A 115,343-nucleotide genomic window follows, 5' to 3' on the forward strand; every position below is an offset into this window, starting at 1 on the left:
AGGTCGAGCATCGCGCGCAGCTCGGCGTCGGGAAGGTCCGCGAACGCGGCCTCCGATCCGCCCGCGATCGACGCGGCAACCGCGCGTTTCGACTCGTGCATCGCTGCGATGTGATCCTCGATCGTGCCCCCGGTCACGAGGGTGTGCACGTTGACCGTCTGGCGCTGGCCTATCCGATGAGCCCGGTCGGTGGCCTGGTCCTCCACCGCCGGGTTCCACCAACGGTCGTAGTGCACGACGTGGCCGGCGCGGGTGAGGTTCAAACCGAAGCCCGCGGCACGCAGACTCAGGATCAGGACCGGCGACGCGTCGGGAGCGGACTGGAATGTCTCGACCAGCTCGTCCCGCCGTGCCGCGCTGAGCCCGCCGTGCAGAAACGGGACCGTACCCAGGCCCAGTTCCGCGGTCAGGTGCGTCGACAGCAATTCGCCCATCGTGCGGTACTGGGTGAACACCAGCGCGTGGCCTCCTTCCTCGACCATCTCGGCAAGCATTTCCGTTGCGCGGTCGAACTTGCCGGACCTTCCCGACAAACGGTTGCCGTCCGGATTCAGCTGTGCAGGATGGTTGCAGACCTGTTTGAGTGTCGTCAGCAGAGCCAGCACGTTGCCGCGTCGGGTGATTCCGGTGCCGAGGCCGGACGAGAAGGCGGTTTCCACAGCTGCGCGGTAGAGCCGGGTCTGCTCGTCCGTCAGCGTGCACACGGTCGTCGAGTGCAGCTTCGGGGGAAGGTCCGTCGCGACGTCAGCCTTGGTGCGGCGCAACACGTACGGGCCGATTACCGCGGAGAGTCGCGCCGCGGCCGAGGTCGACCGCCCTGACTCGATCGGGGTTGCGAACCGTTGCCGGAACCGGGCGCGGGTGCCGAGAACGCTGGGATTGGTGACGTGTAGGAGCGACCACAGTTCCTCGAGTCGGTTTTCGACCGGGGTACCGGTCATCGCAACCTTGAGCCTCGCCGGCAGCCCGGCGGCAGCCTTGGCCCCCAGCGAGCTGGGGTTCTTGATCTGTTGCGCCTCGTCGAAGACCACCGCGTCCCAGTTCGCGTCAGCGAGTGCGTGTGCGTCGAAACGCAATACGCTGTAGCTCGTGAGGACCACACTGCCGACGCCGAGATCCGTTGGCAGAGAGCGGTTCGGGCCATGGTGGACTGTCACGCGGAGGTCGGGGGCGAACCGGCCGAGTTCGCGGCGCCAGTTGCCGATGACGGAGGTCGGGCATACCACCAGGTGCGGTCCCGCGGAGGCGCGGATGGCGAGCAGCGAGATCGCCTGCAGCGTCTTCCCCAGTCCCATCTCGTCGGCGAGCACGCCGCCACCCTCGCCGGCCAACGCCCTGAGCCAGGCCACCCCGAGAATCTGGTAGGGGCGCAGTGTCGCCCGGAGGCCCGCGGTCCGCAGGTGTTCCGTCAGCGTGACCAGTGCGGCGAACCTGCGCAGCGCCGCTTCCGGAGTGTCGATGGAGGTCTCGTCCCCGTCCAGCGCGGCGTGCGCCGCGGCGGGCATCGTCGCGGCTAGGCCGGCGAACTCGGCGGCGTCCTCCGGCAGCTGCGCCGCCGTCCGCCAGGACCACACCGACGCCCCGATGCCGCCGGAATGCCGTTCGGGGCGCAGATCGCGCAGCCCCGGAAGCGCCGCGGCCAGTTCGACCGTCCGAGTCCGCACGGTTCGCGGCGCGAGGGTCGTTGCATCGACCGGAACCGCGAGTCGGACGTCCGCGGCACTGCCAACTGGAATGCCGTGGGCGGTCAGTGCCGCCTCGATGTCGTCGACGCCCCACCATGCCAGGGAAGCCTGCGCGGGTAAGAAGGTGGCCTGCAGAACTCCGGGATTCGGGTACGACTCGTCCATGTCCGCCGAGGGTAGCGGTGCACGCGTCCTCCGCGTCAATGAAGTCGGCGTCGAAATACGCAGTTCAGGTGTGGTTTTCCCGACATTGACGGTGGTCGGTCCGCCTGCCCTTCGTCCGCCGCGTCGAAGACAGACCGGGTGCGCCAACAGTTTCCCGATGATTCGATGCGTCGGCATCTTCAAGTACTGAAAGTCACGGAGATCGCTGCCACGTCGAATGATTCGCTTGACCGGCCGGACCTACGAGAACGAGATTGCCACGCAGCCCTCTCCGCTGGTTCGCGACCAGGTCTGCATTGCTGAGTGTGTGCTAATTGTCCTGCAGTGCAAGCTGATCCGCGGTTCTTTGTCCTTGCGCGATCTCGATTCGTGGATGGTTCGCCATCGGAAATCCGATCGCGTGTGCGGCGGACATGGCCCATCATGTCGGCATGGCAACGTTCGATGTACGCGTCGAGGACTACGACTCGGGGGATCTCGTCGCGATGGCTGCGGGACCGGAATGGGCGCTGGACCCGACGCGCGCGGCGTTGTTGGTCCACGACCTCCAGCCGTACTACCTCGACGTGCTCGCCGCCGGCGTCCGCACCCGCCTGGGCGCCCAGGTCGAGCGAGTCGTGGACTGGGCCGCGGCGCACGAAGTGCCGGTGATCGGAAGCGGGCCGCGTCCGGCCTCGATACTCGCACAGCGAGGACTGCTCGGGCAGCTGTGGGGACTCGGCCCAACCCGTGATCAGGCCACCGCGATGGCTTTGCGGGGGCTCGAGGGCGACCACGTGAGGTGGATACGTAAGCGAAGCTACAGTGCGTTCTTCGCCACGGACCTGGCAGAGGAGCTTCGACGCCTCGGTCGCGATCAACTTGTCGTCGTCGGAGTTTTCGCGACGGCGGGGGTGCTGGCCACCACCTACGACGCCTTCGCTCGAGACGTCGAGTGCTTCGTGCCGATCGAGGCCACAGCGGATTACACCAAGGAGCTGCACGCCACTGCGCTCACTTTGATCTCGGCACTCACGGGGCGGGTGACCACCGTCTCGCAGATTGTCGACACGGATCAGTCAGACGAAGCATCCCACGCACCCTTGCTCGACCATGAGCTCGCCGGCGAGCGTGAGCAGCCTCGAGGCTGCCTGTCCAGCAGGTGCTCTGAAATCGACTGGGCGGGACACCCGGACCACCGTCTGAGGCGTGAGTCACAATCCGGGCAATCGGCCCGAACCGTACAAATTGCCTGTCGTCCCCGGATCGGTGATGCTGTATAGCGGTAACCGGTTGGTCGCGAAAGGTCTGATTTCCTCATGTCTACCGTAGCCGCCCCCGTCGGCGTCTCCAGTGTCGTGCGCTCCGCAATCGCGGGCGCCGACGAGGCCGGCGGAGCGAAGGTGGCGACGCTGAATTCGTCTCGGCTGTCCGCGGACTCGCTGCCGATCATCCGGGCGACGTTGCCGGTGGTGGGGGAGCGCCTCGGGGAGATCAGTGAGGTGCTCTACCGTCACCTGTTCGACGGTCTGCCCTCGTTCGCATCCGATCTGTTCAATCGGTCGAACCAGGAGAACGGGGAACAGCAGAAGGCCTTGGCCGGGTCGATCGCGGCGTTCGCCACCCTGCTGGTCACCGAGGACGCGACGCCGGTGGACCGGGTGATGTCGCGGATCGCGGCCAAGCATGCGTCTGTGGGGATCGTGCGGGCCCACTACGACCTCGTGCACCGGGCGCTGTTCAGGGCCATCGCCGACGTGCTGGGGGACGTGGTGACTCCCGAGGTCGCCGCGGCCTGGGACGAGGTGTACTGGTTGATGGCCGACTCGCTGATCGCGCAGGAGGCGTCGGTCTACGGCACGGTGGGGGTCCCCGCTGGTCGCGTGTGGCATGTGCTCACGGTTGTCGGCCGACGTGAGGTCGCGCCCGGGGTGTGGACCTTCACGCTGGCCGGCGGCGAAGGCACGCCGATGACGAACTACGCAGCTGGTCAGTATGTTTCAGTTGCGATGATCGACGAGAACGGTGCCCGTCAGATCCGTCAGTACACGGTGATGTCGGGCGATGCGCCGGACACGTGGGAGATCACGGTCGAGCCGATGCCGGGAGGCCTGGTGTCGAACCGGCTGATCGCCGTCGCCGAGATCGGGTATCCGCTGGTGGTATCGATTCCCGCCGGGGCGGCGTATCCGGTCCCGAGCGACAATCCGGTTGTGCTCGGCTCGTCCGGCGTCGGATCCGCTCTGACCGTCGCCATCCTGCAGCAGATGATCAGCGTGGGGGAGACGCGTCCGGTCTACGTGGTGCACGTCGACCAGGATGAGGTCTCGTTCGCCCACCGGAGTCGAATCCGCGACCTCCTCGAGGCGTACCCGGGGGAATCCTCGCTGGAGACCTACTACGTGCAGGATCCCGAGCAAGCGGTGTCCCTGCTGCGTGACCGCGAGTGGTACGCGGGCGCCGAGGTGTACCTCTGCGGCTCGCCTCGATTCATGCGTCAGGTTCGCAGGGTCGCCGTGGTCAAGGGCATCGCCCCGGAGAACATCCACTACGAGGTGTTCACGCCGGATTCCTGGCTCGGCTTCGACTGACCGCGGTAGCGGTCAAACGTCCGTTGGACCCAATCGCTCTGAGTGAGTTCCGCTCTCACGCCTCGCGCGATTACTACGGTCTGTAGTACATTTCTGCATGCGCAACCGCGCAACGACATTCGGATGAGGAGTAGTAATGGGTTCTTCTGAGGCAGACCTCGCGTTGATCAAGCAGATTCAGCCTGTCGTGAGTGGCATCGGCGGCGTGCTCGCGGGTGTCGGAGCACTGCTCGGCCTGATCGGTGCGCTCGCCACCTTCAGCTGAGAAGGAAGCTGCTCACGTCTGAGCTGAAGTAGTAGCGCGCCCCGTCGTCGGGGCGCAGGGGTCGCTGAAGGTCGTTGCCACACCCGCTGGTCGGGTACGGCAACGGCCTTCAGTGCTGTCCGCGCCACGATAGCGTCCGGGGCCGGCAGGAAGACGGTGAAGGCCCCGACCCGTCACGGCCGGTCCAGTCGGACCAGCAGCGCCACGGGCAGCCGGCCGAACACCTTGGACAGCGGCGCGGCGCCGGCGTAGAGCTCACCGGTGAGTCGGTCGAACCAGCTGCCGTTGGGGAGTGCCACGCTGGAACTCTCCCAACCGCTTTCGCCGAGGCGAACGCTGTGGCGGGTGGCGAGCGCGATGACGTCGGACGCTTCGCCGGCCGGGCCGCGGGCGAATCCCACGAGGTGCTCGGCCGTCGGGCCGACGCCGAACACCGGACGGTAGTGGCCGCCGACGAAGCTGTCGGGCCGGTCGCGGCGCAGGCGCAGGGCGGCGCGGGTCAGGTGCATCTTCGCGGCGCCGGAGGCATCGATCGGTGGTGTCTCCACGCCCGGGGTGTCCATCGACTTCAGCAGGGCGCGCCGCACCTCGTGGTCGACGGGGCGACGGTTGTCCGGGTCGACCAGCGAGTCTTCCCACAGTTCGGTGCCCTGGTAGACGTCGGGGATGCCGGGCCCGCACAGCTGCAGCAGCTTCTGCCCCAGCGAGTCCGACCAACCGTGCGGCGCGAGTTGCCGCGCGACCAGGCCGATGCTGCGGCCGACGGGGCCGTCGACGATGCGGTCGATCCACGCGTGCAGGGCGTGCTCGAAGTGCGCGTCGATCTCGGTCCAGGACGTCCTCGTCCCGGATTCGCGGGCCGCCTTCTCGGCGAACCGGTGCAACCGGTCGCGGAGGTCCGGGACGGCGGCGGGGTCCCGCCCGTCGACCGGCCAGATGCCGAACATGTTCTGCCACAGGAACAGCCCGATCACCCCGTCCGGGCTGGGGGCGGACATCTCCCAGTCGGCGACGCACCGCACCCACAGCTCCGGAACCTGCGAGAGCACGCCGATCCGGGCCCGGACGTCCTCGCCGCGCTTGGTGTCGTGCGTCGACAGGGCCGTCATCGTCCGCGGCCACAGCCGGGCCCGGTCGGCGGCCCGCAGGTGGAACTCGGCGATCGAATGCCCGAAACGTCCTGGATCGCCGCCCACCTCCTGCAGCGACACCAGTCGCGCGGTGCGGTAGAACAGGCAGTCCTCGACGGCCTTGGCGGTGACCGCGCCGCACACCTGCTGGAAGCGTGTGTGCGACTCGCTCCCGGTGACGAGGGCGCCGGCGAGCGTGGTCAACGCGGACCGCCACTCCGGGTGCCGGTCGAGGGTGTCGGCGATCAGGCGGGGGAGCGTGCGGGTCAGCGGGGCGTAGTCGGTCCGGTACGCCGGTGCGGTCGCCAGCACCTCGACGAGCGCGTCGCGCAGCAGGTCCGGGTTGCAGAAGGTCGGCGAATCGCGCAGGACCGCCCGGGCGAGGCGGCGCAGTTCGGGTGCCAGGTCGCTGCGTGCGGCGCGGCGGCGCAGCTCGGTCCCGTTGTCCCGCAACCACGTCGCGTCCCCCGGGGCCCCCGCGCGGCCGGCGAGTTCGGTGAGCACCGGCGCGCCGTCGGGGTCGAGGAAGACGCCGCCGTACTCGGCCAGCGCGTCGTACCCGGTGGTGCCGTCGATCGGCAGCGTCGGATCCAACGGCTCGTCCGGGGCCAGGATCTTCTCGGCCACCAGCCAGCGGTCGGGGCCGATCACCTCCCGCAGGTTCCGGAAGTATCCGGCGGGATCGCTCAGGCCGTCCGGGTGATCCACCCGGACACCGTCGACAAGTCCGTCACGCACCCACGACGCGAACTGGTGGTGGGTGGTGTCGAACACGCGCGGGTCCTCCTGGCGCACCGCGGCCAGGTCGTTGATCGCGAAGAACCGGCGATACCCCACGGCGCCGTCCCGCCAGCCCACCAGCCGATACGCCTGCCGATCGTGGACCTCGCGGGGTTCGCCCTCGTCGGTGCCCGGCGCGATCGGGAACCGGGCGTCGCCGAGGGCGAGCAGCGGGGTGCCGTTGCTGCGATCGATCCGCAGACCGTTCAGATCGGACGCGTCCTCCAGGACGGGCAGTGCGATGCGACCGTCCGAACCGTTGTCCTCGCGCCAGTCGATGTCGAAGAACCGCGCGAACGGCGACCGGCGGCCGTGCATCAGAACATCCCACCACCAGCGGTTCTCCTGGGGGTGGGCGATACCGAGGTGGTTGGGGACGAGGTCGACGATCAGGCCCATGCCGCGCTCGCTCAACTCGGCCGAGAGCGCGACCAGGGCGGCGCGCCCACCCAGTGCGGACGAGACCGTGGTGGGGTCGGTGACGTCGTAGCCGTGAGTGGATCCCGCCGTCGCCGTCAGGATGGGCGACAGGTACAGGTGGGAGACGCCGAGTCGGTCCAGATAGTCCGCGAGACGGCGGGCGTCGTCGAGGGTGAACGAATCACCCCGTAGTTGGAGTCGGTACGTCGCGGTGACCGGTCTCATGACGGCCGGTCCCGACGTAGCACCAGCAGGGACCGGGACGGCACGGTGAGGACCTCACCGGACTTGGTCGCGAGATCCGTTGCGCCCGTGGGTGATGCGGTGTCCAGCTCGCCGAGCCACGCGGCGTGGCGATCGCCGCCGGGCACGGTGAACGCGAGGTCCCCGTCGTGCGCGTTGAAGAACAGCAGGAACGAGTCGTCGACGACACGGCGGCCGCGGTTGTCCGGTTCGGGGATCGCGTCGCCGCCCAGGTAGACGACGAGTCCCTTGCCGAAGCCGCTGTCCCAGTCCTCGGTCGTCATCTCCCGCCCGGACGGGGTGAGCCAGGCGATGTCGCGGCCGTGCTCGTCGCGGACCGGTCTGCCGGCGAAGAACCGACGGCGCCGGAACACCGGATGCGCCGCGCGCAACGCCGTCGCGCGGCGGGTGAAGGCGAGCAGGTCGGCGTTCGACCCGGCCAGCGTCCAGTCCATCCAGGACAGCGGCGAATCCTGGCAGTAGACATTGTTGTTGCCGTGCTGGGTGCGGCCCATCTCGTCGCCGTGCGCCAGCATCGGGGTGCCCTGGCTCAGCAGCAGCGTCGCGAGGATGTTCCGGCGCTGGCGGGCGCGCAGCGCCAGGATCTCCGGGTCGTCGGTGGGGCCTTCGACACCGCAGTTCCAGGACCGGTTGTGGCTCTCGCCGTCGCGGCCCTCCTCGCCGTTGGCCTCGTTGTGCTTCTCGTCGTACGACACCAGGTCGGCGAGCGTGAACCCGTCGTGGGCCGTCACGAAATTGATGCTCGCGCCGGGCCGGCGTCCGGTGGCCTCGTACAGGTCCGACGAGCCGGTCAGGCGCGAAGCGAACTCGCCGAGCGTCGCGGGCTGACCGCGCCAGTAGTCGCGGACTGTGTCGCGGTACTTGCCGTTCCACTCGGTCCACAGGCCGGGAAAGTTCCCCACTTGGTAGCCGCCCTCGCCGACGTCCCACGGCTCGGCGATCAGTTTCACCTGACTGACCACCGGATCCTGCTGCACCAGGTCGAAGAACGCGGAAAGCCGGTCCACGTCGTGCAGTTCCCGTGCCAGCGTCGACGCCAGGTCGAAGCGGAAGCCGTCGACATGCATCTCGGTGACCCAGTACCGCAGCGAATCCATGATCAGCTGGAGTGTGTGCGGATGCCGGGCGTTGAGGCTGTTCCCGGTCCCCGTGTAGTCCTTGTACAGCGCGGGATCGTCGTCGTCGAGCCGGTAGTACGCGGCGTTGTCGATGCCCCGGAACACGAGCGTCGGGCCCCGATGATCGCCCTCGGCGGTGTGGTTGTAGACGACGTCGAGGATCACCTCGATGCCGGCCTCGTGGAACGCGCGGACCATCGCCTTGAACTCGGTGACCACGCCGCTGGGCTTGGTGGCCGACGAGTACTCCGCGTGCGGGGCGAGGAAGCCGAAGGTGTTGTATCCCCAATAGTTTCGCAGTCCCTGATCGAGCAGGATCTGGTCGTGCATGAACTGGTGCACCGGCATCAGTTCGATCGCGGTGACGCCGAGGGACCGCAGGTGGTCGATCACCTCGGGGTGCGCCAGGCCCGCGTAGGTTCCGCGGAGTTCCTCCGGCACACCGGGGTGCGTCGCGGTCATGCCCTTCACGTGCGCCTCGTAGATGAGCGTCTCGTGGTACGGGGTGCGCGGTGGCCGGTCGGCGCCCCAATCGAAGTACGGGTTGATCACCACCGTCGTCATGGTGTGGCCCAGGGAGCCCTCGCCGAATGTGCGGAGCGACGGGTCGCCGCCGAAGGCGCCGTCGAACGCCTTCCCGTACGGGTCGAGCAGGAGCTTGGACGGGTCGCAGCGCAGGCCGGACGCCGGGTCGTGCGGTCCGTGCACCCGGAAGCCGTAGCGCTGGCCGGGGCCGACCGAGGGCAGGTACGCGTGCCAGACGTATCCGTCCACCTCGTCCAGCGGTATCCGCGTCTCGGTGCCGTCCTTCGCGATCAGGCACAACTCGACGGCGTCGGCCACCTCGGAGAACACGGAGAAGTTGGTGCCGCCGCCGTCGTAGGTGGCGCCCAGCGGGTACGCGCTGCCCGGCCACACCTCGACCCGTGGGGTCGGCGGCGAGTCCGTACGCTCCATGCGGAAACCCTAGCCCGAGCGAGGCCGTCGAGGTCGACGACGCGGTGGGACACGGCTAGCGTGGATGGTGCGACATCGCCATCGAGACCGACGAGGTGCACGTTGTCATGGACGCCGGTGAACTGACACTGATAGCGGTTGCGGTGCTCGGGCCCGTGGCCGTCGGGATGGGCGCGATGTTCGGGGGATCCGGCGTCGCGGAGGCCCAGGAAGGAGCGCCGACGCCCGGAATCCTGAGCATCGAACTCGACGAGGAGGACGGGCGGCCGACGGCCGAGGTGGACCTCGTCGACCTGCAGGGCGACCAGCGCGAAATCGAGATCGACCTGCAAACCGGCCGCATCATCGAGGACGAACCGGACACCGACTGAGTCGATCGTGGCGGTCAGTCGTCGAGGGCGTCCTCGATGAGCGGTTCGAGGGCGCGGTGGGCTTCGGGGGAGAGACCGGCGGTGAGGGTGTCGACGGCGTCGATGACCTCCTCGCGTTCCAGGGTGTAGAGGAACTGGTGCTTGCGGTTGAGGGCCGCGATCGTGTCGAGGAACCCGGTTGCCGCGGCGGTCACGGTGTTCTCGTCCGTCGGTGACTCGTCGCGGACCTGGCGGAGGGCGGCGATGAACGCCGTGCGGGCCTTCTTCGCGACCGTGCGGGGGATGCCGTCGCGGCCGTCCCAGTGGCGCAGCGGGTTCTCGAGGTTCTCGGCCAGCCATTCGGGCTTGCGGGGCCTGCGGACGGTCACCTCGACGCGCGGCGCCTTCCTGTATCGGGCGCGCACGCGGGCGGCGACGTCGGCGGGGATGCTGTCGAGGTCGAGACTCGTGAGTGTCGGGAGTTCGTCCGGGCCGGGGAAATCATCGGGCGCGTAACCGAACAGGTCGCAGATCCACAGGGACGCCAGCCTCGGCAGGGCCGGCAACCCGTCGAGGCTGTGGAGCAGGCCCGGAGCGCCGAACAGGTGCAGCCAGGCGATGCCCGGGAAGCGCTCGGCGACGTCGGTGACATCCAGGTTCTCGATGACGCCGATCCTCAGCCCGTGCACGCGGTCGAGTCCGCGGACTGCAGGCACGGTTCCGGTGAGGTGCACGGTGATCCAGCGGCCGGCGTCATCGGCCACGACGCGCAGGTCGCGGCCGACGTCCCCTCCGGTGCCGTGCAGGTTCAAGAGGTCGAGGCTGGGTGGGAGCACCAGGAGTTCGAGCCCGGTGACGTCGATCGTGAGCCGGTCGAGACCCGTCCGGGACAGGTCGATCTCGCGTTGCCCGTGCCTGGTGAGGGTCAGATCCTTGACGAGCGGTGAGGACTCGAGGAACGGCAGGAGGTCGTCGCGCCACGACTGGAGTGTCAGCTGGTAGAGCGCGGGCCAGGCACGCAGCGACTCCATCTGGAAGTCCTCGGCGACCGAGTAGTCGGCGTGATCGCTGAACGTGCGCGCGGCGAGCAGGCGCGTTTCGTACCGAGCGCCGCCGCGGGCGTAGGCGAGGCCCGGCACCGTGACCGTTTCCTCGCTCGCGAGCGCCGTCCGGAACGCCGCCGTCGTCTCGCTCGGGAGCGTGTCCCATCGGTACTGTCGAATGACGTCGGGGGCGAAATCCCAGGCGTCGTAGGAACGTGTGGTGGTCTCGCCGGTCACGGGAAGCGTGCCGATCCTCACGTACTCGGCCGGCACTTCGACGGGCACGTTCTTCAGGATCTCCGCGGGCGTCCAGAACATGAAGTCCCGCACCATCCGCGGCACGTCGGCAAGCGCGGCGACCTCGGGCACCGCCGTGCCGGTCCAGGCGAGGACCGCCACCGTCGCCAACCCTCGCGCATCATCGACGGCCACCACCTGGCATGCGCCGTAGCGCCCGATGCGTGCGAGCGGGAAGACGAAAACTTCACCGGGACAGGGGACAACGGCAGGGGAGTCGGATTGTGTCAACGCTCGCAACCTTCGGCACTGGAGTCGACCGCGCGGGGCGATCCCCCGCACGGGAACACGATACGGAATCTCCCAGCGTAGGGATCGCGGTCGCGGGGCCGCGGGGCCGACGGTCAGCTGACGTGCTTCTCCAAGGGGACCGTGTTGGGGCCCACCACCAGTTGGCCGCGGTGCACCGCGAGCAGCCAGACCGGGAAGACGGCGACACAGAGCACCGGGATCACGCCGAACGACGCCACCATCGTCGCGCCGATGAACAGGCCCAACCAGCAGCTGCGAACCGCGACGACGAGCGCCCCGAGGACCGCGCACGAGATGGACAGCGCCGGAGGGACGCTGTCGAAGACCGCGTGGACGAACAACCCGACGTCGAGACCCACGAACACGGACGCGAAGGTACGTCCGCCGCGGAATCCGCAGCTGGACGCGACGAGCAGCGCCGCGAGGTTGATCAGCGCCCAGAGCGCGAGCCGGCCCGCGGACTGGTTCGCGGCATCCGCGGTGACCCGGGCCATATTGTCGGCGTCCTTGAACAGCGTGGCCGGGCCGCCGACCGCGCCGAGGACACCGAGGACCGCGCCGCCCAGGCCGACGCCGAGCACCGGGTTCGGCAACGCGTGGAAGAGGGCGTGCATGCGGTGGAACGCGGGCACACCCAGCAGGAAGAGCGCCGCGGTGCCGACGGCCACGAGGGAGCCGATGAGCACGTCGCCGATCGTCGGCCACCGGTAGTCGGGGACGTCGAGGATCAGCATCGGACGGTCGAGCAGGAACATGGTCACGGTCCCGGCCCCGGCGGCGACCAGCGGGGCGAACATGTTCTCCCACAGTTCACCTTTCGGGCGGCGCCCGGCGAGTTCGACGAACGCCAGCGGCCCCGCCAGGGGCGTCCCGAACAGGACTCCGATCGTCGCCGACGTCGTCAGCCACACCACGCGCTTGGTCGGCACACTCGGCCACAACCGCGCCAGCACCCAGGCGGCGACCGCGACGTTGATCGCGATCAGCGGGTTCTCCGGGCCGAGACTGACGCCGGCCCCGAGGGCGAGGATCACGACGAGCGCGAGCGACGGCAGCGACTTCATCGGGATGGGCGGCCCGACCAGGCCGGCCGTCGCCGGATCGGGTCCCCCGTGGCCGGGGAGCATCCACACCAGCAGACCGACGAGCACGCCGATCCCGGTGAGGACCGCGAAGATCCACCATCGGGCGAATCCGTCGAACCCGACGAGGTCCGGGATCCAGGTGTAGAGCAGATCGGTGACCCGGTCCGTGGCGATCACGATCACGATCGGGATACCCGCGGAGGCCACGCCCAGGAACAGGGAGGGAACCGCCTCGCGGGCGATCGTCCCGGTGCTGGGAAACACGACGTCCAACACGACCCCCGGGAGGGATGATGGTCATCGACTGTTCGTCGGTGCTCGTTCTGCCACGGTACTGCGCCGCGGCGACCGTGACCGGGCGTCCGGATACCGGCTCGGCTACGAAGTGGAGGTGGACACGCGGCCGCTCACGGCACGATGACCGCCCGGCCGCGCAGTGTCCCGGCGGCGAGCCGCCGGTACGCCTCGACGCCGTCGTCGAGCGAGAACCGCTCCACCGCGATGTCCAGGACGCCCTGGTGCGCGAGGTCGATCAGTTCGATGAGTTCGCTGCGCGAACCCCAGTACGGCGACGCGACGTTCGTCTCGAACGCGCCGGTGAAGAAGCCGACCCGGGCGGCCGCCTTCCCGTCGCCGAGCCCGACGATCGTGACGTCCGACCCGACTCCGGCAACCGCGGTGGCGACGTCGAGGGTCGGCTGCAGACCCACGAAGTCGAGCACGAGCGCCGCACCGGCGGGGCCGGTGATCTTCCGGACGTTCGTGGCGGCGTCCGCGTTCGAGAGCACCGTCTCGTGGGCGCCGACCTCGCGGGCGAACGCGAGCTTCTCGTCGTTGACGTCGAGCGCGATGATGCGCGCGGGGGAGAGGTGGCGCAGGAGTTGGATGCCGACGTGTCCGAGGCCGCCGGTGCCGATCACCACGGCGTATGAGCCCGCGCGCAGCTTGCCGAGGGATCGTTTGATGGCGTGATACGGCGTGAGGCCGGCGTCGGTCAGCGGCACGGTGGCGACGGGGTCGAGGTCACCGATCGGGACGAGGTGCCGGGGCGAGTCGACGATCATGTACTCGGCGATCGCGCCCGGAGCGCCGAGGCCCGGTGGGGCGATACCGAGATCCTTTGCGCGGGAACAGTAGTTCTCGAGACCCTGAGCGCAGTGCCAGCAGCGCCCACAGCCCCACGGCCCGTACACGACGACGTTCGTGCCGATGTCGAGGTCGGTCACGCCGGCGCCGACGGCGGCGACCCTGCCGGCGCCCTCGTGGCCGAGCGTCATCGGCAGGTCGTAGCCGAACGCCTCCGCCGGCAGACTCATGATGAATTCGTCGGAGTGGCACACGCCGGCGGCGGTGACTTCGAGCAGCACCTCGCCGGGGCCGGGTTCGGGCATCGGGATCTCGACCAGTTCGGGCTCCGCGCCGATCCGGGTGTACTGGATTGCCTTCATACCGCGCTCCTTCGGGGGGAGATTCGCTCGTGTCGTCGAGCATCGCACGATTCGATCACTCCCGGGACACTGCCGCCGGGCGGCGCTAGGTTTCAGGACATGGCGGACGAGAATCCGGATCCCGAGTACCTTTACGGCTGCCTGTCGGAGCGGGCGCGTCTGGCGCTGCTGCGCAAGCCGCAGGGCTTCGTGCCGCCGGAGTTCATCGGCCAGGTCATGAGCGTGTGCGGAGACGACAGTGTCTGCTACGTCTCCCCGGTCGACGACGCGTTGCCGCACTTCGCGATCCTCCAGGGCCCGGTGTCGGACTTCTTGTACGGTCGCCGGCGGGACCTCGACACCTGGTGGGAGACGCTGGCCCCGGCGGCACGCACGGCACTGGCCCGCGGCGACGTCCTGTTCGAGTCGTCCCTCGTCGACAGCGACTACGTCACGCTGCGCATGACCGGGGCCGATCTGCGGTAGCGACGGCCCGCCTGCGGCGTTTCCCTGCCGCACCATCACAGGCGCCGCGTCTACGGTGGAGACGCGGATCGTCGGTGGCGAACACGATCCGGAAAGGTATGAGTGCGGGTGAAGGCGCGCGGACCGGCCGACCAGTGGTTGCGGAACTACCTCACGACGACGCTGACGCAGGACGCTCTGGACGTCTTCCTGTCGGGTCTCGAGGAGTCGTTCAGCGCGGATGTTCCCGAGCTGGCCGCGGACGCCGAACTGCAGCGCGACCTGAGGTCCGCGGTCCGCAGCCAGCTGAGTGCCTTCCTGGTCGCGAGCGGACCGTCGTCGGCGGGAGGCCCGGCCGCGGCGCCGATCTCGGTGGAGGCCCACGCGCTCGCCCGCACCGTCGCGCAGCGGGGGCTCGAGCTGCGGGTCCTGTCGCAGCTCTACCACGCCGGACATCGGGCGATGCTCTCGTTCGCCACCGAGTTCCTCCAACAGGAGGACCTCGATCCCCAGTTCAAGCTCGAGGTTCTGACCACGATGTGGTCGCAGACCAGTGAGCTGCTCAACGCAATGCTCGACGAACTCGCGGTCACCTACTCGGACGAGCGGGAACGGCTGCTGCAGGGGGCCTTCGCCTCCCGTGTGACGGCCGTGCGCGAAATCCTCGACGGCGGTGGCGGTGTTGCGCAGTCGTCCGGTCTGCTCGGGTATCCGTTGCGGCTCGAGCACACCGCGGTGGTTGCGTGGGTCGACGACTCGACATCCTTCGCGGGCTCTCTCGACAGGGTGATGACTCGGATCGCGCGCGGGCGGCGCACCCTGACGGTGCCGTCAGGGGCGCACGGTGTGTGGTCGTGGATCGCGAACGACGGCGACGACGCGTGGGTGATCGATCGGAGTCTGATCCCGCACGGCGTGCGACTCGCCGTCGGTGCACCCGCCCCCGGCATCGCCGGATTTCGCAGCAGCCATCGTGAGGCGCAGGCAGCGCAGCGGATCGCCGAGGTCGGCAAGCGTCGGGACGTCGTGACCCGCTACACGGACGTCGAGGTCGTGTCGATGCTGTCGGCGGATCCCGATGGAATGCGCACACTGGTCGAGCGGGAGTTGGCCGGTCTCCTCGGCGCGGACGGAGCCTCCGAACGCCTCCGCGACACCCTGCGTGCGATGCTGGGCTGCCACGGCAACCACGAGGCCGCCGCCCGTCGCCTGGGAATCCACAAGAACACCGTCCGGTACCGCATGCAGCGGGTGGAGGAGCTCCTCGGCGGCGAGATCCTGACGCGACGGCTGAAGCTCGAGCTCGCGTTGAAGTGCTTCGACGTCTTCGGTGGGTGAGTGGTTCGCACGTACACCGGGTCCCGGTCGGCTGTGCCGCGTGAGGCACGATGCTCGTCCGCTACGGCGGAGTAGACCGATATCAGCGAAAGGCGTTGGACTGCAGAACCTTTCGGTTCATGGTTTTGATCGGAACCGGATCTGGCCGCAGATCGTGGAACTCGCCGGCGAGTCGATCTGCCGCGTGGTGACCGCGCGTCTGTGGTGTCCGGCGGCGGTGGAGCGGTGGTTGGCGGACCGCAGTACCTAGTGGGTGCGTCGTCCCCTGCTGTGTGTCTTACCCACTTGCTAGCGTGGCCGACATGTCCGATATTCCGGGTACTTCCGCGGCGCTGCGCCTCATTCGCGGCGACGCCACCAGCCCCCAGGCCGCCGGGCCCAAGATCATCGCTCACGTGTGCAACGACCGCGGCGGCTGGGGCAAGGGGTTCGTGCTGGCCCTGTCCAAGCGCTGGCCTGAACCCGAGCGCGACTACCGTGCCTGGCACCGGGAACGAGCCCGCAATGGCTTCGATCTGGGCGCGGTGCGCCTGGTCCAGGTCGAACCGGACACCTGGGTGGCCAACATGGTCGGACAGCATGGCACCAGGCGCGGCAGCGGCGGCCCGCCGGTGCGCTACGAGGCCATCGCAGCCTGCCTGCGAACGGTGGCCGACCACGCCCTGGCACTGGGGGCCACCGTGCACATGCCGCGCATCGGCTGCGGCCTGGCGGGCGGGAAATGGGAGCGCGTCGAACCGCTGGTGCGGGACGGACTGTGCGCCCGCGGAGTGGCCGTCACCGTCTACGACGTCGACTGATCCGGCTGGGACCCCAGCCGCTCCTCGAAGGCAGTCGGCGCGATCCGCGCACTTTCGCTGGGCAGTGCGAAGGTGAACGTGCCTCCCGGGTTCGATATGGAACGGGAGGGGATCTCGGTGCCGGTCCGAAGTAACCGGGCCGCAGGCGAGTGCGGCGGATCATGGCTACGTTCCGCCACCCGGGTACGAGCTGAACACGAGGTGGTTCAAGCTGCCGTGGGAGCCCAGCAGGTCGTGGGACAACAACTCGAACCTGCTCGGTCCGTTCGGTACGGGCGACATCTACTGCTACACCTACCCGGGGGCCCTGACCGGCCCGCTTCCGCTCGACTGCTTCCAGCTCGATCCGTGGGGGCAGACGCATCAGCTGATCCGGGTGCCGTTCTCACAGAACTTGCACGTTTTCAATCCGATTCCGACCCCGCCGGGACAGCTTCCGGGGACGCTGGGATCGTCCTGACGCGCGTTCGCTCAGGTCCCGCGCGGCAATCACTCGGTGTCACCGACCCACAACTGGAAGACTTCGTGCGTCCAGTTGTGGGTCAGTGGTGCACCACGTCGAGTACCCGACGCGCCATGTGTGCCATGCCGGCGGCGTTCGGGTGCAGCGGGCTCGCGGACGGGCCGGCTTGGCGTCCCTCGAACCACCGTTGATCGGGTGCCGCGCACGCATCGTGCCCCTGCGACCCCGCGGCGACGTCGACGAACTGCGCGCCGGACGTCGCGGCCGCCGTCGCCAGGACACCGTTGAACACCGCGAAGAACCCGTTGACCCAGACGGCGTCGGCGTCGCTGATCGGGAGGTTGGGCCAGCATCCGCGGTTGTCGAAGATCCCGCCGTGCCCGACGAGGACGACGCGGGCGAAGGGTGCCTTCGCTCTGATTGCCGCGAGGGTCGACCACACCTTCGGCGCGAGATCCGCCAGGGCCGATGCCGCGTCGCGAGTGATCGCGGGATCGGTGCGACATCCCGCATCACCGCCGGGTCCACTGGCGTAGCACCGGGAAATCAGCTTCGGCCAGCGAATGTCGTTTCCGCCGATGCTGAGGGTCACCAGCGTGGTGTCCGCCGGCAGTCGGTCGATCTGCGGAGGCACCGCGCCGGACGACGTCTGCTGCGGGGTGTTCGTCACGTTCTCGGTTCGTGCGCCGGAGCATGACAGGTTGAGGAACGACGCCGCGTTCACTCCCCGCGCGACGAGGTTCGGATAGCCGAGGTTCGAGCGCTTACACCCGTTGGTCTCCGCGATCCGGTCGAGCGACGGTCCGGCGGCCCGGGAATCACCGAGCGCGACGTACCGCACCTCGGAGTCCGCAGGGGCGCCCGCCGCGGTACCAGGGGCCGCCAGTGAAACCGCGGCAACGGTCGCGACGACGACTGTGGTGACTGCCGCGCGAAATCCAACGGGCCTTCTCATGACACCAGTATCCGTGGCGAGCATCGTGACATCGGGGAGGCTCATCCGCAGTGGTTTCTGTGTCGCAGAACAACGAGGGGCCACTGCACGGATAGATGACATCTGATCTGTGGTGCTGTGCATGGGGTGATGGCACGTTCTGGTGGGTGCTGTTCGAGGTGGTCCTGCCGTGAGCATTCCCCGCATCTACCGTCCCGTCGTCATCGAGTACCTGCACGACGTCGAGAGGAAACCCGCTCCTCCCGCGGGCCGGAACGGACAGATCACGTCCGCGGCGTCCTCGGGGGCTGGACGGGTTCGTTCCTGCGAGGGCAGACCCGGGCGTCTCGCGTCATGGTTGTGCTCTCACACGCCGTACCCGCCGTCGACGTCGAGCGTCCCGAAGATCAACCACGGCATCCGTCGAGCACAGCTCGAGCACCGTGAGACGAGCCTGCACCGGCGTCCAGCGACATGGCCCCGGCAGCGGTAGCCGGTGTTCGGCATCCACCCTGCCCTGTCGGAGGTCCCGACTACGGTCGCACCCGACGCTGACCAGTCGAGACACCACGAAAGGGACCGATACATGGCACTTCCCACCCTGACCCCCGAACAGCGCGCCCAGGCGCTCGAGAAGGCCGCCGCCTCGCGCCGCGCACGGGCCACGCTCCGCGAGGAACTCAAGACCGGCAAGGCGAGCTTCGCCGACGTCCTCGGCCGCGCCGGCACCGACGAGATTGTCGGCCGCGCCAAGGTCCTCTACATCCTCGAGTCGCTGCCGAAGATCGGGAAGGCCACCGCCCTCGAGATCATCACCGACCTCGGCATCTCCGAGACCCGCCGGATGGGTGGTCTCGGGTCGAACCAGCGCGCCGAACTCCTCGAACGACTCGGCTGATCCGGCCGTAGAAGGAGCCTGCGAGCGATTGCCTCGCAGGCCCTTTCGCTTTCGCCGCCCTGGATCGAGGGTGCACGCGCCGCAAAGGCAGGTGCCGGGCCTCAGCAGTAGTACGGCGGCTCCGTGTCGGGATCGTCGACCACGACGTCGACGCGGGTGTCGGTCACGAGCCGATCGACCGCGTCGGCGTGGGCACCGATCGACGCGAAATGCGGATCGACGTCGCTCGTCACGCACCACGCGTGATCGGCCGGCCATGCGAAGGCCGGGGGAGGGGCCTCGGTGTCGTCCAGCAGCGACTTGATCCGGGCGTCCCAGTCGGCGACGTCGGCGAGCGATCCGCGGAACAGGAAGTAGTCGCGGTTCGGGATCGAGACCTTCGGCATCGGATCGTCCCCGCTGAAGCTGGGCCACCCGTCCCAGATGCAGAAGTGGCAATCGTCAGGCGTGGTGGTGTGCTGGGCCAGTTCGGTCAGCACGACAGCGAGTTGTTCGTTGTCCGACAGCGCGTCCGGGCCGACGTGGACCTCGCCTTCGCGTTGTCCCGGATAGCTGGGGTCGGGGATGAATCTCAGGCGCGCGTACTTCTCGAAGCCGCGCGGACCGCGGGCGGCCAGCCGTTGCCAGTCCTCGTCCGACCGCTCGAGCCAGCGCGCAGCCGACAGGTCGGCACACCGTGTGATGCTCATCCGAGCAGTATGGCCGCCGCCCCGTGGCGCCGGAATGCGGCGCGCACTAGGGGATTCGGAACCCGCGGAACGTCACCTCGCGGCGCGGGCGGAAGCCGAGTCCTCGGTAGACGCTGATCGCCTGCGTGTTGGTGCCGGCGACGTGGAGGAAGGCCCTGTCTCCGCGGGCGGAGATCCGGTCGGTGAGTTCCCGGACCAGGCGGGCGGCGTGGCCCTGGCCCCGTGCCGCCGGCGCGGTGCAGACCGCGCTGATCTCGGTCCATCCCGGCGGGCGCAGTCGCTCACCCGCCATCGCGACCAGCGTGCCGTTCTGCCGGATCCCGAGGTAGGTGCCGAATTCCGGGGTGCGGGGCCAGAAGGGGCCCGGGCGTGTTTCGGTCACCAGTTCGAGCATCTCCGGCAGATCCGCCGGGCCGAGTTCGACCAGTGCGCACCCGGCGGGAACGTCGTCCTCCGTCGCGACCGGGCGCCAGTCCGTGGCCGGCGGCGCAACCATCTGCAATCCGTCGAGGCTGAACACTGGATCCCAGTGCGCGGGAGGGAGTTCCGGGCAGCTGAAGAGATCGGCGAAGCCGCCGGGCCCGAGGAGCCGGGCGAGGTCGTCCCAGTCCGCGGGTTCCGGGTCGGCGGGCACCGAGCAGAACGTGGACACCTCCTCCGCGTAGGTGCCCGCCCGACCGACGGTGCGGGACAGGTGGGCGTGCGCACCCGCCAGCGAGAAGTGGACCGGGTGGTCGAGTCCGGGGTCGTCGATCTCCGCCCAGTCGTCCGCGAGCAGCGACCCCCGCGACCCCCCGGCGTCGGAGTGTCCGGCCGGGAGGATGTCTGAACGAGGATCTGACGCCATGCGTCACAGCCTCGCATCCGGGGGAGTGGTCGGGGAAATCGGTCGGGTTCGATCCGGCGGAACACGACGCGAGCGGTGAGCGTCAGGTTTGTACTCATCGCACAACCTCCGCCCGCTGAGCTGTGCGGAATGACCAAGCGAGATCTCTCGCGTGCGTGTGATCATGGTCACGCGGATCGCTGAACGGTCTGCACCGGTCCCGAGAGAAGGTGTGCGGCATGGCAATTCCCGGCGTCCCCGAAGGTTTCGATTTCACCGACCCCGACGTCTACGAGCAGCGGTTGCCGATCGGCGAGTTCGCGGCGCTCCGCAAGTCGGCCCCGGTCCACTGGGTGGAGCAGCCGCCGACCAAGGGCGGCTATGCCGACGAGGGCTACTGGGCGGTGACCCGCCACGAGGACGTCAAGGAGGTCTCGCGCAACAGCGAGGTCTTCTCGACCTGGGAGAACACCGCGATCGCGCGCTTCTCCGACGACATGCCCCGCGAGACCGTCGAGTTGATGCGGCACCTGCTGATCAACAAGGACGCCCCCGAGCACACCAAGCTCCGCAAGATCATCGCCCGCGGCTTCACGCCACGCGCCGTCCAGAGTCTGCGTCCGGCGCTGAAGGCGCGCGCGGAGAAGATCGTGCAGGACGCCGTGGCCGCCGGATCCGGCGACTTCGTCGAACAGGTGGCCTGCGAGTTGCCGCTGCAGGCGATTGCGGAGCTGATCGGCGTGCCGCAGGAGGACCGGCACAAGATCTTCGACTGGTCGAACCAGATGATGGGCTACGACGATCCCGAGTTCGCGGAGGAGTCGGCCACCGCGTCCGCCGAGATCCTCGCGTACTCGTACGCGATGGCCGAGGAGCGGCGCAAGTGCCCCGCGCAGGACATCGTCACCACGCTCGTCGAGGCGGACGTCGACGGTGACGGTCTTGCGTCCGAGGAGTTCGGGTTCTTCGTGCTGCTGCTCGCGGTCGCCGGCAACGAGACCACCCGCAATGCGATCACGCACGGCATCATGGCTTTCATGGACAACCCCGACCAATGGGAGTTGTACAAGCGGGAGCGTCCGGCGAGTGCCGTCGACGAGATCATCCGCTGGGCCACGCCCGTCGTCGGATTCCAGCGAACCGCCTTGGCGGACACCGAACTCGGCGGTCAGACGATCCGTCGGGGCGATCGGGTCGTGATGTTCTACTCGTCGGCGAACTTCGACGAGGACGTGTTCGAGGATCCGATGCGGTTCGACATCACCCGCACCGACAACGACCACCTCGCGTTCGGTGGCACCGGCGCACACTTCTGCATCGGGGCGAACCTCGCGCGGATGGAGATCGAGTTGATGTTCAACGCGATCGCCGATCACATGCCCGACATCACCAAGCTCGGGGACCCGCGCCGACTGCGGTCCGGGTGGATCAACGGGATCAAGGAACTGCAGGTGGACTACGCCGGCAAGTGCCCGGTGGCGCACTGAGAACGGCTGCGCCGCAGCGGGATCACGGCTCGCCCCGATACCCCCTAGGTTCCCGATTCTGCGCGGCACGGAACTGCTGGAATACCCGGAAGTGTGGCGGCGGTCTGGCAGGCGGGCGAAAGACCGCCCCGACCGGTCGGCCCGGATCCCGCTACGCTGCGCCCGATACGGCACACGGTCGGCAGGGGAGGGTTTGGATGGGCGTCTGGGGTCCGGGCAACTTCGACAGCGACACGGTGGCGGACGGGTTCGGAGAGGTCACCGACCGGATCATCGGCGACATCGCGGAGCAGTTCGCCGACGCGTCCGACGACTCCGCGCTGGAACCGGACGAGTGGGGCGGGGAGATGGTGCCGGCCTGGCTCGAGATCCTGACCGAGATCGTCGAACCGGGACGGGTCGGCGCGACATTTCCGTCGGTGGCCGTGCTGCGCGACTGGCGCGAGCGGTACCTGCGCGTGTGGGACGGGTACATCGACGCACTCGAGCCGAAGGACGACCACAAGGTGGCGCGGCGCGCGGTGCTCGTCGACACCTTCGAGCGGGCCGTCGCCCTGGCCGTCAGGCGCGAGCAGGATCTGCGCGACTGACGGCCCGGGCGGCCGCGCGGCGGCGACGGTCGGGCGGCCTCACCACCAGTCGGTCGCCGGTCCGAGCAGGCGATCGAGTTCCGGGGTCAAGGTCCGCACGTACGTCGCGGTCAGGTGGTTCGAGTCGCGGTAGATCAGGACGTTGCCCTCGATGACGCGGCACCGGTCCGTCCGGCACACGGCATCGGACAGGTCGAGCAGTCGTACGGTCGGGAGATCGGCGGCCGCGGCCTGCGCCGGGTCCATCGCGGACAGGACGTCGGCGCGGTCGATCCCGCACGACTCGGCGGTGCCGCCGCGGCGGGCCAGGCAGTCGGCGGCCCGGTACTGGACGCCGTCGCTCTCGAGCCACGGCGTGTCGCGCAGCGCGATGACGTCCATGTCGCGGCCCGCGAGTTCCTGCCACAGCGCGACGTACGTGTCCGGGGTGTAGTCGCCGGGACCCTCCGGGGTGGGCCGGGTGGAGGTGCTGAAGACGAAGTCGGGACGGGCGTCGGTGAGGGCGTCGACGACCCCGAACGTCCACTCCTCGCACTCGCCGACCTCGGCGTCGGGGGCGGGGAGGACCGCCGGGCAGCCCACCTTCAGGTATGTCTCCACCCGGAATCGATGTTCCTGGCCGAGCAGGTCGAGTGCGGGCAGCCAGTGCTCGGCGTGCGAACCGCCGATCAGTGCGATGGCGCGCTCGGCGTCGGCATCCCCGTAGGTGCAGGTCAACGGGTCGATCTGGCCCTGCTGTGACATGCAGTCGTCGAGGGTGGCGGCGGGCAGGTCGGCGTGCGCGACGTAGCGGGACGGCTCCTCGCGGGTGTGCGGGACGTCGGCGCCGGCGACCAGCACCGCCGCCCCGGGGTGGGTCAGGGGATCGAGATCGGTGTGCTGCGCCCACTGCTCGGTGCGGCGGTCGATGAATCCGGCCCATGTCACCGAACCCGCGGCCAGCAGGACCGCGAGCGTCGACGCGACCGCGACGAGCGCCGTGCGGGTGCGTCCGGTGCCGGAGGGGCGCCGGATCGGGGTCTCGATCAGCCGGGTGGTCAGTTCGGCCAGCACCAGCGACAGCGCGATCACGACGAGGCCGCCGGTCAGGCCGGCGTCCGTGCGCTCGCTCAGCACGAGATAGGCGATCAGGATCGGCCAGTGCCACAGGTACAGGGCGTAGGCGATCGTGCCGAGGCGCAGCAGCGGACGGGACGCCAGCACGCGGGTGAACGGGTTGTCGTCCGCCCCGCCCGCCCCGGTGTTGCCGGCGACGATCAGGGCCAGCGCGGCGCCGACGGGGACCAGGGCCCACGGGCCGGGGAACTGGGTGCGGCCGTCGAGCAGCATGCCGCAGCCGAACACGATGGCGAGACCGGTGACGGACAGCACGATCCGTGCCGCGCGTGGGACCCGCAACCACGGGGCGACGCACGCGAGGACACCGCCGGCGAGCAGTTCCCACATGCGCGCGCCGGAGTCGTAGTACAGCCACGTCTGCGGGAGGTCGCTCGTGGCCGCGTAGGTCAGCGACGCGACGGCGAGGACGCTCAGCAGGACCGTCAGCGGGCCGCGGACCGAGAGACCTCGGGAGCGCAGCAGCCACGCGAATCCGAACACCACGACGAGCGCGGCCAGGTAGAACTGGCCCTGCACCGAGATGGACCAAAGGTGTTGCAGCGGACTGACGGACGGGTCCGCGGCCAGGTAGTCGCTCGCGGTGTCGGCGAGGTGCCAGTTCTGGAGGAACAGCAGCGACGCGGTCGTCTGCTTGGCGGTCTCGTACCACGACGTGGCCGGGTGGTACGTGACGGTGAACACCGCCACCGCGGCCAGGACGACGACGAGCGCGGGCATGAGCCGTCGGGTGACGCGGCGCACGACCGGAACCGGATCCAGCAACGCCGCGGACTCGGCGCTACGCAACAGCGAGCCGACGAAGAAGTAACCCGACAGTGCGAGGAAGATGTCGACGCCGCCGGAGACTCGGCCGAACCACACGTGGTACGCGACCACCAGGCCGATCGCGAGCCCGCGGAGCCCGTCGAGATCGTTGCGGTGAGCTGCGCGAACGGGGGCTGCGGAGACTTGCTGGTGACCAGCGGCACGGTCGATGGCGCGGGCTGACACGCAGTCCTTTCGGTCGGCGGGGCGGAGGCGCCGCATGCCAGAAGTAGGCAGCGGCCACCTCCACGTTACCCGGCCGTGTCCTTGGCGTTACCTCGTGCCGTGTCCGTCTGCCGGGACACCTACAGTCGGGCAGCGTGAACCCCCTGAGCATGCCCTCCGACCGAATCGTCGAGATCGACACCACGCACCTGTGGCACCCGTACGGCGCGTTCCCGGCCTCGACCGCCCCGCTCGTCGTCGAGTCCGCGCAGGGTGCCCGGCTGACGCTCGCCGACGGCACCGAACTGGTGGACGGAATGAGCTCGTGGTGGTCGGCCGTGCACGGCTACCGCAACCCGGTGCTCGACGCCGCGGTCACGGACCAGTTGGGTCGGATGAGCCACGTCATGTTCGGTGGACTCACCCACGCGCCCGCGGCCCGGCTCGCGGAACTGCTGGTCGAGATCACGCCCGACGGGCTCGACAAGGTGTTCCTCGCGGACTCCGGCTCGGTGTCGGTCGAGGTGGCCGTCAAGATGTGCGTGCAGTTCTGGCGGAGCAAGGGTCGATCCGAGAAGCACCGGCTGCTGACGTGGCGCGGCGGCTACCACGGCGACACGTTCGCGCCGATGAGCGTCTGCGACCCCGACGGCGGCATGCACTCGATGTGGACCGACGTCCTGGCCCGGCAGGTGTTCGCGCCGGCGCCGCCGCGCGAGTTCGACCCCGCCTACGTCGCCGAGTTCGAACGGATCGTCGTCGAGCACCGCGACGAACTGGCCGCCGTCATCGTCGAACCCGTCGTCCAGGGTGCGGGCGGCATGCGCTTCCATCACCCCGACTACCTGCGGGAACTGCGTCGCCTGTGCGACGAGCACGGGTTGCTGCTGGTGTTCGACGAGATCGCGACCGGCTTCGGGCGCACCGGGGAACTGTTCGCGGCGGACCACGCGGGCGTCGCCCCGGACGTGATGTGTGTCGGCAAGGCGCTCACCGGCGGGTATCTCACGCTCGCCGCGACCCTGTGCACCACCGAGGTCGCCGAGGTGATCAGCGCCGGCGAGGGCGGCGGCATCATGCACGGCCCGACGTTCATGGGGAACCCGATGGCGTGCGCGGTGGGGTGCGCAGCGGTGGAGTTGCTGCTCTCGCGGGACTGGCGGGCCGAGGTCGCGGCGCTGAACGAGGGGCTCGAGCGCGGCCTCGCTCCGGCGCGGGACGTGCCCGGCGTGGCGGACGTCCGGGTCCTCGGTGGCATCGGCGTGATCGAACTCGACCGGCCAGTCGACATGCAGACCGTGACCGACGCGGCCGTCGGCGCGGGCGTGTGGCTGCGCCCGTTCCGGAACCTGATCTACGCGATGCCGCCCTATGTGTGCACCGCGGAGGAGGTCGAGCGGATCGCCGCCGGCATGGTCGCGGCCGCGCGCAGCCAGAGCCGGTGACCGGATACAAGCCCACTTGAACGCCGTTCAAGTGGGCTTGTATCGTGCTGCGGGTGGGTACCGAATGCGATGCGCTGGGCTGGCTGGACGACGTCGAGACCGAACGGCGGGCGGCCGGCCTGCGGCGTGAGCTGCGGCCCCGCGGCGCCTCCGATCCGATGATCGACCTCGCCTCCAACGACTACCTGGGGCTGGTGCGCCACCCCGAGGTCGTCGAGGGCGCCGTCGACGCCGTCCGTCGCTGGGGTGGCGGGTCGACCGGCTCGCGCCTGGTAACCGGGACCACGTCCGACCACGAACTGCTCGAACGCGAGCTCGCCGATTTCGTCGGGGCCGAGTCCGGCCTGGTGTTCGCGAGCGGGTACGCCGCCAATCTCGGTGCCGTGACCGCGCTTTCGGGTAAGGGTTCGCTGATCGTCTCGGACGCCGGTGCGCACGCATCGCTGGTCGACGCCTGCCGGCTGTCGCGGGCGCGGGTCGTCGTCGCGCCGCACTCCGACGTCGACTTCCTGCGTCGCACCCTCGCCGAGCGCACCGAGGAACGAGCGCTGGTGCTCACCGACTCGGTGTTCAGCGCCGACGGCGACCTGGCCCCGCTCGTCGAGATGCACCGCGCGTGCCGCGAGCACGGGGCGGTGCTCCTCGTCGACGAGGCGCACGGCATCGGGGTCCGCGGCCGCGGTGGCCGCGGGCTGGTCCAGGAGGTCGGCCTGGCAGGTGAGCCCGACGTCGTGGTGACCGCGACGCTGTCGAAGTCGCTGGCCAGTCAGGGCGGCGCGGTGCTGGCGTCGGCGAAGGTGCGTGCCCACCTCGTGGACGCCGCCCGCACGTTCATCTTCGACACCGGCCTCGCCCCGGCCGCGGTGGGCGCGGCGCGGGCGGCGCTGTCCGTGCTGATCCGGGAGCCGCAGCGGGCGGCCGCGGTGCTCGATCGGGCGCGGGAGCTGGCCCGCATCACCGACGGGAACGAGCCCGAGTCCGCGGTCGTGTCGGTGGTCCTCGGCGACCCCGACGTCGCGTTCGCGGCGGCCGCCGCCTGCCGCGAGCGCGGCCTGCACGTGGGCTGCTTCCGGCCGCCGTCGGTACCGGAGGGCACGTCGCGGCTGCGGCTGACGGCGCGCGCGACGATCGACGCCGACGAGATGGCGCGCATCGAATCCGTTCTGGTCGAGGTGCTGTCGGATCGAATGGTGGGGGCGTCGGCATGAGCATCCTCGTCGTGTCCGGCACCTCCACCGATGTCGGCAAGACCGTCGTCACCGCGGCACTCGCGGCCGCGCTGCGTGCCGCCGGCCGGTCGGTGGCGGTGTGCAAGCCCGCGCAGACGGGTGTCGGGCCGGACGAGCCCGGGGACCTGGCCGAGGTCGCGCGCCTGAGCGGCGTGACGGCGACCGTCGAACTGGCCCGCTACCCCGAACCTCTCGCCCCCGACACCGCCGCCCGGCGTGCCGGGATGCCGCTGTTGACCCGCGCCCAGGTGGTGGCGGCCGCGCGTGACCTCGACGCGCGCCACGATGTGACGCTGGTCGAGGGCGCCGGCGGTCTGCTGGTCCGCCTCGGCGCCGACGGGTTCACCGTGCGCGACGTCGCCGCCGACCTGGCCGCCCCCGTCGTCGTGGTGGCGGCCGCCGGGCTCGGCACCCTCAATCACTGCGCGCTCACCGCGGAGTCGCTCGCTTCCGCAGGCGTGAAGTGCGGCGGGTTCGTCGTCGGCTCGTGGCCGGAACAGCCCGATCTGGCGGCCCGGTGCAACCTCGACGACCTACCCGCGGTCACCGGTGCGGCGCTGGTCGGACGGGTGCCCGAGGGGGTCGCCGGTCCGGCGGCGGCGCAGTTCGCGGAGGCCGCCACGGGCTGGTTCGAGCCCGAATGGCTGGCGACGTTGATCGGTTGAGGCGTCTGCCTTCCGGAGGCTCGCCGATGCGGCACCATCGAAGGTCGGACGTCGCGGGAAAGGACTCGCCATGATCAAACTCCCTGCCGACCTCATGCGAATCAACCTTCTCGAGGTCTTCAACGAACCCGACACGTCCAAGCGGGTCGAGACCATCGCAGAGAACTATGCCGAAGACGTCGTGTGGCACGAACCGGACCGGATCATTCACGGGCGCAAGGCCCTCGCGCACCGCGCCGAAGAGTTGCGTGCCGAGAAGCCGGACTGGGTGTTCCGGCCCGTGGGCACCGCGGTGGGGCTCGATGACATCGGCCACCTCGGCTTCGAGTACGGGCCCGCCGGTCGACCGGAGATCTCCGGCATGGACATCGCTCGGATCGAGGACGGCGTCATCGTCGAGCTCTACACCATCGTCACCGAGATCCACCCGGCATCCCGATCTTGATCGACGCCCGGCCGGGGTGATCGGCGGCCGGTCTCAGATGAGAATGCGGCAGTAGATGCGGTCACCGCGGGCGACCGCCCCGGTGGCCAGTTCCGCCAGTGCGGTGAGGAACGGTGCGGACTCCTCGGACGGTTCGTATCCCTCGTCGAACACCCAGGTGCGGGCCGCGGCGGCGACCGTTGCGGCATCCGCACCCGCGAGCGCATCGCGCAGTTCGTCGGCCACGGTCACGATCAGGGCATCGCCGTCCTCGCCGGCCGCGACCAGGGACCCTCGCCGTGGGCCGGACGCGACCTCGTCGTAGGTCCGGCCGGTGAGCACCGCCTCGAGCCGGCCCAGTGCGACGGTCGGCTCCATTCCCTTGGCCTGCAGAACCGGAGTGCCGCTCGCGGCGGCCTGGACCCGTGGGCCGGAGACTTCCGCGTCGGTTTCCGGGTCGAGGTCGAGCAGGCCGTCGAGCGCGGCGGTGGCGACCTCGTCCGAGGGGGCCGTGAAGTAGTCGGTGATGGCAGACACGAGCGGCATCGTCGCACAGTCGGCATCGTTGCCACGGGACCGACGGCCGTGTCCGCGGATCGGATCGCGAATGGGCTCGGCGCGGTCGATGTGCCGCTTTGTAGGGTGCGCACATGTCGAAGTCGTTTCTCACGCCGGTCGGCCCGGAACTCGCGATGCCGGAACGCAGCAGCGTCGCCGCACATCCGGCGGGCTGGCTCGTGTCGTCGCCCGACAGGTTGCAGGTGTTCGACCCGACGTTCGGGCTCGTGCTGTTCACCGCACCGTTCGACGGGTGCGGGGCTTCCACGGTGTCCGCCGAACTCGACTACGCAGCGGTCAGTCTGCGTGACCGGGCGCAGCTGCGTGGGGCGGACGGTTCGGTGGTCTGGGAGCGGGTGCACGACGGCTGGCCGCAGTGGGGGACCGGTTCGGCGTACTGGGACGCGAGCACCGAGACGTTCGCGTTCACCGTGCCGGGGGACGACAGCGATCTGTGGTGTCTCGTCCAGGGCGGCGAGACGGTGGAGTCCGTCGAACTCACGAACCTGACCGCGGGCGGTTCGCACGTCGCCCGTGCCCGCAGCGGACATCTCGGGCTGTCGATCGGCGCGGGGCAGGACGGCGGTGCGGTCTACTGGGTCGACCCGAGGCGGCTCGGTGAGCACCTGCCCCCGGTCGTCTACGACGAGGAGATGGTCGTCGATGCGGGCCGCGGCGATGCGATCGTGACGCTCACGTACGAAACGGACGTCCTGTGCCGGCGGTCGGCCGTCGACTCGGGATCGGTCGTGTCGGTTCGGTCCGCCGACATCGATTCGAGCATCGACGAGGGTATGCCGTACCTGTGGGTGGTGGGTGCCCGTGATCGACTCGTCGTGTGCGTCGACGACGACGAGGACACCGGGATATTCGTCGCCGGCGCAGCGGATCTCGGATCGTGGACGCAGCTCGAACCGCCGGCCGGCCTGGATGCGGGCGCAGTCCTGGTCGGCGGTGTCGACGGCCTGTGCGCGAGCTACGACTGGCGGTCGGGAGCGGTCCGTCTGTGGCACGGACCGTCCCTGTGACCTGAGCGGCTCCGCCGGGGGTTCCGACGGGGTGGCGGTAATCAGCGGCGACGAGGCGGCGCGTGACGTACTGTGAGTGCCATCACATCGTGCAGGCAGATCGGGCGGCGGACCGACAGCCCTCTACCGCTCCGATCTGGCCGAGGAATCGACCAGTGCTTCTCGGAGGTACCGATGACCACCACCGAAGTGATGGAGTTGCAGCGCACGATCGGGCACTTGCGCGAGTGCGTCGGATCGTTGCGGGACGTGTACGGCGACGCGTCGGCAGTGCGCCGCCTCGCCAATGATGTCGACCGACTCGACATCGACGCGCACGACCTGAGCGATTCGCCGCCGCGTCCGACGGTCAGCGCCACCGCCGAGCGAGTGCAGGTGCCCGACACCCCGTACGACCGCTCGCTGTGGCAGGGAGCGGACGACGAGGGCCTCGGCGGCAACCCGCACGAGCCCGCGTGAGGACGCCGCGGGTGACCGAGATCGGCGCTCCACCGCCGGCTCGGGCGGATATCGCTGCGCGCACGCTGCGGACCGACCGCTGGTGGCTCGCACCGCTGCTCACCACCGTCGGGCTGGCCGTGTTCGTCGTGTACGCGACGATCCGGTCGTTCGTGCGCACCGCGTACTGGGTGGACGACTACCACTACCTCACGCCGTTCTATTCGCCGTGTATCAGCGCGTCGTGCGTGCCGGGTTCGAGCCACTTCGGGACGTGGGTCGGCGAGCTGCCGATGTGGATCCCGCTCGGCTTCCTGGTCCTGCCCTTCCTACTCGGCTTCCGGCTCACCTGCTACTACTACCGCCGGGCCTACTACCGCTCGATCTGGCTGGCGCCGCCGGCATGCGCCGTCGCGGAACCGCACGCCCAGTACACGGGGGAGACGCGACTGCCGCTGATCGTCCAGAACTCGCACCGCTACTTCTTCTACGTCGCGCTCGTCGTGTCGCTGGTCAACACGTACGACGCGGTCCGGGCGTACGAGGGGCCGAACGGAAGCTTCGGCCTGGGCCTGGGCAGTCTGATCATCACCGGCAACGTGATCCTGCTGTGGGCGTACACGCTGTCGTGTCATTCCTGCCGACACGTCACCGGCGGTCGCCTCAAACACTTCTCCGCGCACCCGGTCCGGTACCGGCTGTGGACGTGGGTGAGCCGGCTCAACACCCGGCACATGCAGTTGGCGTGGACCACGTTGGGGACGCTCATCCTCACCGACTTCTACATCATGCTGGTCGCGAGCGGCACGATCTCGGACCTGCGACTGATCAACTGAGGTCCCTTCCGGCGTCACCGACGGACAGACAGGGGAGTGTGCATGGCCGAGGTCGAACGGCACAGCTACGACGTGGTGGTCATCGGCGCCGGCGGCGCCGGGCTGCGGGCGGTCATCGAGGCGCGCGAGCGGGGGCTGTCGGTGGCCGTCGTCTGCAAGTCGCTGTTCGGCAAGGCACACACCGTCATGGCCGAGGGTGGCTGCGCGGCCGCGATGGGGAACGTGAACTCGAAGGACAGCTGGCAGGTCCACTTCCAGGACACCATGCGCGGCGGCAAGTTCCTCAACAACTGGCGCATGGCCGAACTGCACGCGCGTGAGGCGCCCGACCGGGTCTGGGAACTCGAGACGTACGGCGCGCTGTTCGACCGCACCGAGGACGGCCGGATCAGCCAGCGCAACTTCGGTGGGCACACCTATCCGCGGCTCGCGCACGTCGGCGACCGCACCGGGCTCGAGCTGATCCGCACGATGCAGCAGAAGATCGTCTCGCTCCAGCAGGAGGACTTCGCCGAGACCGGCGACTACGAGGCGCGGGTGAAGGTGTTCGCCGAGTGCACCGTCACCGAACTGCTGAAGGACGGCGACCGGATCTCCGGTGCGTTCGGGTACTGGCGCGAGTCGGGGCGGTTCGTGCTGTTCGAGGCGCCCGCCGTCGTGATGGCGACCGGCGGCATCGGCAAGTCGTTCAAGGTGACGTCGAACTCGTGGGAGTACACCGGCGACGGGCACGCGCTCGCTCTGCGTGCCGGAGCGAACCTGATCAACATGGAGTTCGTCCAGTTCCATCCGACCGGCATGGTGTGGCCGCCGAGCGTGAAGGGCATCCTGGTCACCGAGGGCGTCCGCGGCGACGGCGGTGTGTTGAAGAACTCGGACGGCGAGCGGTTCATGTTCTCCTACATCCCGGCGGTCTTCAAAGGTCAGTACGCGGAGACCGAGGAGGAGGCCGACAACTGGTACGACGACCCGGACAACAACCGGCGCACCCCGGACCTGTTGCCGCGCGACGAGGTGGCCCGCGCCATCAACTCCGAGGTGAAGGCGGGGCGCTCCACCCCGCACGGTGGCGTCTACCTCGACATCGCGTCCCGCATGCCGGCGGACGAGATCGTGCGCCGACTGCCGTCGATGCACCACCAGTTCAAGGAACTCGCCGATGTCGACATCACCAAGGAACAGATGGAGGTCGGTCCCACCTGTCACTACGTGATGGGTGGGATCGAGGTGGACCCGGACACCGGAGCATCCACGGTGCCAGGGCTTTTCGCCGCGGGCGAATGCTCCGGCGGGATGCACGGGTCGAACCGTCTGGGCGGCAACTCGCTGTCCGACCTGCTGGTGTTCGGCCGTCGGGCCGGACTGGGTGCGGCCGACTACGTGCAGTCGCTCGAGACCCGACCGACGGTGGCCGACGCCGACGTCGCGGTGGCCGCCCGGGTGTCGGTGGCGCCGTTCGACCCGCCGGCTTCCGGCGCGGGCGAGAACCCGTACACGCTCCACACCGAGTTGCAGCAGACGATGAACGACCTCGTCGGCATCATCCGTAACGAGGAGGAGATCGAACGGGCGATCGCGAAACTCGACGAGGTCAAGTCGAGGCTGCCCGGGGTGACGGTCGAGGGGCACCGACAGTTCAATCCGGGCTGGCACCTCGCGCTCGACCTGCGGAACATGGTGCTCGTCAGCGAGTGCGTCGCGCGCGCGGCGCTGATGCGCACCGAGAGTCGCGGCGGTCACACCCGGGACGACTACCCGAACATGGAGGCGCAGTGGCGGTCGACGCTGCTGGTGTGCAGCACGGTGGCCGGGGATCCGGCGCTGGACGACCCCGCCGCCGTGCCCGACGTCATCGTCACGCGCGAGCAGCAGCAGCCGATGCGCCCGGACCTGCTGGCGCTGTTCGACATCGACGAACTGGGGAAGTACTACACGGACGCCGAGACCGCGGGGCATCCGGGAAGGACGACCTGACATGGGCTACGACGCGAAGTTCAGGGTGTGGCGCGGCGACGCGTCCGGTGGTGACCTGCAGGACTACACGGTGGAGGTCAACGAGGGCGAGGTCGTCCTCGACATCATCCATCGCATCCAGGCCACCCAGTCGGCCGATCTGGCGGTGAGATGGAACTGCAAAGCCGGCAAGTGCGGATCGTGTTCGGCGGAGGTCAACGGACGCCCCAAGCTGATGTGCATGACGCGGATGTCGACGTTCGCGGAGGACGAGACGGTCACCGTGACACCCATGCGCACCTTCCCGGTCATCCGTGACCTCGTCACCGATGTGTCGTTCAACTACACGAAGGCGCGCGAGATCCCCTCCTTCACCCCGCCGCCCGGGTTGGCGCCGGGGGAGTACCGGATGAAGCAGGTGGACGTCGAACGCTCGCAGGAGTTCCGTAAGTGCATCGAATGCTTCCTGTGCCAGAACACGTGCCACGTGGTTCGTGACCACGACGAGAACAAGGAGGCGTTCGCGGGCCCGCGTTACCTGATGCGGATCGCGGAGTTGGAGATGCATCCGCTGGACACCGTCGACCGCCGCGACTCCGCGCAGGACGAGTTCGGTCTGGGCCTGTGCAACATCACCAAGTGCTGCACCGACGTGTGCCCCGAGGACATCCACATCACCGACAACGCGCTGATCCCGATGAAGGAGCGAGTCGCGGACCGACGGTACGACCCGGTTGTGTGGTTGGGCAACAAGCTCTTCCGGCGCGGCGGTCGCTGACCGCGTCGCATCCCCGGTGAGACTGCGCGCCAGTCTGATTGGTGTGTGGACTGCCACACCGGACACGGGCCGCATCGGTGGCACCCGCCTGGGGGTGGGTGCTAATTTGGGATGCACGGTCGATCCGCTGTCCGTCGGGGGTGTGCGGCACCGGAGATGTTCAGGAGAGTATTGCTGTGCCGCGCTTCGGTTCCCGTGTCGACGTCGATGTCGATGCGCTTCCGCAGGTCCTCGCCGGTTCGGGGCGAGGATGACGAAAATCCCTCTTCCGCTTACGAATTCGCCTACCTTCCGATCCTCTCGGATTCGGTCGCGGTGACCCGAGCCCCGTTCCACCAGTTTCGTTTCAGAAAGCACCACGATGTCTCTCGTAGCCGACCGCCCCACCCCGGATTCCGCGCCCGCCGCCGAAAGAACCCCGCCGTTCGCGGCGATGCTCCGATGGCTTCGCCGGTCGGGCGGTGACACGTCGATCGCGCTCGGCGCGTTGTCCGTCATCACCTTCTGGACGTTCGGTCTGGGGATCGTGCTCGGGATAGGAGCGATCGGCGCCGGTGTCGTCGCGACCCGTTCGGTGACCGTCGGGGACGGCGAACCGAGGTCGCTCGAGGCCGTGTTCGGCATTCTCAGCGGCGTGTTCGGTGTCGTGGCCGGTGTGATCTTCCTGGCTGTCGCCGGTCCGCATTGGTGAGTGACGCACCGACCGGTCACGATTGATCGTGTGCGTCCGGTGATCTACACGAAATCGTCACTCGCTCGGGCGTGAAGGTCCGTCGTATCGTTGGGGCAATGACGAACATCGACGCAATTCCAACCGCGTCGGACGCACCCGGCGTTCGGACGTGGTGGATCGGCTCGACCGGTCCCGAATGAGGCGACGGCGTCGGGCCGATGCCCGAGCGCCGACCACACGGTCCGCGCAGCGCCGCGATCCACGCTCATGGAGCTACCCTTTCGAGTCGAACCGGCGCCCGGCACGACGGACGCCGGCTCGAGCCTGCCCGAACTGAGCGGCCCCGCCGCGGGGTACTCGGAGCCGATTCCGCTCACACCCGCGCAGATGGGGCAGTGGTTGGCCCAGCAGCTCGACCCGAGTGTGCCGATGTCGGTGGCGCTGTACGTCGACATCCGCGACGACGGGAATCGGCTCGACGCCGAATTGCTCTCGCGGGTCGCATCTCGAGCGGCCCGCGAGTTCGGTTCAGGTCTGATTCGTCTGGTTATGGTGGATTCGCGGCCGCACCAGATCATCGACCCGAGGCTCGACACCACGGTCAGGATGGTCGATCTGCGCGACGAGCCGGACCCCCCGGCGGCGGCGCACGTGTGGATGCGCAGCGATGTGGCGGCCCCGCTGGATCCGCTGCGTGACCGGCTCGCCGTGTCCGCGCTGCTCCGCATCTCCGACAATCGGTACTTCTGGTACTCGCGTACGCATCACATCGTGCTCGACGGTGTCGGTGCCGCAACGGTGCTCTACCGCATGGCGGACCTCTACAACGCGGCGATGGAGGGACGCGCGCCGCCGCCCAACCAGGCCCGCGAACTCGAGTCCGTGCACGCCGCGGAGGCCGCGTACGTCGGATCCACGCGGTGGGAGGCGGACCGCGACTACTGGATCGATCGCACCTCCGGAATGCCGGAGCGGTGCAGTCTGGCCGAACGCTCGGCGCCCGTCCGGGCGCTGAGCCGCGACGTCGGCGGCAGGATCGAACCCGGCACCGCGGCGGCCCTCGAGTCCGCTCAGGAACGGTACGGCGCGAGTGTGGCCGCGCTGGTCGCGGCATCGGTCGCCGCCTACACCGCCCGCCACACCGGCACCGACGACATCGTCCTGAGCCTGCCGGTCTCGACCCGCACGACGGCGCTCCTCCGGCGGTCGGGCGGGACGCTGGCGAACGTCGTACCGCTGCGGGTGACGGTCGGCATCCGGACGACGGTGTCGGAACTCGTGGCGGACGTGACCCGCGCGCTGTCCGGCGCGCTGCGCCACCAGCGCTACCGGCACGAGGATCTGCGTCGGGACCGCGGCGAACGGGGAACCGGCCGGGGGTTCGCGGGCCCGCTGCTGAACCTGATGATGTTCCCCGACGAGCTGCGCCTCGCCGCGACGCGGACGTCGCTCGAGGTGCTCTCCTCCGGACCCATCGAGGATCTGCTCGTCAACGTCTACCGATACGGCCCCGACGGGACGATCCGCCTCGACTTCAAGGCCAATCCGCGGCTGTACGACGACGAGACGCTGCGGATCCACTACGGCAGGTTCACGCGGCTGCTGGACGGGTTGCTCACCGCGGAGCCGGACACACCCGTCGGGGACCTGCCGATCGTCGACGACGTCGAGACGGCCGCGCAACTCGCGTCGTGGAACGTCCCCGGGACGATCGTCGAGCAGACACTGCCGGACCTCGTCGCGCGCCGGGCCGCGCGCACCCCGGACCGGGTCGCCGTCGTGTCGGACAACCGCAGGCTGACCTACGCCGAGCTGGCTTCGCGCGCGAATCGTCTTGCTCGGCAACTGATTGCGTCGGGCGTGGGGCCGGAGTCGGCGGTCGGGGTGGTGTTCGACCGGTCCGAGGAGTTGATCGTCGCGCTGTTGGCGGTCCTCACCGCGGGCGGCGGCTACGTACCGGTCGAGGCCGGCACGCCCGCGCCGCGCCGCGACTACGTGCTCGCCGACGCCGAGGTGTCCTGTGTGGTCACCACCGGGGCGTTCGCGAAAGAACTGGACGTGGGCGCCGTCCCGGTCGTCGTCCTCGACGACCCCGACACCCGGGCCGCGCTCGAAGCGTTGTCGCCGGCACCGGTGCCGGATGCCGAGCGCCTCCGTCCGCTGCGCCCGGAGCACCTCGCGTACACCGTCTACACCTCCGGATCGACCGGGCGGCCCAAGGGGGTGCAGGTGAGCCACCGCAGCGTGACGGCGCTGCTGGTGAACGCGCACGCGGCGTTCGGGACGACCGCCGACGACGTCTGGACCATGTTCCACTCGTTCGCGTTCGACTTCTCGGTGTGGGAGATCTGGGGTGCGCTCACCTCGGGCGGCGCCGTCGTCGTGGTCGACCGCGCCACTGCCCGCGCGCCGGACGCGTTCGCCGCGCTGTTGTCGCGCGAGCACGTGAGCGTCCTCAACCAGACCCCCGCGGCGTTCCTGCAACTCGTGGACGCCGAGCAGGCGAGCGACCGCCCACTGGCGGATCTGCGGCGGGTGTTCGTCGGCGGCGACGACTGCGACCAGCGGCGGATGGTGCCGTGGCTCGGGCGGCACGACGACGGGGTGTCCGCTCTGGTGAGTGTCTATGGCATCACCGAGACGACGGTCTTCCTCACCGGACTCGCGATGGATCCGGCGTCGGCCGAGTCTCCGGGCAACGTCGTCGGCCGCGGTCTGCCCGGGGTGCGGTTGCATCTCCTCGACCGGCGACTGCGCCCGGTCCCGGTCGGCGTGGTCGGCGAGATCTATGCCGGCGGCCCGCAGGTCGCCCGCGGCTACGGACGGCGTCCCGGGCTGACGGCCGCCCGGTTCGTCGCCGATCCGTTCTCGACCGACGGCGCCCGCCTGTACCGGTCGGGCGACCTCGCCCGGTGGGACGCCGACGGGCGCCTGGTGTTCCTCGGTCGCAGCGACTTCCAGGTCCAGGTTCGCGGCTTCCGGGTGGAACCGGGCGAGATCGAGTGGGCGCTCGCCCGGTGCCCGGGCGTCGCGCACGCGGTGGTCGTTCCGCATCGGGCGCCGGGCGAACCGGTGCGACTGGTGGCGTACGTGGTGCCGGAACCGGCGATCGTCCTCGACCCGCAGTCGGTGCGCGCGCACGCCGGTGGCGTCCTCGCGCCGTACATGATGCCCGCCGCGGTGATGGTGCTCGACCACCTGCCGCTGACCGTCAACGGCAAGGTCGACCGTAAGTCGTTGCCGCAGCCGGACTTCGGGGCGTCCATCGGATCGGGGCGGGCGCCGGCCGGTCCGGTCGAGGAAGCGCTCGCCCGCTTGTTCGCGCAGGTGCTCGGCATCGACGCCGTGACCGCGGAGGAGTCGTTCTTCGCCCTCGGTGGCGATTCGATCATGGCGATCCAACTGGTGTCCCGGGCCCGGGAGGCCGGATTGTCGCTGACGCCGCACGACGTGTTCGAGCGCCTGTCCGTGGCGGGGCTGGCGGCGGTGGCCACGACGGTCGAGGCGCCCGGCGCGACACTCGAGGAACTGCCCGGCGGCGGGGTCGGGGCGGTGGCGCCGACACCGATCGTGCGGTGGCTCGTCGAACGTGGTGGGCCGTGGTCGCGGCTGGCGCAGTCGGTCTGCGTCGCGGTGCCGGCCGGGATCGCGTGGGACCACCTCGTCGGTGCGGTGCAGGCCGTTCTCGATCACCACGACATGCTCCGGGCCCGATTCGTCCCGGACGGTGGGGGATTCGAGGTACCCGGGGCGGGATCGGTCGTGGCGACCGACGTGCTCCGTCGGATCGAGCCGAGCGGCGAGGTCGGCCTCACCGGGGCGCTCGGTGCGGCCCGGGACGAAGCCGCGGACCGACTCGACCCCGAGTCCGGACGCATGGTCCAGGCGGTGTGGTTCGACCTCGGTGCGGACCGCCCGGGCCGCCTCCTGCTGGTGATCCACCACCTGGTGGTCGACGGGGTGTCGTGGCGGATCCTGCTGCCGGACCTGGCGGAGGCGTGGCGGCAGGTGGAGTCCGGGCGCCGACCGCGCCTGCCGGCGGTGGGCACCTCGATGCGCACGTGGGCGCGCGCGCTCGCCGAGTGGGCCGGGCGTGACGTGCCGGAGCGCACCGCCGAGATCCGCTACTGGCAAGGCGTGCTCGCGGAGGCAGACCCGATCCTCGGGCGACGCGCACTGGACCCGACCGTCGATCTCACCGGCACGCTCGCCAGCATGGTCGTCGACCTTCCCGAGGACGTCGGCGAGGCGATGTCGACCTCCGTGCCGGAGACGGTGAACGGCGGTGTCGACGACGCCGTCGTCACCGGGCTGGCGCTGGCGCTGGCGCGGTGGCGTCGACGTCGCGGCACCCCCACCTGCGCCTGCCTCTGCACGCTCGAGGGGCACGGTCGCGAGGAGCAGGTGATCCCCGGCGCGGACGTGTCGCGCACGGTCGGCTGGTTCACCACCACCCATCCCGTCCGGTTGGACCTGACGGGCGTCGACCTCGACGCCGCGTTCGACGGCGGGCCCGCCGCGGAAGAAGCGCTCAAGCTCGTCAAGGAACAGTTGCGGGAGGCGCCCGACCACGGCATCGGCTACGGCGCGCTGCGCTACCTCGGCGACGGCGCCGCGATCGGCCGCCTCGGGGATCGGCCCGCACCACAGATCAGCGTCAACTATCTCGGCCGGACGGCGGTTGCCGCGGACGGCGACCGGGGGGACTGGCTGCCGGTCGACGAACTGGGCGACCTGGGCGCGACCGCCGACCCGTCCCTGCCCGCCGCCGCCGTGCTCGACATCAACCTGATCACCGTCGACACCGAATCCGGGCCGACGCTGCGGGCCTCGTTCGCGTATCCGACCGGCGTCCTCGACGCGCGCGACGTCGAGGAACTCGCGGACCTGTGGCGGACGGCGTGCCGGGCGCTGGTGACGGCGGCCGCGCGGCCGGGCGCGGGCGGCCTGACGCCGTCGGATCTGCCGCTGGTGCAGCTGGACCAGGAGGCCGTCGAACAGCTCGAGGCGACGTGTCCGGGGCTGTCCGAGGTCTGGCCGGTGTCGCCGTTGCAGGCGGGACTGTTGTTCCAGACCGAACTGGCGGGCGACACGGACGACCCGTACCTGGTCCAACTCGTCCTCGACCTCCGCGGCCGTGTCGACGGCGATCACATGCGGCGCTCGGTGCAGGCGCTGCTGGACCGGCACGACATCCTCCGGGTCGCGTTCACGACCGGGCCGGACGGCGATCCGCTGCAACTCGTTCCGCGCCGTGTCGAACTGCCCTGGACCGTGGCGGATCTGCGTGATCCGGCCGAGGTGGGCCGCGTGCTGGACCAGGATCGTGCGCGCCGCTTCGACATGGCGACGGCGCCGCTGCTGCGGGCCATGCTGATCCGCACCGGGGACGACGCGTATCGCCTCGTGCTCACCTACCACCACATCCTCGTCGACGGGTGGTCGGTCCCGCTGCTGGTGCGCGAACTGCTCGCGCTCTACGCCGCCGCGGACGTGCACGACGTGCCGGTGTCGGCGTCCTACGCGAACTACCTGTCGTGGCTCGGCACGATCGACCGGGCGGCGTCCACGGCGCACTGGGTGGAGGCGCTGGCCGGCGTCGACGAGCCCACCCTGCTCGGACCCCCGGGACACGGCCGCCCGCTGCCGACCGTGCCGCGCCCCGAGCGACTGCTGCTCACCGAGGCCGAGACGGAGCGGCTCGACGCGGTCGCGCGTGAACGCGGCGTCACCATGAGCACCATCGTGCGGGTGGCGTGGGCAATCGTGCTGGGGGCGTGGACGAGACGTGACGACGTGGTGTTCGGTGCGATCGTGTCGGGACGGCCACCGCAGATCGACGGCATCGAGGACATGGTCGGGCTGTTCATCAACACCGTCCCGATCCGGGTGGTCCTGCACCCGGCCGAGACGCTCGGCGAACTGCTCGACCGCTGCCACGCCGACCAGGCGTCGATGCTCGACCACGAACACGTCGGTCTCGCCGACATCGAACGCGCGACCGGCGCCGCGGCACTGTTCGACACCATCACGGTGTTCGAGTCGTACCCGGTCGACCGCGGCGGGCTCACCTCCGACACCGACATCGCCGGGATGCGGGTGATCGACGTGGCGGTCCACGATGCGACGCACTACCCGTTGGCGCTCGCGGCGTCGGTCGACGGCGGACTGCAGATCCGGATCGACTACGCGCCCGCGCTGTTCGACCGGCGCGAGATCGACGCCGTGGCGGATCGTCTCGAGCGGGTGCTGCAGGCCATCGCGTCCGACCCGAACCGGACGCTGGCCCGGCTGCGGCTGCTGTCGGACGCCGACTACACCCGGCTCGCCCCGGTGCACGGGCGGCCCGGCCGACGCCACCGCACCCTGCCGGGCATCCTGGCCGACGCGGCCCGGATCGACCCGGACGCGCCGGCGGTGACGTGCGGCCCGACATCGCTGACCTATCGGGACCTCGACACCCGCTCGACGCGGTTGGCGCGACTGCTGATCGACGACGGGGTGGGGCCCGAGGAAGTCGTCGCCCTGGGGCTGACCCGTTCGCTCGACTTCGTGGAGGCCGTCTGGGCGGTCGCCAAGACCGGCGCGGCGTTCGTGCCCGTGGACCCGACGTACCCGCAGGAGCGGATCGAGCACATGCTGGACGATTCGGGCGCCCGCGTCGGGCTGACCGTGCACCGGTGGCGGGAGGGTTTGTCCGACAAGGCGTCCTGGCGCGAACTCGACTCCGACGAGTGCGGTACCGAGTTGGCGGGTATCGCGCCGCGGCCGATCGACGACGCGGACCGCACCGCGTCGCTGCGGATCGACAACCCCGCCTACCTGATCTACACCTCGGGATCGACCGGGATCCCGAAGGGCGTCGTCCTCACCCACCGAGGGCTCGCGAACCTCGTTGCCGCGGAACGGGAGAACCTCGCGGTCACCTCCGAGGCGCGGGTCTCCCAGTTCACGTCGCCGAGCTTCGACGCGTCGGTGTTCGAACTGCTCATGGCGTTCGGGTCCGGCGCCCACCTGGTGATCGCGCCGCCCGACGTGTACGGCGGCGAGGACCTCGCCCGCCAACTCGCCGACGCGCGGGAGACGCACGCGTTCTTCACGCCCAGCGTCCTGGGGTCGATGCGGCCGGACGGCCTCGAGGGTCTGCGCTCGCTCGCCGTGGCGGGGGAGCCGTGCCCGCCGGAACTGGTGGGGAGGTGGGCCGCCGGGCGGAGCATGTTCAACGCGTACGGGCCCACCGAGGGCACGATCATGTCCAACATCGCCGGACCGCTCCTGCCCGACGACCCGATCACCATCGGCGGACCCACCCTGGGGTTCGTGGAACTGGTGCTCGACGCGCGCCTGCAACCGGTGCCGATCGGGATGCCCGGCGAGTTGTACCTGGGTGGGCCCGCCATCGCACGTGGTTACCACCGCCGCCCGGGACTGACCGCCGAACGGTTCGTCGCGAGCCCGTTCGTCGCCGCCACCGACCATCCGACCGGGGAGGACGAGGGCACGCTGCCCGGCGACCGGCTGTACCGGACCGGTGACATCGTGCGGTGGCGCGACGACCTCACGCTGGAGTACCTGGGTCGCAGCGACTTCCAGGTGAAGGTGCGCGGATTCCGCATCGAACTGGGCGAGATCGACGCGGCACTGGCGGACCATCCGGGGGTGGAGTTCGCGGCCACCCTCGGCCGGACCGCGCCGTCGGGGGAGACCGTGCTCGTCTCGTACGTCCGCCCCGGCGACGACCCGGCCGTAGAGCCCGAGGAACTGCTCCGCCACCTCGCCGACCGGCTACCTGCGCACATGGTTCCGGCGTTGATCGTGCCGATCGGCGAGGTGCCCCTGACGCCGTCGGGCAAGCTCGACCAGAAGGCGCTGCCGGCGCCCGACTTCCCCGTCGGCTCGGCGGACGCGGTCGCGTTCTCCCCGATCGAGGGGATCGTCGCCGAGCACCTGTGCGCGGTACTGGGCGTCGACCGAATCGGGCCGGACGACAGCTTCTTCGACCTCGGGGGCAATTCGCTCATGGCCACCCGGGTCACCCGGCGCCTCGACGCGGCGCTGGACACCGACCTCGACGTGCGCGCGATCTTCGAGGCCCCCACCGTCCGCGGGCTGGCCGCGCGCGTGCGGGAACGCGGCCCCGGCGGCGCGCACCGCCCGGTGCTGCGCGCGTACGACCGGCCCGCCGTGTTGCCGCTGTCTTCGGCGCAGCTGCGGATGTGGTCGATCAACCAACTCGACACCGCCTCGCCCGCCTACAACATCGTCATGGCGGTGCGCCTGCGCGGCGACCTCGACGAGCGGGCGTTGATCGCCGCGGTCGGCGACGTCGTCGCCCGGCACTCGACGCTGCGCACGATGTACCCGGTCGTCGACGGCACCCCCGCCCAGCTGATCGTCGACCCCGAACACGGCCCGCGCGCCGAGTCGGTGTCGGTGCTGGCCGCGGACCTGCCGGGCCACCTGCTGCGGCTGGCGGAGGCGGGATTCGACGTGAGCCGCGAGGTGCCGCTGCGGGCTCGGCTGATGCGGGTGTCCGGCTCCGAGCACGTCCTGGCGGTCGTCGCCCATCACATCACCGCGGACGGGTTCTCGATGCGCACTCTCGCGCGGGACGTCATGCGCGCGTACGAATCCCGGCGCCGGGGCCGGGCGCCCGAGTGGGCGCCGCCGGCGGTCGAGTACGTCGACTTCGCGCTGTGGCAGCGTGAGCTGCTCGGCGACCCCGACGATCCGCAATCGCTGTACCACGCGCAGCTGGACTACTGGCGCGACGCCCTCGCCGGCATTCCCGACGTCGTCCCGCTGCCGACGGATCGACCGCGTCCGCCCCGGCAGTCCTTCCGCGGCGCCGCAGTGGGTTTCGACGTCGACGCCGCGATCCACGCACGGCTCGTCGACGTGGCGCGACACGGCAACGCCACGATGTTCATGCTCGCGCACACCGCGCTGGCCGTGCTCGTCGCGCGGCTGTCGAGTTCCGGAGACGTCGTGATCGGCACCCCGGTGTCCGGGCGCGGCGAGGCCGGGCTCGACGACGTGGTCGGCATGTTCGTCGGCACCCTCGTGCTGCGGACGCCGGTGGATCCGGGCGCGGGGTTCGGGGACCTGCTGACGGTGGTGCGGGAGGCGGACCTCGCGGCGTTCGCCCGCACCGACCTGCCGTTCGAGCGGCTGGTCGACGAACTGGCACCCGCCCGCTCGACGTCGTACGCGCCGCTGTTCCAGGTGCTCGTCGAGTACCGCACCGACATGTCCGGCTACCTGCAGCTGCCCGGGCTCGAGGTCGAGCCGCTCGAGTACGACCTCGCCGTCTCGAAGTTCGACCTGCAGCTGAGTGTGACGGAATCCTTCACGCCGGACGGAGCTCCCGGCGGGATGCGTTTCGACCTCACCTACGCCACCGACCTGTGGGACGAGCCGACGGTCCGCGGATTCGCCGAGCGGCTGCGCCGGATCCTGGTTGCCTCCGCTACGGACCCGCACGGCCCGGTGGGGGACATCGGGCTGCTCACCGCCGCCGATCGTGCGGCACTCGAGGTCGGCGGCCCGGACGAGGCCGGCGCGCCGGAGGGGACACTCGCGGACGTGTTCGGCCGCGCCGTCGCGGCACATCCCGACGAGGTCGCCGTCGTCCACGGGACGGACCGGCTGACGTACGCGGAGTTGGCCGCCCGGTCGAGCCGGCTCGCGCGGGCCCTGGCCGTCCGCGGCGCCGGACCCGACTCCGTGGTGGCGGTGGCGCTGCCGCGATCGACCGACACGATCGTCGCGATCGTCGCGGCCACCCTCGCCGGCGCCGCCTACTTCCCGGTGGACCTCGGCTGGCCGGCCGAGCGCATCGCGCTGGTGCTCGGCGAGGCCGCGCCGGCATGCGTGCTGACGACCGTCGACTCCGTCGACGCGCTCGGCGGGCCCGCGGCCCCGATCGTGCTCCTCGACGACGCAGGCTTCCGCGGCGAGCTGGGTGCGGCGTCCGCGGACATGCCCACCGATGCGGATCGCGTCGCGCCGCTGCACCCGGACAACACCGCGTACGTCATCTACACGTCGGGCTCCACCGGGCGGCCCAAGGGCGTGCAGGTGTCGCATCGCAGCGTGGTGTCGTTGCTGGTGAACGCGCACACGGTCTTCGACCTCCGCGCCACCGACACCTGGACGATGTTCCACTCCTTCGCGTTCGACGTCTCGGTGTGGGAGGTGTGGGGTCCCCTCTCGGACGGTGCGACGACGGTGATCGTCGATCCGGAGGTCGCGCGATCCCCCGACGACTTCGTCGACCTGCTGCACCGCGAGGCCGTCACCGTGCTCAACCAGACGCCCGCGTCGTTCTACCAGCTGGTCGGGGCGCAGCACACCGCGGACCTCCCGCTGCGGTACGTGTTCGTCGGCGGTGAGGAACTCGCGCGCGAACAGGTTGCCCGCTGGTACGACCGTCGGTCGCCGGACCACGCGCCGGTCTTCGAGATGTACGGCGTCACCGAGGCCACCGTCATCGACAGCTCCGCCGCGCTCACCGCCGACACCCTCACGGAGACGGTCGCCGGTGGGATCGGCCACCCCCTGCCCGGTGTCCGCGTGCACGTCCTCGACACCCGCCTGCACCCCGTCCCGGTCGGTGTCGTCGGCGACATCTACCTCGCCGGCGTCGAGGTGGCGCGCGGGTACCTCGGCCGGCCGGGCCTCACCGCGTCCCGGTTCGTGGCCGAGATCGGCGGCACCGGCCGGCGGATGTACCGCACGGGGGATCTCGGCCGACGCGGCACCGACGGGAGGCTGGAACTGCTGGGCCGCAGCGACTTCCAGGTCCAGGTCCGCGGCTTCCGGGTCGAACTCGGTGAGATCGAGTCCGCGCTGCTGCGGTGCGACGGTGTCGAGCAGGCCGTCGTCGTTTCGCAGCGCGGCGAGCGCGGCGCGGACGACCGGCTGATCGGGTACGTGGTGCCGACCGCCGGACGTACGCTCGACCCGCTGGACGTTCGTGACGGCGTCGACCGGATGCTGCCGTCGTACATGGTGCCCGCGGCCGTGGTGATACTCGACGAACTGCCCGTGACCGCGAACGGCAAGGTGGACCGCAAGGCGCTTCCGGAACCGGATTTCGCGGCGTTCTCGGGGCGGGGCCGAAGCCCTACCGGCGCGGTCGAGGAACAACTCGCCGGCCTGTTCGCCGGGGTCCTCGGCGTGCCCACTGTCGCGGCGGACGAATCGTTCTTCGCCCTCGGTGGAGACTCGATCATGGTGATCCAGTTGGTGTCTCGGGCGCGCGACGCCGGGATCGCGTTCGCACCGCAGGACGTGTTCGAGCACCCGACCGTCGAGCGTCTCGCCGTGGTGGCCGCCGGCGGGGCGGACCAGGGTCGCCCCGCGGTGCTCGACGAGATCGACGGTGGCGGGATCGGACCCGTCGAACCGACGCCGATAGTCCGCTGGCTGGCCGGTCGCCCCGGCGCGTGGGATCGCTTCTCGCAGTCGCTCACCGTGACGATTCCCGCGGAGATGTCCGGTGCGCAGTTGATCGCCGCGCTGCAGGCGGTGCTCGATCGGCACGACATGCTGCGGTCGGTCCGGGTCGGATCGGGTTCGGGTATGCGTCTGGTGGTGCCCGATCCCGGCGCCGTGGACGCGGCCACCCGCGTGCGCCGTGTCGACTGCTCCCAGGTCCCGGACGAGGCCGACGTCGACGCGGTCGCCGCATGGGAGCGGGCGGCGTCGGTGAGCCGACTCGATCCCGCGGCCGGGGTGATGGTCCAGGTGGCGTGGTGCGACGCCGGACCCGGGCGCGCCGGGAGGCTCGCGGTGGCGATCCATCACCTCGCGGTCGACGGCGTGTCGTGGCGGATCCTGCTCTCGGACCTGGTGTCGGCGTGCGAACGCGTGCGCCGCGGCGAGACGCCGGACCTGCCCGGCGTCGGCACATCGATGCGGACGTGGGCGCACGGGTTGCGCGCGGCCGCGGAATCTCCGGACGTCGTCGCCGAACTGCCTTGGTGGACGGACACCTTGGTGCCCGCCGATCCGGTGCTCGGCGCGCGACGGTTCGATCCCGACGTCGACGTCACCGCCGAACAGGTGGCCGTGCGGATCCCCGCCGACGTCACGCAGGGCCTCCTGGCGCGACTGCCCGCGGCGTTCCGGGCGACCCCCGCCGATGTGGTGCTGTGCGCGACCGCGATGGCGGCAACCTGCTGGGAGCGGTGGAGCACCGGGCGTTCGAGCATCGTGGTGTCCGTCGAGGGACACGGCCGCGAGGAACAGACCCTGCCCGGCGCCGACCTGTCCCGCACCGTCGGGTGGTTCACCACTGCGTACCCGGTCCGTGTCGATCTGGCCGGTGTCGACGTCGACGACGCGTACGCGGCCGGGCCGGGCGCCGGCGCGGCGCTCGACGCGGTCAAGGAACAGTGGCGGGCGGTGCCGCAGCACGGAATCGGCTACGGCCTGCTGCGCCACCTCAATCCGGACACCGCGCGCACACTCGCCGCGTTCGAGGACCCGCAGGTCGCGGTCAACTATCTCGGGCGACTGTCGGGGGATCGGACCGCGGGCTGGGCCATCGGGTCCGGTGGACCCGACACGGTCGTCGAACGCGAGAGTCAGGGGCCGGTGCCGTGCCCGCTCGCGATCGACGCCTACGTCGAGGACCAGGCGGACGGCCCGAGGCTGTGTGCCGCGATCCGGTACGTACCCGAGATCCTCGACGCCGATGCGGCCGAGGAGTTCGCTGCGCTGTGGCAGCGCGCGGTTCGCGCCCTCGCAGAACACGTGGCGGCCCCCGGCAGCGGCGGGCTGACGCCGTCGGACCTGGACTGGGTCACCGCGACGCAGCCCGAGATCGACCGTTGGGAGGCAACGCATCCCGGTGTGGTGGACGTATGGCCGCTCACCCCCCTCCAGGAGGGGCTGCTGTTCCATGCGCTGCTCGCGCAACAGGAGGTGGACGCCTACCACGTGCAGTTGATCGTCGATCTCGCGGGCGGGGTGGACGAGTCGCGGTTGGCGGCCGCGGCGCAGGCGCTGATGGACCGGCACGAGAACCTGCGGACGGTGTTCGACCACCGGGACGACGGAACGATCGTCCAACTGTCCCTCGGGCACGTGCCCCTCGACTGGTCGACGCTGACCGCGACCGCGGACCAGGCCGAGGAACTGATCGCGCGCGATCGCGAGATCCACTTCGACATGCGGGAGACGCCGCTGATCCGCTTCCTGCTGATCGACCTCGGCGGCGGACGCAGCCGACTGGTGATCACGAACCACCACATCGTGCTGGACGGCTGGTCGATGCCGCTGCTCGTGGCCGATCTGTTCGACCTCTACCTCACCGGTGGTCGGCCCCTCGACCGCGCGCCCGCCTCGTACCGCGGTTACCTCGAGTGGTGCGCCGCGCGGGACACCGCGGCCGCGGAAGGTGCGTGGGCGGCGGCCCTGTCCGGTCTGTCCGGGCCGACGCTGGTGGCACCGCACGCCGCGGGACGGCAGTTGTCGGCCACGGCCAGCGAGACCGTGCCGATGGACGATTCCACCGCGACCGCGCTCGGACGCACCGCCGAGAAGGCCGGCGTCACGGTCAACACCGTGCTGCAGGCGGCCTGGGGAATCCTGCTCGGCCAGATGACGGCCGGCACCGACGTCGTGTTCGGCACCACGATCTCCGGGCGCACGCCCGCCGTGCGCGGTATCGAATCGATGGTCGGGTTGTTCATCAACACGGTCCCGGTCCGGGCGCGCCTCGATCCTCGGGAGTCGATCCGCGACCTGCTCGGTCGGTTGCAGGCCGAACGGGCCGCACTCATGCCGCACGAGTACCTCGGTCTCACCGCGATCCAGCAGGCCGCCGGGTTCGGGGGACTCTTCGACACGGCGATGGTCTTCGAGTCGTACCCGATGGACATGCAGGCACTCGCCCGCCTCACCGAGCGCACCGGGTTGCGCACCACGTCGCTCGCCGGACACGACTCCACCCACTACCCGTTGTCGCTCAAGGCGTTCGAGGACACCCGCCTGCATCTGGTCCTGCGGTACGCACCCGACGCGATCGACCCGGCCGCCGTCGTCGACATCGCGCGGCGACTGGCGCGGATCGTGGAGACTGTCGCGCACCGCCCGGCCACCCCCGTCGGCCGCATCGACGTCGTCGGTGAGGAGGGCCGCACGGAACTGGTCGAGATCGCGACGGCGGACCCGGGTCCGGACCGAACGTGGGTCGAGATCCTCGAGGCGGGAGCGGCGCTCGACCCGGCCGCGACCGCGTTGCGCTGGTGCGGAACCGACACCACCTACCGGGAACTCGACGAACGGTCGACCCGCCTGGCGCGCGCACTGATCGCGCGCGGGGTGGGTCCGGAAGACTTCGTGCCGGTAGCGATACCGCGCTCCGCGGACTCCGTCACCGCCACCTGGGCGGTCGTGAAGAGCGGCGCGGCGCCCGTGCCGATCAACCCGAAACTGCCCGGCGGACGCATCGAGTACATGCTGGACGACTGCGCCGCCTCGGTCGGGCTGACCGCGAACGGCGACCACGGGTTGCCGGGGGCGCTCGACTGGCTGGCGCTCGACGAACTGGACCTCGGCCACTGGTCGGCGCGGCCGATCCACGACGGCGAGCGCATCCACCCGGTCCGCGCGACCGATCCGGCATACCTGATCTACACCTCCGGGTCGACGGGCGCACCGAAGGGGGTCGTGGTGACCCACACCGGGCTGCCGGCGCTCACGTCCGCGCAGATCGACCATCAGGGTGTGACGCCGAAATCCCGCATCCTGCACGTGTGTTCGCCGAGCTTCGACGTGTCGATCCTCGAACTCGTCCTCGCGTTCGGGGCCGGCGCGACGCTGGTCGTGGCCCCGCCGGACGTCTACGCCGGTGCGGAACTGGAACGGTTCGCCCGGGACGAGCGCGTCACCCATCTGCTCGTCACCCCGGCGGTGTGCGGAACCCTGGACCCGCGGTCGCTGCCCGACGTGGAGGTCGCCGAGATCGGCGGCGAGTTGTTCGGGGCGGAACTGGTGGACGAGTGGGCGCACAGGACGGTGCTGCTCAACGCGTACGGGCCGACCGAGTGCACGGTGTGCGTGACCGCCAGCGGCGCACTGGCGTCCGGTGAACCGATCACGATGGGCGGGCCGGTCGCCCGGTCCGGGGTGGGGGCTGTGGTGCTCGACTGCTGGTTGCGTCCGGTGGCCGACGGGACGGAGGGGGAGCTGTACCTCTTCGGCCCCTGCCTGGCGCGCGGCTATCGCGGCAAGGCGTCGCTGACGTCGGAACGGTTCGTGGCCAATCCCTTCGGGCCTCCCGGGTCGCGGATGTACCGAACCGGCGATCTCGTGCGCCGCGCGGGCAGGTCCGGTCTGCAGTACGTCGGGCGCACCGACTTCCAGATCAAGATCCGGGGGCTGCGCATCGAGGTCGGTGACGTCGACGCCGCGCTGATCGCGCACCCCGACGTCGAGTTCGCCGTGTCGCTGGGGCACGAGGCCCCCAACGGCGAGACCGTCCTGGTGTCCTACGTCCGCCTCGCGCCCGGCTGCGACCTCGACCCGGCCGCGCTCAAGAAATTCGCGGCCACCTCGCTGCCGGTGTACATGGTGCCGTCCGCGATCACGATCCTCGACACCGTGCCGATGAACTCCAACGGCAAACTCGACCGGGAGGCGCTGCCGGACCCGGTGTTCACCACCGGCGCCTACCGGCCGCCCGGGACCGACGTCGAGCACGTGCTGGTCGACGTGTTCGCCGACGTCCTCGGCGCGGAGCGCGTCGGCATCGACGACAGCTTCTTCGAACTCGGCGGCAACTCGCTCAGCGCGGTCCGGGTGGTCGCCGAGGTGCAGTCGCGGCTGGGCCGGGCGCTGCCGATGCAGTGGGTCGTCAGCGATCCCACCCCCGCGGCGATCGCCGCGCGACTCGACGGCGGCGGCGGGCCGTCGACGGATCAGTTGGTGCGGATGCGCTCGGGCGACGGTGCAGAACCGCTGATCTGCGTCCATCCGGCGATCGGGTTGACCTGGTGCTACACCGGCCTGATCCCGTACGTCACCAACGGCCGTCCCGTCTACGGGATCCAGTCGTCCGGGATGACCGTCGGCGTGCCGCCGTCACCGTCGATGGTCGAACTGGCCCGGCGCTACGTCGACCTGGTCCGACAGGTGCAGCCGCACGGTCCGTACCACCTCCTCGGATACTCGGTGGGCGGTGCGATCGCCCACGCGATGGCGGTGCGCCTGCGCGCTCTCGGCGAGGAGGTCGGGACGCTGATCATGCTCGACACCCAGACCCGTGACTCGACGCCGGAGGGGGCGGGCACGCCGAGCCTCGGGACGCTGTTCGCGGAGTTCGCGGGCATCGAATCCGTGGAGAACGTCGACGACGACCTCAGCCCCGAACGGGCGGAGCAGTTGCTCCACGCCGACGGTGGTGCGTACGCCACGCTGACCGCCGACGATCTCCGCCGGATCTACGACGACTACGTGCACACGATCGGTCTCGGTCAGGACTACCGACCCGAGGCGTTCGACGGCGACCTCGTGTACATCGCGGCGGAGGGCGGAACCGTGGACACGGGAACCCCGTGGGACCGCTACATCTCCGGCACCGTGCACGCGCACCCCGTCGACCACCCGCACAACCGGCTCACCACCGCCGAGGCGCTCGCGGTGATCGGCCCGATCGTCGGGCGATTCCTCGACGGGGGCGATCGATGATCTTGCGGCGCAACCGGGACCGGTGCTTACATGGTGCGCAGCGTCGCGTGCCGGTGGCGGACTGCGTCAGGCATGGAGGCGTCGAAGCACAAGGGGTCCTCGATGACCATCTCGTTCAATCACACGATCGTCTTCGCGCGGGACAAGCAGGTGTCCGCGTCGTTCTTCACGTCACTGTTCGCCCTGCCCGACGCCGTCGCCGCCGGCCCGTTCCTGGCCGTCCAACTCGACAACGGCGTGACACTCGACTTCGCCGATCCGCCGATCGACGTGCTGCCGCAGCACTATGCCTTCCTGGTCTCCGAGGAGGACTTCGACGGCATCTACGGTCGGATCCTCGACCGGGGCATGGACCACTGGGCCGACCCGCACAAGTCCCGGCCGGGGGAGATCAACCGGAACGACGGCGGGCGCGGGGTCTACTTCCACGACCCGGCAGGCCACAACCTGGAGATCATCACGCGCCCGTACGGTTCGGGAAGTTAGTGCCCTGCAAATAGATCGGTGATCGGACGTCGATTCGCGTTCTGTGGTGAGCTGGGATGGCTGCACATCGGTGCGAGTTCCGCTTCTACGAGGAGCTGAACGACTTTCTGCCGCCCTCCCACCGCAAGCGCACGTTCGTGCACGACTTCGACGGCACACCGTCGGTGAAGGACCGGATCGAATCCCTCGGGGTGCCGCACACCGAGGTCGACCTGATCCTCGTCGACGGTGATCCGGTCGGGTTCGACCACCGCGTGTCCGGCGGGGAGCGGGTCGCGGTGTATCCGACGTTCCACGGCCTCGACCTCGGTGCCGTCACCCCGCTGCGCCCGCCGCTGCGGGAGGTGCGCTTCGTCCTCGACGTCCACCTCGGCCGGCTCGCCCGCTACCTCCGGCTGCTCGGCTTCGACAGCGCGTACACGAACGACCGCACCGACGACGAACTGCTCGCGCTGTCGCGCAACGAGAATCGCATCCTCCTCACGCGCGACATCGGGCTGCTCGAGCGGGCGGCGCTCGTCCACGGAGGATTCCTGCACGAGACCGACTCCCGGCTCCAACTGCGGGAGGTCCTCGACCGGTACCACCTGCAGGGGCGCATCGTGCCGCTCACGCGATGCGCCCGCTGCAACGGGCTCATCGGCCCCACGACACCCGCGCTCGCGCGGGGGAGCGTCCCCGGCGGGGTGCTGCGCGAACAGCGCCGGTTCAGCCGCTGCAACGACTGCGGCCAGGTGTACTGGCCCGGGGGCCATCTCGAGCGGTTGCGGGCGCGGCTCGCCGAGATCGGCGTGTGGTTCTGAGTCGGGCGCGACGGACGCCGACCGGGGCAGCGCTTCTCACCGTCGCGTGGGTGTCCGCCGCCGGACCACCGCGCCGGCCACGTATCCCGCGACGATCGCGGCACAGATGACCGGCACGTAATTGCCGAGCCGGTCGTAGAGCGTGTCGTCCGCCTGCATCGGCACGTCGACGACCAGAACGCCGTGCTCGCCGGGGGGCATCGACCCGAGCCGGTGTCCGCGGGCGTCGAACGCGGCCGATTCCCCCGTCAACGCGGCCGCGACGACCGGGCGACCGCTCTCCGCGGCCCGCAGTGCCCCGAAGGACGCCAGTTGCGCGGGCGCCCAGCTTCCCTGGAAGGTGGCCGTCGACGACTGGTACGCCAACAGGTCCGCCCCCGCCCGCGCCTGCGTCCGGGCCAGGTCCGGGAACGTCTCCTCGAACGAGATCAGCGGCCCGACCCGGAGGCTACCGGCATTCATCACGGTCAACCGGTCGCCCGGCTCCCGGTTCTGCGCCGCCGCGGCGGTGATGCGGCTGAGCCAGCCGAGCTTGTCGCGGAACGGGACGTATTCCCCGAACGGGACCAGCCTGGTCTTCCGGTAGGTGTCGCGGATTCCTTGGTCGTCGATCAGAACGGCGGTCTTCGAGATCGCACCGGATCCGCCGACCGTTGCGTCGACGTTGACCAGGAGGTCCGCCCCGGCGGCCGCGGCCACCGCGCTGAGCCGGGTGCGCTGCGCGGGATCGGCGGCAAGGTCGGCGTCGACGCTGCTCTCGCCCCACACCACGAGATCGACCGGCGCACCGATCCCTCGGGTCAGTTGCTCCTCGAACGCGAGCATGTCGCCGTGCACGATCCCCGGTTGCACGAGCGCTACAGCCGCGACGTCGGTCGGTGGCTCCGCGGGGCGGTACGCGGACCACAGCGGACCGGACACCACCGCCACTACGACGGTCACCGCGCCGACGGCCCGGGCCGCCGCGCCGCCGACCACGCACAGAGTGACCCCTACGTTCGATGCCACGATCGCGAAGCCGACCAACCACACCCCGCCGAGCGCGGCGAGTCCGAGCACACCCGGGTGCTGCCACTGGGTGGCGCCGAGCAGCGGCCAGGGTCCGCCGAGCCACTGCCACGACCGGACCGCCTCGATCAGCACCCACCCCGCGGGCACGACGAGCGCGGCAGCCGCCGCCCGCCCGCCGGTGAGCGGCGCCCGCAACGCGTCCCACACCAACACGCCCCACCCGGTCCACAACAGCGCGAGCGCGCCCACGGCCAGCGGGAAGAACCAGACCAGGTTCGGCGCCACCCAGAACTGTGTGCCCGCGAGGAACCCGACGCCGGACAGCCAGCCGCGCAGTGCGGCCTCACGTGTAGTCCCCGCCGCGCGCAGCAGCAGCACCACCGGTACCAGCGACACCCACGCCAGCACACCGAGATTCGGCGCGGGCATCGCCAGCAGCGGCAGTGCCCCCGCGACCACGACCGCCACCCGTGGCACCCACCGCGTGGCGCCAGCGGTCCTCCCCAGCCTGCGGCGTCCGCTGGCGAGCATTCTCCCGAAAGCCACTGTGCCGGACACATGTCCATTCTAGGTTCCGGGTCAGTCGACAGCCCGAGTTGTCGAGGACGGCTTTCAGGATCGCGCCAGTTCGGCGACCACCTCCTCGAAGGCCCGGGAGCCGGTGAACACCGCCGCGCACACCTCGTCGAGCGGCTTGTCCCGCAGCCGTTGCGCGAATGCCGACTCCGCCTCGCGGACGAGTTCTCGGCGGAGTCTGCGCACGGGTCCATCGGCGCGCGCCGCCCGGCCGACCACCGCGACGAGATCTTCGACACCCGTTCCGTGTTCGACGCTCGTCCGGATCACCGGGGGGCGAACGGCATCGGTTCGACGGAGCCGGAGCATCCGCTCGAGCTGTCGCGCGGTGTTGTCCGCCCCCGGCAGATCGGCCTTGTTGACCACCAGGACATCCGCGAGTTCGAGAACCCCGGCCTTGATCGCTTGGACGTCGTCGCCGAGCCCGGGCACGGAGACGAGGACGGCGACGTCGGCGAACTCGGTGATCTCCACGTCGGACTGGCCGCTTCCGACCGTTTCGAGCAGCACGACGTCCCAACCGGCGGCGTCGACCGCATCGACGAGTGCCGGGACGGCGCGGGCCAGGCCGCCGGCATACCCACGAGAGGCGATCGAGCGGATGAACACTCCGGGGTCGCACGTGTGCACGCCCATCCGGGTCCGGTCTCCCAGCACGGCGCCTCCGGAGACCGGGCTCGAGGGGTCGACCGCGAGCACGGCGACACGGACTCCGGTTCGTCGCAGGGTGGTAACCATCGCACCGATCAGCGAGGACTTGCCGGCGCCCGGCGGCCCGGTCAGTCCCACGACCAGTGCTCGTCCGGTGTGTGGCCGGATCCGTCTACGCAGGCTGGTGGCGTCCGGCCCGCCTCGCTCCAGGATCGTCAGGACGCGGGCGAGGCTTGCTTCGTTGCCGGCGAGGAGTTCGTCGACGAGGCCGGTCATGCGACTATCAGCGGGTTGCCGAAACCGAGTTCTTCGCGGAGCGTGCCGACGATCTCGCCGTGTGTGACACCGCTGATCGCGGCGTCGACCACCTGCTCGAACACATTCTCCTTCTCGCTCTGGGCCGCACGCCGGAGTCCGTCGACGGCCCGTCCGACGTCGGCGGCGCTCCGATCGCGCTTGAACTCCCGGAATGCCTCGACGTGCGCCGCCATCGCCTGCGGATCGGGTCGGTACGGCGGAGGCTGGGTGTCCTCGCCCTCCTCCGACCGATAGCAGTTCACGCCGATGACCCGGTCCTCTCCGAGGTCGATGCGCTCCTGGGCGGCGAGCGCGGAGCGGCCGATCATGCCCTGCACCAGCCCGGACCCGACGGCCTCGTACATCCCGCCGGCGTCCTCGACGACCTTCATGACCCGGAGGATCTCTTCTTCCATCTGGTCCGTCAATCGCTCGACGTAGTAGGAGCCGCCGAGCGGGTCGATCACGTCGCAGAGGTGGGCCTCCTCGCGCAGGATGTTCTGGGTGGCAACCGCGATGCGAGCCGATTCCTCCGTGGGGCAGGTGATTGCCTCGTCGTAGGCGTCGGTGTGCATCGACTGGAGGCCCGAGAAGATCCCGGCGATCGCCTGCGTGGCGACGCGCGCGATGTTGTTGAGGGGCTGCTGGGCCGTGAGGTCGACGCCGGAGGTCTGACCGTGGAACTTGAACCGCCACGAGCGAGGATCCTTCGCGCCGAGCCGTTCCCGGGTGATCCGGGCCCAAATCCTGCGGCCCGCACGGAACTTCGCGACCTCCTCGAAGAAGGAGATCGACACATCGAAGAAGAACGTGAATCGCGGGAGGATCGCGTCCGGGTGGAGGCCTCGGGCCATGCAGTCCTCCGCGTACTGGATCGCCGTGGCGAGGGTGAATCCCATGGTCTCGGCGGGTGTGGCGCCGGCCTGCTGCATGTGCTGGCCGACGACCGACACCGGGTTCCATCCGGGCACCCGCTCCCGGCAGTACGCCACGTGGTCGACGAGGACCCGTCGTGATCCCGGCTGGGAGAGCCGGTAGAACATGTGGTTCGCCACGAAATGCGAGATGTAGTCGGACTGGTTGGAGGTCCCGGTGATCCGGTCGAACGGCACGCCGCGGCGCTGTGCCGTGGCCAGCACGAAGGCGAGCAGGGTGAACGGCGTCGGGTCGTTCATCGCGGTGGAGATCGCGTCCAGCGGAACCCCGTCCAGTGCGGTACTCATGTGGTCGACGTTGTTGATGACGGTCCCGCAGGTACCGAGCAGAGGGGCGGGGACCTGGTCGCAGTCGAGGCCCCTGAACCCGGAATTGCAGGGCAGCAGGCTGATTGCGTTGGCACCGAGGTCGAGCAGTTGGCGGACCCGTGCGTTGTAGTCCTCCGGGGTGCCCAGTCCGATCAGTTGGCGTTGCGTCCACGTCCGGCCTCGGTACATGGTCGGGTAGATCCCGCGGGTGAAGGGTGCCTGTCCCGGGTAGCCGAGGTCCGCGTCGAATCGCTCGCCCGACCAGTCGGCCGGGGTGTAGAGGGGCTCGATCTCGAGTCCCGAGCGGTTCCGGACCACCCGGTCGTCGGGAACCTGACCGGCGTAGTCCGCGGCCCAGCGTGCGCGGCCACCGGTTTCCGTCTCCATCATGGTCATGCCGAGACCTCCGTGCCGAACTGTGCGGCCACCACGGCCTCGCCGAGTTCCGTGACGGCGTCCACGATCTCGTCACGCGAGGATCCCGGACCGAAGATGCCGGCCACGCCGGCATCACGGAGCATGGCGTGTTCGCTGTCGGGGATGATTCCCCCGACGACGACCGCGATGTGCCCGAGTCCTTCCCGCCTGAGCTCACGGAGCAGGTCGGGAATGATCAGGTGGTCCGTGGCCAGCGAGGAGACCCCGATGACGGCCACGTCCTCCTGGCGGGCGAGCCGGACCACGGCGTCGATCGTCTGCCACGGCGGGGTGTAGATCACCTCGTGCCCCGCGTCGCGCAGGTAGGCCGCGATGATGCGGCTGCCGCGGTCGTGGCCGTCGAGACCGATTTTGGTGACCATGATCCTGATCGGTGCACCCATGTGATGCCTCCTTGGGTCCCACTGCTCGATGCGAGCGCGAATGCGAGCGAGTGCTCGCTCGCATTCGCAGTATGGGCGCAGGCGCGAAAGCCCGTCAAGCATCGATGGGAGTCGGTCGCGGCGCGTCGGCTCGGCGGTGGCTATGCTGACCCGGAGTCTGCGGGGGTGGAGCCCCGGAGCCACCCCGCTCGCGGGCACGGCCGACCTGACGAGGAACCAATGACCCCCTTGCGCTCTCGCGAACCACTGATCCGTTCTGTCCGCTCGGTCGCGCAGGTTGGGCCGCGCGGATGAGGGCGAGTCGCGAGGAGCGGCGAAGTCGCCTCCAGGAGGTGGCCACGCGGCACATCATCGAGCGCGGTTTCGACAGCGTGTCCGTGAACGATCTGGCCGAGGATCTCGGGATGAGTGTCGGTGGCCTGTACCGCTACATCCAGACGAAATCGGACCTGCTGGTGATGGCGTGCGAGACCATCTACGGGGGTCTGCGTGAGACGCTCGCCGAGATCGCGACCGGCAGCGAGCGTGATCTCCCGGAGAAGTTGCGCCGCATGATCGAGGTGTATGTCGGCGAATGCGTTCGGAACCGAGAGCAGATCCTGTTGATGTACCGCGAGTACCGCCACCTGCCGCAGGAGGCGCACCGGCGCTACAAGGAACGTGAACTCGCCATCGCCGGCCTGTTCGCGGACCTGATCGGCGCGGGTGTCCGGCGGGGCGTGTTCGGCGAGGTGAACGAGCAGGTGCTGGCACAGGACGTCGTCCTGTTGGGCCACCTGCCGGCGCTCAAGGGGTGGGCGTTGCACGGTGTCGAGTCAGATGTCCTCGTCGCCGAGCAGGTGGAGTTGGTCATGGCCCGGCTGGAGATGGGGCCGCGAGCAGGGCGGTGAGCGGCGTTCGGGTCAGGGGAGCAGTTCGGCTCGGCGGGCGGCGTCGACGGCCTCCTGTCGGCTGTGTGCGCCCAGCTTGACCAGACTCGATCGCAGATAGCTCTTGACCGTCTCGGGGGACAGATCCAGGGCGTCGGCGATCTCGCCGTTGTGGAGTCCGGTTGCCGCATGGGCGAGGACGTCCACCTCGCGTTCGGACAGCATGCCGTCATGCCGTCCAGGGGGCGCGAGGCGTCGGCAGAAGTCGCGCAGCGTCTGTCGGTCGCTCTCGACCTCCGCACCAGAGGCCAAGGCTCTGAGCTCCGCGAACGCGCGGCGGATCGCCTCGGTCTCACTTACTGTGAGCGGGGGATTGCCCATGTTCACCCTTTCCGATCCTCGGTGGGCGCCGTGCGCGGATCCGCGGCGCGCGCGAACCCGGCGCGTCTCTGTTGTCACCTGCCGGCCCGGCGTTAGTATGCGAGCGAGCACTCGCATTTGCAAACTCCTTCTCGCGAATCGAGGTCGCCCCATGACGATGGTCGCCACCGGTGTCGGCAGCGATCTGGACCGCGCGCTTGCCACAGTGCAGCAGCGCTCGGGATTCGCCGTCGTTTTCGCAGGACGGGTCCGTGCTGGAACGCTGCGGATCAGCAATCTTCGTGGCAACCGATCCGAGGCGCTGCGCGGGTTGTCGCTTCCGCCTGGCGTTGGGCTCGGCGGAAAGGCCACGACGCTCGGCCGGCCCGTGTCCGTCCGCGACTATTCCTGCGCGCTCGCCATCACCCATGAGTACGACAGTGCGGTGGCGCGGGAGGGATTACGGGCACTCGTCGCCGTCCCTGCTCGCGTTCACGGTCAGGTGAGCGCGGTCCTCTACGGAGGCGTCCGCGCGGCTATGAGTATCGGTGACCGAGCCATCGCAGATCTCGTGACGGCGGGGCGGCAGGTGTCCCTCGACCTCGAGGCGGCTGCCGCCGACGCGGCGTCGTCTGCGTTGGTTGAGGAGCGGGGCTCGCGTGACGGCGGCGAGATGCCCGGCCGCGCTCACTGGTGCACTGTCGTGGAGGGAATCGTGTCCGAACTCGAGCAGATGTCCGAGCGCCCGGTGCAGGCGAAGGCGCGCACTGCCTGCCTGGAACTGCTGGACGTCCTGCGTGGGGAGGCGGACCGGGGCGGCTCGCCCACTGTCCGGCCGTCGGACCTACGGGTGCTCGAGCTCGCGGCACGGGGGTGCACCGATCGCGACATCGCCGATCATCTCGGGATCCAACTTCACACGGTGCGACGCCGGATGCGAATGCTGCGCAAGACCTTCGGCGTGCACAGTCGGTACGCCGCGGTCTCCGCGGCGCGGGTTGCGGGAGTCCTGTCATGAGCACGGTTCCGCAGCCGGAGCCCTTGCGGCGAGCCGCCGCGATGTTCGAGGGCGACCGGGCATCCCGTCGGCTCGGAATCACGATCACCGAGATTGTGGACGGTGCCGCCGAGGGGACCATGACCGTCACCGACGACATGCTCAACGGTCACGGAACCTGTCACGGCGGTCAAGTCTTCCTCTTCGCGGACACCGTCTTCTCCTGCGCGTGCAACAGTCGTGGTGCGATGACGGTCGCGGCGAAGGCTGACATCGTGTTCGTCGCGCCCGCCCACGCGGGTGACGTGCTCCACGCGCGGGCGGTCGAGCAGGTCGCGTTCGGCCGCAACGGCATCTTCGACGTCACCGTGACGCGCGACGACGGCACGGTCGTGGCACTGTTTCGAGGTCACAGCCGGGCGCTTCCCGTTGCACTGGGCTGAGGCGGCGGCGATGTGGCTGGCGGTGCACGTAGCGGCGTAACGCCAGACCGAGATGCCGTGCACCGCAAAAGGATCTGTTCGCAGGATTCTCCATGTCGTCCCGAGGCGTGCCCGCCGCTGGCAGCTCCGGGACGGGTGGCAATTCCGGGGGTAGCCGCGTTCCTGCAAGCCGTCGATGATGTGGTGACTCGAAGAGGAAGGTGGTTGTCGATGGCTCCCGAACCTGTCTACTGGAACAAGCAGATGGAGACCCGTCCGCGCGCTGAGCGTGAGCAGGAGATCCTGGCGCTGCTGCAGCGGCAGCTGCACCGCGCCTACGCCGAGTTGCCCTTCTACCGGCGGCATTACGATGCGCACGGCTTTCACCCCGATCAGGTCCGAAGCCTCGATGACTTCACCCGCCTCGTGCCCGTGATCACCAAGCAGATGCTGCGCGACGACCAGACGGCGCACCCGCCGTTCGGCAGTTACCTCGGCGTACCGGAATCGGAAATCGCTCGCGTGCACGGTTCGTCGGGCACCACCGGCGTCCCCACCCTGTACGGAATTTCTCAGGCCGACTGGGAGCATGTGACCGACGTGATGGCCCAGGGCTTCTTCACTGCCGGCGTGCGTTCCACCGACAGGGTCCAGCTGGCCACCGTGTTCGGCATGTTCATCGGCGGCTGGGGATCGCTGCAGGGCTGCGAACGCATCGGCGCGACGACCTTCCCGATCGGCGCCGGCGAGACGGAACGCCAGCTCGAGCTGATGTATCGGGTCGGAACCACTGTGCTGATCTGTACGCCGACGTACGCGCTGCACATGCTGGAGCGGGCCCGTTCGCTCGGCTACGACACGGCGGCGTCCCCGCTCCGTCTCGGCATCTTCATCGGCGAGCCCGGGGCGGCCATCCCGGGGACCCGCGAGGTCCTCGAGCGGGGCTGGGGCATGACCGTGCGCGACTTGGCGACGACGTCGGAGATGACCCCGTTCGCCACCAATGCGGAGTGCGAGCACGGGCTCGGTGTGCACGTCCTGCAGGACCAGGTCTGGACGGAGATCGTCGACAAGGAGAACCCGAACCGGTCCGTCGACGACGGTGTCAGCGGTGGTGTCGTATACACCCATCTGCGGCGGGAATCGCAGCCGATGATCCGATTCGCCTCGCGCGACGAGTCGCACATGACCTACGAACCCTGTCCTTGCGGCCGCACCTACCCGCGGCTGCCGCTCGGGGTGTACGGGCGGCTCGACGACATGCTGGTCATCCGCGGTGCCAACGTGTATCCGTCTCAGGTCCAGCGGTCGTTGCTCGCCGTGCCGGGCACGGGCGTGGAGTTCGTGGTCATCGTGGACCGCGAGGGATCGATGGATTCGGTGCACGTACAGGTCGAGTACGACCCGACGATCCGACCGGACGACGTCCCGGCCTTCAAGAAGGACCTCGCCGCCGCCGTGCGGGCGCGGCTCAAGAACGACACGAACATCAACTTCACGGTCGAGGTCCTGGACCCGGAAACGCTCGAGCGTGCCGTCTCGAAGGCCAAGCGGGTGATCGACCGCCGCCCGTCCCTGCGGGTGGCCGCGACAGCCTGATCGGACTCGACCGTCGTAGCCGCCATCCCGCCGCGCATGTGTGCGACGGGATCGGCGCCCGACGCCGTTGCGCGCGAACACGAGTCGGTTCGGGGGCGGCGCCGCACGACGGTCCGGCGACAATCGCCCACGAGTAACGGCACGGCTGTTGCGGCGGATATACGGACCGACCGTTTCTTTTGGGTTGGCCGAATGAAGCGAACGGCAACGACAATCAGGGGGACTCGTCATGAAAGCACGTAGGTCGACGCAACTGTTCGCTGCGACAGCGCTTTCCGCCGCAGCGTTCGCATCTGTCGCCGCTCCGGCATCGGCCGTTCCGACCGCGGATCCGTTGGCGCCGATCACCGCATCCGCGTCGAGCGCCTCGGCCGGTAGCATCGGCGCACCGGATGGGCTGACCGTCAACGCCCTCATCGCCGCCCGCAACGCGGGATTCCCGATCTACGAGGCCGGTCGAGTGGTCGTCGTCTCGGCGACGAAGATGGGCACGATCTACGCGACCGAGTATCGGCGCGTCTACGAGGTCGATGCCCTGGATTCGCTGGCAACCAAGTTCGTCACGGTCGGCGGCGCTGCGCCGGACAACTTCTACGTCGTGCGCGGCCCCGACCGCGACTCCATCGTGGTCAACATGCGTCCGAGCGGGGACCCGATCTGGGGTGGCTTCTCGTACGACACGACGCCGCAATCGTGGTGGAACAGCCCGCTCGTCCAGCTCCAGGGTGGCGGGCCTGGTGTGGGCATCGCACTGGTCCGCTAGCTGCCCTGACCGGAGACGTTGATCGAGTGCCTCACTCACCTTTCGCCATTCACGGGTCTTGCTGTCGCTGGGGGGATGCCGATCTCGTCGATGCCATGGCCGCTGCAGGCAATCTTGGTGGCACTGGCGTGCTCGATACGGGACACGAGAAACCACCGCATATCGCTGCGTAGCCTGCACCACCCGATCAGGTACCACTGGCCGTTCCTGGAGGCGAACATCACCGGTTCGACGTCGCGGGTGGTCGTGTTGCCGTCACGCGAGGTGTAGCGGATACGCACCACCCGTTGCTCGGCCATCGCTTCCTCCAGCGCTGACTTGATCGTCCGCCGAGTAGTCGGCGCGTCGACCCAGACGCGGCTGGCCAGCTCATCGGCCTTCGTCCGGGTCAGCGGATCGAGGACGTCCATGATCTTCCGAACGCCAGCCAAGGCGAGATCGGCGTAGGGGGCATCGGGTGCAGCAGAGACTGCCGCGAGTAGCGCTACTGCCTGCACAGGGGTCAGGCTGACCGGTGGCAGGGTGCCTCGGGCGACCAGCCCGTAGCCACCTCCGGGGCCCGGGCGCGACCAGATCGGCGCACCACTGTTCTCGAGTGCGGCGAGGTCTCTCTTGACGGTCCGCACGGACACGCCGAACTCGTTTGCCAGTCGCTCAGCAGTGCATCCACGCGGCCCGCTGCGTCTCAGCATCTCGGACAGGGCGTGGAGTCGCTCCGCCCGCTTCATTTCCCACCCCGACTCACTGCAGACCGCGGCAAAAAAATCATGCCAAAAATGGTGACATACCGTTGTCCACGAGGCTCGAGAGCATCGTCGTGTGACGACAAACGCGAGCAACCCGACCATCATCCTGATCGCCGGCCATTGGCTGGGGGCTTGGGCATGGGACGAGGTGCTGGAACACCTGACCGCTGACGGCTGGCGAACAATCCCGATGACGCTTCCCGGCCTCGATGAGCGCGACCCCGAGCGGGCGTCCAGGACGCTCGATGACCAGGCGACGGCGATCGAGCAGACCATGTCCCAGGCCGAAGCGTCCGAGGCTCGGCCGGTAGTCATCGTGGCGCACAGCGGGGCCAACGCGCCGGTGAGCCTTGTGCTCGATCAGCATCCGGAGCTTGTCCGTCGAGTGGTGTGGGTCGATAGTGGGCCCGTCGCGTCCGGCAGTGTCTTCGCCCCGGATACGCCTGAGGATCTGGACGAGTTTCCCCTGCCGCCCTTCGACGCGCTCGGGGAGCAGGCCAGCCTCGAGGGCCTCAGCACCGAGGCTCTCGAGCGCTTTCGAGCCAGGGCCGTTCCGGAACCCGGTCCCGTGCTACGCGGGCAGGTGGAGCTCACCAACGATGCCCGTCGGGCGGTCCCGACCACTCTGGTGTGCTGCTCGATCCCGAGCGCGCAGATAATGGAGCTGGCCAACGCGGGTCATCCCATGTTCGCCGAGGTGTCAAACCTCGACCATGTTGACCTCATCGACCTCCCGACCGGGCATTGGCCCATGTGGAGCCGCCCCGGCGACCTCGCCCACATCCTCGCCGCAGCAGCGACTTCCCCAGCCAACTGAACCGCAGACAGACCTGAAGAGGGCCAGCCGAAGCGGCTGGCCCGCTTCCATTCCCGAAAGATCTCATGACACACCCCACTGCCGCGCTCACCCCAAGACATCGCCTCGAGGTTGTCCGTCTCGTCGTAGAGAAGGGATGACCGATCAGCGAGGTCGCCGCCCGTTTCCATGTGTCCGACAAGACGGGCAAGGCCGTGACGAATTGATGTGTGAGTCTGCGGATGCGGCTGCGCGAAGGCCCGGTTCAACTGCGCGAGCAGGCTTGGCGTCGGCGTGCGGCAACCAGCCGCCGTTCTCACGATTGATCAACGTTCCCGGGCAGTACGGCTAGCGGAACGGCTCGAGGCGGAGTCGCGTTCGGCCCCGTCGATTCCGCCGCGGTGGGTCGCTCAGCGAGGCGCCAGGTTCTCCAGTGCCAGAGCGAGAATGCGGTGCATGTCCTCGACCCCGTAACCGGACCCGGGCTCGCAGCCTCGGTCGGCGACCAGGTGATTGGACATCGCCAGCCCGTGTAGCAGAACCCAGAGCATGGGGCCGACTTCCCGTGCCTCGCCGGCGATCAGGGTGCCGGTCTGCTGCGCGTCGGCGACCATTTCCTGGAAGTGCCCGTTGAAGTCGACGGCGGCCTCTTCGAGCACCCGACTCGGTTTGATCGCGTAGTCGCCGCCGAACTCGATCCGGTAGTGGTTCGGATACTCCCACGCGACGCGGACGTAGGCGAGGCAGGCGCGGAACAGTGGTGTGGTGGCGGTGGTCGCGTCCGCTGCGGCGCGTTGCATCTCCGCTTTCAGGAAGGCCAGGTGCTCGGCGGCCACCGTGCTGAGGAGGTCGTCCTTGTCCTGGAAGTGCCGGTACGGCGCCGTTCGCGACACGTCGGCCGCCGCCCCGACCGCCCGCAAGGTGACGTGAGCCGGTCCACCCCGCGTCAAGAGCTCATTGGCCGCGGTGATCAGGGCACGGCGCGTGTCTCGGGTCCCTTCCTGCACTCCCAGAGGATAAGTGGAGGTTGACGCTGTCAACAAGTCGAGTTAGGTTGACGCCGTCAACATGGCGGCGGGTTCGGGCGGGGAACCCACCGGCCACTACGTTTCGTCCGATACGGGGGCTCAATGACATCTACATCGACATCGCAGGCGAATCCGCTCGACCTGCTCCGCTCGGATGTTGCGATCTGGAATTCGCTATGGAGTTCCGGTGATTCAGGGCGGGCCAGCCTCGTCGACGCCGACCTGGCAGGCCTGTGCCTCGTGGGCGCAAATCTGGTGGGTATCGATCTCACCGGCGCAGACCTGTCCGGAGCCGACCTCACAGATGCCGAGCTCGCAGGCGCGAATCTGACTTCCGCCGAGTTCGTCGGCGCGAACATGGCGAGGGCCGATCTCGCCGGCGCGATCGCGCACGATGCCAACTTCACGGGTGCGTATCTCACCCGGGCCAACCTGCGGGACGCCGACCTGACGATGGCCTATCTGACGAGAACCTACCTCGCACAAGCAGATCTGACGGGAGCGGACCTCTCCGGCGCGTACATGACCGGCGCCTACCTCGGTGGGGCCGATCTGACGAGTGCCACCCTGATCGGCACCTATCTGGGCAAGGCCAATCTGACCGGCGCGAACCTCGATGCCGCCCTCATGGACGGTGCCGATCTGACCGAGGCGACCATGCCGGACGGCACCGAGGCCGAATGAGACCGGTCGGCCGCACCCGAGCGCAGATGCAACCGATATGAGGACCGTCTGGGCGTTCCGCAACCGCGCGACATCAGCCTTGTACCGGATTACGGGCGGCCGTCTCGGCGGGAAGGCCGTAGGACTGCCCGTCCTGCTACTGACGGCGCCAGGACGCCGGACCGGACTTCCGCGTACGACGCCGGTTGTCTACCTCCAGCACGGCGATTCGTACGTTGTGGTGGGATCCGCATTCGGATCGAAGACCGACCCTGATTGGATCAGAAACGTTGCCGCAGCAGGGACCTGCCGGATCCGGATAGGGGATCGCGAGTGGAACGCGGTTGCAAGAATCGCGACCGGGGGCGAGCGCGAACGCCTCTGGCGGCGGTTGATCCTGCCCGCGCTGCCCACGATCGCGAAGCGCGAGGCGAAGTCCGGCCGCACGTTCCCCGTCGGTGTCCTGAAGAGGCCGTAGCCGGGCACGTTGTGACTCGCACCGACCCGGACGCGTGCGACGGCTCAGGCCCGTCGTTCCGGTGGGAGCGCCCGGTGGACCGTCCGGACGATGAACGACTGCGGTGGCTGCCAGACGTCGCGATCTGCGAACGACCAGGCGTAGGTGAGCGCTCCGTCGCGGATGCAGTCCAGCAGGCCCGGCGCCGCGAGTTCGTGAGCAGACCACTCGTAGAGCCGCTGCAACCGCGGGACGATCACCCCGTAGTCCACGAGCCGGCCGAATCCGTGTTCGTCCCCGAGGTAGGACCGTGCCCCCTTCCCGAGGGGGTACTCGTCCGGGAGCACACGGGACAGCTGTACGAAGATCCCGGCCATGCCCAATCGTGGGTCACCGAGGAACGGGGCGAAGGGGCGCAGCCATCCGAGTGCGATCCGGGGGGCCGCGACGAGGGCGTGCGCGTACAGCACCCGGCAGAGGACGACGTTCATGAAGAAGCGCTCGGCCTCGTTCTCCGCCTCCGCCAGGTCGCGGTGTTCGAGGTAGGCGGCGACCACGCTCCCGTTGTGTGCCCGATACCAGGCCCGAGCGGTCGGGTAGTCGGCGAAGGACATCCAGAAGTCAACTGTCCGAGAGGACGTCGGACCGGAAAGGTCTCCGCTCAGGGCTACCGCCTCACACCCGTCACGGAGGATGCGCTCGTTCACGGCGCGCCACCACGGACTGCCGGGGTCGTCGTCGGACGGTGGCTGCAGCAGGCCTCGCCGGAGCTGCCATCGCATGAACGACATCGCGGCGCGGCGGAACGGCAGATGTCGAGGGGCCTGGCCGTAGGGGCCGTAGTAGCAGCGCTGCATCAGCGCGATCCGGCCTGCTGGATCGTCGCGGACCGAGGTGATCTGCTGCTCGGCCCAGGCGGCGGCCGTGCCCCCAGCACTCACGCCACCATGATCGCACGCGCCGCCCAGGCCGGCGTGACGTTCTGTAACGGGATGCTTTTCGCGGCCGACAGATTCAGTGCAACGAAACCAATCGGGAGGGAAAGCACATGGGTTCTGCGGCAGATGCTATGGGGTGGGTCCGCGAGGGGTACCTGGCAGGCGATCCGCTGCGATCCGCGCTCTTCGTCGGGGCGTCGTTCGTGATGATGCCGCTGCAGCTCATCGCGGTGATGCTGGGTCAGCCCTTCTAGGCGGGACAATCCGACAGGGAGCGCCGCGATCCGCGAAGGATTGCGGCGCTTCCGTTGTTGTGGGGCGGTTGTTCTGTTGTGGACCGGTGGTTCGTTCGAGCGACCTACGGCTCGTCGGCGAGTTCTCGCGGAACGGCGACGGCGTCGACCAGCGCACCGTTGCGCCACACGGTCACCTCGACGCGCCGGCCTATGGTGCCCTCGACCATGAGGGCTTGGATGTCGGTCGCGGTGACGACGGGCCGCCCGTCGATCGCCACGAGAATGTCTCCTTTGCGGAGCCCGGCCGTCGAGGCGGCACTTCCGGGCACGACCTGGGCGACCTGGACGCCGCGTTTGCGGCCCAACTTGGTGGCGAGCTCCGGCGGCAGGGGCATCTGCATTCCCGCTATTCCGAGCCAGCCGCGGCGAACGCGTCCCGTCCGCATCAGGGAGGCGATGATCCGTTCGGTCGTCGCGTTGATCGGCACCGCGAGCCCGACGCCGATGCCGGCGACGGCGGTGTTCACCCCGACCAGGCGACCGGAGCTGTCGGCGAGCGCACCGCCGCTGTTGCCGGGGTTGAGTGCCGCATCGGTCTGGATGACCTCGTCGATGATCCGGCCCGACCGCGTCGGTAGTGATCGGCCCAGCGCGGAGACGACGCCGGCCGTGACGCTGCCGGCGAGGCCGAGCGGACTACCGACCGCGACGACCAACTGCCCGACCTGGAGCTGGGCGGCATCGCCGCGGGTCACGGCCGGCGGCACGTCGCTCCTCGCCCGCAGGACCGCGAGGTCGGAAAGGGTGTCCCGGCCCGTGACATCCGCCAACACCTCGCCGCCGTCGGAGAAGGTCACCTCGGCCCGCCGCGCCCCGTCGACAACGTGGGCGCTGGTCAGGATGTAGCCGTCGGGGGTCAGCACCGACCCGCTGCCGCCTCCGGTGCCCCGTCGGGTCGCGACCCGGAGACTGACGACGCTCGGGAGCACCCGCTGAGCGACACGGATCACGGCCTCCGAGAACGCGTCCAGTGGCTCGAAATCCTCACTCATACAGGTATCGAACGCCTGCGCCCGCGTGGGTGATACCGGCGTTCGCGCAGAGCCGAAGTCACGAATCGGCAGCGGCGACGGTCCCAGGTGATGTGAACCCTGCGTGAAATTTCCTCGTTATCCGGACGGGGGAGTTGAACGATCGTCCACTTTTGGCTTGGATGCTAGGCGGTGCACGGCCCGGACCGGCGACACGGCACCCGCGGGCCTCACGCTCGTGACGCGATCAATCACGAGGACGGGTTGGGGACACGGCATGGGGCGGACACGGCGCCGAAGCGGAATCTACTCGAGCACGGTTGCCGTCGCGCTGGCCGCGGCGCTGGTCGGCGGAACGGCAACCGCCTATGCCGCACCGGACGCCCCCGCTCAGGTCGGGGAGTCGACCTGCGTGGGGTCGAACCACGCGACCATGGGTGCCATCTTCGATGCCGTGCTACAGGCGTCGAAACCCATTCTGCCGCAACCGTTCCTCGACAACTACGACGAAATCCGGGCCGAGGGGCACCGGCGCCTCGCCGCCACGGGCATCAGCACTCTCGCGGTCTCCAACCCCGCGGCGATGCAGTCGGCGGACCCGGACGCGGGCATCAACAAGTACGGCGACCCGATCACCCGGTACATCGTCACCCAGTTGACGAACGTCAAGAACGGTGAGGAGTCGGCCGTCATCCGTGCCGAGAACCTCACCCTCGGACAGGCCGTCGAGACCGCGTACTTCCTCATCTACACGACGGCCCTGGTCCCCGCGAACATCATCGCCGGGATGATTCCCTCGATGGTCAGCCTCGGCCCGGTCAGCGCGGGAATGCTCATCAGCCTCCCCCTCAAGTTGGGGGCGAAGGGATTCGCGCTCATCTACGACGCCGCGCAGAGCCAGCTCGAACAGAGCTGTCTGGTGTGGGCGGACGGCGACGCGATCGACGCGGCGGGCAGGCCGGATCGGGAGGTCGACCTCGGATTCGAGGCACCCGTGTTCATCAAGCAGATCGCTGAGGGTGTCTCGGTCGCCGGCGCGGACTGCCCGCCCGCCACCGAGCTGACCCTCGGCGACGTGTTGGCACGGACCGGCACCTACCTGCGCGCGACGAGCCCCGATCCCGACAACGTGCGGCAGGTCGAGGACCAGCAGGCGCGGCTTACCTGGATCCTCGAGAACACGATGGTTCCCTCGGGGCTGATCCCCGCGAACCCGGACGACTTCTCCACGATCGAGACGCTGCTTTCGACAGCCCTCGGCATGGTCCCCACCGTCGGCGGTGCGACGACGGAGGCGCTGGTCGCGCTGGTCCACGACGCTTTCGCCGGCGAGGACCTCACCGACGTCCAGCCGCTCGGCACGGTGAAGATCGGCGACGCGCTGACGGCCGCGTACTTCGGGTACGCGTTGACCACGCAGGTCATGGAGATCGGCTACACCGCAGGCACTGACGCGTTGTCCGCCGCGTGGGTCGCGGGGTCGGGCGGCGCCGGCGCGGCGGTCAACCCGTTCGACTGGATCCCGTCGCCGTTCCCGCTGATCAACGCGCCGAACACGTATGGGCTGTCGACCTACCGGCATGTCCTGAGTTCGGTGTGTGTCACCGACGACTCACAGCCTGCGTGAGGTGACGGCGGGCGGGCTCACCGGGACCGCTCACGAGCCTGCTCGACGGCCGCGGCGATCGGCATGAACACCGCGGGGCCGTGTCCCGGGACGACGGTCTCGGCGTCGAGGCCGGCGAGACGGTCGAGCGCCGCGAGGGTGTCCGGCGCTCCGTGGTCGAAGACCGGCGGGAGCAGTTGCGGGCCACGGAGTTTCGACAGCGGGTGCGCGGTGACCAGTGCATCGCCGGTGACGACGACGCCGTGCTGCGGCAGGTGATACGCCGTGTGTCCCGACGTGTGTCCGTGGGTGGCCACCGGGACGGGCGCGCCGGGCAGGTCGAGGGGGCCGGTCGCTGCGAAGGCCTGGGCGTCGCCGATCGAGAGGGATCGGGTCGCCCCGACACGCGCGATGCGCAGCAGCCACGGCAGCACACCGTGCTTGTGCAGCATCGGGACGAAGTCCTTGCCGGTCGCCTGCTCGAGGTAGTCCCTGCGCGCGTGCGCGACCTCGGTCGGGTCCGTGAACACGGGGGTTCCGAAGCGTTCGTGGAAGGCGACGATGGCGCCCATGTGGTCGATGTGTGCGTGGGTCAGCAGCATCCCCTGCACGTCTTCGGGGCGTCGACCGAGGGAGCGGATGGCGCTTTCGACTGCGCCGACGTCACCCGGATACCCGCCGTCGATCAGGGTCAGGGCGTCACCGTCTCGCAGGATCACCACGTTCACGTCCGTCCCGGACGCACGGAACACGTTGGGCGCTACTTCATCCAGAGTCGTCACGGTTGAACATTGTGCGTCATGGCTGCCCTGGATGCTGCGGCTGCGCAGAGCCGTCGCCGTGGTACTCGACGACGAGCCGGGGGAGCCGGTCCGGGTATTCCCAGAACGCTTCGTCGAGTTCTTCGAGTCGCTCGCGTTCGGGCTCGGAGATCACGGCCGGCAGGTCGGCGAGCGAGACGACCTCATCGGTCTGCCCGTACGGCTCGATCACGGCGTACATGGCGCGCACGATCTCGGCAGTCCGGTGCGCGCCGATCGCATCGAGGGCCGCGACCGCGGTGCGGTGGTTCTGCTCGCCCCAGTTGCCGAAGAACTGCAGGAACCCACCATTGTTGACGTCCGCCTCCAGCCGCCACAGGGCCACCAGCTCGCGGTCGCGTTGCGGCACGGTGTCCACATCCCACCCGGCCTGCTGAACCCGGTTCAGCGCGTCGTCGTAGAGACGGTCCTGCAAGATGTCCCAGACACTCACCATGCCCTGTGGATGCGGCTCCCACAGCGCCGGCCAGTTCAACCCGTGCCCGTCGTCGGCGAGCACCCAACGGGCCCGCTCGGCAGGCGTCGCCTTCTCGATCCGGATGTAGCGCGTGATCGGCGTCGTCAGCACGTCACCGCTCGCGAGCGTCAGCACGATGTCGACGGCGGTGAGATCGACCTCGGCAATGCGGTAGTCGGTCATGATTCCTTTCGTGCGTCCGCGACGCACGGACGAGTGTTCCCATCATCGTCGGGCGGCGGCCGGACCGACTCGCGGGGGACCGGCGCAGGGCGCTCTCGCCGACCGCATGCGACTCCCGCTACCGAACGCTGTCACAGTGGTGCGGTACGCAAACGAACGCACGTGTCGACGACCGCGTCCGCGCGCTCGACGATTCGCGGCAAGGAAAACTGGAACCTGGGGGGAAGATGAGGCAGATCCTCTTTGCTGCCGGAATCGCATTGGCGGTGTCCATTCTGCTGACACCGCTTCTGATCAAGGCATTCTCGAGGCAGGGATTCGGACAGGAGATCCGGGTCGAGGGGCCCGCGAGCCATCAGTCCAAGCGCGGGACTCCGACGATGGGCGGTGTCGCTATCCTGTGCGGACTGTGGGCGGGCTACCTGGGATCGCATGTGATCGGAATCGGGTATCACGCTGACGGTCCATCCGCGTCGGGTCTTCTCGTGCTGGGCCTGACGACGGCGCTGGCCGGCGTCGGCTTTCTCGACGACTACATCAAGATTCGCAAGCAACGAAACCTCGGCCTGAAGGCAACGGGAAAGTACATCGGTCAGATCTCCGCGGCGGTGATCTTCGCGGTGCTCGCGCTCCGCTTCCGTGGCAGCAGCGGTCTGACGCCCGGTAGCACCGATCTGTCCTTCATCCGGGACACCACGATCGCAATGGGCGCAGTCGTGTTCGTCCTGTTCACTTGCTTGTTGGTGGTCGCGTGGTCGAATGCGGTCAATCTGACCGACGGTTTGGACGGTCTCGCCGCCGGTTCGATGGGGTTGGTGCTCGGTAGCTACGTGATCATCACCTTCTGGCAATACCGCAATGCGTGCGAAACCGCTCCCGGTGCAGGCTGTTACGAAGTGCGTGATCCGCTCGATCTCGCGTTGATCTGCGCCGCCGGCGCAGCCGCATGCGTGGGGTTCCTGTGGTGGAACGCCGCCCCGGCGAAGATCTTCATGGGCGACACCGGTTCACTCGCGCTCGGCGGTCTGCTTGCCGGGCTCTCCATCACGACGCGGACCGAGTTGCTCGCCGTCGCTCTCGGGGCGTTGTTCGTCGCGGAGGCGGCATCGGTGCTGATTCAGGTCGCCGTGTTCCGGGCGTCGCGGGGGCGACGTGTCTTCCGGATGGCCCCGATGCACCACCATTTCGAGCTCGGTGGGTGGCCGGAGACGGTCGTGATCATCAGGTTCTGGCTGCTCGCGGCGATCACATCGGCTGCCGGCGTCGCAATGTTCTACAACGAGTACCTCGCCGCCGTGGACTGAAGACCGGAACGAAGGCACCGAGTCCCGGTTGTCCTCCTGCCGAAGGATCTCATCATGCCTTCGTCGATTGCCCGCAGTTCGAAGTGGTGGGTAGGCTTTCTGCACGGTCGTAGAACGCAATTCGTGGGCTCGACGGACCGTTTCGCTGCCGGAATTCACGGAGGCGCCGAATGACGTACCTGGGGAAGCCCTACTATCCGGCGTGGCTGGACAATCTGGCCGACGACGTCATCCTGGAGGCCGCGGCGATGGACGGCACTGCGACCGGTGCCGACGATGTCCGTGCCATCCTGGTCACGGCCCGCGAACTGTATGAGCGCCAAGAGTTCAACTACGCCGGCCCGTGCGGCGAGAGCGGCTTCCTCGAGGACTACACCAGTTCGGTCCGTGGCATGTCCACCCACGTTGTCGTTCTGGTCACCTTCAACGACGCCGGGCAGACCCAGCGCGTCGTGGTGAACCACCGGCCGCGCAGCGCGATGCTGCAGTTTTCCCGCCTGATGCTCGAGAAGAACACCGGTACCCCGTACGCGCGATTCTGGGAAGGCACGCCGTGAGCGGCGAGTGACACCCGAGCACGGAATGCTCAGTGTCGCTGGGTATCTGGGCTTTGGCTTCGACGGATGCCATCAGCAGAGGGTAGGGCTCGCCGCCGGGTGCGAGGGGAGACAAGGCATGACGTACATGGGGAAGCCCTACTACCCGGCGTGGCTGGACAACCTGGCCGACGACGTCACGGGGGAAGGCGCCGCGTGGGACGGCGCTATCGAGGGCGCCGAGGCCGTGCACGAAGTGGTGCTGGCCGCCCGGGAGATATATGAGTTCCAGGACTTTCACTACGCCGACCCGTGCGGCGAGAACAGTTTCCTCGAGGACTACACCTCGGCGGTCCGCGGTGTGCCTCTCTACGTCATCGTCCTGGTCACCTTCGACGCCGCAGGAAAGGCCCAGCGACTCGTAGTGAACCACCGCCCGCGCAGCGCCGTGCTGCTCTTGTCCCGCGCGATGCTCGAGAGGTTCGCCGGCACGCCCCTCGCCAAGCATTGGGAAGGCACACCCTGAGTGCCGGACTGCTGACGAGGAGCTGGGGCAGGGAGGCCGAAACACGACGGATTCTCGACCGCCAGTCCGCGCTCGTCTACGTGACCGCGTTCATCGTGCGGCGATGCGGACTGGTTGCTGATCGGACTCGCGGGCGATGTACCCGATTTCGGGGGACAGAATCTCGAATGCTCGACCCCGCTGCGGGTCGTGAGAGGACGATGGTGTCTGTGGGGCCGATCCGGCCGCCACGGCGAGAAGACGGAGAACAAACCTAGTCCGGAGCGGATCCGGCTGATTCGCGCCGAGGATGGGTGCGCATCATGTCGACGCCGACTACTCCGAGCATCGTCTTCGCCCACGGCTTGTGGGCCGATGGGTCCTGCTTCAGCAAGGTGATACCGGCATTGCAGGCAGAAGGGCACGAGGTGGTGTCCACGCAGAACAGCCTCGACACCCTGGAAGGCGATGTCGCTGCGGTCAAGCGGGCTCTGGGGCGGGTCAGAAGCCCGGCAATCCTCGTCGGGCATTCGTACGGAGGCACCGTGATCACGGCAGCGGGAACCGATGACCGTGTCGCGGGGCTCGTGTACATTGCCGCGCTCGCCCCGGACGAGGACGAGACGTCGCAGAGCCTGCAGGCCAAGTTCCCCACGACGGATGTGTTCGCGCACACCGAGATCGCGGAGGGGCGAATCTGGTTGCGATCGGACGGTATCGAATGCTTCGCAGGTGATCTCTCCGAACAGGAACAGCAGCTCGTACTGGCGACTCAGGGGGTGCCCGCCGTTGATCTCTTCGAGCAGCAGGTCGCGGGCACCGCGTGGAAATCGAAGCCGAGCTGGTACATCGTGGGCCGAAACGACCGCACCGTGCATCCCGAGCTGGAGCGCTTCTGTGCCGGACGCATGAACGCAAGCACCTACGAGGCGGACAGCAGCCACGTTCCGATGCTGTCCCAGCCCAGCCTGGTGATCGACGTGATCCGAGCTGCCGCGAGCGCCTGTCAAGGCGCACAGTGATCGACCACGTCTACATCTCCGTCACCGATATCGACCGGGCACTGGCCTTCTATCTCGACGCCCTCGGCCCTGCGGGATGGCGCGCGTTCGGGAACTACAGCGCCGCAGACGGTCCGGACGGCGTGCCGGACCTCTTCGGCATCGGTGACGCCGACTATATCTCCGGGGCAAGGGTCGGCTCGAGTATCTGGTTGCGCCGGCGTGTATCCGGCGAGACGGGCCTATACGTGGGCATCGTCTGTGACAGCAACGATATGGTCGACGCGGCGTACGCCGCTGCTGTCAGGGCCGGTGGCATCGACGAAGGCGAACCGGCCGACCGAACCTACTTCGCACCCGGCTATTACGCCGCCAATGTTCGCGATGCCGATGGCAACCGCCTGGAGTTCGTGCACAAGGCGTGGAACACGACCCGCGGACCCACAGCGATGGTGTGACACAAGTGGAATCCGTTTCTCACGTTCGATACCTGGTGGGCGTCTACCTGATGAGAACGAGAGGAAGGGGAAGCGGATGAACATTCGGCACACGGTGATCGACACCGCGGCGCTCGGCCCGGTCACGATCGTGGCGACCGATGCGGCTGTCACCGGAGTGTATTTCCGGCATCACATCCGGCGACCGGCCCAGGAACTGTTCGGGCCGCCGCTGTCCTTCGTCGACGACGCGGTTCTGGGCAAAGCGGTCGGCCAGCTGCTCGAGTATCTGCTCGGACAGCGCCGCAGTTTCGATCTGCTGTTGAACCCGGCCGGTGACGACTTCCAGCGGCGGGTATGGGAACAGGTCGAGGCGATCGAGTTCGGTGAGACCACCACCTACGGGCAGATAGCGCAGCGCCTCGGCGACAGTTCCTCCGCGTACCTGGTCGGCCAGGCCGTGGGCGTCAATCCGCTCTGCATCTTCATCCCATGCCACCGGGTGATCGGCGCGAACGGATCACTGACCGGCTATGCGGGCGGTCTGAAGCGCAAGCGTGCACTGCTCGAGCTGGAGGAACCGGCCGCGGTCTACGCGGGACGGCTGTTCTGATCGTGAAACCCGAGTCCGGGAGGAATCCCACCCCCACCGCCGGCTGCGCCGGGCCAGGCTCGACAGATTGACCGCCGTCGAGGACGAGACCATCATAGGCACACGGGCAACTCGGACTGCGTGACCGAGCCAGTCAACCAATCGTGCAGCGGTCCGCAACCACCGAGACCCATTCCCGTGAATGGAAGTAACCTCATGGTTGACACCGTAATTCGACATATCTTGAGGCGCCTCGACGAGATTGGTATTGACGACGTCTTCGGAGTCGCCGGGGACTACGCGTTTCCCGTCAATGATGCGATCGTCGAACATCCGGCGATCAACTGGATCGGATGCTGCAACGAGCTCAACGCGGGCTACGCCGCTGACGGGTATGCCCGGATACGCGGACTCGGCTCGGTGTGCACCACCTATGGGGTGGGTGAACTGGCCGCGATGAGCGCAATCGCGGGCGCTTACGCGGAGCACCTCGCCGTGTTTCACCTGGTCGGCACGCCAAACCTTGCGACGGAAGAGGGCCGCGCGCTGGTGCATCACACACTGGGCAACGGCGAATTCGGCCTGTTCCACCAGATGGCCGAGCCGATCGTGTGCGCAAGTGCGATCGTGACACCGCAGAACGTGGCGGCGGAGACGGAGCGGCTGATCGCGGCGGCGCTCTACCATCGACGACCGGTCTACATGGCGATTCCCCGGCGATGTCGCAAACCTGCCCGTGCTCGGCGGCGCGCTACCGATCGGCGCGCCGAACAGTGATCCAGAGGCGCTGGCGGCGGCGGCCGATGCGGTGGCCGCGGCCCTGAACGACGCGGGGCAGGCGTGTGTGCTGCCGGGGGTGCTGCTCAGGCGACTCGGCCTGCAGGGCGCGGCGGCAAGATTCCTGGACGCCTCGGGCTTGCCGTTTGCAACGATGTTTGCCGACAAATCGGTCCTCGGAGAGGACCGCCCCGACTACATCGGGATGTACGTCGGGCGGCTGATGGGCGAGTCGGTGCGCGCGTTCGTGGAGTCGTGTGACGTGGTGGTGATGATCGGCGCCAGACTGAGCGACGGCAATACCGCGGGGAACACCGTCCGACTGGACCCGGTCAAGACGATCGCCATCGACCATCACCGCACCACCGTCGGCCCGACGGTGTACCGCAACGTGGAGATGGCCGACATTCTCGCGCTTCTGCCGGACCGTGTCACCAAACGTGCACCGCGGACGCAGATCGCGCCGGAAACGCTGGGGCCGATCGTCGGCGGTGGTGAAGACTCGATCACCGCCGACACCCTCTACCCGCGCTGGGCCAACTTCTTCCGTCACGACGATGTGATCATCACCGACACCGGGACGTCCTCGCTGGGTTTGACGCTCGCGCGGTTGCCCAGAGGCGCCGAGTTTCACAATCAGACGCTGTGGGCGTCGATCGGGTGGGCCACCCCGGCGGCGTTCGGTGCCGCGGTGGGGGCTCCGGATCGTCGGGTCATCCTGATCACCGGGGAAGGTTCGCACCAGATGACCGTGCAGGAGATCGGCCAGTTCGGTCGTCATGGGCTGCGCCCGATTATATTTGTGCTCAACAACTCTGGCTATCTCAGCGAACGCATGCTGTGCAAGGACATGGGCCTGTCCTACAACGACATCGCGGCCTGGAACTACGCCGAACTTCCTCACGCGATGGGCTGCCAGGGGTGGTTCGACGCTCGCGTGCACACATGCGGCGCACTCGATGATGCGCTCGAGAAGGCCGAGCACGCCGACGGCGCCGCCTACATCGAAGTCGTCACCGATGCCGACGAGGCCCCGCCGATGTATGAGAAGCTTCACGAGAACGTCAAGTCGTTCTACAACATCCGCTAGCCCTTCGTTCAAATCGATCCCGCTGTCTCGCTCTGTCCGCCATCCGGGGCCTCACTTGACGACCGTCTCGTCCTGGGCGGACGATCGAAGCACTGGTAACTCCCAGAAGCGAGGAGTCAGGATGGCGTGGAGGCAACCGGATCCTGAGCCCTGACTTTCGTCGCCGCTCAATCGGGGGGTTGTAGGGCGGCGGCGGGCGGTTCTGAGATCGGCTGCAGCGCAATATTTCTGTGGGTGAGTGGTTTTCGGCGCCGGACAGGCGCGGCCCGCTCGCCATCGTTCCGGTGCCGCCACGATACGCCCGGTTTCGGCGGTTCGCTCCGTGAGCAGCGCAACTAGAGGTGGGAGTGGCCGATCAGCTGCCTCGGTCGGCGGCCGCTCACGCAGCGGCCCCACCCACGGTGGAGAGGAATTTATATGCGCGCCATCCAGATTGAACAGTTCGGCGACCCCGCGCAGGTGCTCCGCGTCGTCGACGTCGAGGAGCCGCCGCCGCCGGGTCCGCACGAGGTTCTGTTGAGCGTCGAGGTCTCGCCGTTGAACAAACACGACCTGTTGGTTGTCGCCGGCATGCTGGCGCGACCCCCTCTGCCCCACATACCAGGCGCAGAGGGGGTCGCCCGCGTGCTTGCCACCGGCGCCGAGGTCGAGGACCTTCAAGTTGGCGATCTGGTCGTGGTACCCCTGTATGCCGGTGCGTGGCGTGAGCGACTCGTCGTGCCTGCCGACGGCCTGTTCGCACTCCCCGCCGGCGGCAGCATCGAGCAGTACTCGATGCTGGGCAGCAACCCCCCGACGGCAGGGTTGATGCTCAGTGAATGCACCCCGCTCCAGCCTGGTGACTGGGTGGTTCAGAACGCCGCCAACTCCGGTGTGGGACGGTCATTGATCGCGCTGGCCAAACTTCGTGGGCTGAAAACGATCAACCTGGCCCGTAACGACGCAACGTTCGCCGAGCTCACAGCGGCCGGGGCCGACGTCGTCCACGTCGACGACTCGGATGCGGTGGGCGATGTTCGAGCATTGATCGGCGACGCGCGAGTGGCGCTGGCAGTGGAATCCGTCGGTGGTCCAGGGGTGGCACGGCTGCTCGAATTGCTTTCCGACGGTGGATGGTTGGTCAGCTACTCCTGGGCCAGGGACGAACCCATGTGGGTCGCCACCTCGACGCTGGTCGCCAAGCACCTCACCGTCCGGGGGTTCTTTGTCGGCGACTTCGACTACCTCGACAAGGTGGTGCCTGTCATTCGTGAGGCCGCACCGCTAGTGGCCGACGGAGCCCTCGTTGTCCCCGTGGCGGACGTGTACCCCCTCGCGCGCATCCAGGACGCGGTGCAACATCTCCTTCGTGGCGGCAAGATCCTGCTGAAAGTCGCGGGGCGATGAAGGCGGCGAGTGTGCGACGACTCGGCGCGACGCGTTGGCAAGATGTTCACGTGACCGACCGACTCGTTGCTGCGTCCGGTTTGTCTAGCCGGCCGGTAGAGGGACGTTCTGGAGCCGTAACTGCCCTCTGGCGAGGTCTTTGCCGCTGGATTCGTCGGTGATCCTGACCAGCCACAGCTGTTGGGTTCTGCCCTGCTGGATAGGCTCGGCAACGACGAGTGCCCGGCCGCCGGTGCTGGATCGTAGGAAGTCGGTGCTGTTGTGTACTCCAACGGCAAACTGTCCGCGGTCGACGACCGCGGCGCTCGCGCCGATGCTGGCGGCCGATTCGACGATCGTTGCGTACACGCCGCCGTGGACCACTCCCCACGGGGTGTGGTGGCCGGGGCCGAGGTCTACGAACCCGGACACCCTCGTTCCGGACTGTTCTTCGACGACAAACCCGGTAGCCTGCGAGAAGGCACTCAGGTCAGGCAGATCCGTGCTGGGTGACGTGTCCACGGTGAACTCCATTTCTGTGGATACGAATCCACAACGGCGACCACGAACTGCGAGACCAGCCATGCTGCCACGACTTCCGAGGTACCGGCTCAGCTTCGAGACATCCCGTCTGCGGCCGCCATCGGAAGTGGGCGTTCCGTTGCGGGCTTTGCACTCGCCCAGCAGCTGTGCGCTCACTTCGCCTGGGCGAGCTGGACCGCGTCGGCGCCGGCGGGGAATCGCAGCTGGCCGGTCGTGTCGTGCACGGCCCGCCACACGGTCTCGGCGACGTCGCTCTCCTCGGTGTACAGGTCCTGGTTCGTGAAGTCGTCCATGACGCTCTTCGCCCACGGCGCGTAGGGCTCCGGGACCAGCTTGCCCACCGACCCTCCGTTCGTCGCCCGGGCCGCGAAGTTCGTCGTCATGCAGGCGCCCGGCTCGACCGTCTTCGCTTGAACTCCGAAGGGTGCGAGCTCGAGCGCGAGGGATGCGGTGAACCCCTCGACGGCCATCTTGCTCGCCTTGTAGACGGCCGAGAGCGGCATGTGTCCGAGCACCACGCTGGAGGTCACGTTCACCACCACCCCGGAGCCGCGCTCGCGGAACTGCGGCAGCACCGCCTGCGTCATCGCCATCACGCCGAACGTGTTGGTCTCGAACACTTCCCGTACCCGGGCCATCGGGGTGCCCTCGAACACGCCGATCGAGGGGACGCCCGCATTGTTCACCAGGACGTCGACGGGCCCCGCCGCCGCGACCGCGGCGGCGATGGTCTCGGGCTCGGTCACGTCGAGCTCGACTACGCGGATCCGGTCCGACTCGGGCAGGACGCCCGCACGCGGCGTACGCATCGTGGCGATGACGTTCCACCCCTCCGAGTGGAAGTGACGAGCAGTCGCCCGCCCGTATCCGGACGAGGCGCCGGTGATCAGAACTGTCTTCATGGTGTGGTCCTTACGATGTGGTGGGATCCACGGACGGGCAGGCAACTTCCTGCTCCGGCGGGATTACTGATATTCCCATTCAATCGCTTCGACCTGCGGAAACAGTAGAACTATCGTCGCTTCTCCTTGCATGATCCTCCTACGGCTCCGGGTCAGGTCAGGACGCCGGCGGGGATGAGGGCGGTGTCGCGCAGGCGGGCGGCATCCCGGCTCGGAGGTGCGCCGAACTGGCGGCGGTACTCGCGGCTGAACTGCGATGGGTTGTCGTAGCCGACGCGGCGGCCGACTCCGGTGACGTCGCCCGGGTGGGTGGCGAGCAGCAGTCGGGCCTCCTGGAGCCGGATCTGCTTCTGGAACTGGATGGGGCTCATCGCCGTCACCGCCTGGAAGTTTCGGTAGAACGCGGACACGCTCATGCCGGACAGACGGGCCACGTCCTCGACCCGGAAAGGCTGCGCGTAGTTCTCGCGAATCCAGCGGACGGCACGGGAGACGTGGGTGAGGCCGCTGTCGGCGAGGCCGAGCTGGCGCACCGTCGCGCCCTGCTCCCCGGTGATCAAGCGCCACAGGATCTCTCGTTTGACGAGCGGGGCGAGCGCGGCGCGGTCGCGGGGTTCGTCGAGCAGGCGCAACAGTCGGACGACCGCATCGAGCAGTGTGGGCGGCGCGTCGCTTACGGCGATCCCCGACGGCGCACACCCACTGTCGCGGGGGATGTCTCCGGGGCCGGCCTGCAGTAGCAGTTCGGCGACCGCGGACGGCTCCAACGTGAGACCGAACCCCAGCGCCGGCTGCTCGGGGTCGGCTCGGGTGAACTGCCCGGTGACGGGCAGGTCGACGGATGCGACCAGGTACTGCCCGGCCCCGTACTCGTAGACCCGGTCGCCCAGCGCGAGACGTTTGGCTCCCTGGGCGATGACCGCGAGCACCGTGCCGGACATCGAGGGCGCCGGCGGATCCGAACGATCGACCTTCGAGATCAAGACGCCGTCGATGGACGTGGTCCAGTCGGGGCGGGCATGCCGGGCCAGCAAGGTGCGGAGCTCCTCGAAGTGCATGCCTCCATTGCAGCACCAAAAGGGGTCCGGACTCCTGTGCTAGAGAGGATTGTGCAAGTCCGAGCGAGTATCGTTCTATCATTTATGCAGGTCAGGCCGGTTCAATGGAATCACCCCATTCCAACACCGGACAGGAATACCCATGATCGCCAACTACGGTTTCAACGCCACCCTGACCGCCAAGCCTGGCTCGGGTGACCGACTGGTCGACCTGCTGCTGACCGGGCTGAACGAGGGCAGCCCCGGCGCGAGCGAACACTGTGTCGTCTACCTCGTTTCGCGTTCCACGTCCGACCCCGACATCGTCCACGTGACCGAGGGCTGGACCAGCGAGGAGGACCACCACCGCATCTTCGCGGGCGAGGCCGCACAGGCCATCGTGGCGCAGATCGGCGCACTCCTGGCCAAGGAATCCGAGTACACCGACTACGTCCCGGTCCGCGGCAAGGCCGCCTTCTGAGTTCCTCCGTCCGATCCGGCACCTTCTCGAGGAAAGGCCCACGACCATGACCATGGCACGACCCACCCTGGACCCCGAACTGCGCGAGCTCCTGGCCGAGATGCCGCTGATGTCCCAGCTCAGCCACGAAGTTCTCGCTGAGCTGCGCCGGCTCCCCTCGACTCCGGTCGAGTCCCTTCTCGCCGACCGGCAGGTGGACTGGCGCGAGATCACGGTGCCCGCCGTGGACGGCACACCGATTCCGTTGTCCGTCTTCAGCCCTGCGCACACCGACCGCACCGCCCCGGCGCCCTGCGTCTACTGGGTGCACGGCGGCGGAATGGTGATGGGCGACCGCTTCTCGCAAATCGACATCCCCTTGGACTGGCTCGACGAGTTCGGCGCGGTCGTCGTCTCGGTGGACTACCGGCTGGCACCCGAGGCAACGGGCAGCACCCTCGTCGACGACTGCTACCAGGGGCTACGCTGGATCAGCGAACACTCCGCCGAACTGGGCATCGATCCCGCGCGGATCGTGGTCGCGGGCGTCAGCGCCGGCGGCGGCCTCGCGGCCGGTGTCACCCTGCTGGCCCGCGACCTAGGTTGCCCGGCAATCGCCGCGCAGATACTGGTCTGCCCCATGCTCGATCACCGCAACACCAGCACGTCCAGCCACCAGTACTCAGGCGTGCCCGGTGTCTGGACCCGGGAGATGAACGAGTTCGGATGGCGCGCCGTCCTGGGCGACCTCACCACCGACGCAGTGTCCCAGTACATCTCGCCGGCGCTCGCCGATGACCTTTCCGGCCTGCCGACGACCTACATCGACACCGGCTCCGCCGAAGTCTTCCGCGACGAGGACATCGACTACGCCACCCGCATCTGGGCGGCCGGCGGCCAGGCCGAACTCCAAGTCTGGGCGGGCGGCTTCCACGGCTTTGACACCCTGTACCCGCGGGCGCAGATCTCGGCCACAGCCCGCCGAACCCGCACCGACTGGCTCGCCCGGCACCTTCCCGCGTACTCCGCCGGATGAGGACGCCGATGCCTCAGACGTCCCGATCGTCTGGCCGGATCTTGTCGAAATGATCTGTGGTGCAGCGAATGAACACTCGACGGATCTGGCGGTTGCGCTCCGGCAGCCCGACGCGACACAGTGAGTGTGTTCCTGTCACAGGCGGTGGTCCGCGGACTGGTCGACGGCCACCGTGCCCGCGACACCGGATCAGGCACGCGGGCAGCGCAAGACGGGTGGTGGCACCCTTCGGTGCCGGTAGCCGCAGGAGGGCAATCATGAGTCCCAGTGAAGAGGACGCGCACATCACTTACGACGTGTTCGTCAACGATCCGCCACCATCCGCCGGTCAGCTGCCGAACGGCGAGCGAAAGGAGTTCTCTCCAGTCTCGAGCACCCTCGTGTCCGGACGTCGGGATGCGGTTCTCACCGATCCCGGATTCACGACCGATCAGGCGGATGCACTCGGTGACTGGGTCGCCGCGAAAGACCGGAACCTCACCCACATCTTCATCACCCATGGCCACGGGGACCACTGGTTCGCCGCCGGACTATTGGCGGAACGATTCGGTGCTCGAGTTGTCGCGAGCGCGCGAACTATCGAGCAGATGCACGCGAACAACGCTGCGCGACCGGTCGTGTGGGACAAGGTCTACACAGGCATCCCACCATCGCCGGTCACGGCCGTGACGGTGCCGAGCAACCACTTCAGCCTCGAAGGACATGATCTCCGGATCGTCGAGGTCGGCCACTCCGACACCGACGACACCAGCGTCCTCCATGTCCCGGACCTCGGGCTGGTCGTCGCCGGGGACGTGATCTATCGCGGCGCTCACCAGTACCTCGGAGAAGGAGTCGTGGTCGGCGGCTTCGGACCGTGGCGGGAGGCGATCGCGAAGGTCGAGGCCCTCGAACCGAGATGGATCGTCTGCGGGCACCAGAACAGGGAGCTCGGCGACGACGCTGAACACGCCATCGCGGCGACCCGGCAATACCTCGACGACGCCGACGAGCTCTTGCGGGACGAGGCCACCGCCACGGACTTCTTCGACGCGATGATCGGCCGCTACCCGAACCATCTGGGCCGGACGGTGCTCTGGGCGGGCGCTCGAGCACTGTACGGCGCGCGCGAGAACCCCAGCGGCGACGTCGGCCAGATCATTGCCTCCGGATGGCTCTGATCAGGATTCGTTCGTCACCGTTGACGTTCGCCGCTGCCCGGGTGACACTGCCTCATGCTGCCGAAAGAGGAAGAACGTCTGATCGGCCTCGTGACTCGACGTCTCACGGAGAAGCATCCGGACAAGTCGTTCACGGCAGTCAGCGATGCCGTGGCTCGCGCCCATGCCCACTTCGTGGACCGCCCCATCCGCGACTTCGTGCCCCTGCTTGTCGAGCGCTACGCGGAGGCTGAGTTGAGTCGCACGCCTCCGGCAACCTAGGGCGCCCTCGATCAGCCCTCTTCCGAGAGACTCGCGCGCGTGGTGTTCTGGATACGTCACCGCCCCGGCCTGTTGGGGGTCGGATCATCCAATCGTGGAGGAAGACGCCATGACCACAATCCATCTCCACAAGACGACCACCGTGACGCCCGAACAGTTCCTTGCCGGCCTCACCGACTTCGGACCAGGGCGCGAAGAACTTTTCGGCAACAGCGCAGACAACTACCTCGAGGTGCACCACGAAGGCCCCCACGACGCCGATGTCACGGAGGGCTCGAGCGGAATCTGGGAACGTCTGCACTACGACTGGGCCGACCCCCATCACGTCGTCATGACGACTACCGACTCCAACCTGTGGGGCGGCGCCTCGGGCCACACCTACACCCTCACGCCGCAACCCGCAGGCGGCACCGACGTGGACGTCGTCGTCGTCCGTGACGGCAAGAACCTCAAGGGACGCCTTCTCGCGGGCGTGCTCGGCGCCTTCGGCACCCTCGTCTTGGGTAGGCAGTTCAAGAAGTCCGTCGCGGCGATCGAAGCCCGCAACCACGGAACGGGTGGAAAGGACGCGCCGGGATCGGAAGGGTGACCCGGAGGCCGGCTGAAGGCTTCTTCGGAACGGCGATCACCGCGAGTGAGGTTTGCGGCATCGAAACGCGTCAACGTTCTGGGGTCGCAGCGGCGGCCAAGGGGCGCTGACCGCACTCGACCTACGGCGGGCGCGTCGATCGGGACCAGATCCCCGCGGGCGGAAATGACTGGGCCGGCGCGATCCTGCGCCCACGACGAGTCCACGAACGGGCACCGAGTGCGTTTCGTGTCGGTCATTCCGGAAAGATCCGCTCCGGCGATCGACGAACGGGACACTTGTCCGCGATCTCGACCCGGGGGAGGATGATCGCCGCCGGCACCTTCACGCCGGTGATGCCGTCTCGTGCTCCGTTTGTGCGTGCGGACCGAGACGAGATGCGAAGGACGACATGACCGGGAAGCACTTCGAGCTGACCGACGAAGCACGAAACTATCTCGGCCGCAACCTGCACCGCATCTGTGCCACCCGCGACATGCCACGGTACGGCGTCCGCAGGGGTGACATCGGAGGATGGGTCGAACACGAGCGCAATCTGTCCGGCGATGCGCGGGTATCCGGCCATGCTGAGGTGTACGGCCGAGCAACCATCACCGAGCGCCAGGACATCCTCGTCCACCCCATCGGCTCTCAGCCCGCCGCCGCGACTCTCACCCGCACCGCCGACGGCCACAACATATCGGTCGGGTGCTGGCGTGGCGGCACCGTCGACACATTGCCCGCCCAGGTGGATCGGCGCTCGCAGACGTGGCCAGGAACAGCGGGCGATCATGCCCGCTGACGCGCCGAGTACGAGGCGCTGGCGGGGCTGTGCCGGGCACGTATCGCCGGCTGGACGCTACCCTGCGTGGGTGGCTGACAACGTGAGCGTTCGCATCATGCGCCTGCGAGCTCTGATCGAGCACCCGCGCACTGGAGACAGTGAACGCGCAGCAGCACAAAGAATGCTCGAGCGGGTTCTGAACAAGTCGCGCACCCAGTGCGGCCACAGTGGCCGCACATACGGTGCGCGCCACGACCGGGTCGGCCGGCATGCCGGTCTGTCGCGAATCGCAGACATGATCCGGGAGGACATTGCGCTTGCGCGAGTGGTGTTCCCGGCGGCGACTGCATCGGAACAGGTTGCGGTCAATGACCCGATCGGTGATGCCCCATCAGGGATCAGCTTCATCGTCGAGACGCCGCATGATGCCGGCATCGACATCACGATCCGGGGCGTCCCCAGGGATTGGGGATGGGACGGCGAAGATGGTGTCGAGACTTACAGTGCTGCGCTACGAGCCCTCGCCGGCCAGCTCGCGGAAATCATGAACGGCTACAACCGCAGCGGGTCGGACATAGAGAAGCGGTTCTTCGGCCGTGTGCGAGTCGGTGGCGAAACTCTGGAGTGGTGACCACGTGTCAGATCGGTTGGTGCGCAACCGTAGAGCCTCGGAAGCACATTCACGACTGTTGAAGCCGGGCGCCGAGCTGGGTCTGGTGGTGTGGTCGACGTCGGGCAGGTCGACGTTGGGCAGGTTGTCGGCGGCGGGCGCGCCGGAGTGTCGGCGTCAGCCGCCGAACAGCCCGCGCACGAACGGCGTCGTGTCGGGGAGAGAGGCGAGCATCGTTTGCAGGTGTCCCGTGGGATAGGTTCGGAACGTGACGGGCTGGCGATTGGTGGCCAGGTCGGCGGCCAGTTTCAGCGCCAGCGGTGCGGGCACCATCTCGTCGGTCAGGCCCTGCCCGAGGAACACCGGGCGGTCGTAGCCGGCCGTGGGCACGCCGAGCATGTCGCGGAGCGCTGCCAAAAGGGCCGGGTCGTCGGCCGGGCGGACGACGAGGTCACCGACCGACACATCCCGCAACTGCGGCGCCATCTCCTCGTAGCACTTCGACTCGGCGGCGCCGACCGCGGCGCGGCCGACGTCGGTGAGGTAGCTGTCGATGTCGAGATCCGGTCGGGTGGCGCGCAGTCCGGCCAGGATGTAGGTGACGAACACCGTGGTGCCGGTGAGGGGTAGCTGGGGGAATCCGGGGCGCACGAGCGGGGCGAGATTCTCGAGGTTCGACGGCGCCCCGGTCGCGACTCCGCCGCGGAAGTCCAGTTCCGGCGCGTACCTGGTCGCGAGGGACGCGGTGACCATGGCCGCCTGGCCGCCCTGGGACTGGCCCAGCACCACCCAGCGCGGGGACAGGCTCGGCTCGGCGGCGCGCGCGGCCCGGACCATGTCGACCACGCTGTGCGCCTCCGAGGCGCCGTCCAGGTACGGGTGCACGCCCGGTGTCCCGAGCCCGACGTAGTCGGTCGCGACGATCGCGTAGCCCTGCGAGAGCCAATGTCCGAGATAGGGGCCGCCGATCTTGCCGGTCACGGTGGGGGAGCAGCGGTCGGCAAGGCCCACGGTGCCGTGCGCCCAGGAGACCACCGGCCATCCGCCGGGCGGCGGCTCGCCGGGAGGCAGGAACACCGCGCCGGTGCTCAGCGCCGGTCGGGCGAGTGGGCCGACGGTCCAGTAGGTGACGCGGATCCCGTTGGCGGCGCCCGGAATCCACGCCGACCGATCCAGCTCGGCGGTCTCGACGATCGTCCCGGGCGCGGTGTCGGCGGGAGCCGCGGAGGCGTGCGGGGGTACGAGTCCGGCACCCGTGACCGCCACCGCGAGCACCAGTGCCGCCTGCACCACCAGTCGTCCGATCATCGCGCCGCCCTCGGCTGTCGACCGTATTCGCCGTCCGCCACCCATTGTGCGCTGAGCGGTACCTGCGTCACCCGAATTCGGGAATCCACACGTGCCCGACGGCACACGACCACCCGCTAGACCCATGTCTTGGGCCGGATCGTGTTCGCGAGATCGACGAGGGTGTACCGGTGTGTGCGCCCGGCGGTATTGCGGGCGAGCGATCGAAGCGCCTGCTCGGCCCCGGTGCGCAGGCCGCGCCCGGTGAACTCTGCGCCCAGGATCGGATCCGGCCCCGCCGACCGGCCGGACTCGAGCCAGTCGACCGCCACGCCGAGGACCAGCGCGCGCATCTGCAGCGCCCGCGGTTCCGTCTCCGGGAGTCGTTCGACACGGTCGGCGGCCTCGCGCAGGTCGGATTCGTCGATCTCGGCCACCGGTCGACCGCTGACCAGGGCCAGCACGGTCGTCAGTCGCGCCTCGCCGAAGTGCCGGGACGTGGGAGGCACCTCGTCGAGGATCTGCACCGCGCCAGGTCGATCACCCCGCGCCTGGAGTTGGCGGGCGAGGCCGAACGCGGCACTGACCAGGGCATGATCCGTTTGCCACACCGTCCGGTAGTAGCGCTCGGCGATCGCCCGCCAGTGCGCTCGGGCAGCGACGGCGTCGGCGGAATGACCGTCGTCGGAGCGTCGGTCCAGAATCAGTTCGGCGGTACCGGCGAGCGCCAGCTTGGGCGCCGACTCGCCGGGGAGCGCGGAAAGTACGCCGTCGAAGCGCGAGAGCGCGGCCTCGAAATCTCCGCGGAGCAGGTCACACAGCCCCCGGTACCAGCCGATCCGCCAGCTCTGCCGGTGCTTTTCGGCGACGTCGTCGAGCAGATCGGCGGCATGCTGCACCTCGCCGAGGTCGAGGTAGGCGCGTACCTCCATCAGGGGCAGTTCCACGCTGTGCTCGAGTCGACCGTGGGGAGTTGCGGCACTTCGCTCACGCGCGACGCGGAGGGTGCCGAGCAGTTCGTGTGGAGGGGCGTGCATCGCTGCGGTGAGGAGCCCGGCTCCGGGGTCGGTAGGGTCCGCCAGTGGAACGGGCAATGCCCGCTTGAGGGCGAGCGCGCTCGGGTGCGCGTCGTGAGGTCGGCCGTCGACGAACACATCGGTTTGCCGGATCGTCAGATCGGTGCCGAAGTTGCCACGCAGGGGACTGAACTGCTGCGACAACCCCGGCCGCGGCTGCCCGGACTGGGCGGACGAAACCTCTCGGAGGAGACCGGTCAACTGCGTGGAGATCTCGTCGATCGATGAGAAGCGTTGCGCCGGATCGGGATTCGTCGCTCGTCGCAGCAGGCGGTAGTACGACTCGTGCTGCCGGAACAACGGTTCGTCGGCCGGATCGGGTAGGCCGTCGAGGAGTCGCCCGTGCTTCGTCGGCAGGTTCACGGTGAGCGACGCGAGGGTACGTCCGACGGTGTAGATGTCGGTGGCCACCGTCGGTCCGGTCGCGATGATCTCGGGTGCCTGGAAGCCCGGGGTCCCGTAGATGAATCCGCTGTCCTCGACCCCGGCGACGGCGCCCAGGTCGATCAGCTTGACCTGTCCCTCGCTGAGCATGATGTTCTCGGGCTTCAGGTCGTTGTAGATCAGCCCGATCGAATGCAGATAACTCAGTGCCGGCAGGACCTCCAGGATGTATCCGAGTGTCTGATCGAGCGGCAACATCCTTCTCGGCGCCGACCGGTCCGAGGTCGTGCGCAGCAGATCCTTGAGCGTGGTGCCGCCCACGTACTCCATCACGATGTACCCGATCGGGCGGCCGTCCGATCCGGGGTGCTCGACGAAGTTGATGATCTTGACGATGCTCGGGTGGGTGACCTCGGCGAGGAAGCGCCGCTCGGCGATCGTCACCGCCTGCGCCTCCGGGTCGCCCGCGTGCAGCAACCCTTTGAGTACCACCCACCGGTTGTCGACGTTCCGGTCCACGGCGACGTAGATCCAGCCGACGCCGCCGTGAGCGATGCAGCCCTGCACCTCGTACTGTCCGGCGACCAGTTCGCCGGGCTCGAGCTGGGGATGGAAGGAGAAGGGGGTGCCACAAGCTGCGCATACGCCTCGGCTGGGCGCCGGTTCGTCCGTCTCCGCGCGCCCGACTGGTTTGCGGCAGCTCGTGCAGTAGCGCCTGCTCTCGGCCACCACCGGTTCGCTCAGCATCGCGGAGGACGGATCGAGCGGGGCGATGATCGGAATCTCGACGAGGCCCTCGCCGATGAGACGGCGACCGGAAGTCACCCGCGCCCGGCGTCGCTTGCCCCGGCTCGGCCTGCCGGAGGGCGGCGCGGCGCGGGTCACGCCGGCCGCGGTGGTGTCGTCGGCGTCGCGGTCCGTCGCCGCGGTGGCGGCCGTGCCGAACGCGGCGGTGCCCGCAGGATCGGTGGCGTGGGCTGCGGTGTCGTCGGCATCACGGTCCGTCGGCTGGGTCATCTGTTCAGTCCCGATAGTGCGGCGCGGGGAGTCCGGGGGACGGGCCGAGCGGCGCGAGCCAACGGTTGTAGATGTCCGTCCACGTGCCGTCCCTCCCGATTCGTTCGAGGGAGCCGTTGACCGCGCGCACCAAGTCGTCGTCGTTCTTGTTGATGCCGATCCCGTACGGGGCGATCTCCATCGCGGGACCCACCATGCGCAGGTTCGGATCCTGCACCGCCATGCCGAGCAGGATGGAATCGTCGGTGCTGACGGCGTCTGCCTGCCCTTGTTGGAGGGCAACGAGGCAATCGTCCCAGTCGGTCACCGTGACGATTCGGACGTCCGGCACCAGTCGCTGCACGGCGTACATCGCCGGGGTGTCGGCCAGCGAACACACACGCTTGCCCGCCAGGTCGGCGGGTTCCCGAACCCCGGACGTCTGTGGCACCAGTAGCCGTTGCGAGGCTTGGAAGTACTCGGCGGAGAAGGCGATCTGCTCGGCCCTGGCGCACGTCATCGTCGTGGACATGATGAACATGTCGACGGTGGAGTCCTGCACCGCCTGGATCCGGTCGGCCGGGTTGACCAGTTTGAACTCGACCTTCGCCGGGTCACCGAACAGATCGCGGGCGATCTCGTGGGCGATGTCCACGTCGAAACCCGCGAGTGCGCCGGTCACGGGATCCCGGGCGCTGAACAGGTAGTTACGCTGGTCGACCCCGACAATCACCCGTCCGCGTGCCAGGATCTCGGACACCTTGGGTCCGGGCGCGACGTCGCCCGGTGGAGGCGGGCGCAGGCTGGCGGTGGCGTCGCATTCCGCGACCCCGGGAACGGTCGTCGTCGCGGGCGGGAGGACCTTGGCTCCGCTCGGCAGGGGGAAGTCCGTGTAGTTGCCGGCGGGCGCGACCGGCGGCGTGTGGACGGCGGCGCACGCAGTCAGGACGCTTGCGGCGGCCGCGCACGCGAGCATCAGCCGGCGGCGCCCTGTCGGTCGCCGCGGGGTCCCTGCGGATGCTCGTGTACTGCTCACTGTGCGATCGGTGCGTGTCGTGACCTTCTCCCTCCTTTGTACGCGCTCGCTCACCGGTACTCGCTCAGTCGGGGCCAGATGCCGGCGCCGATCGCGAATCCGGCCAGCACGCCGAGCGTCGCGCCGCCGACGTCCAACCGGCTCAGCGCCGACCACGAGCGCGATGTGTAGCCGCTGGACTCCTCGCGGAGGTTGCCGATACCACCGCGCAACGCCTCGTCGAGGCGGGTGAACTGCGCCGCGGAGTCCTGCGCCCCGCCGTCGACGGCAATAGTGACCGCGCCGACGTAGTCGCCCGCGCCGAGGCGGTCACGGAGCTCCTTGTGGGCGTGCTCCCAGCCGTCGAGGGCGGCCGCGGCGTCGTTCACGGCAGCATCGGTCGGCGCGGGCTCATCGTGAAGTTCGTCGAGTATCCGGGCGACGTCCGCGACGTGCCGGGCGTACTCCTGCTCGCTCTGGATGTCCGAATCGCGCCGGAGCAGCGACAGCGTCTCGTCGGCTCGGGCCTGCTGAGCCTCGATGCGCGCCCGCACGAGCGCGTCCATCGTCGCCGCGGATTCCGTGTCGTGTGTGCTGGCGTTGGCCGAAACCAGTCCGGCGATCGCAAGCCAGATCGCGAGCAGCGCCATCAACGCAGTTGCGGCGATCATGCCCGGGTTGACCCGACGATGGCTGCGTCTGGCCAGGTAGCGCTGTGCAACGATCAGCGCGATCACCGCCACCAGGCACAGCATCAACGCGGCACGGGGCGGCTGGGCGAGATGTCGTTGCGTATCCGCCTGTGCTGCTGCGTTTTTCGTGTACAGCTGCTCGGCCGCTGGAAGCATGGTGTCGTGCATCAGCGAGGATGCCGCATTGAGGTACGAGACTCCGATCGGGTTTCCGACGCGGCTGTTCGCGCGGGCGGTCGCGACGACCGCGGCGTAGACCGAGAGGTCTCTGGCGAGCTCGGCCGGCAAGGCGGCCGCCGGGTCGTCGCTCGCCGGGAGGCCTTTCGTCGTCGCGACCAGCGCGGTGGAAGCCTCGCCGATCGCCTGGTTGTAGCGACTCCTGAGCTCCGCGGGTTCCACACTTCCGGACAGGAAACCGGCTGTGGCCGCGGCGTCTGCGATCGACAGTGAGCCGTAGAGCTCCTGCGCGGAGTGGGTGAGGGGACCGGTCTCGTAGAGGAGGGTGTGGATCCGCTGTTCCCGGGCGATGATCGCCACGGAGGTGAGTACGCCCGCGGCGACCGTGAGCGCGATCAACGCGAGTCCGATCAATGCGAGCTTGCCCGGAGTGGAGGCGACCATGCCGCGCACCGTGCGGGGCTCGAGCTCGGGATCGACGAGACGGTCCTGATCCAGGGTCGAGGTCGAGTCGTCGGAGTCGCGGCGGGACGACACCGGTGCCCTCCTCCCCACGTGAGGCGTCGAGTTCCGGCAGTGGTGATCGGCTCTGCCGAGTCACCGCCGACGGTCAGGAGACGCGGACACGATCGGCGGCCGCCTCACCCGTACCTTCTTCTTACTCCGGGCGGGATGCGTACGTCAGGGTCAGGTGCGACAGAGTTCGCTCGATCCGGTCGCCGACGGCGAGGGAGAAGGATCGGGAGGAGAGGAAGCGAGGGTGGATCGGTGCGCTCGGTCGCCTCACGGCGAAAGGCGCAACGCAGCTCCAGCCGGACGGAACTCTGCGAAGGCAAAGGGTTGAGCCCGGGGGACACGGAACGCACCGATCCGAACTCCACAACATCACATCGGTGGGGCGTATTCCACCTGCGGCGGTGTGACGTCGGATACGCGTCCCGGGTTCGGCGCTAGCCGGGCAGCCCGATATCGGTGGGAACCCGGCCCCGGAGCAGTTCGTCGACTACCAGATCTCCGTGTTCGTCGCGCAAACGCTGGTGGATGTCGGGTGCGCGGCGCATGTGGGCTCCACCGTCGACCGTGACGGCGGTCCCGGTCACCCACGACGACTCCGGTCCCGCAAGGAATCGGATCGCGCCCGCGATGTCGTCGGGGACCCCGAGGCGTCGCAGGGGTGTCTGTTCGAGGAAGGCCGCCGCCCGCTCACCGGAGAAGCTGGCAGCAACCTTCGGGTTGTCCGGCGAGTCGACCAGTCCCGGCCGGATGCAGTTGATCCGGATCCCGAGATGGCCGAATTCGTCCGCAGCCGTGCGCGCGAGGGCTTCGAGCCCGGCCTTGCCCGCGCAGTAGCCGCTCATATAGGGGAATGTCTGGGCCGCGATCACCGAGGAGGTGAAGACCATCGACCCGCCGCCGTTCTCTGCCATGGCCGGGACGCAGGCCTTGATCGCAACGAACGCACTGGTGATGTTGGTGCGCAGCTCCGCGGTGAAGTCGTCGGCGCTGTTGAGCAGCAGCGGAATCGTGCTGCCCCGTCCCACCGTGCTGACGCAGATGTCGAGCCCACGGTCGTGCCGAGCCTGCTCGACGGCCGCCACGACGTCCGCCTCGACGAGCGAATCTCCGACGATGTGATCGACCGTGGCGCCCTCGGGTGCGTCCTTCTTCAGCCGCGCGGCGAACGTCGAGATCCGAGACTCGTCGCGGCTCATGATCGTCACGGACGCCCCGGCCGCCAACAGCGCGCGGGCACCGGCCCCGCCGATGCCGCCGGCTCCACCGATGACGAGGGCGGAGCGGCCGATGAGGGGAAGCGTCATCTCTACCTCCAGTGTCGGGTGGGTCTGTCCCACTACCGATTCGGGACGGTAGTTCCGTGCGGGGCAGGTCACACCATTCGCGCCCACCGAGTGGGAGGCGCTGCAAAGCCGGTCGGACGACGTCCTACCATCGGTGTGTCCGACAGAACGGCGTTGGGGGGATACGCGGTATGGGTTTCGGTGAGTACCCCGGTGACTATTCCGGTGAGTTGGTGGCGCCGCCGACCTGGCTCGTGGTGCTGGCGGCGATCCCGATCGTCGTGACCGTCCTGCTGTTGCTGTGGTTTGCCTGGCAGGAATGGCGAAGCCACCGCCGGATGCGGTCCTCACCGGTGCACGCGGCCGCCTGGGCGATGGAACCCGAGGAACTGGCCACCGCGATCCGGGCGCTCGGGGCGCGCGAGCGGCAACTGCTCGAGGCCGGCGATGTCGACGCGGCCGACCAGGTGGCGGCCGACAAGATGATCTGCCTGGTGGTATCCGACCGCCGCGGCGGCGCGTAGCCGGAACCGGGAACGATCGTCCCGCGTGGAACGTGTGGTTTGCTGGGGCGCATGGGGTGGGAAGCGCGGGAACTGGGGATCGCGACGGGCCTGGGGGCGGTAGCCGGCGGGGTGATGATCGCCGCCGCGGACCGGGGCACCGTCGGATCGCTCGTCGGCGCGGGGGTGGTGGTCGGCGCGATCTTCGGTGTCGTGGTCGGAGCCGTCTCGGTCGTCGCGGGTCATCTCGCGGTCGAGTCGACGCGGCACTGGCCGGCACGAAGCGAACGGTGCTGGCGGTTGCGGTTCGCGACCTGGTCGGCCACCGGTGTCTTCCTGCTGGTCTCCGGATTCTGGATCTGGGTCGTGATCGAGTCCGGGGCCGCCGGATCCGGTGCGTTCGGCGGTGTCGCAATCGGATTCGCGGTCGTCACCTTCCTGTGCACACTCGTGCTCGCGCCTCGCTCGCGATCGCGGTCGGAACTTGCGGCCGACGGCCGCGCGGACCGCTGATGCGGGTGGTGCGGCCGGCGGCACTGACGGTCATGGTCCTGTCCATCGGCGCGGCCGCGTACTTCTCGGGCCTGCTTCCTTTCCTCGGTCCGGGCCCCGAACGAGCGGCGGCCGAGATCGTCGACGCCGCGGTGTGCCGGACGCCGAACGAACTCGACGGGCGCGCCTCGCCGCCGCCCGAGTTGTTGCCCCAGTCCGCGGCGCGTCCGGGCACGGTGCCCGAGGATTTCGTGCCCGTCGCCGCGATCACGTGCGACCCCGAGTCGGAGGACACCATGTCCGCCGACCTCGTGGTCGCGACCCGGGCGCACCGGTGGGAGGGCGATTTCCGGGCGGCGATCGCCGACCTCAACGCGCCGTCGTGGGGGCGTCGCCTCGCGCTGCAGAGTTGCCCGACGGCAAGCATGGTTCGCCTGCCCGATCTTTGGCTGATCGACGCGGCCGGGCGGGCACTGCGGCCGTCGTATCCGGTGGACGGCTGCGGCTTTCAGCGGATCGGCGGCCTGCGGGCTGTCGAGGCACTCACCGAGGTCGAGACCGTCGAACACCGGTTCGTCCTGTCGCCGTCCGGCGCATCACAGCTGTTCCCGTGCTCGTCGGTCGTGCCCACGCCGAATCCGGGCGTCGCCGCGTTCGACCCGTCGCAGTTCGTGCCCATCGACAGCGCCTGCGACTACCGATGGGAGGACGGCGGCTGGGCCTTCGACGGGGCGCGGCGCCTGCACAACTCGGTGGAACTGGTGGCCGGTCCACCCGCGGTGGGGGAGTGCCCCGCCGCGACGCGCGCGGTCGGCTCGGTGCTCGACCGCTTGGGGCCGGAATTCGTCTCCCCGGCAACGGTTCTCGTCGAACTCGACGGTTGCCGCCGCGTCCTCGTCGATGGCGCCGCGCCGACGGTGGCCTCGGCGCAGACGATCACCGCGCTGGAGTGACCGGCCCGCTCAGCTCCGCGTCGCGGGCTCGCCCAGGCGGGCGCGGACACCGTCGATGAACAACGCCAGGCCGAAGTCGAACCGCACCTGGGGGTCGCCGTCGAGGAGGTCGTCGTCGGAGCCGATCTCGGCGGCGGTCTCGGTGTCGGGCGACGCGGGTGCTCGGGTGAGCGCACCCAGCGCCTCCATCTGCGCGCGGGACTGCTCGTCGACGGTGTGGCCGAGCACGAAGTACAGCAGGGTGTAGGCCGCGAGTTCGGCGTAGGGGCGGGGGAGCCCCGCGCGGATCCCGGCGCTGACGAAGCTCTCGCGGGCGAGGTTCGACGTCATCCGCGAGGCGTACGTCGCGGCGACCAGTTCGGCGCCGTCGCGATGCGACAGCAGCGCCCCGCGCAACCGGTGCGCCAGTTCGGCGATCCCCTCGTCCCACCGGGTCGAGGACACGGGGGCGTCGACGCCCTCCAGGATGCGGTCGGCCATCGCGCCGAGCAGGGTCTGCTTGTTCGGGAAGTGCCAGTACAGGGCGCCCGGCTGGACCCCGAGGGAGGTCGCGAGACGGCGCATCGTCAGGTCGGCGAGCCCGTACTCGTCGAGGATCGCCATGGCGCCGTCGAGGACGTCGCCGCGTCGTAGCTGCACTGACCTGCTCCTCCGGTTGGGATCGAGTCCGGCACCACGCTTGCGCAGCGGCCGCCTCCTTTGACACTAATCGAACGCGGCTCTAACGTGAACGCCGTTCAACTTGTACGGTGTTCAAGTCCGGCACCGAGCTCGTTGCTGTATCCGTCCGGTCCCGGGTGTCGGGACTGTTCGCACCCGAGGAGTTGCAGTGACCCAGGCCCCCGACATTCTCGCGATCGCCCGTGACCAGGTGCTCGAGCGCGGCGAAGCGTTGAACCAGGAACAGGTGCTCGAGGTTCTGCGGCTCGACGACGACCGGCTCGAGGAGCTGCTCGCCCTCGCGCACGACGTGCGCATGAAGTGGTGCGGTCCGGAGGTCGAGGTCGAGGGCATCATCAGTCTCAAGACCGGTGGCTGCCCCGAGGACTGCCACTTCTGTTCGCAGTCCGGCCTGTTCCAGTCGCCGGTGCGTTCGGCCTGGCTCGACATCCCCAGCCTCGTCGAGGCCGCCAAGCAGACCGCGAAGACCGGGGCCACCGAGTTCTGCATCGTCGCCGCCGTGCGCGGCCCCGACGAGAAGCTCCTCGCTCAGGTCGCGGCCGGCATCGAGGCGATCCGCAACGAGGTCGACATCCAGATCGCGTGCTCGCTCGGCATGCTCACCCAGGAGCAGGTCGACCAGCTGGCCGCGATGGGCGTGCACCGCTACAACCACAACCTCGAGACCGCCGAGTCGTACTTCCCGAACGTCGTCACCACCCACACGTGGGACGAGCGGTGGGACACGCTGCGCATGGTCCGGGAGGCCGGCATGGAGGTGTGCTGCGGCGGCATCCTCGGCATGGGGGAGAGCGTCGAGCAGCGGGCCGAGTTCGCCGCGAACCTCGCCGCGCTCGAGCCCGACGAGGTGCCGCTGAACTTCTTCAACCCGCGTCCGGGCACGCCGTTCGGTGACCTCGAAGTGTTGCCCGCGAGCGAGGCGCTCAAGTCGGTGGCCGCGTTCCGCCTCGCGCTGCCGCGCACGATCCTGCGGTTCGCCGGCGGACGCGAGATCACCCTCGGCGACCTCGGCGCCAAGCAGGGCATGCTCGGCGGCATCAACGCGGTCATCGTCGGCAACTACCTGACCACGCTGGGGCGTCCCGCCGAGAGCGACCTGGATCTGCTGGTCGATCTCGAGATGCCGATCAAGGCGCTCAATGCGACCCTCTGACGCCGTGAGCGAGGCCGTCGGCGCCGACGAGCGCTACAACCCGTTCACCGGGCACCGGATCGGCGTCGACGCCGCGGTGCCCACCGCGGCGCAGCTGGGGCTCGAGCCGCCACGCTTCTGCGAACAGTGCGGACGCCGGATGATCGTGCAGGTCAGCCCCGACGGCTGGTGGGCGAAGTGCTCCCGCCACGGTGTGCTCGACTCGGCCCAACTCGGGCGCAGGTAACGTCCGGTGGTGTGACGACACCCCGACAGCCCCGGCCCCGAGCCGTCCCGCGGATCGTCGTGTTCCTGGCGATCCTCGGTGTTCCGGCCGGGGCCGTCTGGGCGTTTCTCGCGCCGGCGGTGCGGATGCTCGTGGTCACGGAAGATCGAGGGGTCGTGCTCACGAACGAGAGCCTGCACCGCTTCGACGCGGTCGCCATCTTCGTCGGCATCGGCCTCGTGCTGGGTGTTCTGTCGGCGGTCGTCGTGTGGGGGATGCGGCGGTCGCGTGGTCCCGGTGCGGTCACCGCGCTGGTGCTGGGCTCGGCGCTGGGGGCGGGTGTGGCCGCGCTGGCGGGGATGGGGATTGCCCGGCTGCGGTTCCCGGCGGTCGACAGCCCGACGGTCGGATCGATCATCGCTGCGGCGCCGGGCCTGTCGACGCCGGTCGTCCTCATCGTGCAACCGCTCGCGGCGGCGCTGGTCTACCTGCTGCTGGCGTCGCTGAGTCCGCACGACGACCTGGGGGCCGGTGGCGGGGAAACCGAACGGGGCAGCGAGTCACCCGTCACGGAGGAGGCCGACGAGCGCCTGTAGCGGTTCGAAGGATGTCACGCGAGCGCCGCCCAGGCGCGCGGTATGGCCTTCTCGGTGCGCGCGGTGAACTCGGTGAACGGCGTCGCGCGGATCTCCCCGGAGGCGCCGCGCCCGTCTCGTTTCCAGGTACCGACGACGCGGCCGCCGTCGACGACGGTCGGGCTGAACATCCCGTTGCCGCCGGGTTGGAGGCGGCCCCCGAATTCCGGATCCACCGCCGCGCCGCGGTCCCGGTAGCCGAGGATGAACTCGTCGAATCCGGGGAGCAGGAACACCCCGCGGGCTTTCCGTCGGTATGCGGCGAGAAGGTCCGGGGTCGCCGGGTCGAGGTAGTAGTCGACGCCGTCCACCTGCAGGCAGTCGAGGTGCGGCGAGGCCAGCGCCAGCCCCGCCCGCGCCTGTCGCACGGGCAGTTTCGTCCACCACACGAAGTCGTGCAGTGTCGCCGGGCCGTGACTGCGGAAGTAGCGCAGCGCCCACTCTCCGAGGGCTTCGTCGCCGACGAGTTCCCGACGATCCCGGATCCACGAGTCTGACGGCACCACCAGTTGGCGCCCGTCACGGACCGGACCGAGGCACACCTCGCCGGTCACGGCCAGCGTCCACAGCAGGTGCTGCCCGCGTTGGTCGGCGGTGGGGATGCCGGCCCGATCCCACTCCTGCATCAGTTCGCGGCGCTCGCGCCCGCCGTCCCGCAGCGCCGCGTGCGCGACCTCCCGGGCGAGCCCCACCGCGGCGTCGTCGATTCCCAGCGCGCGGTGTCGCGCGCCCATGCCGGACAGCATCCGGGGACCGGTGAGCGCGAGCATCCACGGCAGATCCTCCGCCGCCACGAAGTGCAGGGTTCCGCGCATCGGCCACGATCGGACAACCTCGCCGGCGTCGAGCGCCGCGATCAACGACGAGCGGCCTTGCGGCCCGGAACGCAGCGCAATCGATGTCACCGCACCGGGATAGTCCTGTGCCTGCGCCGCGGTCAGCCAACGCACGGTCTCCGTCGCCGAGTCGAACCCGGGGCCGGCGATCCTCTGCGCGACCAACCGCAGCAGGGCGAGCTCACGCAGCGTCGTCATACGTCGAAGCTAGTGGCGGCCACCGACAGAAGCCGCTCCGAATCGTCGACCGAACCCCGGTCGTTAGGCTGCGCTGATGATGTCGACGCGGAGTGAAAGCGAGCCGACTTCCGCGGAATCCCGGCGCGAGGCGCCGTTCCTCGTCGCCACACTGGTGTCCATCGGGCTGGTGGTCGCCGTCGTGGGGAGCCTCGGAGCCCCGCTCATCACCGCGGTCGCCGCCGACTACGACGTTTCGCTCGCTGCCGCGCAGTGGACACTGACCATCGCGCTGCTGTCCGGCGCGGTGACCACCCCGGTGTTGAGCCGACTCGGTTCCGGCGCGCGTCGTCGCGCCGTCGTGATCACCACGTTGGCGGTCGTCGCCGCTGGTAGCGCGCTGACGGCACTTCCGGTGCCCTTCTCGCTCCTGTTGATCGGGCGGGCGGCCCAGGGGGTCGGGCTGGGACTCACCGCGCTGATGATGGCCACGGCACGCGACCATCTGCCCGAAGAGCGATCGGCCCGGACGATCGGTCTGCTGTCGGTCGCGTCCACCGCCGGTATCGGGGTGGGCTATCCACTCGCGGGGTTGCTCACCGATTGGGCGGGCATCCGAGCGGCGTATGCGCTGGGGCTGATCGTCGCGGTGGCAGCGTTGATCGCCGCAATACTGGTCCTGCCCATCGCCCCGCCCCGATCCTCGGGCAGGGTGGACCTGCGCGGCGCGGTGCTGCTCACCGTCGCGCTGTCGGCGCTGCTCCTCGTGATCAGCCAGACGGATCTGTGGCGCCGGCACACCGCGGTCGCCTCCGGAGTCCTCGTGGCGTCGCTGCTCCTGCTGGCCGGATGGACGGTCTTGGAGGCGCGAACCGACCATCCGCTCGTCGACATCCGGGCGCTGCGCCACCCGGCTGTGGCGTCGGCGAACCTGTCGATGCTGATCGGCGGCGCCGCCATGTATCTCCTGCTCAGCCTCATCACGCGGTACGTCCAGACTCCGGTGGAGGCGGGCTACGGATTCGGCCTGAGCACCTTCCAATCCGGGCTGGTGTTGGTGCCGTTTTCCCTGCTCGGGTTCGTCGCCGGCAGGTTCATGCCGATCCTGCGTCGACGGTTCAGCGCACGTGCCCTGCTGGCCGGGAGCGTCGTCGTCATCCTCGTCGCCTTCCTGGTGTTCGCGATCGCCAGGGGCCGTCTCGCCGAGTCCGTCGTCGCGATCAGCGTGCTCGGCATCGGGGTCGGTGCGTTCTCGGCCGCCATGCCGGCGGTCATCCTCGCTGCCACGCCGAAGGCCGAGACGGCCGGCGCGATGGGTGTCAACCAGGTCGTGCGCAGTGTCGGCTTCTCCACAGGCAGTGCGTTGGGCGGGTTGATCCTCGCCGCCTACACCAGCGAAGTCTTCCCGAGTCAGTCCGGATACACCGTCGCGGCCGGGGTCGGCGCCGCGGTCACCGCGCTCACTCTGCTCGTAGTTCTGGCGTACCGCCCGGACGCGGCCCGGTGACGACAATGCCGAATCGCGCACGCAAGAAATGGAACGTGTTCTAGTCTCTGCCGAATGGACGTGACATACGAGGGGACCAAGCGGGAAGTCGTCACCGACAAGGGGGTGCTGCGCTACCACGAGGCCGGTGACGGTCCGCCACTGTTGCTGTTGCACGGCTCGGGGATCGGTGTCAGCGGCTGGCGCAACTATCGCGGAAACCTGGAGGTGTTCGCGAAGCATTTCCGCTGCTACATCCTCGAGTTCCCGGGTTTCGGGGTGAGCGATCCGGTCGACGGGCATCCCGTCCTCACCGCGGCATCGTCGGTGATCCGTTTCATGGACGCGCTGGGCATCGAATCGGCTGCGATGATCGGAAATTCGATGGGCGGTGTCGTCGCGGCCAACGTGGCCATGCGGCATCCCCGACGGGTGAACAAACTCGTCGCGATCGGTGGCGTCGGCCCGAACATCTTCAGTCAGAACCCGAGTGAGGGCACCCGCCTGCTGCAGGACTTCGCGGACGCACCCAGTCGCGAGAAGCTGGTGCGCTGGCTCAGGTGCATGGTGCACGACCCGGCCGTGATCACCGAGGAACGGATCGAGGAGCGCTGGGAGACGGCCGGCGACCCGGCGTCGCACAAGACGCTCGCCGCGATGTACGGATCGAAATCTTTTGCGGTGCAACAGCAGATGATGGCCCAGTCGGATGCGCCGCCGTACTGGTCGATGCTGCACAAGGTGCAGTGCCCGACCCTGCTGACCTGGGGGCGTGAGGACCGGCAGTGCCCGCCCGACATGGCGATGATCCCGATGAGGCTCATCCCGGACGCCGAACTGCACATCTTCCCGAAGTGCGGGCACTGGGTGATGATCGAGGCCAAGGAAGCCTTCGAGCGGGTCACGATCGAGTTCCTGCTCCGCGACGAGTAGGTCGGCGGAGGCCGCGGGCCGCCCGTTGCGGAAACCGAACGGGCGCCCCCGAGTGTGTGGAAGTATCGCGGCACCGAACTGGAGGAGGGGCCGTGAGCCGCACGATCATCCGAACGGCCGGCATCGCCGCTGCCGCCGTGATCGCGACCGTGGGGCTGAGCGGTTGCCGGGCGCCCGATACGCCCCCTGGATGGTCGAGTTACACCATCGAGCGCGGCGGACACACTGCTCTGGTGTACCGCCCACCCGGTGTCGCCGGCCCCCTGGACGGTTGGGTCAGCCCGGGTGGATCGTCGCGGACCTACGACTTCGTGTTCACGCCCACGGCCGAGTACGTTCTCACCTCGCCCACGCAACCCGAGGACCAGTTCGACTGGAACAAGCTCCCCGGCTTCTCGGACTGCGGCGACTTCGACCTCGCCCGCAACGGCGCGATGTTCGGTTGGCGGTGGCGCACCGACACTTCACCCCAGGTCCTCGAACTCGTGCCCTACGCCAACGCCGACGGTGTGCACCAGTACCCGGACGGCCCGCTCGTGACCCTCGACCGCGACGACCTCGCAGCCGAGGAGCCCCTGCGGTATTCGATCGAGATCGACGGGTCCGCCTACCGATTCGCGATCGACGGCACCATCCGTGGTCGGGAAATCCACGAGACGGCCGGGCTGCCTCGCTCCTGTCCGGCGAGCCCCGCCGATGCGGGCAAGTGGTACTCCGGCTTCTACTTCGGAGGCACGTCCACCGCCCCGTCGCGGATGTACGCCTACGTGCGCGAAACCGTGGACGGCTCGGTGCCCGGCGGTGGTTCCCTCGGCTCGAGCGGTTCGATCCTCGGCGGGATCGAACCCGGCCTGGGTTCTCTCCTCCAGTAGCCGCGCACGGGCGAGATAGTCCTAATTCGACTGCGGTGTCCACGATTTCGCGTAGGAGTCCACCATCTCCTGGCCCGTGCGACTGCCGATCGTGTGCATGAGGACGTCCGTCGCGGCTCGCACGCCGTCCGGTCCTGCACTCCGGAACGGGGCCAGGTCCAGCGGGGGCAGGATCTCGACGCTCACCCGACGCCGCCACTGCGCGATCGAGGTATCATCCCCGGTTCCGGTGATGGCGACAGGGAGGAGGGGCGCACCGGTTTCCATCGCCACGCGCACCGCGCCTGTCCGGCCCCGGTAGAGGCGGCCGTCCGGTGAGCGGGTCCCCTCCGGGTGGATTCCCCACGCGCCGCCTCCGCGGACTATCCCGACTGCGGACTCGATCGCCGGTGCCGCCGCGGACCCGCCCGCGCGATCGACGGGTACCTGACCGAGCGCCGAGAAGAACCGCCGACGGAGCGCTCCGGCGATGCCGGCGCCGTCGAAGTACTCCGACTTCGCGAGGAAGACCGTAGGCCGCCGCGCGGCGAGCGTCAGATAGAACGAATCGAGCACTGCCAGGTGGTTCGCCGCGAGGATGACCGGCCCGCGTCGCGGCACGTGCTCACGGCCCCGGATTCTCGGCCGTCCGATCAGGTGCAGCGCGGGTCCGATCAGCAGATAGCGGCACAGCAGGTAGGTGCATGTCGTGGATGAGCGCATAGACACTGTCTACATCGCGATAGGAGACACTGTCTACGTGACGATCGAAGGAACACGAGAAGCGCTGGTGAGAGCGGGCGTCGAATTGCTCGAGGAAACCGGTTCGGCCGACGTCGGACTGCGGGCGATCGCCCGCCGGGCCGGCGTCTCCCACGGAGCGCCGCGGCGCTGGTTTCCCACGCACCGAAGCCTGCTCGCGGCGATCGCCGAGGTAGGCTTGGCCGATCTCGCGACGGCGCTGACCGAGGCGGCCGGACGTCCCGGGCACGAGTTGGCCGACGTGGCCGAGGCCTATGTGGAGTTCGCGGTGCGGCGGCCGGCGATGTTCACGCTCGTCTTCCGGCACGATCTGCTCGAAGGGTCGGGCGCCGAACTGCGGAATGTGTCGCGACCGTTGTTCCGTTGGCTGGTCGCGATGGTCGAGAAAAAGACGGGCAGCGGGGATCCCGAGGGCGATGCGGCGGCGCTGTGGGTCGGTGTGCACGGCATCGCGACGCTTGCGTCGACGGGGTCGCTCGAGCTCGCGGTCGAGGGGGTCGACCGCCGTGCACTGATCGGCCGGGTGGTGCGAAACAGTCTGTCGTCGAGGTGATGACACGCTCGGTGGTACGCATGTCGAACCGGGTGGCAGGATGGGGTTCCGGAACTCGTCCCCGTCGGACACCTGCACGGGGGCTGCCTCTGAGGTGAGTGCTGTGCAGCAACGAAGGCCCCACACCCGCGACGGGTCGGCATGAACGATGGCCGGCAACGATCCGTTCGCGACGCAGCACGACGCGACCCCGTCGGTGGTGTCGGAGTTGGACCGCGCCGGGTTCGCCGATGCGACCGAGATCGGGCGGGGCGGCTTCGGCGTCGTCTCACCGAGGCGACCCTGGACCGCACCGTGGCCGTCAAGGTGCTCACCGCGGACCTCGACGAAGAGAATCGGACGCGTTTCGTGCGGGAGCAGCGGGCGATGGGTCGGCTGACCGGGCACCCCAACATCGTCAACGTCCTGCAGGTCGGCACCACCGCGAGCGGCCTGCCCTACATCGTGATGCCCTATCACTCACAGCGCTCGCTCGACGTGCGGATTCGCGACCACGGCCCGCTGCCGCTCGAGCAGGCGCTACAGCTCGGCGTGAAGCTGGCCGGCGCGGTGGAGTCCGCGCACCGGCTCGGCATCTTGCATCGCGACGTCAAGCCGGCGAACGTCATCCTCACCGACTACGGCGAGCCGGCGCTGGCCGACTTCGGCATCGCACACCTGCCCGACGGATTCGAGACGGCAGCCGGCACATTCGCTGCCACTCCTGCGTTCACCGCGCCCGAGGTCCTGAGCGGTGGCCCGCCCAGTGCCGCCGCGGACGTCTACGGTCTCGGCGCCACGGTGTTCTGCGCCCTCACCGGCCACGCGGCCTTCGAACGCCGGAGCGGCGAGCAGGTCGTCGCGCAGTTCCTGCGCGTCACCTCGGAGCCCATCCCGGACCTGCGCGAACTCGACGTCCCCGACGACGTGGCCGCCGCCGTCGAGCGGGCCATGTCCGCCGATCCGGACGCCCGCCACACGGCCGGGCAGCTCGGCGACGCGCTGCGTGAGATCCAGTTCCGCCACGGACTCCCGGTCGACGAGATGGCCCTGCAGTCCCCGTCCGGTCCGAGGCACGGCGATCGTCGTCCGTCGACGAGCGGCGGGCTCCCTCCGACCGGGCCCTCGGCGCGGGGCCGGAAGGGAAACCTACCCGCGGATCTGACCAGCTTCGTCAACCGGCGCAACGAACTGGCCGAAGCGAAGGAGCTGCTGTCGTCCGCTCGGCTGGTGACGCTCACCGGAATAGGTGGCGTCGGGAAGACCCGCCTCGCGCTGCGGATCGCGACCAGTGTCCAGCGTGCATTCGGTGACGGGGCGTGGCTGGTCGAGTTGGCCGACCTCCACGACGAGTCGCTGGTGGTCGGCGTGGTGGCGGCCGCCCTCGGACTGAAGTCCTTCTCTCGAGACCCGCTGCAGACGGTCCTCACGGAGTTTCTCGAATCGCGCCAGACCCTGCTGGTGCTCGACAACTGCGAGCAGGTGATCGACTCGGTCGCGGATCTGGCGGAGGCGATGCTCAAGTACTGCCCCGATCTCCGTATCGTCGCCACCAGCCGGGAGGCGCTCGGCGTCCGCGGGGAGGCGACACTGCGCGTTCCGCCGCTCAGTGCGCCGGCCCCCGACCGCCAACTCGACCTCGCGGCTCTACCCGGCTACGACGCGGTGACGCTGTTCGTCGAACGCGCCGTCGCGGTTCTACCGGAGTTCGCGCTCACGGAGGACAACATGGCCGCGGTGGCCGGCATCTGCCACCGGCTCGAGGGGTTGCCGCTGCCGATCGAACTGGCGGCGGGGCGTCTCCGGGCGCTGGCGCCCGAGCAGATCCTGCAACGGCTCACCGATCGATACGCTCTGCTGACCCATGGCGGGCGGGCCGCCCCGACCCGGCAGCAGACCCTCCGGTTGTGTGTCGACTGGAGTCACGACTTGTGCACGCCCGAGGAGCAGCAGTTGTGGGCCCGTCTGTCCGTGTTCGCCGGCAGCTTCGAGCTCACCGCGGTGGAACAGGTCTGCGGCGCCGACCTGAGGCCGGGCGAACTGCTCGACCTGGTCGCGTCGCTGGTGGAGAAGTCGATCCTGATTCACGAGGGGGCGGCGACCGCAGGGCGATACGGGCTCCTGGACACCATCCGCGAGTACGGTCTCGAGAAGTTGGCGGAGTCCGGCGAGTACGCCCGCATGCGCCGGCGCCATCGGGATTGGTACGAGCGCCTGGCGCTGCAGTCGGGAGCCGACTGGATCGGACCCCACCAGCTGGACTGGATCACCCGCCTGAAACTGGATCAGCAGAACCTTCGTGAGGCACTGGATGCCTGCACTGCGGAGCCTCGTGAGGTGGCGGTCGGCATGCGCATCACGGCCGCGCTGTATCCGTTCTGGCTCATCACCGGGCAGATCAACGAGGGCGCCCGCTGGACCGAACGATTGCTGACCGTCGAGGGAGCTCCGCGCGGCGCGGACTGGGTGCGTGCCGTGGGCCTCGGCGCAGCGCTCAACGGATTCCGGAGCGACATCGAGACCGGCGCCCGATGGGTCGAGTGGGCGCGCGCAGCGGCAGCGGGCGCGGACGACCCGAGCGCTACCGGGACCGTGCTGTATGCCGCCGGTGTCCTGGCGTTGGGCGCCAATGACATGTCCACCGCAGCAACCTGTTTCGATGCCGCACTGGAGGCGTGCCCGACCGAGGACCACCTCCTGCAGGTCATCACTTTGACCGGTGCCGAGGTGACCTGGGGGCTGCTCGGACAACCGGAGAGAGCGGCCGACTACCTCGAACTGGTGCTGGACATCACCGAGCCGCGCGGCGAGCTCGCATTCCGGTCGTGGGCCGTGCGGACGCTCGGCCTGGCGGTGTGGTCGACGGATCCGGAGCGGGCCGTCGCGCTGCTGGAGCAGGCGCTGCGGCTGTCCCGGTCCGTCGACAACTCGTTCGGCGCCGCACCGAGCCTCGAGGGCCTGGCCTGGATCGCCGCGGCCGATGGGGACTACGCGAGGTCTGCGGTGTTACTGGGCCACGCCCAGGGCATGCGGCAGACGGTGGGCCTGCCGGACATCGCAATCCCGGGCCTGCGCGCACAGCACGACGAGTGTGAGCGACGGACCCGGCGGGCGCTCGGGAACAAGGCGTACGACGCGAGCTACCGAAAGGGTGCGTCCGCGAGCTTCGCTGAGGCCGTGGCCTACTCGTTGGGCGAATCCATCGAGGCCCCCGAGCCGTCCCGGCCACCGGCCGCCACGGACAAGACGACCCTGACCCGACGCGAGATGCAGGTCGCCGACCTCGTCGCCGAGGGGCTGACCAACAGTGCCATCGCTGCCAAGCTGGTCATCTCGCAACGGACCGCTGAGGGGCACGTCGAGCACATCCTCGCCAAGCTGGGATTTACCTCGCGCACCCAGATTGCCGCTTGGATCGTCGATCGCAGTAGGGGCTGAGTGCCGCGTGCCGCGCGCGAGGTGCCGTGTGCACGGCTCTCGCTCAGACCGGCGGCCGCAGGGCCGCGAACTCGTCGGTCACCCGCAGTCGCGAGTCCGTGAAGCGGTAGAGGGCGGCGGGTCGGCCGCCGGTGCGCCCCGATCGGGCGGTGTTGCCGGTGGCGGTGATGACACCGCGACGGGTCAGGACTCTCTGCAGGTTCGTCGTATCCACCTGGTAACCGAGAGCGGCGCAATAGATTTCGCGCAGTGTCGACATGGTGAACTCGTCGGGCGCCAGGGCGAACGCGATGTTGGTGTACGACAGTTTCGCGGCCAGGCGCGTGCGCGCGTGCTCGACCACCGTCCCGTGGTCGAACGACATCTCCGGGAGCGCGGAGAGCGGATGCCACGCCGTGTCCGACGGCAGTTGAGGATCGGCGGGGAGGGGCACCAGACCCAGGTAAGTAGAGGCGATCCGGCGGTCGCCGGGGACACGGCGGGGATCACTGAACACCGACAGTTGCTCGAGGTGGGCCACCTCGCGGACGTCGACCTTCTCGGCCAACTGCCGACGGGCCGAGGTCTTGAGATCCTCGTCGTCGCGGAGTGTCCCGCCCGGGAGCGACCAGGTGCCCTTCTGGGGATCGAGAGCGCGCTGCCACAGCAGCACCATCAGTTCGTCTCCGCGGCACCCGTTGGGGCCGTGATGGCCGTCACCTGCGGTGATGGTTCCAGTCGCCGGCCGAACCTGGAACACCGCGGTGAGTACTTCGTGGACGGTGCTACCATGTGGCATGTTTTCGATCCTAAGTCGAAAACCTCGATTTCGGAAATTCGGGCCAGCCCGCCCGGGTTGTAGTGACGGAGCCGTCGAACAGGCTTCGAAAGAAGGAGTGGCCATGACCTCGACGATGTGGGCGGGTGCTGGACAGATCGTGGACGGCCCCGGTGGGTACACCGGTGTCGAGGGCGGGCCCGAGTGGGCTGCCGAGGTGCGCCGTCTGGCGAAGGCACGGAACGCCACGATCCTGGCGCACAACTACCAGCTGCCCGAGATCCAGGACGTGGCCGACCACGTCGGTGACTCGCTGGCGCTCTCGCGGATCGCCGCCGAGGCGGAAGAGGGCACGATCGTCTTCTGCGGCGTCCACTTCATGGCCGAGACGGCCAAGATCCTGAGCCCGGAGAAGACCGTGCTGATCCCGGACGAGCGGGCCGGCTGCTCGCTCGCCGACTCGATCACCGCCGAGCAGCTCCGGGAGTGGAAGGCAGAGCACCCCGATGCGCTGGTCGTGTCCTACGTCAACACCACCGCAGAGGTGAAGGGCCTGACCGACATCTGCTGCACGTCGTCCAACGCGGTCGACGTCGTCGCGTCGATCGATCCCGACCGCGAGGTGCTGTTCCTGCCGGACCAGTTCCTCGGCGCGCACGTCAAGCGGGTGACCGGCCGCGAGAACATGCACATCTGGGCGGGTGAGTGCCACGTCCACGCCGGTATCAACGGTGACGAGCTCACCGCGAAGTCCAAGAGCCACCCGGACGCCGAGCTGTTCGTGCACCCCGAGTGCGGCTGCGCCACGTCGGCGCTCTACCTCGCGGGCGAGGGCTTCGTGCCCGAGGACAAGGTCAAGATCCTCTCGACCGGCGGCATGCTCGATGCTGCCCGTGAGACCGGTGCCAAGCAGGTCCTCGTCGCCACCGAGGTCGGCATGCTGCACCAGCTGCGCAAGGCGGCGCCGGGCGTCGACTTCCAGGCCGTGAACGACCGCGCGTCGTGCCCCTACATGAAGATGATCACGCCGGCCGCGCTGCTGCGGTGCCTCGTCGAGGGCAAGGACGAGGTCCACGTCGCTCCCGATGTCGCGGAGCGGGCGCGAAAGTCGGTGCAGCGCATGATCGAGATCGGAAACCCCGGCGGCGGGGAGTAATGGTCGCCGGACCCGGGGGTGACGGCGTCGTGTGGGAGGCGCGTGCGGATCTGGTGGTCGTCGGGGGAGGCGTGGCCGGTTTGACCGCCGCGCGTACCGCTGTCGAGCAGGGTCTCCGGGTCCTCGTGGTCAGCAAGGGCGGCCCCACCGACACCGCCACCCAGTACGCGCAGGGCGGCATCGCGGTCGTGGGGGACCCTCGAACCGACTCGGTGGACTCGCACACCGGCGACACGTGTGTCGCGGGCGTGGGACTGTGCGACGAGGCGGCCGTCCGGTCGATCGTGTCGTCCGGGCGGGAGGCGCTCGCCGCGTTGACCGCGTTGGGTGCGGTGTTCGACGTCGGGTCCGACGGACACGTGTCGCGTACCCGCGAGGGCGGTCACAGCACCCGCCGGATCGTCCACGCCGGTGGTGACGCGACCGGGGCGGAGGTGCAGCGCGCGCTGAACGCGGCCGGGATGCCAGTGCTGTTCGGTGCCGCGGCGGCCCGGGTGACGACCGATCGGCGAGGGGTCACCGGCCTGATCGTGTTGTCGGAGAAGGGGCTCGGCGTCATCCACGCCCCCGCGGTGGTGCTGGCGACCGGAGGTCTGGGGCAGCTGTACTCGTGCAGCACCAACCCGGAGGGGGCGACCGGCGACGGCATCGCCCTGGCGCTCGAGGCCGGAGCGACCGTCGCGGATCTCGAGTTCGTCCAGTTCCATCCGACCGTGTTGTACGCGCCGGGCGGTGTCGGCCGCCGGCCGCTGATCAGCGAGGCCGTGCGTGGTGAGGGCGCGCGGCTGGTCGACGCGGAGGGCCGATCGGTCACCGACGGTGTGCATCCGCAGGGCGATCTGGCCCCGCGCGACGTCGTCTCACGCGCGATCGCGCGGCGCCTGCGGGAGAGCGGGACCGATCACGTGTACCTCGACGCACGGCACCTGGCCGGCTTCGCGGCTCGCTTCCCGACCGTGACCGCGTCGTGCCTTGCGGCGGGCGTCGATCCGTCCGAGCAGCTGATTCCGGTGGCGCCGGCCGCGCACTACTCGTGCGGCGGTGTCGTCACCGACGTGCACGGGCGCACCGAGGTTCCGGGGCTGTACGCGGTGGGCGAGGTGGCCCGGACCGGCCTGCACGGCGCGAACCGGTTGGCGTCCAACAGCCTGCTCGAGGGCCTCGTGGTGGGCGAGCGCGTGGGCCGCGCCGCGGCCGAGCGCGCCGAGGTCTCGGTCGAAGCCGACGACCTGCTGCTGCCGTTCCGGCGGCGGGCGCCCCGTGAGCGTGTGCAGGCACTCATGACCGCGCACGCCTCCGTCGTGCGCGACGGTGACGGACTCGACAGCGCGGCGGCGGAACTGGCGCGCAGCGGGGTGGCTGTGGCCGGCGACGGGCAGGCGCTCGAGGACACCTCGCTCACGGTGGCGGCGTCGGCGCTCGTGATGGCGGCGGCGGTGCGGCGCGAGAGCCGGGGATGCCACACCCGTTCCGATCATCCGGAGACGTCGGACGAGTTCCGCCGCAGCATCCCGGTGCACATCGGACGCGACGGCGAACTGGAAGTACCTGAACTGCAATCGACAGGAGCACGATGAGCACGCTGGACCCGCAGGAAACGCTCGCACTGGTGCGTACTGCGCTCGACGAGGATCTCCGCTACGGACCGGACGTCACGTCCGTCGCGACGGTTCCCGACGGGGCGGTGGCCAAGGCGGCGGTGGTGAGCCGCGCGGCCGGCACCGTCGCCGGAGTCGACGTGGGTCTGATGGTGCTCGACGAGGTGATCGGCGCCGGGAGCTACGAGGTGCTCGACCGGGTCGCCGACGGAACCCGGGTGCAGCCCGGTGACGCGGTGCTCACGGTCAGCGCGCCGACACGTGGCCTGCTCACCGCGGAGCGCACCATGCTGAACCTGATGTGCCACCTGTCCGGCATCGCCACCGCCACGTCCGCGTGGGTCGACGCGGTTGCCGGGACCGACTGCAAGATTCGGGACAGCCGCAAGACGCTGCCCGGCCTGCGCGGGCTGCAGAAGTACGCGGTGCGCGTCGGTGGCGGTGTCAACCACCGGATGGGCCTCGGCGATGCCGCCCTCATCAAGGACAACCACGTTGCCGCGGCGGGTTCCGTCGTCGCGGCACTCCGCGCCGTGCGTGCCGCCGCCCCGGACATCGAGTGCGAGGTGGAGGTCGACACTCTCGCCCAGTTGGACGAGGTGCTCGCCGAGGGCGTCGACCTGGTGCTGCTGGACAACTTCCCGCTGTGGCAGACCCAGAGCGCGGTGCAGCGCCGCGACGCGGCCTCGCCCACGACGAAACTCGAGTCCTCGGGTGGGCTGACCCTCGACGTCGCCGCGGACTACGCGCGGACCGGGGTCGACTTCCTTGCCGTGGGTGGGCTCACCCACTCCGTCGCGGTCCTCGACCTCGGCCTGGACATGTAGGTCGCGACTCTCCTCGTCAGCCGCCGGGTCGTGTCGACACGACCCGGCGGAGGACTGTCCGCCCCTGTGTTTCCCGGACCGGGCGGTATGGTCCGGAGATGGTGCGGTCGGGCTGTGACTCCGGTGGCGCGACCGTTCGTATCGGCACGGACCGTCGGGTCGGCGGCGCGCGCTGCCTGCACCGGCCCCGCTTCGGGGCCCCTCGGACGGTGCGTCCTCGCTCACAGTTGATCTTGATCGCGGCTTCGGCAATTGTAGTGTCTGATAAGACTCAGTTGTCGGGGAACGCCCGGCGAACGAGCGGAGGAGTGCTGTGGCACAGCAAGTTTCGAATCGTGCGGTGCCCGAAGCCGAGGCCCCGCGGCCGTCGGAGACCGCGTGCGCGGATGGTGCCGACCCGCTTCCGCCGACGTTGTCGGTGACGGTTCAACCACGTCCCGACCTGTACGCCTTGCTCGACGAAGTCGTTGCCTCGGCGCCCCCCGGAAGGGTGCTGGTCTGTGCGCCGGCCGGCACCGGAAAGACGACGCTGCTCGCCGACTGGCTGGTGGGTCCTGGCGGCGGCGAGCCGGCTGTGCTGGAAGGCCGCCTGGGCGCGGCATTGCGCGTCCTCTTCTCGCACCAGGACGACCCGCAGGATGGATCGGTCACCGCCTGCCTGCGGTCGGCGCGAGCGTCCGGGAGGTCTGCCGTGCTGGTTCTCGACGATGTCCACGAACTCACGGACCCGGACGCGCTCCAGCTGTTGACACGTTTACTGGATGCCGCGCCCCCGAACCTGACCGTGATACTGGCAGCGCGGGTCTCACCCGAACTGCCGTGGGTGAGATACATCGCGGATGGTTCGCTGACGGTGATCGGTTGGGAAGACCTTGCGCTCGATCGTGCCGCGGTAGCAGCAGTCTTCGCCGAGCATCGGTGTGCACTGTCCGCCGAGGGCCTGGACACGGTGCTCGGTCTGACCGCAGGCTGGGCGGTCCCGGTGCGCATCGCGGCGATCCGGGTCGACGCCGTGGGTGATGCGGCGAGCGGGGTTGCCGACCTGGTCCGGTACCCGCTGCCGCTCTCCGACTACGTCGTCGGGGAGACGCTCTCGGCGCTGCCGGACAACCTCCTCCGTTTCGTGGAGGCGACGAGCGTCGTCGACCGATTCGGCGCGGAACTCGCGGCCTCCCTGGACGCCGCGAGCGTCGATCTGGTGCTGGCAGAGCGGGAGCGATTCTGTGTGCCCATTCAGCGCTTCACCTCCGCCGACGAAATGAGCTTCGCGTGGCATCCGCTCCTGCGCGCCCATGTGCGATCGAAGCTGAAGGCCGCCGAGCCGGACCGTCTCGCTCGATTACACGCGGCAGCGGGACGCTGGTACGCGGGCGCGCGGCAGCCGATCGTCGCGATCGAGCACCTGCTCGAGGCCGGGGACGATCTGGCGATCGTGGATTTCGTGTACCACCACGGCATCTCCGCAGTGTTCGACGGGCAGGGCGCCGCGATGCTCGATCTACTCAACGAACCGCACGGCGACAAGCGGGTCGTCCGTCTGATTCGGGCTCTCGAAGCGCTCGAACGCAATTATCCCGACGCCGCCGAGGCTCACTACAGGACGGCCCTCGCATCGGACGTCGTTGCGCTGCGTCCCGAACTCGCGAAGGCATTCACGGCCGCGCTGGGGGTGGAGATCGCGGTCATCTCCGGGCAACGGATGCCGATCGACCCGGACACCTCGTCCGACCTGAAGATCGGAACCGGCATAGTCGATCTGGACTGCTATGTGACGACCCAGCGCGCGGCGGCCTGCATGTTCACCGGCGATCTGATCGGCAGCGAACGGCTGCTTCGGCAGGCGCTCGCATTCGCCGACCTCGGTGCGCATCCGCGGCTCGTGCTGCGCTGTCTGGCAAGGCTTTCCATTGTTTCCGGTATCCGCGGGGACCTGGTGACGATGACCACGCGGGCCGAGCATGCGCTCCGATACGCGGTCGATCACGGCCAGCTCGACCGGATCGACGCCTTCCAGTGCGCAGCGGCTGTCTGCATGGACAAGTACTTGCGGTGCGAGCAGTTGCCCGACGACAGTCCGATCTACGCACTCGCGTCCGGACCCGGTCGGCATCAGCGACCCGACGGAACCACCGCACCGATCTCGGGCGGCCACGCGGAGGTCGCCTTCGCGATTCTCGAAGCGCGGCGCAGTCCCATCCCGACCGTGGCCGACGCCGACACCGTTGGTCGGGCGCTGATCGGAATGCTCAATCGCGGCGCGCAGGCGGGATTGAGCAACACCTTCGTCACCCCGACCGTCGCGGTTCTGCTCGATGCCGGTCGGCTGGCGTTCGCCACCGAGGTCGCCGACACGGCGCAGAACGCGTTCGGCGAGAACCTCGACGTCCGGGTGGCGCGGGCGATGATCTTCCTCGCGCAGGGGGACTCGGCATCCGCACACGAGCTTCTGGACTCGGTGCTCGCGGCGCCGGAGTTCCTGCATCCGCCGCTCGGCGTTCGCGCCTGGATGCTGTGCGCGGTCGTGGCGCATCGAGAGAACCGGTCCACCGACGCGACGAAGGCGGTGCGTCGGGCACTCGACCTCGCCGAACCGAGCGGGATCGTAAGCCCCTTCGTCGACTGTGCCGGCGATGCTGCAGAACTGCTCGCGGGAATTCCCCCGGGCGCCGACCACACACGCGCCTTCCTCGACCACGTACAGGCGAAACTCGTCGAGTCACACGAGGGGCGCAACCCCGGGCTGACACGATCCGAGAAGGTCATTCTCGCCGAATTGCGCACCGGCAAGCCGCTGCGGGTGATCGCCCAGCAGTTGCATTTGTCGCTCAACACCGTTCGTACGCACACCCGGAACGTGTATCGAAAGCTCGACGCGTCCAGTCGTGCGGAGGCGCTGGAGATGGCCGCTCGCCGTCGGCTGCTCTGACGGTGTCCGGTCCCGGGCTCGTCACCTGAGCAGGTCGACGAGCGTTCCGTCGATTCGGAGCAACGAGTGCGGAACGGGTCACTCGGTCGAGATGCCCCTAGGCGACGACTGCAGCAGATCCGGCGGCGGGGGCTGCGGAGGAATGCAGTACCGCAGCGCGTTCCGTGCGGCGCCGCTCCGTCGGCTCACCGGGCACCTCCTCTCACCGAACGGGGCGAGGCGGGGCGACTCCGCCCCGCCCCGCCCCGTCGACTGGGTTCCTCAGTGCGAGAACGCCTGGGCGGCGTGTTCCGTACCCGCTCGCAATCGTGCGACGACGTCCTTGATCGCGACGACGAGCTTCCACGCGAGGTCTCGACTGAAGCCTTCGCGCAGCACGATACGGAGCACGGCGACGTCCTCGGCGTTCTCCGGCATCGTGTAGGCGGGAACCTGGAAGCCGCGGGCCCGCAGTTCGTGCGAGACGTCGAAGACGGTGAATCCGGGATCACCCACGATTTCGAACGAGAGGACCGGGATGGCGCTCCCGTCGGTGATGATCTGCATGTTGTCGATCTTCGCGATCTCGCTCGACAGCATCAGCGCGGTGTCCCGCAGTGACTCCATGATCTGTGTGTACCCGGCGACACCCAACCGTACGAAGTTGTAGTACTGACCGACCACCTGGTTGCCGGGCCTCGAGAAGTTGAGCGTGAACGTCGGCATGTCCCCGCCGAGGTAGTTGACCCGGAAGACGAGGTCCTCCGGCAGGTGCTCCTTCGACCGCCACACCACGAATCCGATTCCGGGGTAGGTCATTCCGTACTTGTGGCCGCTCACGTTGATGGAGACGACCCGCGGAATCCGGAAGTCCCACTCCAGTTCCGGGTGCAGGAACGGAACCACGAATCCGCCGCTCGCGGCGTCGACGTGCATCGGCACGTCGGGCCCGCCCGAAGCCGCCAACTCATCGAGTGTCGCGGCGATCTCGGCGACCGGTTCGAGCTCACCGGTGAACGTCGTCCCCAGGATCGCCACGACCCCGATAGTGTTCTCGTCGACCGCTTCACGCACCTGCTCCGGCGTGATGACGT

The 115,343-nt window shown here is 69.2% G+C and carries 98 protein-coding genes and 2 pseudogenes (2 of these 100 cut by a window edge); 65 read left to right on the top strand and 35 right to left on the bottom strand.

The features are described from left to right. Nucleotides 1-1,850: the 5' portion of a DEAD/DEAH box helicase gene (locus EGT67_RS12840; RefSeq protein ID WP_127916464.1), read on the bottom strand. 22 nt of this gene lie to the left of the window's left edge; only the first 1,850 of its 1,872 coding nucleotides appear in the window; its start codon is at nt 1,848-1,850; its stop codon lies off the left edge, out of view. A gap of 413 nt (nt 1,851-2,263) precedes the next feature. Here EGT67_RS12840 and EGT67_RS12845 point away from each other — a divergent pair, with 413 nt between their 5' ends. The 3 genes from EGT67_RS12845 (at nt 2,264) to EGT67_RS25465 (ending at nt 4,685) form a co-directional block, all read left to right on the top strand. Then, on the top strand, nt 2,264-3,112 hold the full coding sequence (locus EGT67_RS12845) for an isochorismatase family protein (protein ID WP_127916465.1): 849 nt from the start codon (nt 2,264-2,266) through the stop codon (nt 3,110-3,112). Nucleotides 3,113-3,148: 36 nt separating this feature from the next. Beyond that, a complete protein-coding gene (locus EGT67_RS12850) occupies nt 3,149-4,420 on the top strand; it encodes a globin domain-containing protein (RefSeq protein ID WP_127916466.1) in 1,272 nt (423 codons plus the stop codon). Nucleotides 4,421-4,556: 136 nt separating this feature from the next. Beyond that, nucleotides 4,557-4,685: a hypothetical protein gene (locus EGT67_RS25465; RefSeq protein ID WP_277750150.1), complete on the top strand. Its 129-nt coding sequence runs from the start codon at nt 4,557-4,559 to the stop codon at nt 4,683-4,685. Nucleotides 4,686-4,858: 173 nt separating this feature from the next. On the opposite strand, the gene treY is transcribed toward EGT67_RS25465, so the two are convergent. Further along, nucleotides 4,859-7,240: a malto-oligosyltrehalose synthase gene (treY, locus tag EGT67_RS12855; protein WP_127916467.1), complete on the bottom strand. Its 2,382-nt coding sequence runs from the start codon at nt 7,238-7,240 to the stop codon at nt 4,859-4,861. Next, nucleotides 7,237-9,354, bottom strand: a complete 2,118-nt coding sequence (gene glgX / locus EGT67_RS12860) for a glycogen debranching protein GlgX (RefSeq protein ID WP_127916468.1) — start codon at nt 9,352-9,354, stop codon at nt 7,237-7,239. Before glgX ends, treY begins: the two co-directional genes overlap by 4 nt. Nucleotides 9,355-9,461: 107 nt before the next feature. Between glgX and EGT67_RS12865 the strand changes: the two genes are divergently transcribed. Continuing rightward, a complete protein-coding gene (locus EGT67_RS12865) occupies nt 9,462-9,725 on the top strand; it encodes a PepSY domain-containing protein (RefSeq protein WP_127916469.1) in 264 nt (87 codons plus the stop codon). 14 nt (nt 9,726-9,739) lie between these two features. Here EGT67_RS12865 and EGT67_RS12870 read toward each other — a convergent pair whose 3' ends face one another. From EGT67_RS12870 to EGT67_RS12880, 3 genes are all read right to left on the bottom strand, one after another. After that, nucleotides 9,740-11,275 carry a hypothetical protein gene (locus EGT67_RS12870; protein WP_127916470.1) on the bottom strand — a complete coding sequence of 512 codons (1,536 nt, stop codon included), beginning with the start codon at nt 11,273-11,275 and terminating at the stop codon, nt 9,740-9,742. 113 nt (nt 11,276-11,388) lie between these two features. Further along, entirely contained in the window at nt 11,389-12,645 is a 1,257-nt protein-coding gene (locus tag EGT67_RS12875) for an ion channel protein (RefSeq protein ID WP_241566007.1), read from the bottom strand. 143 nt (nt 12,646-12,788) lie between these two features. After that, nucleotides 12,789-13,829 carry an NAD(P)-dependent alcohol dehydrogenase gene (locus tag EGT67_RS12880; RefSeq protein WP_127916471.1) on the bottom strand — a complete coding sequence of 347 codons (1,041 nt, stop codon included), beginning with the start codon at nt 13,827-13,829 and terminating at the stop codon, nt 12,789-12,791. 99 nt (nt 13,830-13,928) lie between these two features. Between EGT67_RS12880 and EGT67_RS12885 the strand changes: the two genes are divergently transcribed. The 3 genes from EGT67_RS12885 to EGT67_RS12895 all read left to right on the top strand — a co-directional run bounded on the left by EGT67_RS12885 (nt 13,929) and on the right by EGT67_RS12895 (nt 16,411). Then, nucleotides 13,929-14,294, top strand: a complete 366-nt coding sequence (locus EGT67_RS12885) for a hypothetical protein (protein ID WP_127916472.1) — start codon at nt 13,929-13,931, stop codon at nt 14,292-14,294. 108 nt (nt 14,295-14,402) lie between these two features. Then, the gene (locus EGT67_RS12890) at nt 14,403-15,611 is read left to right on the top strand and encodes a PucR family transcriptional regulator (protein WP_127916473.1); all 1,209 of its coding nucleotides are present in this window, start codon (nt 14,403-14,405) and stop codon (nt 15,609-15,611) included. A 302-nt stretch (nt 15,612-15,913) separates the two neighbouring features. Continuing rightward, complete coding sequence (locus EGT67_RS12895) at nt 15,914-16,411, top strand: macro domain-containing protein (RefSeq protein ID WP_127916474.1); 498 nt, start codon at nt 15,914-15,916, stop codon at nt 16,409-16,411. 542 nt (nt 16,412-16,953) lie between these two features. Here EGT67_RS12895 and EGT67_RS12900 read toward each other — a convergent pair. After that, nucleotides 16,954-17,829, bottom strand: coding sequence for an SGNH/GDSL hydrolase family protein (locus EGT67_RS12900; protein ID WP_127916475.1), 876 nt, complete (start codon nt 17,827-17,829; stop codon nt 16,954-16,956). Nucleotides 17,830-18,394: 565 nt separating this feature from the next. Between EGT67_RS12900 and mihF the strand changes: the two genes are divergently transcribed. Then, nucleotides 18,395-18,706: an integration host factor, actinobacterial type gene (gene mihF / locus EGT67_RS12905; RefSeq protein ID WP_127916476.1), complete on the top strand. Its 312-nt coding sequence runs from the start codon at nt 18,395-18,397 to the stop codon at nt 18,704-18,706. 101 nt (nt 18,707-18,807) lie between these two features. On the opposite strand, the gene EGT67_RS12910 is transcribed toward mihF, so the two are convergent. Next, nucleotides 18,808-19,395 carry a hypothetical protein gene (locus EGT67_RS12910; RefSeq protein ID WP_127916477.1) on the bottom strand — a complete coding sequence of 196 codons (588 nt, stop codon included), beginning with the start codon at nt 19,393-19,395 and terminating at the stop codon, nt 18,808-18,810. Nucleotides 19,396-19,441: 46 nt separating this feature from the next. Further along, on the bottom strand, nt 19,442-20,242 hold the full coding sequence (locus EGT67_RS12915; RefSeq protein ID WP_127916478.1) for a GNAT family N-acetyltransferase: 801 nt from the start codon (nt 20,240-20,242) through the stop codon (nt 19,442-19,444). Nucleotides 20,243-20,460: 218 nt separating this feature from the next. Here EGT67_RS12915 and EGT67_RS12920 point away from each other — a divergent pair, with 218 nt between their 5' ends. Together EGT67_RS12920 and EGT67_RS12925 are read left to right on the top strand one after the other, a co-directional pair. Beyond that, nucleotides 20,461-21,708: a cytochrome P450 gene (locus tag EGT67_RS12920; protein ID WP_127916479.1), complete on the top strand. Its 1,248-nt coding sequence runs from the start codon at nt 20,461-20,463 to the stop codon at nt 21,706-21,708. Between the two features lie 197 nt (nt 21,709-21,905). Beyond that, on the top strand, nt 21,906-22,298 hold the full coding sequence (locus EGT67_RS12925) for a DUF4259 domain-containing protein (protein WP_127916480.1): 393 nt from the start codon (nt 21,906-21,908) through the stop codon (nt 22,296-22,298). Nucleotides 22,299-22,337: 39 nt separating this feature from the next. On the opposite strand, the gene EGT67_RS12930 is transcribed toward EGT67_RS12925, so the two are convergent. Next, a complete protein-coding gene (locus EGT67_RS12930; protein ID WP_241566008.1) occupies nt 22,338-24,407 on the bottom strand; it encodes an acyltransferase family protein in 2,070 nt (689 codons plus the stop codon). A 149-nt stretch (nt 24,408-24,556) separates the two neighbouring features. Here EGT67_RS12930 and EGT67_RS12935 point away from each other — a divergent pair, with 149 nt between their 5' ends. From EGT67_RS12935 to EGT67_RS12950, 4 genes are all read left to right on the top strand, one after another. Continuing rightward, on the top strand, nt 24,557-25,831 hold the full coding sequence (locus EGT67_RS12935) for an adenosylmethionine--8-amino-7-oxononanoate transaminase (protein WP_127916675.1): 1,275 nt from the start codon (nt 24,557-24,559) through the stop codon (nt 25,829-25,831). A gap of 53 nt (nt 25,832-25,884) precedes the next feature. Next, on the top strand, nt 25,885-27,039 hold the full coding sequence (locus EGT67_RS12940; RefSeq protein WP_421958126.1) for an 8-amino-7-oxononanoate synthase: 1,155 nt from the start codon (nt 25,885-25,887) through the stop codon (nt 27,037-27,039). Then, nucleotides 27,036-27,725, top strand: a complete 690-nt coding sequence (gene bioD, locus EGT67_RS12945) for a dethiobiotin synthase (RefSeq protein ID WP_127916483.1) — start codon at nt 27,036-27,038, stop codon at nt 27,723-27,725. Before EGT67_RS12940 ends, bioD begins: the two co-directional genes overlap by 4 nt. A gap of 70 nt (nt 27,726-27,795) precedes the next feature. Further along, complete coding sequence (locus tag EGT67_RS12950) at nt 27,796-28,170, top strand: nuclear transport factor 2 family protein (protein WP_127916484.1); 375 nt, start codon at nt 27,796-27,798, stop codon at nt 28,168-28,170. Between the two features lie 33 nt (nt 28,171-28,203). Here the strand turns inward: EGT67_RS12950 and EGT67_RS12955 are convergent, their stop codons facing one another. After that, nucleotides 28,204-28,686 (bottom strand): hypothetical protein, encoded by a 483-nt coding sequence (locus tag EGT67_RS12955; protein ID WP_127916485.1) that lies wholly within the window; start codon nt 28,684-28,686, stop codon nt 28,204-28,206. 113 nt (nt 28,687-28,799) lie between these two features. On the opposite strand from EGT67_RS12955, the gene EGT67_RS12960 reads away from it, so the two are divergent. The 9 genes from EGT67_RS12960 (at nt 28,800) to EGT67_RS13000 (ending at nt 52,403) form a co-directional block, all read left to right on the top strand. Next, the gene (locus EGT67_RS12960; RefSeq protein ID WP_127916486.1) at nt 28,800-29,735 is read left to right on the top strand and encodes a hypothetical protein; all 936 of its coding nucleotides are present in this window, start codon (nt 28,800-28,802) and stop codon (nt 29,733-29,735) included. A gap of 174 nt (nt 29,736-29,909) precedes the next feature. Continuing rightward, a complete protein-coding gene (locus EGT67_RS12965) occupies nt 29,910-30,194 on the top strand; it encodes a hypothetical protein (RefSeq protein WP_127916487.1) in 285 nt (94 codons plus the stop codon). A gap of 11 nt (nt 30,195-30,205) precedes the next feature. Continuing rightward, nucleotides 30,206-31,009, top strand: a complete 804-nt coding sequence (locus EGT67_RS12970; RefSeq protein ID WP_241566009.1) for a hypothetical protein — start codon at nt 30,206-30,208, stop codon at nt 31,007-31,009. Nucleotides 31,010-31,051: 42 nt separating this feature from the next. Beyond that, nucleotides 31,052-32,983, top strand: a complete 1,932-nt coding sequence (locus EGT67_RS12975; RefSeq protein WP_127916489.1) for a fumarate reductase/succinate dehydrogenase flavoprotein subunit — start codon at nt 31,052-31,054, stop codon at nt 32,981-32,983. 1 nt (nt 32,984) lies between these two features. After that, on the top strand, nt 32,985-33,740 hold the full coding sequence (locus EGT67_RS12980) for a succinate dehydrogenase/fumarate reductase iron-sulfur subunit (protein WP_127916490.1): 756 nt from the start codon (nt 32,985-32,987) through the stop codon (nt 33,738-33,740). A 361-nt stretch (nt 33,741-34,101) separates the two neighbouring features. Next, nucleotides 34,102-34,431, top strand: a complete 330-nt coding sequence (locus EGT67_RS12985; protein ID WP_127916491.1) for a hypothetical protein — start codon at nt 34,102-34,104, stop codon at nt 34,429-34,431. Between the two features lie 249 nt (nt 34,432-34,680). Then, nucleotides 34,681-51,114 (top strand): amino acid adenylation domain-containing protein, encoded by a 16,434-nt coding sequence (locus EGT67_RS12990; protein ID WP_127916492.1) that lies wholly within the window; start codon nt 34,681-34,683, stop codon nt 51,112-51,114. A gap of 102 nt (nt 51,115-51,216) precedes the next feature. Further along, a complete protein-coding gene (locus tag EGT67_RS12995; protein ID WP_127916493.1) occupies nt 51,217-51,600 on the top strand; it encodes a VOC family protein in 384 nt (127 codons plus the stop codon). A gap of 56 nt (nt 51,601-51,656) precedes the next feature. Further along, nucleotides 51,657-52,403: a Mut7-C RNAse domain-containing protein gene (locus tag EGT67_RS13000; RefSeq protein ID WP_127916494.1), complete on the top strand. Its 747-nt coding sequence runs from the start codon at nt 51,657-51,659 to the stop codon at nt 52,401-52,403. Nucleotides 52,404-52,439: 36 nt separating this feature from the next. Here EGT67_RS13000 and lnt read toward each other — a convergent pair whose 3' ends face one another. The 4 genes from lnt to EGT67_RS13020 are packed head-to-tail and all read right to left on the bottom strand — an operon-like array spanning nt 52,440 to nt 57,003. Continuing rightward, nucleotides 52,440-53,972, bottom strand: coding sequence for an apolipoprotein N-acyltransferase (gene lnt, locus EGT67_RS13005; protein ID WP_127916495.1), 1,533 nt, complete (start codon nt 53,970-53,972; stop codon nt 52,440-52,442). Between the two features lie 54 nt (nt 53,973-54,026). Beyond that, entirely contained in the window at nt 54,027-54,917 is an 891-nt protein-coding gene (gene meaB / locus EGT67_RS13010) for a methylmalonyl Co-A mutase-associated GTPase MeaB (RefSeq protein ID WP_127916496.1), read from the bottom strand. Further along, nucleotides 54,914-56,578 carry an acyl-CoA mutase large subunit family protein gene (locus tag EGT67_RS13015; RefSeq protein ID WP_127916497.1) on the bottom strand — a complete coding sequence of 555 codons (1,665 nt, stop codon included), beginning with the start codon at nt 56,576-56,578 and terminating at the stop codon, nt 54,914-54,916. Before EGT67_RS13015 ends, meaB begins: the two co-directional genes overlap by 4 nt. Next, entirely contained in the window at nt 56,575-57,003 is a 429-nt protein-coding gene (locus EGT67_RS13020) for a cobalamin B12-binding domain-containing protein (protein WP_127916498.1), read from the bottom strand. Before EGT67_RS13020 ends, EGT67_RS13015 begins: the two co-directional genes overlap by 4 nt. Before the next feature lie 332 nt (nt 57,004-57,335). Between EGT67_RS13020 and EGT67_RS13025 the strand changes: the two genes are divergently transcribed. Continuing rightward, nucleotides 57,336-57,893 carry a TetR/AcrR family transcriptional regulator gene (locus EGT67_RS13025; protein ID WP_164877557.1) on the top strand — a complete coding sequence of 186 codons (558 nt, stop codon included), beginning with the start codon at nt 57,336-57,338 and terminating at the stop codon, nt 57,891-57,893. Nucleotides 57,894-57,905: 12 nt separating this feature from the next. Here the strand turns inward: EGT67_RS13025 and EGT67_RS13030 are convergent, their stop codons facing one another. Further along, entirely contained in the window at nt 57,906-58,253 is a 348-nt protein-coding gene (locus EGT67_RS13030; protein ID WP_241566010.1) for a response regulator transcription factor, read from the bottom strand. Between the two features lie 151 nt (nt 58,254-58,404). Here EGT67_RS13030 and EGT67_RS13035 point away from each other — a divergent pair, with 151 nt between their 5' ends. The 4 genes from EGT67_RS13035 to EGT67_RS13050 all read left to right on the top strand — a co-directional run bounded on the left by EGT67_RS13035 (nt 58,405) and on the right by EGT67_RS13050 (nt 62,013). After that, nucleotides 58,405-59,250 (top strand): helix-turn-helix domain-containing protein, encoded by an 846-nt coding sequence (locus tag EGT67_RS13035; RefSeq protein WP_164877558.1) that lies wholly within the window; start codon nt 58,405-58,407, stop codon nt 59,248-59,250. Next, complete coding sequence (paaI, locus tag EGT67_RS13040; protein WP_127916500.1) at nt 59,247-59,672, top strand: hydroxyphenylacetyl-CoA thioesterase PaaI; 426 nt, start codon at nt 59,247-59,249, stop codon at nt 59,670-59,672. Before EGT67_RS13035 ends, paaI begins: the two co-directional genes overlap by 4 nt. 210 nt (nt 59,673-59,882) lie before the next feature. Further along, the gene (locus EGT67_RS13045; RefSeq protein ID WP_127916501.1) at nt 59,883-61,250 is read left to right on the top strand and encodes a phenylacetate--CoA ligase family protein; all 1,368 of its coding nucleotides are present in this window, start codon (nt 59,883-59,885) and stop codon (nt 61,248-61,250) included. A 229-nt stretch (nt 61,251-61,479) separates the two neighbouring features. Further along, nucleotides 61,480-62,013: a hypothetical protein gene (locus tag EGT67_RS13050; protein ID WP_127916502.1), complete on the top strand. Its 534-nt coding sequence runs from the start codon at nt 61,480-61,482 to the stop codon at nt 62,011-62,013. 35 nt (nt 62,014-62,048) lie between these two features. Here EGT67_RS13050 and EGT67_RS13055 read toward each other — a convergent pair whose 3' ends face one another. After that, nucleotides 62,049-62,741: a helix-turn-helix transcriptional regulator gene (locus EGT67_RS13055; RefSeq protein WP_127916503.1), complete on the bottom strand. Its 693-nt coding sequence runs from the start codon at nt 62,739-62,741 to the stop codon at nt 62,049-62,051. A 91-nt stretch (nt 62,742-62,832) separates the two neighbouring features. Here EGT67_RS13055 and EGT67_RS13060 point away from each other — a divergent pair, with 91 nt between their 5' ends. Together EGT67_RS13060 and EGT67_RS13065 are read left to right on the top strand one after the other, a co-directional pair. Continuing rightward, the gene (locus EGT67_RS13060; protein ID WP_127916504.1) at nt 62,833-63,576 is read left to right on the top strand and encodes an alpha/beta fold hydrolase; all 744 of its coding nucleotides are present in this window, start codon (nt 62,833-62,835) and stop codon (nt 63,574-63,576) included. Nucleotides 63,577-63,641: 65 nt separating this feature from the next. Then, nucleotides 63,642-63,894, top strand: a pseudogene (locus EGT67_RS13065) (IS481 family transposase); the annotation flags it as partial. A gap of 71 nt (nt 63,895-63,965) precedes the next feature. On the opposite strand, the gene EGT67_RS13070 reads toward EGT67_RS13065, so the two are convergent. Beyond that, the gene (locus tag EGT67_RS13070; protein ID WP_164877559.1) at nt 63,966-64,562 is read right to left on the bottom strand and encodes a TetR/AcrR family transcriptional regulator; all 597 of its coding nucleotides are present in this window, start codon (nt 64,560-64,562) and stop codon (nt 63,966-63,968) included. A 123-nt stretch (nt 64,563-64,685) separates the two neighbouring features. Between EGT67_RS13070 and EGT67_RS13075 the strand changes: the two genes are divergently transcribed. Next, nucleotides 64,686-65,267: a pentapeptide repeat-containing protein gene (locus EGT67_RS13075; protein ID WP_127916506.1), complete on the top strand. Its 582-nt coding sequence runs from the start codon at nt 64,686-64,688 to the stop codon at nt 65,265-65,267. A 37-nt stretch (nt 65,268-65,304) separates the two neighbouring features. After that, nucleotides 65,305-65,724, top strand: a complete 420-nt coding sequence (locus EGT67_RS25625; RefSeq protein ID WP_127916507.1) for a nitroreductase/quinone reductase family protein — start codon at nt 65,305-65,307, stop codon at nt 65,722-65,724. A gap of 44 nt (nt 65,725-65,768) precedes the next feature. Here the strand turns inward: EGT67_RS25625 and EGT67_RS13085 are convergent, their stop codons facing one another. After that, nucleotides 65,769-66,644 (bottom strand): hypothetical protein, encoded by an 876-nt coding sequence (locus tag EGT67_RS13085; protein ID WP_127916508.1) that lies wholly within the window; start codon nt 66,642-66,644, stop codon nt 65,769-65,771. Nucleotides 66,645-66,751: 107 nt separating this feature from the next. Between EGT67_RS13085 and EGT67_RS25080 the strand changes: the two genes are divergently transcribed. Next, nucleotides 66,752-66,895, top strand: a complete 144-nt coding sequence (locus EGT67_RS25080) for a hypothetical protein (protein ID WP_164877560.1) — start codon at nt 66,752-66,754, stop codon at nt 66,893-66,895. Nucleotides 66,896-66,999: 104 nt separating this feature from the next. Here the strand turns inward: EGT67_RS25080 and EGT67_RS13090 are convergent, their stop codons facing one another. Then, the gene (locus tag EGT67_RS13090) at nt 67,000-67,929 is read right to left on the bottom strand and encodes a S1C family serine protease (protein ID WP_127916509.1); all 930 of its coding nucleotides are present in this window, start codon (nt 67,927-67,929) and stop codon (nt 67,000-67,002) included. Nucleotides 67,930-68,185: 256 nt separating this feature from the next. Between EGT67_RS13090 and EGT67_RS13095 the strand changes: the two genes are divergently transcribed. Next, nucleotides 68,186-69,535 carry a hypothetical protein gene (locus tag EGT67_RS13095; RefSeq protein ID WP_127916510.1) on the top strand — a complete coding sequence of 450 codons (1,350 nt, stop codon included), beginning with the start codon at nt 68,186-68,188 and terminating at the stop codon, nt 69,533-69,535. 17 nt (nt 69,536-69,552) lie between these two features. Here EGT67_RS13095 and EGT67_RS13100 read toward each other — a convergent pair whose 3' ends face one another. Both EGT67_RS13100 and EGT67_RS13105 read right to left on the bottom strand, forming a co-directional pair. Next, a complete protein-coding gene (locus EGT67_RS13100) occupies nt 69,553-70,296 on the bottom strand; it encodes an MBL fold metallo-hydrolase (protein ID WP_127916511.1) in 744 nt (247 codons plus the stop codon). Between the two features lie 16 nt (nt 70,297-70,312). Next, nucleotides 70,313-70,975, bottom strand: a complete 663-nt coding sequence (locus tag EGT67_RS13105; RefSeq protein ID WP_127916512.1) for a DMP19 family protein — start codon at nt 70,973-70,975, stop codon at nt 70,313-70,315. Nucleotides 70,976-71,202: 227 nt separating this feature from the next. Between EGT67_RS13105 and mraY the strand changes: the two genes are divergently transcribed. The 9 genes from mraY (at nt 71,203) to EGT67_RS13145 (ending at nt 78,603) form a co-directional block, all read left to right on the top strand. After that, a complete protein-coding gene (mraY, locus tag EGT67_RS13110) occupies nt 71,203-72,279 on the top strand; it encodes a phospho-N-acetylmuramoyl-pentapeptide-transferase (protein WP_127916513.1) in 1,077 nt (358 codons plus the stop codon). A gap of 170 nt (nt 72,280-72,449) precedes the next feature. Further along, entirely contained in the window at nt 72,450-72,836 is a 387-nt protein-coding gene (locus EGT67_RS13115; protein ID WP_127916514.1) for a hypothetical protein, read from the top strand. Between the two features lie 118 nt (nt 72,837-72,954). Further along, the gene (locus tag EGT67_RS13120; protein WP_127916515.1) at nt 72,955-73,341 is read left to right on the top strand and encodes a hypothetical protein; all 387 of its coding nucleotides are present in this window, start codon (nt 72,955-72,957) and stop codon (nt 73,339-73,341) included. 302 nt (nt 73,342-73,643) lie between these two features. Further along, complete coding sequence (locus EGT67_RS13125; RefSeq protein WP_127916678.1) at nt 73,644-74,342, top strand: alpha/beta fold hydrolase; 699 nt, start codon at nt 73,644-73,646, stop codon at nt 74,340-74,342. Further along, complete coding sequence (locus EGT67_RS13130; protein ID WP_127916516.1) at nt 74,339-74,779, top strand: VOC family protein; 441 nt, start codon at nt 74,339-74,341, stop codon at nt 74,777-74,779. Before EGT67_RS13125 ends, EGT67_RS13130 begins: the two co-directional genes overlap by 4 nt. 76 nt (nt 74,780-74,855) lie before the next feature. After that, the gene (locus tag EGT67_RS13135; RefSeq protein WP_127916517.1) at nt 74,856-75,371 is read left to right on the top strand and encodes a methylated-DNA--[protein]-cysteine S-methyltransferase; all 516 of its coding nucleotides are present in this window, start codon (nt 74,856-74,858) and stop codon (nt 75,369-75,371) included. 195 nt (nt 75,372-75,566) lie between these two features. Next, nucleotides 75,567-76,127 (top strand): thiamine pyrophosphate-binding protein, encoded by a 561-nt coding sequence (locus EGT67_RS25200; protein ID WP_206612367.1) that lies wholly within the window; start codon nt 75,567-75,569, stop codon nt 76,125-76,127. Next, on the top strand, nt 76,087-77,217 hold the full coding sequence (locus EGT67_RS13140) for a thiamine pyrophosphate-dependent enzyme (RefSeq protein WP_206612368.1): 1,131 nt from the start codon (nt 76,087-76,089) through the stop codon (nt 77,215-77,217). Before EGT67_RS25200 ends, EGT67_RS13140 begins: the two co-directional genes overlap by 41 nt. Nucleotides 77,218-77,634: 417 nt before the next feature. Continuing rightward, nucleotides 77,635-78,603: a zinc-dependent alcohol dehydrogenase family protein gene (locus EGT67_RS13145; protein WP_127916518.1), complete on the top strand. Its 969-nt coding sequence runs from the start codon at nt 77,635-77,637 to the stop codon at nt 78,601-78,603. Nucleotides 78,604-78,687: 84 nt separating this feature from the next. Here the strand turns inward: EGT67_RS13145 and EGT67_RS13150 are convergent, their stop codons facing one another. The 3 genes from EGT67_RS13150 to EGT67_RS13160 form a co-directional block, all read right to left on the bottom strand. Continuing rightward, complete coding sequence (locus EGT67_RS13150; protein WP_127916519.1) at nt 78,688-79,116, bottom strand: PaaI family thioesterase; 429 nt, start codon at nt 79,114-79,116, stop codon at nt 78,688-78,690. 161 nt (nt 79,117-79,277) lie between these two features. Further along, nucleotides 79,278-80,027, bottom strand: coding sequence for an SDR family oxidoreductase (locus tag EGT67_RS13155; RefSeq protein WP_127916520.1), 750 nt, complete (start codon nt 80,025-80,027; stop codon nt 79,278-79,280). 152 nt (nt 80,028-80,179) lie between these two features. Next, nucleotides 80,180-81,085 (bottom strand): AraC family transcriptional regulator, encoded by a 906-nt coding sequence (locus tag EGT67_RS13160; RefSeq protein ID WP_127916521.1) that lies wholly within the window; start codon nt 81,083-81,085, stop codon nt 80,180-80,182. 142 nt (nt 81,086-81,227) lie between these two features. Here EGT67_RS13160 and EGT67_RS13165 point away from each other — a divergent pair, with 142 nt between their 5' ends. From EGT67_RS13165 to EGT67_RS13195, 7 genes are all read left to right on the top strand, one after another. After that, a complete protein-coding gene (locus EGT67_RS13165; RefSeq protein ID WP_127916522.1) occupies nt 81,228-81,545 on the top strand; it encodes a putative quinol monooxygenase in 318 nt (105 codons plus the stop codon). Between the two features lie 46 nt (nt 81,546-81,591). Further along, a complete protein-coding gene (locus EGT67_RS13170; RefSeq protein ID WP_127916523.1) occupies nt 81,592-82,560 on the top strand; it encodes an alpha/beta hydrolase in 969 nt (322 codons plus the stop codon). Nucleotides 82,561-82,817: 257 nt separating this feature from the next. Further along, nucleotides 82,818-83,720 (top strand): MBL fold metallo-hydrolase, encoded by a 903-nt coding sequence (locus tag EGT67_RS13175; RefSeq protein ID WP_164877561.1) that lies wholly within the window; start codon nt 82,818-82,820, stop codon nt 83,718-83,720. A 54-nt stretch (nt 83,721-83,774) separates the two neighbouring features. Next, nucleotides 83,775-83,981: a three-helix bundle dimerization domain-containing protein gene (locus EGT67_RS13180; protein ID WP_127916524.1), complete on the top strand. Its 207-nt coding sequence runs from the start codon at nt 83,775-83,777 to the stop codon at nt 83,979-83,981. A 109-nt stretch (nt 83,982-84,090) separates the two neighbouring features. Further along, entirely contained in the window at nt 84,091-84,570 is a 480-nt protein-coding gene (locus tag EGT67_RS13185; protein WP_127916525.1) for a hypothetical protein, read from the top strand. A 391-nt stretch (nt 84,571-84,961) separates the two neighbouring features. After that, nucleotides 84,962-85,351: a hypothetical protein gene (locus EGT67_RS13190; protein ID WP_127916526.1), complete on the top strand. Its 390-nt coding sequence runs from the start codon at nt 84,962-84,964 to the stop codon at nt 85,349-85,351. A gap of 70 nt (nt 85,352-85,421) precedes the next feature. Beyond that, on the top strand, nt 85,422-85,964 hold the full coding sequence (locus EGT67_RS13195; protein ID WP_127916527.1) for a hypothetical protein: 543 nt from the start codon (nt 85,422-85,424) through the stop codon (nt 85,962-85,964). Nucleotides 85,965-86,120: 156 nt separating this feature from the next. Here EGT67_RS13195 and EGT67_RS13200 read toward each other — a convergent pair whose 3' ends face one another. The 5 genes from EGT67_RS13200 to EGT67_RS13220 all read right to left on the bottom strand — a co-directional run bounded on the left by EGT67_RS13200 (nt 86,121) and on the right by EGT67_RS13220 (nt 93,390). Next, nucleotides 86,121-87,251: a lipase family protein gene (locus EGT67_RS13200; protein ID WP_127916528.1), complete on the bottom strand. Its 1,131-nt coding sequence runs from the start codon at nt 87,249-87,251 to the stop codon at nt 86,121-86,123. A 116-nt stretch (nt 87,252-87,367) separates the two neighbouring features. Further along, nucleotides 87,368-89,707: a serine/threonine-protein kinase gene (locus EGT67_RS13205; protein WP_127916529.1), complete on the bottom strand. Its 2,340-nt coding sequence runs from the start codon at nt 89,705-89,707 to the stop codon at nt 87,368-87,370. A 4-nt stretch (nt 89,708-89,711) separates the two neighbouring features. Beyond that, nucleotides 89,712-90,662 carry a glutamate ABC transporter substrate-binding protein gene (locus tag EGT67_RS13210; protein ID WP_127916680.1) on the bottom strand — a complete coding sequence of 317 codons (951 nt, stop codon included), beginning with the start codon at nt 90,660-90,662 and terminating at the stop codon, nt 89,712-89,714. Between the two features lie 110 nt (nt 90,663-90,772). Further along, entirely contained in the window at nt 90,773-92,107 is a 1,335-nt protein-coding gene (locus EGT67_RS13215; RefSeq protein WP_127916530.1) for a hypothetical protein, read from the bottom strand. Between the two features lie 413 nt (nt 92,108-92,520). Beyond that, a complete protein-coding gene (locus EGT67_RS13220) occupies nt 92,521-93,390 on the bottom strand; it encodes an SDR family NAD(P)-dependent oxidoreductase (protein WP_127916531.1) in 870 nt (289 codons plus the stop codon). A gap of 170 nt (nt 93,391-93,560) precedes the next feature. Here EGT67_RS13220 and EGT67_RS13225 point away from each other — a divergent pair, with 170 nt between their 5' ends. Genes EGT67_RS13225 through EGT67_RS13235 form a run of 3 tightly spaced genes read left to right on the top strand, consistent with a single transcriptional unit; the run spans nt 93,561 to nt 95,317 of the window. Further along, on the top strand, nt 93,561-93,893 hold the full coding sequence (locus EGT67_RS13225; RefSeq protein WP_241566011.1) for a hypothetical protein: 333 nt from the start codon (nt 93,561-93,563) through the stop codon (nt 93,891-93,893). A gap of 51 nt (nt 93,894-93,944) precedes the next feature. Continuing rightward, nucleotides 93,945-94,385 (top strand): hypothetical protein, encoded by a 441-nt coding sequence (locus tag EGT67_RS13230; protein WP_127916532.1) that lies wholly within the window; start codon nt 93,945-93,947, stop codon nt 94,383-94,385. Next, nucleotides 94,385-95,317, top strand: coding sequence for a hypothetical protein (locus tag EGT67_RS13235; protein ID WP_127916533.1), 933 nt, complete (start codon nt 94,385-94,387; stop codon nt 95,315-95,317). Before EGT67_RS13230 ends, EGT67_RS13235 begins: the two co-directional genes overlap by 1 nt. Before the next feature lie 9 nt (nt 95,318-95,326). Here EGT67_RS13235 and EGT67_RS13240 read toward each other — a convergent pair whose 3' ends face one another. Beyond that, entirely contained in the window at nt 95,327-95,956 is a 630-nt protein-coding gene (locus EGT67_RS13240; protein WP_127916534.1) for a TetR/AcrR family transcriptional regulator C-terminal domain-containing protein, read from the bottom strand. A 190-nt stretch (nt 95,957-96,146) separates the two neighbouring features. On the opposite strand from EGT67_RS13240, the gene bioB reads away from it, so the two are divergent. From bioB to EGT67_RS13255, 3 genes are read left to right on the top strand one after another with little or no spacing between them, the layout of a single operon-like run. After that, a complete protein-coding gene (gene bioB, locus EGT67_RS13245) occupies nt 96,147-97,151 on the top strand; it encodes a biotin synthase BioB (RefSeq protein ID WP_127916535.1) in 1,005 nt (334 codons plus the stop codon). After that, nucleotides 97,138-97,377: a biotin synthase auxiliary protein BsaP gene (bsaP, locus tag EGT67_RS13250; protein ID WP_127916536.1), complete on the top strand. Its 240-nt coding sequence runs from the start codon at nt 97,138-97,140 to the stop codon at nt 97,375-97,377. Before bioB ends, bsaP begins: the two co-directional genes overlap by 14 nt. An 11-nt stretch (nt 97,378-97,388) precedes the next feature. Continuing rightward, the gene (locus EGT67_RS13255) at nt 97,389-97,952 is read left to right on the top strand and encodes a DUF2567 domain-containing protein (RefSeq protein WP_241566012.1); all 564 of its coding nucleotides are present in this window, start codon (nt 97,389-97,391) and stop codon (nt 97,950-97,952) included. A 14-nt stretch (nt 97,953-97,966) separates the two neighbouring features. On the opposite strand, the gene EGT67_RS13260 is transcribed toward EGT67_RS13255, so the two are convergent. Then, nucleotides 97,967-99,025 (bottom strand): winged helix DNA-binding domain-containing protein, encoded by a 1,059-nt coding sequence (locus EGT67_RS13260; RefSeq protein WP_127916537.1) that lies wholly within the window; start codon nt 99,023-99,025, stop codon nt 97,967-97,969. Nucleotides 99,026-99,101: 76 nt separating this feature from the next. Between EGT67_RS13260 and EGT67_RS13265 the strand changes: the two genes are divergently transcribed. The 3 genes from EGT67_RS13265 (at nt 99,102) to EGT67_RS13275 (ending at nt 102,295) form a co-directional block, all read left to right on the top strand. After that, nucleotides 99,102-100,511: an MFS transporter gene (locus EGT67_RS13265; RefSeq protein WP_127916538.1), complete on the top strand. Its 1,410-nt coding sequence runs from the start codon at nt 99,102-99,104 to the stop codon at nt 100,509-100,511. 54 nt (nt 100,512-100,565) lie between these two features. Next, nucleotides 100,566-101,423 carry an alpha/beta fold hydrolase gene (locus EGT67_RS13270; RefSeq protein WP_127916539.1) on the top strand — a complete coding sequence of 286 codons (858 nt, stop codon included), beginning with the start codon at nt 100,566-100,568 and terminating at the stop codon, nt 101,421-101,423. A 92-nt stretch (nt 101,424-101,515) separates the two neighbouring features. After that, on the top strand, nt 101,516-102,295 hold the full coding sequence (locus EGT67_RS13275; protein ID WP_127916540.1) for a hypothetical protein: 780 nt from the start codon (nt 101,516-101,518) through the stop codon (nt 102,293-102,295). A gap of 21 nt (nt 102,296-102,316) precedes the next feature. Here EGT67_RS13275 and EGT67_RS13280 read toward each other — a convergent pair whose 3' ends face one another. Beyond that, entirely contained in the window at nt 102,317-102,997 is a 681-nt protein-coding gene (locus EGT67_RS13280; RefSeq protein WP_127916541.1) for a lysophospholipid acyltransferase family protein, read from the bottom strand. Between the two features lie 37 nt (nt 102,998-103,034). On the opposite strand from EGT67_RS13280, the gene EGT67_RS13285 reads away from it, so the two are divergent. Further along, on the top strand, nt 103,035-103,589 hold the full coding sequence (locus tag EGT67_RS13285) for a TetR/AcrR family transcriptional regulator (RefSeq protein WP_127916542.1): 555 nt from the start codon (nt 103,035-103,037) through the stop codon (nt 103,587-103,589). Between the two features lie 148 nt (nt 103,590-103,737). Then, nucleotides 103,738-107,006 (top strand): annotated as a pseudogene (locus tag EGT67_RS13290) (protein kinase domain-containing protein). A gap of 43 nt (nt 107,007-107,049) precedes the next feature. Here EGT67_RS13290 and EGT67_RS13295 read toward each other — a convergent pair. Then, nucleotides 107,050-107,784, bottom strand: a complete 735-nt coding sequence (locus EGT67_RS13295) for an NUDIX hydrolase (RefSeq protein WP_127916543.1) — start codon at nt 107,782-107,784, stop codon at nt 107,050-107,052. A gap of 103 nt (nt 107,785-107,887) precedes the next feature. On the opposite strand from EGT67_RS13295, the gene nadA reads away from it, so the two are divergent. The 4 genes from nadA to EGT67_RS13315 all read left to right on the top strand — a co-directional run bounded on the left by nadA (nt 107,888) and on the right by EGT67_RS13315 (nt 114,270). Beyond that, nucleotides 107,888-108,919, top strand: a complete 1,032-nt coding sequence (gene nadA / locus EGT67_RS13300) for a quinolinate synthase NadA (RefSeq protein WP_005512645.1) — start codon at nt 107,888-107,890, stop codon at nt 108,917-108,919. Beyond that, nucleotides 108,919-110,496, top strand: a complete 1,578-nt coding sequence (locus EGT67_RS13305) for an L-aspartate oxidase (RefSeq protein WP_127916544.1) — start codon at nt 108,919-108,921, stop codon at nt 110,494-110,496. Before nadA ends, EGT67_RS13305 begins: the two co-directional genes overlap by 1 nt. Then, nucleotides 110,493-111,344, top strand: a complete 852-nt coding sequence (gene nadC / locus EGT67_RS13310; RefSeq protein WP_127916545.1) for a carboxylating nicotinate-nucleotide diphosphorylase — start codon at nt 110,493-110,495, stop codon at nt 111,342-111,344. The genes EGT67_RS13305 and nadC overlap by 4 nt, the downstream gene beginning before the upstream one ends. A 313-nt stretch (nt 111,345-111,657) precedes the next feature. Beyond that, nucleotides 111,658-114,270, top strand: a complete 2,613-nt coding sequence (locus tag EGT67_RS13315) for a LuxR C-terminal-related transcriptional regulator (RefSeq protein WP_241566013.1) — start codon at nt 111,658-111,660, stop codon at nt 114,268-114,270. 261 nt (nt 114,271-114,531) lie between these two features. Here the strand turns inward: EGT67_RS13315 and gad are convergent, their stop codons facing one another. Beyond that, nucleotides 114,532-115,343: the 3' portion of a glutamate decarboxylase gene (gene gad, locus EGT67_RS13320; RefSeq protein WP_127916546.1), read on the bottom strand. The gene runs 565 nt beyond the window's last position; only the last 812 of its 1,377 coding nucleotides appear in the window; its start codon lies off the right edge, out of view; it ends in the stop codon at nt 114,532-114,534.

This window comes from Prescottella agglutinans, assembly GCF_004011865.1.
GTDB lineage: Bacteria > Actinomycetota > Actinomycetes > Mycobacteriales > Mycobacteriaceae > Prescottella > Prescottella agglutinans.

What these genes read in the sequence shown, in the direction of transcription:
- EGT67_RS12845 (WP_127916465.1), top strand. Translation starts at nt 2,264, where the DNA reads ATGGCCCATCATGTCGGCATGGCAACGTTCGATGTACGCGTCGAGGAC.
- EGT67_RS12850 (WP_127916466.1), top strand. Translation starts at nt 3,149, where the DNA reads ATGTCTACCGTAGCCGCCCCCGTCGGCGTCTCCAGTGTCGTGCGCTCC.
- EGT67_RS25465 (WP_277750150.1), top strand. Translation starts at nt 4,557, where the DNA reads ATGGGTTCTTCTGAGGCAGACCTCGCGTTGATCAAGCAGATTCAGCCT.
- treY (WP_127916467.1), bottom strand. Translation starts at nt 7,240, where the DNA reads ATGAGACCGGTCACCGCGACGTACCGACTCCAACTACGGGGTGATTCG.
- glgX (WP_127916468.1), bottom strand. Translation starts at nt 9,354, where the DNA reads ATGGAGCGTACGGACTCGCCGCCGACCCCACGGGTCGAGGTGTGGCCG.
- EGT67_RS12865 (WP_127916469.1), top strand. Translation starts at nt 9,462, where the DNA reads ATGGACGCCGGTGAACTGACACTGATAGCGGTTGCGGTGCTCGGGCCC.
- EGT67_RS12880 (WP_127916471.1), bottom strand. Translation starts at nt 13,829, where the DNA reads ATGAAGGCAATCCAGTACACCCGGATCGGCGCGGAGCCCGAACTGGTC.
- EGT67_RS12885 (WP_127916472.1), top strand. Translation starts at nt 13,929, where the DNA reads ATGGCGGACGAGAATCCGGATCCCGAGTACCTTTACGGCTGCCTGTCG.
- EGT67_RS12895 (WP_127916474.1), top strand. Translation starts at nt 15,914, where the DNA reads ATGTCCGATATTCCGGGTACTTCCGCGGCGCTGCGCCTCATTCGCGGC.
- EGT67_RS12900 (WP_127916475.1), bottom strand. Translation starts at nt 17,829, where the DNA reads ATGAGAAGGCCCGTTGGATTTCGCGCGGCAGTCACCACAGTCGTCGTC.
- mihF (WP_127916476.1), top strand. Translation starts at nt 18,395, where the DNA reads ATGGCACTTCCCACCCTGACCCCCGAACAGCGCGCCCAGGCGCTCGAG.
- EGT67_RS12910 (WP_127916477.1), bottom strand. Translation starts at nt 19,395, where the DNA reads ATGAGCATCACACGGTGTGCCGACCTGTCGGCTGCGCGCTGGCTCGAG.
- EGT67_RS12915 (WP_127916478.1), bottom strand. Translation starts at nt 20,242, where the DNA reads ATGGCGTCAGATCCTCGTTCAGACATCCTCCCGGCCGGACACTCCGAC.
- EGT67_RS12920 (WP_127916479.1), top strand. Translation starts at nt 20,461, where the DNA reads ATGGCAATTCCCGGCGTCCCCGAAGGTTTCGATTTCACCGACCCCGAC.
- EGT67_RS12925 (WP_127916480.1), top strand. Translation starts at nt 21,906, where the DNA reads ATGGGCGTCTGGGGTCCGGGCAACTTCGACAGCGACACGGTGGCGGAC.
- EGT67_RS12935 (WP_127916675.1), top strand. Translation starts at nt 24,557, where the DNA reads ATGCCCTCCGACCGAATCGTCGAGATCGACACCACGCACCTGTGGCAC.
- bioD (WP_127916483.1), top strand. Translation starts at nt 27,036, where the DNA reads ATGAGCATCCTCGTCGTGTCCGGCACCTCCACCGATGTCGGCAAGACC.
- EGT67_RS12950 (WP_127916484.1), top strand. Translation starts at nt 27,796, where the DNA reads ATGATCAAACTCCCTGCCGACCTCATGCGAATCAACCTTCTCGAGGTC.
- EGT67_RS12960 (WP_127916486.1), top strand. Translation starts at nt 28,800, where the DNA reads ATGTCGAAGTCGTTTCTCACGCCGGTCGGCCCGGAACTCGCGATGCCG.
- EGT67_RS12965 (WP_127916487.1), top strand. Translation starts at nt 29,910, where the DNA reads ATGACCACCACCGAAGTGATGGAGTTGCAGCGCACGATCGGGCACTTG.
- EGT67_RS12975 (WP_127916489.1), top strand. Translation starts at nt 31,052, where the DNA reads ATGGCCGAGGTCGAACGGCACAGCTACGACGTGGTGGTCATCGGCGCC.
- EGT67_RS12980 (WP_127916490.1), top strand. Translation starts at nt 32,985, where the DNA reads ATGGGCTACGACGCGAAGTTCAGGGTGTGGCGCGGCGACGCGTCCGGT.
- EGT67_RS12985 (WP_127916491.1), top strand. Translation starts at nt 34,102, where the DNA reads ATGTCTCTCGTAGCCGACCGCCCCACCCCGGATTCCGCGCCCGCCGCC.
- EGT67_RS12990 (WP_127916492.1), top strand. Translation starts at nt 34,681, where the DNA reads ATGGAGCTACCCTTTCGAGTCGAACCGGCGCCCGGCACGACGGACGCC.
- EGT67_RS12995 (WP_127916493.1), top strand. Translation starts at nt 51,217, where the DNA reads ATGACCATCTCGTTCAATCACACGATCGTCTTCGCGCGGGACAAGCAG.
- EGT67_RS13000 (WP_127916494.1), top strand. Translation starts at nt 51,657, where the DNA reads ATGGCTGCACATCGGTGCGAGTTCCGCTTCTACGAGGAGCTGAACGAC.
- meaB (WP_127916496.1), bottom strand. Translation starts at nt 54,917, where the DNA reads ATGACCGGCCTCGTCGACGAACTCCTCGCCGGCAACGAAGCAAGCCTC.
- EGT67_RS13015 (WP_127916497.1), bottom strand. Translation starts at nt 56,578, where the DNA reads ATGACCATGATGGAGACGGAAACCGGTGGCCGCGCACGCTGGGCCGCG.
- EGT67_RS13020 (WP_127916498.1), bottom strand. Translation starts at nt 57,003, where the DNA reads ATGGGTGCACCGATCAGGATCATGGTCACCAAAATCGGTCTCGACGGC.
- EGT67_RS13030 (WP_241566010.1), bottom strand. Translation starts at nt 58,253, where the DNA reads ATGGGCAATCCCCCGCTCACAGTAAGTGAGACCGAGGCGATCCGCCGC.
- EGT67_RS13035 (WP_164877558.1), top strand. Translation starts at nt 58,405, where the DNA reads ATGACGATGGTCGCCACCGGTGTCGGCAGCGATCTGGACCGCGCGCTT.
- paaI (WP_127916500.1), top strand. Translation starts at nt 59,247, where the DNA reads ATGAGCACGGTTCCGCAGCCGGAGCCCTTGCGGCGAGCCGCCGCGATG.
- EGT67_RS13045 (WP_127916501.1), top strand. Translation starts at nt 59,883, where the DNA reads ATGGCTCCCGAACCTGTCTACTGGAACAAGCAGATGGAGACCCGTCCG.
- EGT67_RS13050 (WP_127916502.1), top strand. Translation starts at nt 61,480, where the DNA reads ATGAAAGCACGTAGGTCGACGCAACTGTTCGCTGCGACAGCGCTTTCC.
- EGT67_RS13055 (WP_127916503.1), bottom strand. Translation starts at nt 62,741, where the DNA reads ATGAAGCGGGCGGAGCGACTCCACGCCCTGTCCGAGATGCTGAGACGC.
- EGT67_RS13075 (WP_127916506.1), top strand. Translation starts at nt 64,686, where the DNA reads ATGACATCTACATCGACATCGCAGGCGAATCCGCTCGACCTGCTCCGC.
- EGT67_RS25625 (WP_127916507.1), top strand. Translation starts at nt 65,305, where the DNA reads ATGAGGACCGTCTGGGCGTTCCGCAACCGCGCGACATCAGCCTTGTAC.
- EGT67_RS25080 (WP_164877560.1), top strand. Translation starts at nt 66,752, where the DNA reads ATGGGTTCTGCGGCAGATGCTATGGGGTGGGTCCGCGAGGGGTACCTG.
- EGT67_RS13090 (WP_127916509.1), bottom strand. Translation starts at nt 67,929, where the DNA reads ATGAGTGAGGATTTCGAGCCACTGGACGCGTTCTCGGAGGCCGTGATC.
- EGT67_RS13095 (WP_127916510.1), top strand. Translation starts at nt 68,186, where the DNA reads ATGGGGCGGACACGGCGCCGAAGCGGAATCTACTCGAGCACGGTTGCC.
- EGT67_RS13105 (WP_127916512.1), bottom strand. Translation starts at nt 70,975, where the DNA reads ATGACCGACTACCGCATTGCCGAGGTCGATCTCACCGCCGTCGACATC.
- mraY (WP_127916513.1), top strand. Translation starts at nt 71,203, where the DNA reads ATGAGGCAGATCCTCTTTGCTGCCGGAATCGCATTGGCGGTGTCCATT.
- EGT67_RS13115 (WP_127916514.1), top strand. Translation starts at nt 72,450, where the DNA reads ATGACGTACCTGGGGAAGCCCTACTATCCGGCGTGGCTGGACAATCTG.
- EGT67_RS13120 (WP_127916515.1), top strand. Translation starts at nt 72,955, where the DNA reads ATGACGTACATGGGGAAGCCCTACTACCCGGCGTGGCTGGACAACCTG.
- EGT67_RS13125 (WP_127916678.1), top strand. Translation starts at nt 73,644, where the DNA reads ATGTCGACGCCGACTACTCCGAGCATCGTCTTCGCCCACGGCTTGTGG.
- EGT67_RS13135 (WP_127916517.1), top strand. Translation starts at nt 74,856, where the DNA reads ATGAACATTCGGCACACGGTGATCGACACCGCGGCGCTCGGCCCGGTC.
- EGT67_RS25200 (WP_206612367.1), top strand. Translation starts at nt 75,567, where the DNA reads ATGGTTGACACCGTAATTCGACATATCTTGAGGCGCCTCGACGAGATT.
- EGT67_RS13145 (WP_127916518.1), top strand. Translation starts at nt 77,635, where the DNA reads ATGCGCGCCATCCAGATTGAACAGTTCGGCGACCCCGCGCAGGTGCTC.
- EGT67_RS13150 (WP_127916519.1), bottom strand. Translation starts at nt 79,116, where the DNA reads ATGGAGTTCACCGTGGACACGTCACCCAGCACGGATCTGCCTGACCTG.
- EGT67_RS13155 (WP_127916520.1), bottom strand. Translation starts at nt 80,027, where the DNA reads ATGAAGACAGTTCTGATCACCGGCGCCTCGTCCGGATACGGGCGGGCG.
- EGT67_RS13160 (WP_127916521.1), bottom strand. Translation starts at nt 81,085, where the DNA reads ATGCACTTCGAGGAGCTCCGCACCTTGCTGGCCCGGCATGCCCGCCCC.
- EGT67_RS13165 (WP_127916522.1), top strand. Translation starts at nt 81,228, where the DNA reads ATGATCGCCAACTACGGTTTCAACGCCACCCTGACCGCCAAGCCTGGC.
- EGT67_RS13170 (WP_127916523.1), top strand. Translation starts at nt 81,592, where the DNA reads ATGACCATGGCACGACCCACCCTGGACCCCGAACTGCGCGAGCTCCTG.
- EGT67_RS13175 (WP_164877561.1), top strand. Translation starts at nt 82,818, where the DNA reads ATGAGTCCCAGTGAAGAGGACGCGCACATCACTTACGACGTGTTCGTC.
- EGT67_RS13180 (WP_127916524.1), top strand. Translation starts at nt 83,775, where the DNA reads ATGCTGCCGAAAGAGGAAGAACGTCTGATCGGCCTCGTGACTCGACGT.
- EGT67_RS13185 (WP_127916525.1), top strand. Translation starts at nt 84,091, where the DNA reads ATGACCACAATCCATCTCCACAAGACGACCACCGTGACGCCCGAACAG.
- EGT67_RS13190 (WP_127916526.1), top strand. Translation starts at nt 84,962, where the DNA reads ATGACCGGGAAGCACTTCGAGCTGACCGACGAAGCACGAAACTATCTC.
- EGT67_RS13200 (WP_127916528.1), bottom strand. Translation starts at nt 87,251, where the DNA reads ATGATCGGACGACTGGTGGTGCAGGCGGCACTGGTGCTCGCGGTGGCG.
- EGT67_RS13205 (WP_127916529.1), bottom strand. Translation starts at nt 89,707, where the DNA reads ATGACCCAGCCGACGGACCGTGATGCCGACGACACCGCAGCCCACGCC.
- EGT67_RS13210 (WP_127916680.1), bottom strand. Translation starts at nt 90,662, where the DNA reads ATGCTCGCGTGCGCGGCCGCCGCAAGCGTCCTGACTGCGTGCGCCGCC.
- EGT67_RS13220 (WP_127916531.1), bottom strand. Translation starts at nt 93,390, where the DNA reads ATGACGCTTCCCCTCATCGGCCGCTCCGCCCTCGTCATCGGTGGAGCC.
- EGT67_RS13225 (WP_241566011.1), top strand. Translation starts at nt 93,561, where the DNA reads ATGGGTTTCGGTGAGTACCCCGGTGACTATTCCGGTGAGTTGGTGGCG.
- EGT67_RS13230 (WP_127916532.1), top strand. Translation starts at nt 93,945, where the DNA reads ATGGGGTGGGAAGCGCGGGAACTGGGGATCGCGACGGGCCTGGGGGCG.
- EGT67_RS13235 (WP_127916533.1), top strand. Translation starts at nt 94,385, where the DNA reads ATGCGGGTGGTGCGGCCGGCGGCACTGACGGTCATGGTCCTGTCCATC.
- bsaP (WP_127916536.1), top strand. Translation starts at nt 97,138, where the DNA reads ATGCGACCCTCTGACGCCGTGAGCGAGGCCGTCGGCGCCGACGAGCGC.
- EGT67_RS13260 (WP_127916537.1), bottom strand. Translation starts at nt 99,025, where the DNA reads ATGACGACGCTGCGTGAGCTCGCCCTGCTGCGGTTGGTCGCGCAGAGG.
- EGT67_RS13265 (WP_127916538.1), top strand. Translation starts at nt 99,102, where the DNA reads ATGATGTCGACGCGGAGTGAAAGCGAGCCGACTTCCGCGGAATCCCGG.
- EGT67_RS13270 (WP_127916539.1), top strand. Translation starts at nt 100,566, where the DNA reads ATGGACGTGACATACGAGGGGACCAAGCGGGAAGTCGTCACCGACAAG.
- EGT67_RS13280 (WP_127916541.1), bottom strand. Translation starts at nt 102,997, where the DNA reads ATGCGCTCATCCACGACATGCACCTACCTGCTGTGCCGCTATCTGCTG.
- EGT67_RS13295 (WP_127916543.1), bottom strand. Translation starts at nt 107,784, where the DNA reads ATGCCACATGGTAGCACCGTCCACGAAGTACTCACCGCGGTGTTCCAG.
- nadA (WP_005512645.1), top strand. Translation starts at nt 107,888, where the DNA reads ATGACCTCGACGATGTGGGCGGGTGCTGGACAGATCGTGGACGGCCCC.
- EGT67_RS13305 (WP_127916544.1), top strand. Translation starts at nt 108,919, where the DNA reads ATGGTCGCCGGACCCGGGGGTGACGGCGTCGTGTGGGAGGCGCGTGCG.
- nadC (WP_127916545.1), top strand. Translation starts at nt 110,493, where the DNA reads ATGAGCACGCTGGACCCGCAGGAAACGCTCGCACTGGTGCGTACTGCG.